General features: G+C 67.1%; 110 protein-coding genes, 2 tRNA genes and 1 pseudogene (2 of these 113 only partly in view). 84 read left to right on the top strand and 29 right to left on the bottom strand.

Annotated features, from left to right (window positions below; translation table 11 throughout):
- The 4 genes from L1892_RS05070 to L1892_RS05055 form a co-directional block, all read left to right on the top strand.
- Positions 1 to 433: the 3' end of an NAD-glutamate dehydrogenase gene (locus L1892_RS05070; RefSeq protein ID WP_235722341.1), read on the top strand. Its footprint begins 4,397 nt before the window's first position; the window shows 433 of its 4,830 coding nt (coding positions 4,398-4,830); the start codon falls outside the window, past its left edge; it ends in the stop codon at positions 431 to 433.
- A gap of 67 nt (positions 434 to 500) precedes the next feature.
- A complete protein-coding gene (locus L1892_RS05065) occupies positions 501 to 2,729 on the top strand; it encodes a molybdopterin-dependent oxidoreductase (RefSeq protein WP_235722340.1) in 2,229 nt (742 codons plus the stop codon).
- A 131-nt stretch (positions 2,730 to 2,860) separates the two neighbouring features.
- A complete protein-coding gene (locus L1892_RS05060; protein WP_235722339.1) occupies positions 2,861 to 3,322 on the top strand; it encodes an acyl-CoA thioesterase in 462 nt (153 codons plus the stop codon).
- Entirely contained in the window at positions 3,319 to 4,014 is a 696-nt protein-coding gene (locus L1892_RS05055) for a DUF8010 domain-containing protein (protein WP_235722338.1), read from the top strand. The genes L1892_RS05060 and L1892_RS05055 overlap by 4 nt, the downstream gene beginning before the upstream one ends.
- A 9-nt stretch (positions 4,015 to 4,023) precedes the next feature.
- Here the strand turns inward: L1892_RS05055 and L1892_RS05050 are convergent, their stop codons facing one another.
- Positions 4,024 to 6,090 carry a glycoside hydrolase family 13 protein gene (locus L1892_RS05050; RefSeq protein ID WP_235722337.1) on the bottom strand — a complete coding sequence of 689 codons (2,067 nt, stop codon included), beginning with the start codon at positions 6,088 to 6,090 and terminating at the stop codon, positions 4,024 to 4,026.
- Between the two features lie 68 nt (positions 6,091 to 6,158).
- Complete coding sequence (locus L1892_RS05045; protein ID WP_235722336.1) at positions 6,159 to 6,599, bottom strand: globin; 441 nt, start codon at positions 6,597 to 6,599, stop codon at positions 6,159 to 6,161.
- 259 nt (positions 6,600 to 6,858) lie between these two features.
- Between L1892_RS05045 and L1892_RS05040 the strand changes: the two genes are divergently transcribed.
- From L1892_RS05040 to L1892_RS05030, 3 genes are all read left to right on the top strand, one after another.
- Positions 6,859 to 7,425, top strand: a complete 567-nt coding sequence (locus tag L1892_RS05040) for an HNH endonuclease (RefSeq protein WP_235722335.1) — start codon at positions 6,859 to 6,861, stop codon at positions 7,423 to 7,425.
- A 140-nt stretch (positions 7,426 to 7,565) separates the two neighbouring features.
- Positions 7,566 to 7,814 carry an aa3-type cytochrome oxidase subunit CtaJ gene (ctaJ, locus tag L1892_RS05035; RefSeq protein ID WP_235722334.1) on the top strand — a complete coding sequence of 83 codons (249 nt, stop codon included), beginning with the start codon at positions 7,566 to 7,568 and terminating at the stop codon, positions 7,812 to 7,814.
- Entirely contained in the window at positions 7,801 to 8,298 is a 498-nt protein-coding gene (locus L1892_RS05030) for a DUF5130 family protein (protein WP_235722333.1), read from the top strand. Before ctaJ ends, L1892_RS05030 begins: the two co-directional genes overlap by 14 nt.
- 146 nt (positions 8,299 to 8,444) lie before the next feature.
- Here L1892_RS05030 and pepN read toward each other — a convergent pair whose 3' ends face one another.
- Positions 8,445 to 11,051 (bottom strand): aminopeptidase N, encoded by a 2,607-nt coding sequence (pepN, locus tag L1892_RS05025; protein WP_235722332.1) that lies wholly within the window; start codon positions 11,049 to 11,051, stop codon positions 8,445 to 8,447.
- A 120-nt stretch (positions 11,052 to 11,171) separates the two neighbouring features.
- Here pepN and L1892_RS05020 point away from each other — a divergent pair, with 120 nt between their 5' ends.
- Positions 11,172 to 11,804 (top strand): mycothiol-dependent nitroreductase Rv2466c family protein, encoded by a 633-nt coding sequence (locus L1892_RS05020; RefSeq protein WP_235722331.1) that lies wholly within the window; start codon positions 11,172 to 11,174, stop codon positions 11,802 to 11,804.
- Between the two features lie 22 nt (positions 11,805 to 11,826).
- Here L1892_RS05020 and L1892_RS05015 read toward each other — a convergent pair whose 3' ends face one another.
- A complete protein-coding gene (locus L1892_RS05015) occupies positions 11,827 to 12,870 on the bottom strand; it encodes a M48 family metallopeptidase (protein WP_372474961.1) in 1,044 nt (347 codons plus the stop codon).
- Positions 12,871 to 12,892: 22 nt separating this feature from the next.
- Between L1892_RS05015 and L1892_RS05010 the strand changes: the two genes are divergently transcribed.
- On the top strand, positions 12,893 to 13,369 hold the full coding sequence (locus tag L1892_RS05010) for a ribose-5-phosphate isomerase (RefSeq protein ID WP_235722330.1): 477 nt from the start codon (positions 12,893 to 12,895) through the stop codon (positions 13,367 to 13,369).
- 27 nt (positions 13,370 to 13,396) lie between these two features.
- The gene (locus L1892_RS05005; protein ID WP_235722329.1) at positions 13,397 to 14,215 is read left to right on the top strand and encodes an Fpg/Nei family DNA glycosylase; all 819 of its coding nucleotides are present in this window, start codon (positions 13,397 to 13,399) and stop codon (positions 14,213 to 14,215) included.
- Positions 14,216 to 14,245: 30 nt separating this feature from the next.
- Here L1892_RS05005 and L1892_RS24620 read toward each other — a convergent pair whose 3' ends face one another.
- Positions 14,246 to 14,380, bottom strand: coding sequence for a hypothetical protein (locus tag L1892_RS24620; RefSeq protein WP_266061267.1), 135 nt, complete (start codon positions 14,378 to 14,380; stop codon positions 14,246 to 14,248).
- Positions 14,381 to 14,548: 168 nt separating this feature from the next.
- Here L1892_RS24620 and L1892_RS05000 point away from each other — a divergent pair, with 168 nt between their 5' ends.
- Together L1892_RS05000 and sthA are read left to right on the top strand one after the other, a co-directional pair.
- The gene (locus L1892_RS05000; protein WP_235722328.1) at positions 14,549 to 15,484 is read left to right on the top strand and encodes a PE-PPE domain-containing protein; all 936 of its coding nucleotides are present in this window, start codon (positions 14,549 to 14,551) and stop codon (positions 15,482 to 15,484) included.
- 173 nt (positions 15,485 to 15,657) lie between these two features.
- Positions 15,658 to 17,109 carry a Si-specific NAD(P)(+) transhydrogenase gene (sthA, locus tag L1892_RS04995; RefSeq protein WP_235722393.1) on the top strand — a complete coding sequence of 484 codons (1,452 nt, stop codon included), beginning with the start codon at positions 15,658 to 15,660 and terminating at the stop codon, positions 17,107 to 17,109.
- An 83-nt stretch (positions 17,110 to 17,192) separates the two neighbouring features.
- Here sthA and L1892_RS04990 read toward each other — a convergent pair whose 3' ends face one another.
- From L1892_RS04990 to L1892_RS04975, 4 genes and pseudogenes are all read right to left on the bottom strand, one after another.
- On the bottom strand, positions 17,193 to 17,936 hold the full coding sequence (locus tag L1892_RS04990) for a L,D-transpeptidase (RefSeq protein WP_235722327.1): 744 nt from the start codon (positions 17,934 to 17,936) through the stop codon (positions 17,193 to 17,195).
- 209 nt (positions 17,937 to 18,145) lie between these two features.
- Positions 18,146 to 19,413, bottom strand: a pseudogene (locus L1892_RS04985) (lipase family protein).
- A gap of 168 nt (positions 19,414 to 19,581) precedes the next feature.
- Positions 19,582 to 19,767 (bottom strand): hypothetical protein, encoded by a 186-nt coding sequence (locus L1892_RS04980; protein WP_235722326.1) that lies wholly within the window; start codon positions 19,765 to 19,767, stop codon positions 19,582 to 19,584.
- A 103-nt stretch (positions 19,768 to 19,870) separates the two neighbouring features.
- Positions 19,871 to 19,944, bottom strand: a tRNA-Gly gene (locus L1892_RS04975).
- Between the two features lie 227 nt (positions 19,945 to 20,171).
- On the opposite strand from L1892_RS04975, the gene L1892_RS04970 reads away from it, so the two are divergent.
- From L1892_RS04970 to clpX, 5 genes are all read left to right on the top strand, one after another.
- Positions 20,172 to 20,245, top strand: a tRNA-Pro gene (locus L1892_RS04970).
- A gap of 81 nt (positions 20,246 to 20,326) precedes the next feature.
- A complete protein-coding gene (tig, locus tag L1892_RS04965) occupies positions 20,327 to 21,724 on the top strand; it encodes a trigger factor (RefSeq protein WP_235722325.1) in 1,398 nt (465 codons plus the stop codon).
- 265 nt (positions 21,725 to 21,989) lie between these two features.
- A complete protein-coding gene (locus tag L1892_RS04960; RefSeq protein WP_235722324.1) occupies positions 21,990 to 22,601 on the top strand; it encodes an ATP-dependent Clp protease proteolytic subunit in 612 nt (203 codons plus the stop codon).
- A gap of 53 nt (positions 22,602 to 22,654) precedes the next feature.
- Positions 22,655 to 23,353, top strand: a complete 699-nt coding sequence (locus L1892_RS04955) for an ATP-dependent Clp protease proteolytic subunit (RefSeq protein ID WP_235722323.1) — start codon at positions 22,655 to 22,657, stop codon at positions 23,351 to 23,353.
- A 339-nt stretch (positions 23,354 to 23,692) separates the two neighbouring features.
- Entirely contained in the window at positions 23,693 to 24,973 is a 1,281-nt protein-coding gene (gene clpX, locus L1892_RS04950; RefSeq protein ID WP_235722322.1) for an ATP-dependent Clp protease ATP-binding subunit ClpX, read from the top strand.
- Positions 24,974 to 25,051: 78 nt separating this feature from the next.
- Here clpX and L1892_RS04945 read toward each other — a convergent pair whose 3' ends face one another.
- A complete protein-coding gene (locus tag L1892_RS04945) occupies positions 25,052 to 27,373 on the bottom strand; it encodes an FdhF/YdeP family oxidoreductase (protein ID WP_235722321.1) in 2,322 nt (773 codons plus the stop codon).
- Positions 27,374 to 27,420: 47 nt separating this feature from the next.
- On the opposite strand from L1892_RS04945, the gene mobA reads away from it, so the two are divergent.
- The 11 genes from mobA (at position 27,421) to proB (ending at position 41,231) form a co-directional block, all read left to right on the top strand.
- Entirely contained in the window at positions 27,421 to 28,026 is a 606-nt protein-coding gene (gene mobA / locus L1892_RS04940; protein WP_235722320.1) for a molybdenum cofactor guanylyltransferase, read from the top strand.
- 26 nt (positions 28,027 to 28,052) lie between these two features.
- Positions 28,053 to 30,701, top strand: a complete 2,649-nt coding sequence (locus L1892_RS04935) for a valine--tRNA ligase (protein WP_235722319.1) — start codon at positions 28,053 to 28,055, stop codon at positions 30,699 to 30,701.
- Positions 30,702 to 30,973: 272 nt separating this feature from the next.
- Positions 30,974 to 32,368 (top strand): bifunctional tetrahydrofolate synthase/dihydrofolate synthase, encoded by a 1,395-nt coding sequence (gene folC / locus L1892_RS04930; protein ID WP_235722392.1) that lies wholly within the window; start codon positions 30,974 to 30,976, stop codon positions 32,366 to 32,368.
- Positions 32,365 to 32,766: a DUF4233 domain-containing protein gene (locus tag L1892_RS04925; protein WP_235722318.1), complete on the top strand. Its 402-nt coding sequence runs from the start codon at positions 32,365 to 32,367 to the stop codon at positions 32,764 to 32,766. Before folC ends, L1892_RS04925 begins: the two co-directional genes overlap by 4 nt.
- A 181-nt stretch (positions 32,767 to 32,947) precedes the next feature.
- Positions 32,948 to 33,364, top strand: coding sequence for a hypothetical protein (locus L1892_RS04920; RefSeq protein ID WP_308191656.1), 417 nt, complete (start codon positions 32,948 to 32,950; stop codon positions 33,362 to 33,364).
- Positions 33,365 to 33,412: 48 nt separating this feature from the next.
- Positions 33,413 to 33,829, top strand: a complete 417-nt coding sequence (gene ndk / locus L1892_RS04915) for a nucleoside-diphosphate kinase (RefSeq protein ID WP_235722317.1) — start codon at positions 33,413 to 33,415, stop codon at positions 33,827 to 33,829.
- 379 nt (positions 33,830 to 34,208) lie between these two features.
- A complete protein-coding gene (locus L1892_RS04910; RefSeq protein WP_235722316.1) occupies positions 34,209 to 37,625 on the top strand; it encodes a translation initiation factor IF-2 N-terminal domain-containing protein in 3,417 nt (1,138 codons plus the stop codon).
- Positions 37,626 to 37,932: 307 nt separating this feature from the next.
- Positions 37,933 to 38,244: a 50S ribosomal protein L21 gene (gene rplU, locus L1892_RS04905; RefSeq protein WP_235722315.1), complete on the top strand. Its 312-nt coding sequence runs from the start codon at positions 37,933 to 37,935 to the stop codon at positions 38,242 to 38,244.
- Positions 38,245 to 38,280: 36 nt separating this feature from the next.
- Positions 38,281 to 38,544 carry a 50S ribosomal protein L27 gene (gene rpmA, locus L1892_RS04900; RefSeq protein WP_235722314.1) on the top strand — a complete coding sequence of 88 codons (264 nt, stop codon included), beginning with the start codon at positions 38,281 to 38,283 and terminating at the stop codon, positions 38,542 to 38,544.
- Positions 38,545 to 38,646: 102 nt separating this feature from the next.
- Complete coding sequence (gene obgE, locus L1892_RS04895; protein WP_235722313.1) at positions 38,647 to 40,119, top strand: GTPase ObgE; 1,473 nt, start codon at positions 38,647 to 38,649, stop codon at positions 40,117 to 40,119.
- Entirely contained in the window at positions 40,116 to 41,231 is a 1,116-nt protein-coding gene (proB, locus tag L1892_RS04890; protein ID WP_235722312.1) for a glutamate 5-kinase, read from the top strand. The genes obgE and proB overlap by 4 nt, the downstream gene beginning before the upstream one ends.
- Positions 41,232 to 41,244: 13 nt before the next feature.
- Here proB and L1892_RS04885 read toward each other — a convergent pair whose 3' ends face one another.
- The 4 genes from L1892_RS04885 to ectA form a co-directional block, all read right to left on the bottom strand.
- Positions 41,245 to 42,120 carry a Sir2 family NAD-dependent protein deacetylase gene (locus tag L1892_RS04885; protein WP_235722311.1) on the bottom strand — a complete coding sequence of 292 codons (876 nt, stop codon included), beginning with the start codon at positions 42,118 to 42,120 and terminating at the stop codon, positions 41,245 to 41,247.
- A 90-nt stretch (positions 42,121 to 42,210) separates the two neighbouring features.
- Positions 42,211 to 42,648: an ectoine synthase gene (locus tag L1892_RS04880; protein ID WP_235722310.1), complete on the bottom strand. Its 438-nt coding sequence runs from the start codon at positions 42,646 to 42,648 to the stop codon at positions 42,211 to 42,213.
- Positions 42,645 to 43,916 (bottom strand): diaminobutyrate--2-oxoglutarate transaminase, encoded by a 1,272-nt coding sequence (gene ectB / locus L1892_RS04875; RefSeq protein WP_235722309.1) that lies wholly within the window; start codon positions 43,914 to 43,916, stop codon positions 42,645 to 42,647. The genes L1892_RS04880 and ectB overlap by 4 nt, the downstream gene beginning before the upstream one ends.
- Before the next feature lie 159 nt (positions 43,917 to 44,075).
- Positions 44,076 to 44,603 (bottom strand): diaminobutyrate acetyltransferase, encoded by a 528-nt coding sequence (gene ectA / locus L1892_RS04870; RefSeq protein WP_235722308.1) that lies wholly within the window; start codon positions 44,601 to 44,603, stop codon positions 44,076 to 44,078.
- Between the two features lie 187 nt (positions 44,604 to 44,790).
- Between ectA and rsmD the strand changes: the two genes are divergently transcribed.
- From rsmD to L1892_RS04725, 29 genes are all read left to right on the top strand, one after another.
- Entirely contained in the window at positions 44,791 to 45,417 is a 627-nt protein-coding gene (rsmD, locus tag L1892_RS04865; protein WP_235722307.1) for a 16S rRNA (guanine(966)-N(2))-methyltransferase RsmD, read from the top strand.
- A complete protein-coding gene (locus tag L1892_RS04860) occupies positions 45,398 to 46,507 on the top strand; it encodes an NAD(P)H-dependent flavin oxidoreductase (protein ID WP_235722306.1) in 1,110 nt (369 codons plus the stop codon). The genes rsmD and L1892_RS04860 overlap by 20 nt, the downstream gene beginning before the upstream one ends.
- Before the next feature lie 44 nt (positions 46,508 to 46,551).
- Entirely contained in the window at positions 46,552 to 47,040 is a 489-nt protein-coding gene (coaD, locus tag L1892_RS04855; RefSeq protein WP_235722305.1) for a pantetheine-phosphate adenylyltransferase, read from the top strand.
- Positions 47,041 to 47,156: 116 nt separating this feature from the next.
- Entirely contained in the window at positions 47,157 to 47,981 is an 825-nt protein-coding gene (locus L1892_RS04850; RefSeq protein WP_235722304.1) for a DivIVA domain-containing protein, read from the top strand.
- Between the two features lie 68 nt (positions 47,982 to 48,049).
- Positions 48,050 to 48,676: a YceD family protein gene (locus L1892_RS04845; protein WP_235722390.1), complete on the top strand. Its 627-nt coding sequence runs from the start codon at positions 48,050 to 48,052 to the stop codon at positions 48,674 to 48,676.
- Between the two features lie 85 nt (positions 48,677 to 48,761).
- Positions 48,762 to 49,445 carry a ribonuclease III gene (gene rnc, locus L1892_RS04840; protein ID WP_235722389.1) on the top strand — a complete coding sequence of 228 codons (684 nt, stop codon included), beginning with the start codon at positions 48,762 to 48,764 and terminating at the stop codon, positions 49,443 to 49,445.
- 12 nt (positions 49,446 to 49,457) lie between these two features.
- Positions 49,458 to 50,324, top strand: a complete 867-nt coding sequence (gene mutM / locus L1892_RS04835; protein WP_235722303.1) for a bifunctional DNA-formamidopyrimidine glycosylase/DNA-(apurinic or apyrimidinic site) lyase — start codon at positions 49,458 to 49,460, stop codon at positions 50,322 to 50,324.
- A gap of 81 nt (positions 50,325 to 50,405) precedes the next feature.
- On the top strand, positions 50,406 to 50,864 hold the full coding sequence (locus L1892_RS04830) for an OsmC family protein (protein ID WP_235722302.1): 459 nt from the start codon (positions 50,406 to 50,408) through the stop codon (positions 50,862 to 50,864).
- Positions 50,865 to 50,869: 5 nt separating this feature from the next.
- The gene (locus tag L1892_RS04825; protein ID WP_235722301.1) at positions 50,870 to 51,160 is read left to right on the top strand and encodes an acylphosphatase; all 291 of its coding nucleotides are present in this window, start codon (positions 50,870 to 50,872) and stop codon (positions 51,158 to 51,160) included.
- Between the two features lie 75 nt (positions 51,161 to 51,235).
- Positions 51,236 to 54,844 carry a chromosome segregation protein SMC gene (smc, locus tag L1892_RS04820; RefSeq protein ID WP_235722300.1) on the top strand — a complete coding sequence of 1,203 codons (3,609 nt, stop codon included), beginning with the start codon at positions 51,236 to 51,238 and terminating at the stop codon, positions 54,842 to 54,844.
- Between the two features lie 45 nt (positions 54,845 to 54,889).
- On the top strand, positions 54,890 to 56,497 hold the full coding sequence (gene ftsY / locus L1892_RS04815; protein WP_235722299.1) for a signal recognition particle-docking protein FtsY: 1,608 nt from the start codon (positions 54,890 to 54,892) through the stop codon (positions 56,495 to 56,497).
- A gap of 218 nt (positions 56,498 to 56,715) precedes the next feature.
- Entirely contained in the window at positions 56,716 to 58,062 is a 1,347-nt protein-coding gene (locus L1892_RS04810; protein WP_235722298.1) for an ammonium transporter, read from the top strand.
- A 49-nt stretch (positions 58,063 to 58,111) separates the two neighbouring features.
- Positions 58,112 to 58,450, top strand: a complete 339-nt coding sequence (locus tag L1892_RS04805; protein ID WP_004572306.1) for a P-II family nitrogen regulator — start codon at positions 58,112 to 58,114, stop codon at positions 58,448 to 58,450.
- A gap of 98 nt (positions 58,451 to 58,548) precedes the next feature.
- Positions 58,549 to 61,095: a [protein-PII] uridylyltransferase gene (locus L1892_RS04800; RefSeq protein WP_235722297.1), complete on the top strand. Its 2,547-nt coding sequence runs from the start codon at positions 58,549 to 58,551 to the stop codon at positions 61,093 to 61,095.
- Between the two features lie 71 nt (positions 61,096 to 61,166).
- Positions 61,167 to 62,744: a signal recognition particle protein gene (ffh, locus tag L1892_RS04795; RefSeq protein WP_235722296.1), complete on the top strand. Its 1,578-nt coding sequence runs from the start codon at positions 61,167 to 61,169 to the stop codon at positions 62,742 to 62,744.
- A 13-nt stretch (positions 62,745 to 62,757) separates the two neighbouring features.
- Positions 62,758 to 63,852, top strand: a complete 1,095-nt coding sequence (locus L1892_RS04790) for an amidohydrolase family protein (RefSeq protein ID WP_235722295.1) — start codon at positions 62,758 to 62,760, stop codon at positions 63,850 to 63,852.
- A 492-nt stretch (positions 63,853 to 64,344) separates the two neighbouring features.
- Complete coding sequence (rpsP, locus tag L1892_RS04785) at positions 64,345 to 64,836, top strand: 30S ribosomal protein S16 (protein WP_235722294.1); 492 nt, start codon at positions 64,345 to 64,347, stop codon at positions 64,834 to 64,836.
- Positions 64,833 to 65,075, top strand: coding sequence for an RNA-binding protein (locus L1892_RS04780; RefSeq protein ID WP_235722293.1), 243 nt, complete (start codon positions 64,833 to 64,835; stop codon positions 65,073 to 65,075). Before rpsP ends, L1892_RS04780 begins: the two co-directional genes overlap by 4 nt.
- A gap of 16 nt (positions 65,076 to 65,091) precedes the next feature.
- A complete protein-coding gene (rimM, locus tag L1892_RS04775) occupies positions 65,092 to 65,613 on the top strand; it encodes a ribosome maturation factor RimM (protein ID WP_235722292.1) in 522 nt (173 codons plus the stop codon).
- A gap of 2 nt (positions 65,614 to 65,615) precedes the next feature.
- Complete coding sequence (gene trmD, locus L1892_RS04770; RefSeq protein WP_235722291.1) at positions 65,616 to 66,317, top strand: tRNA (guanosine(37)-N1)-methyltransferase TrmD; 702 nt, start codon at positions 65,616 to 65,618, stop codon at positions 66,315 to 66,317.
- Positions 66,318 to 66,411: 94 nt separating this feature from the next.
- On the top strand, positions 66,412 to 66,744 hold the full coding sequence (locus L1892_RS04765; protein WP_235722290.1) for a YbaB/EbfC family nucleoid-associated protein: 333 nt from the start codon (positions 66,412 to 66,414) through the stop codon (positions 66,742 to 66,744).
- 23 nt (positions 66,745 to 66,767) lie between these two features.
- The gene (locus L1892_RS04760) at positions 66,768 to 67,148 is read left to right on the top strand and encodes a hypothetical protein (RefSeq protein WP_235722289.1); all 381 of its coding nucleotides are present in this window, start codon (positions 66,768 to 66,770) and stop codon (positions 67,146 to 67,148) included.
- Positions 67,145 to 68,194 carry a hypothetical protein gene (locus tag L1892_RS04755; RefSeq protein WP_235722288.1) on the top strand — a complete coding sequence of 350 codons (1,050 nt, stop codon included), beginning with the start codon at positions 67,145 to 67,147 and terminating at the stop codon, positions 68,192 to 68,194. Before L1892_RS04760 ends, L1892_RS04755 begins: the two co-directional genes overlap by 4 nt.
- A complete protein-coding gene (locus L1892_RS04750) occupies positions 68,191 to 68,634 on the top strand; it encodes a hypothetical protein (RefSeq protein ID WP_235722287.1) in 444 nt (147 codons plus the stop codon). Before L1892_RS04755 ends, L1892_RS04750 begins: the two co-directional genes overlap by 4 nt.
- A 9-nt stretch (positions 68,635 to 68,643) precedes the next feature.
- Complete coding sequence (locus tag L1892_RS04745) at positions 68,644 to 69,633, top strand: hypothetical protein (RefSeq protein WP_235722286.1); 990 nt, start codon at positions 68,644 to 68,646, stop codon at positions 69,631 to 69,633.
- Positions 69,634 to 69,712: 79 nt separating this feature from the next.
- Positions 69,713 to 70,054, top strand: coding sequence for a 50S ribosomal protein L19 (rplS, locus tag L1892_RS04740; RefSeq protein ID WP_235722285.1), 342 nt, complete (start codon positions 69,713 to 69,715; stop codon positions 70,052 to 70,054).
- A gap of 18 nt (positions 70,055 to 70,072) precedes the next feature.
- Positions 70,073 to 70,957: a signal peptidase I gene (gene lepB, locus L1892_RS04735; protein ID WP_235722284.1), complete on the top strand. Its 885-nt coding sequence runs from the start codon at positions 70,073 to 70,075 to the stop codon at positions 70,955 to 70,957.
- Between the two features lie 30 nt (positions 70,958 to 70,987).
- Positions 70,988 to 71,680, top strand: coding sequence for a ribonuclease HII (locus tag L1892_RS04730; RefSeq protein WP_235722283.1), 693 nt, complete (start codon positions 70,988 to 70,990; stop codon positions 71,678 to 71,680).
- Positions 71,670 to 71,981, top strand: a complete 312-nt coding sequence (locus L1892_RS04725) for a DUF2469 domain-containing protein (RefSeq protein ID WP_235722282.1) — start codon at positions 71,670 to 71,672, stop codon at positions 71,979 to 71,981. The genes L1892_RS04730 and L1892_RS04725 overlap by 11 nt, the downstream gene beginning before the upstream one ends.
- A gap of 61 nt (positions 71,982 to 72,042) precedes the next feature.
- Here the strand turns inward: L1892_RS04725 and L1892_RS25005 are convergent, their stop codons facing one another.
- Complete coding sequence (locus L1892_RS25005; protein ID WP_372474965.1) at positions 72,043 to 72,648, bottom strand: DUF3558 domain-containing protein; 606 nt, start codon at positions 72,646 to 72,648, stop codon at positions 72,043 to 72,045.
- Positions 72,649 to 72,670: 22 nt separating this feature from the next.
- A complete protein-coding gene (locus L1892_RS04720; protein ID WP_235722281.1) occupies positions 72,671 to 73,096 on the bottom strand; it encodes a hypothetical protein in 426 nt (141 codons plus the stop codon).
- Positions 73,097 to 73,257: 161 nt separating this feature from the next.
- On the opposite strand from L1892_RS04720, the gene L1892_RS04715 reads away from it, so the two are divergent.
- From L1892_RS04715 to dprA, 4 genes are all read left to right on the top strand, one after another.
- Complete coding sequence (locus L1892_RS04715) at positions 73,258 to 74,529, top strand: hypothetical protein (RefSeq protein WP_235722280.1); 1,272 nt, start codon at positions 73,258 to 73,260, stop codon at positions 74,527 to 74,529.
- 108 nt (positions 74,530 to 74,637) lie between these two features.
- On the top strand, positions 74,638 to 75,075 hold the full coding sequence (locus L1892_RS04710; protein ID WP_235722279.1) for a YraN family protein: 438 nt from the start codon (positions 74,638 to 74,640) through the stop codon (positions 75,073 to 75,075).
- Positions 75,072 to 76,607 (top strand): YifB family Mg chelatase-like AAA ATPase, encoded by a 1,536-nt coding sequence (locus tag L1892_RS04705; RefSeq protein ID WP_235722278.1) that lies wholly within the window; start codon positions 75,072 to 75,074, stop codon positions 76,605 to 76,607. The genes L1892_RS04710 and L1892_RS04705 overlap by 4 nt, the downstream gene beginning before the upstream one ends.
- Positions 76,607 to 77,731, top strand: coding sequence for a DNA-processing protein DprA (gene dprA, locus L1892_RS04700; protein WP_235722277.1), 1,125 nt, complete (start codon positions 76,607 to 76,609; stop codon positions 77,729 to 77,731). Before L1892_RS04705 ends, dprA begins: the two co-directional genes overlap by 1 nt.
- Positions 77,732 to 77,762: 31 nt before the next feature.
- On the opposite strand, the gene L1892_RS04695 is transcribed toward dprA, so the two are convergent.
- Positions 77,763 to 78,287 (bottom strand): TetR/AcrR family transcriptional regulator, encoded by a 525-nt coding sequence (locus L1892_RS04695; protein ID WP_235722276.1) that lies wholly within the window; start codon positions 78,285 to 78,287, stop codon positions 77,763 to 77,765.
- Positions 78,288 to 78,518: 231 nt separating this feature from the next.
- Between L1892_RS04695 and L1892_RS04690 the strand changes: the two genes are divergently transcribed.
- Both L1892_RS04690 and L1892_RS04685 read left to right on the top strand, forming a co-directional pair.
- The gene (locus L1892_RS04690; protein WP_235722275.1) at positions 78,519 to 79,382 is read left to right on the top strand and encodes a siderophore-interacting protein; all 864 of its coding nucleotides are present in this window, start codon (positions 78,519 to 78,521) and stop codon (positions 79,380 to 79,382) included.
- 91 nt (positions 79,383 to 79,473) lie between these two features.
- On the top strand, positions 79,474 to 80,442 hold the full coding sequence (locus tag L1892_RS04685; RefSeq protein ID WP_235722274.1) for a tyrosine recombinase XerC: 969 nt from the start codon (positions 79,474 to 79,476) through the stop codon (positions 80,440 to 80,442).
- On the opposite strand, the gene L1892_RS04680 is transcribed toward L1892_RS04685, so the two are convergent.
- A complete protein-coding gene (locus tag L1892_RS04680; protein ID WP_235722273.1) occupies positions 80,390 to 80,944 on the bottom strand; it encodes a murein hydrolase activator EnvC family protein in 555 nt (184 codons plus the stop codon). The genes L1892_RS04685 and L1892_RS04680 overlap by 53 nt on opposite strands.
- Positions 80,945 to 81,310: 366 nt before the next feature.
- Here L1892_RS04680 and rpsB point away from each other — a divergent pair, with 366 nt between their 5' ends.
- Together rpsB and tsf are read left to right on the top strand one after the other, a co-directional pair.
- On the top strand, positions 81,311 to 82,129 hold the full coding sequence (gene rpsB / locus L1892_RS04675; RefSeq protein WP_235722272.1) for a 30S ribosomal protein S2: 819 nt from the start codon (positions 81,311 to 81,313) through the stop codon (positions 82,127 to 82,129).
- Between the two features lie 89 nt (positions 82,130 to 82,218).
- Positions 82,219 to 83,043, top strand: coding sequence for a translation elongation factor Ts (gene tsf / locus L1892_RS04670; RefSeq protein ID WP_235722271.1), 825 nt, complete (start codon positions 82,219 to 82,221; stop codon positions 83,041 to 83,043).
- 27 nt (positions 83,044 to 83,070) lie between these two features.
- Here tsf and L1892_RS04665 read toward each other — a convergent pair whose 3' ends face one another.
- Entirely contained in the window at positions 83,071 to 84,855 is a 1,785-nt protein-coding gene (locus L1892_RS04665; protein WP_268899916.1) for an MFS transporter, read from the bottom strand.
- The gene (locus L1892_RS04660; protein ID WP_235722270.1) at positions 84,855 to 86,276 is read right to left on the bottom strand and encodes a condensation domain-containing protein; all 1,422 of its coding nucleotides are present in this window, start codon (positions 86,274 to 86,276) and stop codon (positions 84,855 to 84,857) included. The genes L1892_RS04665 and L1892_RS04660 overlap by 1 nt, the downstream gene beginning before the upstream one ends.
- A 301-nt stretch (positions 86,277 to 86,577) precedes the next feature.
- Here L1892_RS04660 and L1892_RS04655 point away from each other — a divergent pair, with 301 nt between their 5' ends.
- The 5 genes from L1892_RS04655 to L1892_RS04635 all read left to right on the top strand — a co-directional run bounded on the left by L1892_RS04655 (position 86,578) and on the right by L1892_RS04635 (position 90,952).
- Positions 86,578 to 87,600 carry an alpha/beta hydrolase gene (locus L1892_RS04655; protein WP_372474960.1) on the top strand — a complete coding sequence of 341 codons (1,023 nt, stop codon included), beginning with the start codon at positions 86,578 to 86,580 and terminating at the stop codon, positions 87,598 to 87,600.
- The gene (locus L1892_RS04650) at positions 87,597 to 88,541 is read left to right on the top strand and encodes a glucosyl-3-phosphoglycerate synthase (RefSeq protein WP_235722269.1); all 945 of its coding nucleotides are present in this window, start codon (positions 87,597 to 87,599) and stop codon (positions 88,539 to 88,541) included. The genes L1892_RS04655 and L1892_RS04650 overlap by 4 nt, the downstream gene beginning before the upstream one ends.
- A gap of 150 nt (positions 88,542 to 88,691) precedes the next feature.
- Positions 88,692 to 89,432, top strand: coding sequence for a UMP kinase (pyrH, locus tag L1892_RS04645; protein ID WP_235722268.1), 741 nt, complete (start codon positions 88,692 to 88,694; stop codon positions 89,430 to 89,432).
- Between the two features lie 54 nt (positions 89,433 to 89,486).
- On the top strand, positions 89,487 to 90,044 hold the full coding sequence (gene frr / locus L1892_RS04640; protein ID WP_235722267.1) for a ribosome recycling factor: 558 nt from the start codon (positions 89,487 to 89,489) through the stop codon (positions 90,042 to 90,044).
- Between the two features lie 35 nt (positions 90,045 to 90,079).
- Positions 90,080 to 90,952 carry a phosphatidate cytidylyltransferase gene (locus L1892_RS04635; protein WP_235722266.1) on the top strand — a complete coding sequence of 291 codons (873 nt, stop codon included), beginning with the start codon at positions 90,080 to 90,082 and terminating at the stop codon, positions 90,950 to 90,952.
- A gap of 12 nt (positions 90,953 to 90,964) precedes the next feature.
- Here the strand turns inward: L1892_RS04635 and L1892_RS04630 are convergent, their stop codons facing one another.
- Positions 90,965 to 91,351, bottom strand: coding sequence for a LapA family protein (locus tag L1892_RS04630; protein WP_235722265.1), 387 nt, complete (start codon positions 91,349 to 91,351; stop codon positions 90,965 to 90,967).
- Positions 91,352 to 91,381: 30 nt separating this feature from the next.
- Here L1892_RS04630 and rlmN point away from each other — a divergent pair, with 30 nt between their 5' ends.
- Entirely contained in the window at positions 91,382 to 92,488 is a 1,107-nt protein-coding gene (gene rlmN / locus L1892_RS04625; RefSeq protein WP_235722264.1) for a dual-specificity RNA methyltransferase RlmN, read from the top strand.
- 6 nt (positions 92,489 to 92,494) lie between these two features.
- Here the strand turns inward: rlmN and L1892_RS04620 are convergent, their stop codons facing one another.
- Positions 92,495 to 92,758, bottom strand: coding sequence for a DUF2631 domain-containing protein (locus L1892_RS04620; protein ID WP_235722263.1), 264 nt, complete (start codon positions 92,756 to 92,758; stop codon positions 92,495 to 92,497).
- 150 nt (positions 92,759 to 92,908) lie between these two features.
- Here L1892_RS04620 and puuE point away from each other — a divergent pair, with 150 nt between their 5' ends.
- The 6 genes from puuE to L1892_RS04590 all read left to right on the top strand — a co-directional run bounded on the left by puuE (position 92,909) and on the right by L1892_RS04590 (position 100,397).
- Positions 92,909 to 93,865, top strand: a complete 957-nt coding sequence (gene puuE, locus L1892_RS04615; RefSeq protein ID WP_235722262.1) for an allantoinase PuuE — start codon at positions 92,909 to 92,911, stop codon at positions 93,863 to 93,865.
- Positions 93,866 to 93,929: 64 nt separating this feature from the next.
- Complete coding sequence (gene dxr / locus L1892_RS04610; protein WP_235722261.1) at positions 93,930 to 95,105, top strand: 1-deoxy-D-xylulose-5-phosphate reductoisomerase; 1,176 nt, start codon at positions 93,930 to 93,932, stop codon at positions 95,103 to 95,105.
- On the top strand, positions 95,102 to 96,331 hold the full coding sequence (locus L1892_RS04605) for a M50 family metallopeptidase (protein WP_235722260.1): 1,230 nt from the start codon (positions 95,102 to 95,104) through the stop codon (positions 96,329 to 96,331). The genes dxr and L1892_RS04605 overlap by 4 nt, the downstream gene beginning before the upstream one ends.
- Before the next feature lie 63 nt (positions 96,332 to 96,394).
- Positions 96,395 to 97,579 carry a flavodoxin-dependent (E)-4-hydroxy-3-methylbut-2-enyl-diphosphate synthase gene (gene ispG, locus L1892_RS04600; protein WP_235722259.1) on the top strand — a complete coding sequence of 395 codons (1,185 nt, stop codon included), beginning with the start codon at positions 96,395 to 96,397 and terminating at the stop codon, positions 97,577 to 97,579.
- Positions 97,580 to 97,648: 69 nt separating this feature from the next.
- Positions 97,649 to 98,485 carry a GNAT family N-acetyltransferase gene (locus tag L1892_RS04595; protein WP_235722258.1) on the top strand — a complete coding sequence of 279 codons (837 nt, stop codon included), beginning with the start codon at positions 97,649 to 97,651 and terminating at the stop codon, positions 98,483 to 98,485.
- Between the two features lie 76 nt (positions 98,486 to 98,561).
- Positions 98,562 to 100,397 carry a penicillin-binding transpeptidase domain-containing protein gene (locus L1892_RS04590; protein WP_235722257.1) on the top strand — a complete coding sequence of 612 codons (1,836 nt, stop codon included), beginning with the start codon at positions 98,562 to 98,564 and terminating at the stop codon, positions 100,395 to 100,397.
- 21 nt (positions 100,398 to 100,418) lie between these two features.
- Here the strand turns inward: L1892_RS04590 and L1892_RS04585 are convergent, their stop codons facing one another.
- The 3 genes from L1892_RS04585 to L1892_RS04575 are packed head-to-tail and all read right to left on the bottom strand — an operon-like array spanning position 100,419 to position 103,308.
- Positions 100,419 to 101,198, bottom strand: coding sequence for a heme ABC transporter ATP-binding protein (locus tag L1892_RS04585; RefSeq protein ID WP_235722256.1), 780 nt, complete (start codon positions 101,196 to 101,198; stop codon positions 100,419 to 100,421).
- Positions 101,195 to 102,283: a FecCD family ABC transporter permease gene (locus tag L1892_RS04580; protein WP_235722255.1), complete on the bottom strand. Its 1,089-nt coding sequence runs from the start codon at positions 102,281 to 102,283 to the stop codon at positions 101,195 to 101,197. The genes L1892_RS04585 and L1892_RS04580 overlap by 4 nt, the downstream gene beginning before the upstream one ends.
- The gene (locus tag L1892_RS04575; RefSeq protein WP_235722386.1) at positions 102,280 to 103,308 is read right to left on the bottom strand and encodes a heme/hemin ABC transporter substrate-binding protein; all 1,029 of its coding nucleotides are present in this window, start codon (positions 103,306 to 103,308) and stop codon (positions 102,280 to 102,282) included. The genes L1892_RS04580 and L1892_RS04575 overlap by 4 nt, the downstream gene beginning before the upstream one ends.
- Positions 103,309 to 103,454: 146 nt before the next feature.
- On the opposite strand from L1892_RS04575, the gene map reads away from it, so the two are divergent.
- Complete coding sequence (gene map / locus L1892_RS04570; protein ID WP_235722254.1) at positions 103,455 to 104,318, top strand: type I methionyl aminopeptidase; 864 nt, start codon at positions 103,455 to 103,457, stop codon at positions 104,316 to 104,318.
- A 93-nt stretch (positions 104,319 to 104,411) separates the two neighbouring features.
- Positions 104,412 to 105,236, top strand: a complete 825-nt coding sequence (locus tag L1892_RS04565; RefSeq protein WP_235722253.1) for an alpha/beta fold hydrolase — start codon at positions 104,412 to 104,414, stop codon at positions 105,234 to 105,236.
- A 30-nt stretch (positions 105,237 to 105,266) separates the two neighbouring features.
- Here L1892_RS04565 and L1892_RS04560 read toward each other — a convergent pair whose 3' ends face one another.
- From L1892_RS04560 to L1892_RS04545, 4 genes are read right to left on the bottom strand one after another with little or no spacing between them, the layout of a single operon-like run.
- Positions 105,267 to 105,980, bottom strand: a complete 714-nt coding sequence (locus L1892_RS04560; RefSeq protein ID WP_235722252.1) for an FAD-binding oxidoreductase — start codon at positions 105,978 to 105,980, stop codon at positions 105,267 to 105,269.
- A 16-nt stretch (positions 105,981 to 105,996) separates the two neighbouring features.
- A complete protein-coding gene (locus L1892_RS04555; RefSeq protein WP_235722251.1) occupies positions 105,997 to 106,593 on the bottom strand; it encodes a molybdopterin-dependent oxidoreductase in 597 nt (198 codons plus the stop codon).
- Positions 106,594 to 106,614: 21 nt separating this feature from the next.
- The gene (locus tag L1892_RS04550; RefSeq protein WP_235722250.1) at positions 106,615 to 108,009 is read right to left on the bottom strand and encodes a mycothione reductase; all 1,395 of its coding nucleotides are present in this window, start codon (positions 108,007 to 108,009) and stop codon (positions 106,615 to 106,617) included.
- Positions 108,006 to 109,082 (bottom strand): alpha/beta hydrolase, encoded by a 1,077-nt coding sequence (locus tag L1892_RS04545; RefSeq protein WP_235722249.1) that lies wholly within the window; start codon positions 109,080 to 109,082, stop codon positions 108,006 to 108,008. Before L1892_RS04545 ends, L1892_RS04550 begins: the two co-directional genes overlap by 4 nt.
- Positions 109,083 to 109,280: 198 nt before the next feature.
- Between L1892_RS04545 and mqo the strand changes: the two genes are divergently transcribed.
- The 5 genes in view from mqo to L1892_RS04520 are tightly spaced (at most 46 nt apart) and all read left to right on the top strand, a layout consistent with a single transcriptional unit that may run on beyond the window.
- A complete protein-coding gene (gene mqo / locus L1892_RS04540; protein WP_235722248.1) occupies positions 109,281 to 110,810 on the top strand; it encodes a malate dehydrogenase (quinone) in 1,530 nt (509 codons plus the stop codon).
- 46 nt (positions 110,811 to 110,856) lie between these two features.
- Positions 110,857 to 111,348, top strand: a complete 492-nt coding sequence (locus tag L1892_RS04535) for a GNAT family N-acetyltransferase (protein WP_235722247.1) — start codon at positions 110,857 to 110,859, stop codon at positions 111,346 to 111,348.
- Complete coding sequence (locus tag L1892_RS04530) at positions 111,345 to 113,336, top strand: VWA domain-containing protein (protein WP_235722246.1); 1,992 nt, start codon at positions 111,345 to 111,347, stop codon at positions 113,334 to 113,336. Before L1892_RS04535 ends, L1892_RS04530 begins: the two co-directional genes overlap by 4 nt.
- 39 nt (positions 113,337 to 113,375) lie before the next feature.
- Positions 113,376 to 113,993: a cob(I)yrinic acid a,c-diamide adenosyltransferase gene (gene cobO, locus L1892_RS04525; RefSeq protein ID WP_235722245.1), complete on the top strand. Its 618-nt coding sequence runs from the start codon at positions 113,376 to 113,378 to the stop codon at positions 113,991 to 113,993.
- A gap of 30 nt (positions 113,994 to 114,023) precedes the next feature.
- Positions 114,024 to 114,832, top strand: the 5' portion of a protein-coding gene (locus L1892_RS04520; RefSeq protein ID WP_235722244.1) for a cobyrinic acid a,c-diamide synthase CobB. 625 nt of this gene lie beyond the right edge of the window; the window shows 809 of its 1,434 coding nt (coding positions 1-809); it begins with the start codon at positions 114,024 to 114,026; its stop codon lies beyond the right edge, outside the window.

The raw sequence follows: 114,832 nt of genomic DNA, 5'->3' as shown, positions 1-114,832 counted from the left end.
GCAGAATCTCGCCCACGACGTCGCCATCGGTCTGCACCGCTTCTGTCTGCTCGACATCATCGACGCCGCCGAGATCGCCGACCGTGACCCGGTGGAGGTCGGTGAGGTCTACTTCGGCGTGATGGAACACTTCGGCATCGAGGAATTGTTGACCTCGGTCTCCGATCTCGAATATGGCGATCGCTGGCATGCGTTGGCGCGCTTGGCGCTTCGTGACGATATGCATGGTGCATTGCGTGCCATCACCTTGAAGATCCTGGAGATCGGCGAGCCCGACGAGTCGGCCGGCGAGATGATCGCCGAGTGGGAGTCGTCGCAGTCGTCGCGGTTGTCCCGGATGCGTACGATGCTGACCGACATCAATGAGCTCGCCGATCCCGACCTCGCGACGTTGTCGGTCGCCGCTCGTCAGCTGCGCAGCGTGATCCGCTGAGCGCGTTTGAGGAGTGCATTTCGCGCAGGCGAGGCCACGCGACCCGCCGGGCGGTTTATCGTGAGGCATGGGTCGGACCGCGCTGAGAATCTGTCCGTTGTGTGAGGCAACCTGTGGCCTCACGGTGACCGTCGACGACGACGGCCGACTGCGCTCGGCGCGAGGTGACGCCGACGATGTGTTCAGCCACGGCTACATCTGCCCGAAGGGCGCCAGTCTGCCGGAACTCGACAACGACGCCGACCGTCTCAGCCGGCCACTCATCCGCCGCGACGGCGCACTCGTCGAGACGGACTGGGCGCAGGCCCTGCAGGCCGTCGTGGACCGGGTCGGCACGATCCGCGCTGCCCACGGTGCGACGGCGGTGGGTGTGTATCTGGGCAACCCCACCGCGCACACCGTTGCCGGCGCGTTGCACGCGCCGATGTTGGCGCGCACGTTGGGCACCACCAACATCTTCAGTGCCAGCACGCTCGATCAGATGCCCAAACAGATCGCGCTGGGATATCTGTTCGGCAATCCGTTTGCGTTCTGTGTGCCCGATCTCGACCGCACCGATCACCTCGTCATCATCGGCGCAAATCCCGTGGTCTCAAACGGAAGTGTCACCACCGCCGCCGATTTCCCCGGGAAACTGACCGCCCTGCGTAAACGCGGTGGGCACCTGACGGTGATCGACCCGGCGCGGACCCGCACGGCGAAACTCGCCGACACCCACATCGCGCCGCGGCCGGGCACCGACGCCGCGCTCTTGTTCGCGGTGGTGCACACACTGTTCGACGAGGACCTCGTCGCCGCCGACCTCGGCGGGATCGCCCAGTACGTCAGCGGTGTGGAGACGCTCGGTGAGCAGGCGCGTGACTTCGCTCCGGAACGGGTCGCCGACCACTGCGGCGTGTCGGCGACCGAGATCCGCGATCTTGCGCGCGGGGTCGCCGCGGCACCCTCGGCGGCCGTCTACGGGCGGATGGGCACCACCACCGTCGAGTTCGGCACCATCACCAGTTGGCTCATCGACGCCGTCAACATTCTCACCGGCAACCTCGACCGGCCGGGAGGCGTGATGTTCCCGACCCCGCCTTCCGCCCCGGCCCCCCGCCCGCCCAGACCGGGACGCCCGTTCCGGACGGGGCGTTGGCGCAGCCGGGTGTCGGGCCATCCCGAGGTCGCCGGCGAACTGCCCGCGGCGGCGTTGGCCGAAGAACTCGACTCACCGGGGGACGGTCGCATCCGAGCACTGATCACCATCGGCGGCAACCCGGTGTTGTCTGCGCCGGACGGTGATCGGCTGTCGCGAGCACTCGAGGCCGCCGACCTGGTTGTGTGTGTCGACCCCTACCTCAACGAGACCACTCGGCACGCCGACGTGATCCTCCCGCCGCCACCGCCCTCACGCAGCCCGCACTTCGACTTCCTTCTGAACAACCTCGCGGTGCATGCGACCGCGCGGTACTCACCGCCGGTCTTGCCTACCGACGACGGCCGGCCAGGGGAATCGGAGATCCTGTGCCGGCTGATCCTCGGGTTCAGCGGCGCATCGACCGACGCCGATCCGGCGATGGTCGACGAGCAGGTCATCGCGGCCACCCTCGGCAAAGAGGTGATCGATCCGCACTCACCGGTCGCGGGCCGAGACGTCGCCGAGTTGGTCGCCATGCTGCCGGACGCTCCCGGCCACGAACGCCGCTTGGACATGATGTTGCGGCTGGGTGCCTACGGGGACGCGTTCGGTGCCCGCGACGATGGCATCACCCTCGCCGACGTGCAGGCCGCGCCGCACGGGATCGACCTGGGCCCGATGCGCCCGCGACTACCCGGGGTGTTGCGCACCGAATCGGGGACCGTCGAGCTCGCCGCCGACGACCTCGTCGCCGATGTCGAGCGGCTGCGCACCGCGCTCGACCGCTCGCCGCAGGGACTGGTGCTGATCGGCCGCCGCAATCTGCGATCCAACAACAGCTGGATGCACAACCTGACCGCGCTGTCCGGCGGCAGCAATCGCTGCACCCTGCACGTACATCCCGACGACGCGAACCGGCTCGGCCTCGACGACATCGCCGTCGTCCGCGGCCCTGGCGGCGAAGTGACGGTGCCCGTGGAACTGAGCACCGACATCCTGCCGGGAGTCGTGTCCCTGCCGCACGGCTGGGGCCACGACCTCGCCGGTACCCGTTTGTCGGTGGCCGCCGCCGCACCCGGGGCCAACGTGAACCAACTCAACGACGGCAGTCGGATGGACCCGTTGTCGGGGACGGTGACCCTGAACGGGTTGCCCGTGGAGATCGCCCCGGTCTGAACGCTCTCGCTGTGACCTCGCACGAGCGCTGTCGGGGGCGAGGATGCCGGGTGCGTAGGGTTGGGACGCAACCGACCAGGGACTGTCGAGGTCGTCGGAACGCGGTCGGATCACCGTCAGGGAGGAGTCGAGTGCGCTACGAAGACGAAGGAACCACCACCGAGGCCGGCTACGTGGTGCGGGTGCCCGTCCGCTGGTCGGACATGGATGTCTTCGCACACATCAACCACGCACGGATGGTGACGCTGATCGAGGAGGCGCGCATCCCGTGGTTGTTTTACGACGAGCGGCCGACCGCGGCCCTTCGCCACGGATGTGTCGTGTCCGATCTGCATGTTCGCTACCGCGAGCAGGTGCGCCACGACGAGGGGCCGATCGTGGTCACGATGTTCGTCGAGCAACTGCGGGCCGTCGACTTCACCGTCGGCTACGAAGTCCGCCGCGCTACCGATCCGCCCGGCGCCAAGCCCGCGGTCACCGCCACCACCCAATTGGTCGCCTTCGACGTCGATGCACAACGACTGCGTCGCCTGACCGCACCGGAGAAGGACTACTTGGCGTCGTTCCGACGTGATCAGCAGGCGAACCGATGACGGACCCCGAGCGTCACATCACGCTCACCGGCGCCGACGACCGGGCCGACGCCATTGCGTTTCTGGGGCGCGCGCTGCGGCTCGACGACGCCGCCGTGGTCCGGATCGCCGCCCGGCCAGACGGGCTGATCGGTCTCTGGGTTACCACGGGTTTCGACGTACTCGCGGGCAGATCGGTGTTCGGTCGGCAACGACCCGACGACCTCGTCTGCGACGCAGCGGCTCTGCGTGACTCGCTGACCACTGCCGCGCCCGGCGAGCATATAGACCCCGGTTTCGGGATGGAGAGCGCGTGGCGTGGGTCGTTGCCGGCGGCCGGCGGATTCGCCCAACTCGACGATGTCCCCGCCCGAACCGTCGTCGAGTTGTCGCGCGGTGGTGCGCATCTGGCCCGCAACGAAGGCAGCGCCCACGGGCCGGCCACCGGTCTGCTGGACCAGGACGTCCTCGAGGTCTCCGGGTCGGGCACCGAGGGTCGCGCCGCGGTCTCGATGCGCTCGCTGTTCGCGCTGACCGCAATGGGCTTCGTCCGGGACGCCGAGGGCCGCGAGGTGACCGAGACGTCACCGATCGAGCTCATCGATCCAGCTGAACCAGTACGAATTCGCTTGTCGGGCGCATGGATTCGGATCGATGCGCGATTCGGGTCGGTCTTCCAGCGTCGCGAACGTCTGTCCATGACGCCTCGGTGAGGCGTCGATTCAGACCAGCCAGGCCGCCGAGTTCGGGGCCAGCTGCCCGTCGATGAGCGGGTAGCTGGTCAACAGGACCTCGCCCGGGGGCAGCCCGACCGGCACGTCGGAGGTGTTGAGTGCACACACCAGGTGACCCACCGAACGCCGGAAGGCCAGACAACCCTCGGGTGCGCCATACCATTCGACCGTGTCGCCGTCGAATTCCGGTCGCTGATACCGCATCTCGATGGCCTGCCGGTACAGCGACAGGGTCGAGCCGACGTCCTCCAACTGTGCTTCGACGGTGAATCGCGTCCACGAGTCGGGGATCGGCAGCCAGGTGTCCGGGTTGCTGCTGAAGCCGTAGGGCGGCTCGAAGCCCTCCCACGGCAACGGAACCCGACATGCGTCGCGACCCCGTTCGGTGTGTCCGGACCGCTCCCACACCGGGTCCTGCAGCGCGTCGTCGGGCAGGTCGGCGTTCGGCAATCCCAACTCGGCCCCGTTGTAGATGAACACCGTGCCCGGCAGTGCCAGTTCCACCAGCAGCATCGCCCGCGCGCGGAGGATGCCCAGATCGACATCCACCGTGGGCGAGTCTGTGTCGCTCGCACCGTCGGGATCGGTGTCGGAGCCGACGGGGGAGAGCCGTCCGTAGCGGGTGACCTCGCGGTCCACATCGTGATTGGACAGGGTCCAGGTGGGTGTTCCGTCCACCGACAGCACCGATTCCAGCGAGTTCTCGATCGCATCGCGGATCGAGGTCGGATCGAACGTCGCCTTGGCGAGACGGAAGTTGAATCCCAGATGCAGCTCGTCCGGTCGTAGATACTCGGCGAAACGCTCGTTGTCGTCCACCCAGATCTCGCCGACATTGGCCGCACCGGGGTAGTCGTCGAGAACGGTCCGGATCTTGCGGTGGATGTCGTGTACCGCATAGTTGTTGAAGCGCGGGTCGTCGTCGGAATTCTGCAGCAGGCCGGCCGACTCGACATCCATGTCCGGCAGGTCGGCAGGCTTGGCCATGCCGTGGGCGACATCGATGCGGAATCCGTCCACGCCCCGATCCAGCCAGAACCGCAACGTCTTCTCCAGGTCGGTGAAGACTTCCGGGTTCTCCCAGTTCAGGTCAGGCTGCTCGGCGGCGAAGATGTGCAGGTACCACTGGCCCGGACTGCCGTCGGGATCTGGCACCCGGGTCCAGGCCGGACCGCCGAACACGCTGTGCCAGTTGTTCGGTGGTTCCTCGCCGTCGTCGCCCCGCCCATCGCGGAAGATGTAGCGGGCGCGGGCAGCGCTGCCGCGCTCGGCGGCCAACGCCTCGACAAACCACTCGTGCTGATCGCTGGTGTGATTGGGGACGAGGTCCATCGTCACGCGGATGTCGCGGTCGTGCGCTTCGGTGATCAACTCGTCGAAGAGCGCGATGTCGCCGAAGAGCGGATCGATGTCTCGGGGATCGGACACGTCGTAGCCGTGGTCGGCCATGGGGGAGCGCATGATGGGACTCAGCCAGATCGCATCGATGCCGAGAAGTTCGAGGTAGCCGAGTTTGTCGATGACTCCGGCGAGATCGCCGACGCCGTCGCCGTTCAGATCTGAGAACGACCGCGGGTAGATCTGGTAGAAGATCGCCGACTTCCACCAGGTCGTGTCGGCGGGATCGAGCTGCGTGGCCGCGGACGCGGGTGGCGCGACAACGGCTTCGGTGTCCGGCGCCTCGGGAGCTTCGGTGTCCAGGAACACAGGCTCGTCGTCGGTCGCGGCGTCGTCGACGCCGTCTGACTCCGCCGCGCCGACGGTCGAGTCGGTGTGGTCCTCGTCTGTTGGCGGCTCGTCGGTGTCGGCCACCGCGCTCGACTCCACGGTGGCATGGCCGGTCTCTGCAGCTTCAGATTCGGCCGCTGCGGTGTCGTCTGCTGCTGAGGCATCGAGATCGGGGCCATCGGAATCCGAAAGCTCGGGGTCCGGGGCTTCGGGATCTGTCGGAGTCGCGGCGGCGGCGTCGGTCTCGCCCTGCGATGCCTGGTGCGCACCGTCTGATTCCGGTGCGGCGGGGCCATCCTTGGATGTCTCGTCGCTCACCGTCGTCATTGTGCCTTACCTGTGTTTTCGGTGAGTCCCCCAGGTGGCGTCGGCGCGTCGTGCCCGCACCCGGCGTGTCACACAGGCGAGTTCATCATGGAATTCGCCGCCATCTCCATGTAATCGACCAGCGCCCGCCGGTGCGCGTCGTCGAGTGTCTCGGCATCGATCGACGCGATTGCGATGTGCATACAACGCAACCACGCATCCCGCTCGATCGGCCCGACCCGGAACGGGTGGTGACGCATACGCAGGCGCGGGTGCCCGCGCTCGTCGGAGTAGGTGCGCGGGCCACCCCAGTACTGTTCGAGGAACATGCGCAGGCGTCGTTCGGCGGGACCGAGGTCCTCCTCGGGGTAGAGCGGCCGCAACACCTCGTCGGCGGCGACCTCTTCGTAGAACGTGGCGGTGAGCTTTCGGAACGTCTCCGCGCCTCCCACCTCCTCATAGAAGGTGCGTTGCGTCGCGGGGGTGCTGGGCTGGATGCCACCGGGGACCTGACTGCTCACGATCCCCATTGTCCTGACCACCCGCGCACTCATCAACACCGATGCGGGTCGGGGAGGTGCGTCATCGGTTGTTCACGTTGCCGACCTGCATGGACACGCAGAATTGTCGTGCAAACGGGTCTGTTCCGTGGTCAACTTGACCTCGTCGGTGTTCAGGTGGGAGACGCGTATGAAGTCCAGGAACGCAACGTCGGTGACCTCGGTAGAAGGCGCCCGGCCGCGTGTCCGCGCTCTCGCGACTGTGCCAGGCGGTCGCGATCTGGATTCCGTGACGCAGGTGGGCTCGCCGATCGCCTCGTCCTCGGCGGGCGCTTCGCTGTGGGGTCGGCGCCGTGTGCTGCTGCTCAATGCCACCTACGAGCCGCTCACGGCGGTCTCCTTGCGTCGGGCGATCGTGCTGGTGCTCCGGGAACGTGCCGACGTGGTGCACGCCGACGACAACGGCCTGCTGGTCCATTCGGCCGACCTGTCGGTGCCGGTGCCCTCGGTGATCCGGCTGCGCTCGTTCGTCAAGGTTCCCTACCGGGCCGTCATCCCGATGACCCGCGCCGCACTGATGCATCGGGACCGGTTCCGGTGCGGCTACTGCGCAGCGAAGGCGACGACCATCGACCACGTGGTGCCGCGCAGCCGGGGTGGAGCACATTCGTGGGACAACTGTGTGGCCTGTTGTGCGAGCTGCAACCACCGCAAGGCCGACCATTTGCTCAGCGAATTAGGCTGGAAGCTGCGCACGACGCCATCGGCCCCGAAGGGACGTCACTGGCGGCTGCTCGCCACGATCAAGGACATCGACCCGGTGTGGACGCAGTACATCGACGCCGGCGCCGCCTGATCGGCTCACCCATCTACGACGCGCTGTAGGGGTCGATGCCCGCGGCGTCACGTGGTGGGCTAGATTGATCACACGACCTGCGCCGCAGTGGCTGCAGGCACCGGCAACAGCCCTCAGCATCAACTGATCGAAAGGGTGGCATGGACAACCTGATCGTCGCCATCGGAGTGCCCGTCACGGTCATCTGTGTTCTGTTCGTGATCGGCTGCGTCGTCGCGATGGCCGTGCCGAACGACGTGAAGTATCCGAAGGTGCAGAACTACACCCTCGACCAGCAGTGGGAGCACGAGCCGCTGCTGTTCAGTGCCACCGACATCGAGCCGATGACGTTGGCGCATCATGCAGAAGCGACCGACGCGGACGGAGGTTCGGCCAGTGGCAAGTGGTGAGGTGGTATCCGGACAGCATGGTGACGTCGCCGTCGCCTCGGCAGCGGCGAGTGCGCTGCCGATCGGCACGGTCGTCACCAACGGCGGACGGGTATCGGGCACCCGATACCCGGGACAGGCTCCCACGACGCCGCCGTTCACCCGTGAGGAACTCATCGGGCTCGACGAGGCCCTGAAGGCGGCGAGCGAGAAGGCCTACGTGCGGTTCTCGGTGTTCATCGGCGAGCTGGGCACCGACGCGGTTGCCGACGCCCGGGCCGTCCTGCTGCGCGCGCCGGAACCGGCCAACGGAGCCCTGATCGCGGTCTCACCCAACAGCCATGCTGTGGTGGTCGTGTCGGGCGTCGACGTTGCCGACCGCGTCAACGACCGCGTCGCCCAGCTGGGCGTGACCGCGGCGGTCACCAGCTTCCGACAGGGAGACCTGATCGACGGTCTGATCGCAGCGCTGCGCGTGATGTCCACCGCAGCCGCGGCGTCCTGACCCATCCCGTCAACGGCGGCCCGCTCACCTCGGTGAGCGGGCCGCCGTTGCTATGAGACGGTGCTGGCCGCACCTGCAGGCTCTGGCCGCAGTTTCGTGTCCAAGCCGGAACCGGAAACTGCGGCCAGAATCCTCGGGATCGGGCGTCAGGACGCCGATTCGGCGTCGAATCGGCGCGCCCGAAGCGATCGCGCGACGGTGTCGCGGCCTTCGGAGATCAGCCGCTTGAGGGCGGGAGGATGATCGGCGGCCAGGAACTCGTCGGCTGCCGACAGCGCGTCCTCGTCGATGGCCCAGTGCGGATAGAGCCCGATGACCGCGGTCTGCGCGACCTCGCTGGATCGACGCGCCCAGATGTCGGGGACGGCGGCGAAGTACTTGGCCACGTAATCGGTGAGCAGCTCACCCTGCCCAGGCCGAGCGAAGCCCTCGATCATGGTGCGCGTGTAGATGTTCGACAACGAGTCGTCCTCGGTGGCCTGACGCCATGCCTGCGCCTTGGCCTCGGCGAGCGGGCGCGACGAACGGGCGGCGGCCGCCTGCCGTTGCCCGGTGGCGGTGTTGTCGCGGGCTGCCTCGGCGTCGATCACCGGGGATGACGCCGCGTCGGTGTCGATCGCACCGACGGTCGCCAATGCGCGCACCAACTTCCACCGCATGTCGGTGTCCACCACCAGACCGGCCAGGCCGTGGTCGGCGGGATCGGTCCCGTCGAGCAGGGCGCGCACGACAGGGACCTGATCGTCGTTCAACCGGCCCGCGAGCAGGGTGTTGACGAACGCGAGCTGATGATCGGAGCCATCGCCGGCGCCGCGCGCCAGTTCCAGCAGGCGGGCGCTGAACGCGGGTCGACCCTCCTGCGCGACCCAGCCCGGGTCGGCGTAGGCCTCCAGGGCGCTGGTCGCCTGCATGAGCACGCGCTGGACCACACCGATCTCGGATTCGGCGGCGATGCCGCGCGAGACGAGTTCGATGAAATCGCGCGCGGCCATCTCGGCCTGACGGGTCATCTCCCAGGTGGCCGACCAGACCAGCGTCCGCGGCATGGGGTCGGCGATGTCACCGATCCGCGCGGTGGCCGTGGCCAACGATTCGGGGTCGAGACGGACGGATGCGTAGGTGAGGTCGTCGTCGTTGAGCAACACCAAAGCCCCACGACCGACCCCGATGAGATCGGCGACGTCGGTACGTTCACCCTCGACGTCGAGCTCCGCGCTGGCGGTGCGGGTGAGGGTCCCCGAGCCGTCGTCGTCGTAGACGCCCACCCGCAGACGATGTACGCGGGTTTCGCCGGCCCCGGGTGCGGCCCCGTCCTGGACGATGGTGAAGCGGGTGAACTTCCCGTCGCTGTCGACCTCGAAGTCCGGTCGCATCACGTTGATGCCGGTCGTCTTGAGCCACTGGGTGCCCCAATCGGACAGGTCGCGTCCGGACGACTTCTCCAGTGCGGACAGCAGATCTGCGAAGGTGGCGTTGCCGAACTGGTGCGCGGAGAAGTAGTCACGCAGACCGGCGAGGAAGTCCTCCAGTCCCACATAGGCGACGAGCTGCTTGAGCACCGACGCGCCCTTGGCGTAGGTGATCCCGTCGAAGTTCACCTCGACGGCTGCGATGTCGGGGATGTCGGCGGCCACGGGATGTGTAGAGGGCAGCTGGTCCTGCCGGTAGGCCCACGACTTCTCGACGTTGGCGAAGGTGGTCCACGCGTTGGTGTACTCGGTGGCCTCCGACTGGCATAACACCGACGCGAAGGTGGCGAAGGACTCGTTGAGCCAGAGGTCGTCCCACCAGTCCATGGTGACCAGATCACCGAACCACATGTGCGCCATCTCGTGCAGAACGGTCTCGGCGCGGCGCTCGTAGAGATACTTGGTCACCCGGGAACGGAAGACGTAGTCCTCAAGAAAGGTCACCGCGCCCGCGTTCTCCATGGCGCCCGCGTTGAACTCCGGCACGAACAGCTGATCGTACTTGCCGAACGCGTACGGGATGCCGAAGTTCTTGTGGTAGAAGCCGAATCCCTGTTTGGTCTCGGTGAACAGACGGTCGGCGTCCATGTGCTCGGCGAGCGAGGCGCGGCAGTAGATGCCCAGCGGGATGGTGCCGTGGTCGTCGCTGTAGGTCTCGGTCCATTCCGCGTACGGACCGGCGATCAACGCGACCAGGTAGGTGCTCATCAACGGTGTCTCACGGAACCGATGGATGCGCTCGCCGTTCGGCCCGGTTTCGGCCTGCAGCGTGTTCACCAGTGCCGCATTGGAAATCACCTTCCAGTCCGCCGGCGCGGTGACGGTGATGGTGTAGGTAGCCTTCAGGTCCGGCTGGTCGAAGCAGGCGAACATGCGTTTGGCGTCGGCTGTTTCGAACTGTGAGTACAAGTAGACCGATTCGTCGGTGGGATCGACGAACCGGTGCAGGCCCTCGCCGGTGTTCGAGTACGCGCATTCGGCCACCACGGTCAGGGTGTTCTCGGCCGCCAGCGACGGCAGCCTGATGCCCTCGGATTCATCGAAGTCGGAGACGTCGAGATCGGTGCCGTTGAGGGTCGCCGAGACCAGCGTCGGGGCGACGAGATCGATGAAGCTGTCGGACCCGGCGGTCGCGGTGAACGTCACCGTCGTCACCGATCGGAAGGTCGTCACACCGGGTTTGCCCTGACCATCGGTCAGGTCGAGTTCGATCGCGTAATTGCCGACGTCGACCGTCGCGGCACGATCGCGTGCTTGGTCTCTGGTCAGGTTCGGAGCAGTCACAGTCGGGTTCATCCACCTCTCGAATCGCGGTCCGCTGGCCAGCTTAACGGGAATGATCCGCGAGTCACGTGGTAGCAGTTGGGGAATTGGTTTGACCTCGGATACCGGAAGGGGAGCTCCATGACGGCAGCGACGCACACAGCAGGAGATAAGCGGGATCGGGTGGACTTCTGGTTCGACCCGTTGTGCCCATGGTGCTGGATCACGTCTCGGTGGATTCTGGAGGCCGAGCAGGTGCGGCCTATTGATGTGAACTTCCATCTCATGAGCCTCGCGGTCCTCAACGAGAACAAGGACATCCCGGACGACTACCGAGAGAAACTGCAGTCGGCGTGGCGCCCGGTTCGGGTGATCGCGGCAGCGGTCGCGCAGCGGGGGGAGGAGGTCCTCGCCCCGATCTACACCGCGATGGGGACCCGCATCCACAACAAGGGCATCGACGATCTCGATCAGGTGATCGCCGAATCGCTGGCCGAGGTGGGGCTGGACCCGGCGCTGGCCTCGGCGGTGGAGTCCGAGGAGTTCGACGACTACATCCGCACGAGCCATCACGAGGGCATGGACCAGGTCGGCGACGATGTCGGCACGCCCACCATCCACGTCAACGGCACCGCCTTCTTCGGGCCGGTGCTCTCGCGGATTCCGCGTGGCGAGACCGCGGGCACGGTGTGGGACGGCGCGGTTGCGCTCGCCTCGTACCCGCACTTCTTCGAACTCAAGCGCTCCCGCGACGAGTCGCCGCAGTTCGACTGATCGAGGCTTCCGCCCGGGGAGGTCAGAGCTTGGGCGGCATCTGTAGACCGTTCGGCAGCGATCCCGCGGCGACCGCGGCCGGGTGGGGCGGCGGCACGACGGCGACGACATTGCCGCTGCCCACCCCGCGCACGATGGTGCGCGGGCGGAACAGCATCGCACCCGCCCGGGTACGGTCACGCAGTGCGGCCGCACGCCAGGTGAGCACCGGGTGGGTCGCCAACGCATTGGTCGCCCAGGTGAAGAAGCCGCGTTCCTGTGTGGCGCGATCGGCGAACTGGTCGAAATCCACCGCTGACAGCATGTACTTGCCTGCGGAGAGGACACCGATGACGCCGGGCACACCGGCCGGTCGGGTGTAGTAGCCGTAGTTGTCGGCGGTGTACTCCTGCGCCCGGGACAGGGCCGAGCCGACCAACGGGATGTTCATGCCGACGCTGGTGGCGAGTTGGCGCCAATACGACGTGTGTCCGGCGGCGATGTGGCCCACCTCGTGGCCGATGATGAACTCGAGGGCTTGCGGGTCGCGGGCGCGCCCACCCACCTCGAACAGGTCGGAGTACACCACCACGAACCGGCGGAAGCCGTGGCCGGAGGCGAAGGCGTTGATCATGCCGTTGCCCAGCACCACATACGCGTCGGGTACATACTCCAGGCCGTAGCGCGCGGCCGCCTCGACCACCATCCGGTGGCCGTCGGCGAACTGGGTGGGTGTCATCTGCACGCCGTTGACCCGTGGCTGTGCGTAGGTCAGACCGCGGATGAGCAGCAGGACCAACGGAAGCGCCAGCAGGAACAGGAAATAGTCACTGAACGTGCCGAGGAGCACCAGCCAGACGATGGCGAGATATCCCACCAGGGTCACGGTGATGACGGCGATCAGCATCGGGATCTCCCACGGATGCAGCCGCGGACGTCCCGCGTAGTGGGCCGGCGGCAGCCAGAATCCGTCACGAGGCGTCTCGCCCGCCTGGATCGGCCGCTGGTCGCCGCCGGACCTGTTGATCTGGCCGGCGGAGGGATCGGCGACGCCGGGAACATTGGGTATCGGCGATTGTGCGTCCACGCGACCAATCTATAGTGACGCCATGCGTGTCTACCTCGGTGCCGACCATGCCGGATTCGAACTGAAGAACCTCATCGCCGACCACCTCCGGTCGGCCGGCCACGAGGTCGTGGACTGCGGGGCGCACGTCTATGACGCGCTCGACGACTATCCGGCCTTCTGCATCGATGCGGCCCGCCGGACCGTCGCCGATCCCGGCAGCCTGGGAATCGTGTTGGGCGGCAGCGGTAACGGCGAGCAGATCGCGGCGAACAAGGTGCCGGGGGCGCGTTGCGCGCTGGCCTGGAGCGTGGAAACCGCGCAACTGGCCCGACAGCACAACAACGCCCAGCTCATCGGCATCGGTGGGCGGATGCACAGCACCGACGAGGCGTTCGCGATCGTGGACGCGTTCGTCGCGACGGCCTGGTCGGAAGAACCTCGCCACCAGCGCCGCATCGACATCCTCGCCGAGTACGAGCGCACCGGCGAGGCGCCTGCGGTGCCCGGCGCCAACTGATTCACCGGCCGCAGCGGAGCAGCCGACATGCCCGAGGGTCATACCCTGCATCGTCTGGCGCGTCGTCAGCAACGAGTTTTCGGCGGTGAGCCGGTGCGGGTGTCCAGTCCTCAAGGCCGATTCGCCGACGGCGCCGCTGTCGTCGACGGCATGGTCTTCGCAAAGGCCGAGGCGTGGGGTAAGCATCTGATCCAGCACTATCGCCCGCTCGGTACCACTGGGCGGGCGGGCCGGCGGATGATCCACGTGCACCTGGGGCTGTATGGAAGTTTCACCGAAGCGCCGGCACCTCTGGCTGCTCCGGTGGGGCAGGTGCGGCTGCGCATCGAGGGTCCGCAGGTCGGCACCGATCTGCGTGGCCCGACGGCGTGTGAGTTGTTCACGCCGACCGACCTCGACGAGTTGATCGCCCGGTTGGGGCCCGATCCGCTCCGCCGAAACGCCGATCCGACACCGATGCTCGCCGCCATCGCACGATCACGCCGGCCCATCGGAGCGCTGCTGATGGACCAGAAGGTGGTCGCCGGAATCGGCAACGTCTACCGCGCGGAGGTGCTGTTCCGGGCCCGGATAGATCCCTACCGCGAGGGCCGGTCGGTACCGGCCGCCGATGTCGCAGCGGTCTGGGACGATCTGGTGGGACTCATGCGAATTGGGGTGCGACGCGGCCGCATCCATGTGGTCCGACGTGAGGACGATCGCGGACCCGGGTCGTATGCACCGGACCGGCCGCGAACCTACGTGTATCGGCGCGCGGGCGAACCGTGTCGGATCTGCGCGACGACCGTGCGGACCGCGGAGTTGGATGGCCGCAACCTCTACTGGTGTCCGACCTGTCAGATCTGAGGTCTTCCCGAGCGGGAGAAGTGTTGTGGGTCAGCGTAGCTCGGCGCGTTGGGCCATGATCAGCAGCTCATCGCGCTGGGTGCTGCTGCCGACGGCGTGGATGCGGTCATACAGCTTGCGATTGCTGGTGTGAACGAAACGGGCACGAAGACGTGCGATGGACATGCCGGTACAACTTCCTGAATTGACTGTGCTCTCTTGTATCCATTCTCCGTATTACGAATAGGTTAATCAACCTGACCAGGCGTGATGTGCCTTACGGTGTCCCGAGCTCACAGGGGCTCCTCAGTGTCGCTCATGCACTTTCACATCGATGCGCGCCATGATGGGATCATGAATGGGTTGACCGCATCGATCGACCAGGCCGATCGACATGTGACCCTGTTGGTGGTCGGCGGAACGGGCGAGTCGTTCGCGGGTGACACCCGTACGGAGGTGGGCGGCCTGCTGGCCGGCGTCACTCTCGGGCTCGATGCGCGGTTCCGGTGTCGCTGGGTTGGTTACCCGGCCAGCTACGGTCCGGCCCCCGATCTCGCCGGCATCAGCTATCTGCGCAGTGTCGAGATCGGCGTCGACAATCTGCGCACGGCCCTCATCCGCACGGAGGGCCCCGTTGCCCTCATCGGGTATTCGCAAGGGGCAGTGGTCATTCGACACGCACTGCGGCAACTCGCCGATGCTGACCACCCGGCGATCGCACGTGTGATCGCGGTGGGCTTCGTGGCCGACCCCCACCAGCCGCCGGGTGCGGTTCCCGGTTGTGCGGGGTGGGGAGTGGCCGGCGGTGGGCCGGAACTTCCGAGCGGGATCGACTACTTCTGGGTCGGCGCCGTCGAGGACATGATCTGTAACGCATCCTCGGACTCTTTCGTTCGCGACATCGCTGACATCACGCCGTCCCTCGCGGTGGGGTACTGGGGTGAATGGTTGTCGCACGTGTGGACAGTACTGCGACACAACACATTCCAGAACGCCGGCCGCACCTCCCTGGGGCTTCGGCAGATGGTCCGGGACGGGGCGCGGTTGGTTGCGGCGGCACGCGAGGTGCTCGGTTACCTGCCGAACACCCTGCGCTGGGGCACGATCGAGGTGCGCAACCGACGAGGTGGGCGACACACCTCGTATGCACGCGAACCCTATCGTCGGCACTCGCTGACCGATCCGTACACCACCGGATGCGAGGCGCTCGCCGCGTGGTTGCAGGTCTGCGCCACCTTCTCCGAGGTCGGTGAGGCCCACGAGGCCGGTCTCCGCGATCTGGTCGCGTGAGGGCAGACGGGAAACCTGCGCCGGGCGCCATTGCTTCGGTGGTGTTAAATCCCGCCGAACGAGTGGTTTTCGGGTCGTGACCTGAGCGTCGCTGCGCGAGACTGATCGGTGATCAGCAGCGTCGAGGGCCAGGTGTTCCGGTGCGTCGAGCACTCACCGACTGGAGATCAATTGTGGACCACTTCGACGTCGTCGTCATCGGCTCGGGTCCGGCAGGCCAGAAGGCGGCGATCGCGGCCGCGAAACTCGGCAAGCGCGCCGCGATCGTCGAACGACGCCACATGGTGGGTGGGGTGTGCATCAACACCGGCACGATCCCGTCCAAGACCCTGCGGGAAGCGGTGCTGTACCTGTCCGGACTCAACCAGCGAGAACTCTACGGCGAGTCGTACCGGTTGAAGTCCGACATCACCGTCGCGGATCTCTCGGCCCGGACGATGCATGTGGTGGGTAAAGAAATCGATGTCATCCAGAACCAGTTGGCCCGCAACTCGGTCGCCATGCTCATCGGTAACGCGTACTTCGTCGACGCGCACGAGATAGCGATCGAGGATGCGACGGGTGATCTCAAGCGGGTCACCGCCGACCACTTCGTCATCGCCGTCGGCACGCGTCCGGCACGTCCGTCCACGGTGGAGTTCGACGGGGTCACCGTCGTGGACTCCGACCAGATCCTGGCCATCGACCGCGTCCCCGGATCGATGGTCGTGGTGGGCGCCGGGGTCATCGGGATCGAGTACGCGTCGATGTTCGCCGCGCTCGGCACCAAGGTGACCGTCATCGAGCGACGACCGACGATGCTGGACTTCTGTGACCGCGAGATCGTCGAGGCGTTGCAGTATCAGTTGCGCGAGCGGGGCGTGACATTTCGGTTCGGCGAGCAGGTGCAGACGGTGGAGAACCACCCCTCGGGCACCCTCACGATTCTGGAGTCGGGCAAAAAGATCCCGGCGGATACGGTCCTCTACTCGGCCGGTCGGCAAGGGGTGTCCGACGAGCTGCGAGTAGAGGCGGCCGGCCTCACCGCCGATGCGCGGGGGCGGTTGAAGGTGGACGAACACTTCCGCACCACCGTCGATCACATCTATGCGGTCGGCGACATCATCGGTTTTCCGGCCCTGGCGGCGACGTCGATGGAGCAGGGGCGGCGGGCCGCCTACCATGCCTTCGACGAACCCGTCGGTGCGACCGATGCCGACCTGCAGCCCATCGGCATCTATGCGATCCCGGAGATCAGCTTCGTCGGTCGTACCGAAGACCAACTGACCACCCAGAACATCCCGTTCGAGGTGGGGGTGGCGAGGTATCGGGAACTGGCCCGCGGTGCGATCATGGGCGATTCGTATGGCCTGCTCAAGCTGCTGGTGCACGCCGAGGACCGGACACTGTTGGGAGTCCACGCCTTCGGCAGCAACGCGGCCGAACTGGTGCACATCGGTCAGACCGTGATGGGCCTGGCCGGTACGGTCGACTACCTGGTCGATGCGGTGTTCAACTATCCGACCCTGGCCGAGGGATACAAAGTGGCCGCCCTGGACGCGGTGAACAAGATGCGTGCGATCGCGCGGGTGCGCTCGGAGGGCCACCGGCTCGATCTGGACGCCGGGTCGCCGCTACCGGACTGACGATGGCCGGCCCGACGACAGCCCACAACACAGCTCAGGCCCGGACGACTGTCCGGGCCTGAGCTGTGTTGAGTGCGTTTGTTTCAGCTCCCGGGGATGTAGTCCGGGCCGATGGTTCCGCGGACCACTATCGGGGTGTCACGCGGGATGGTGTCGAACACCCACTTGCCGTTGGCGGTGCTCACGTTGATGCATCCGTGGCTCACATTGCTGCGGCCCTGCTGCTCCACCGACCACGGGGCGGCGTGGATGAAGATGCCGTCCCACGACATGCGGGTGGCGTACTCGACGTAGGTCCGGTAGCCCTCGGCCGAGTCGACCGGAACGCCGTACGTGGACGAATCCATGTACATGTCGCGGTAGCTCTCCTTGGTGTAGTAGACACCGTTGGGAGTCGGATGCTTGTCGGAGCCCATCGAGATCGGCATCGTCTTGACTTGATTGCCGTTGTGCCACCAGGTGATCTGGTGGGTGGCGTCGTCGGCCAGCGCGATCCAACCGGTCGAGGTCTTCACATTCGGGATCGCCGGACCCTTGGGCGTCTCCGGTGTCGACGGCGTCGGTTCCGGAGTCGGGGTGGTGGTCTGCGGCGTCGATGGGGTGCCGGGCATCTGCGGCACACCGGGGATGTTCGGGATCTCCACCGGGGGCAGGCCCGGGATCACGGTGACCGGTGCAGCACCCGCCGTCATCGGCAGCATGAGCATCACGGCAGCGGCGCCGATCACGGCGGCAACCGCACGTCGGGTCGTGCCGCGACGGGCGCGACGAGAAGTCTTCGATGTGAACACTGAGAGACCTTTGCAGTTTGAGTTACTGAAGCGCATCCCCCGGAGCGCGCAACCATCGTTACACAAACGTTGCCTTAGGGCCAAAGCCGAGCAGCGTAACAGTCGTCGAACGATGGACGTTGCGCTGGGTCTGAGGGTGAAGAGCGTGGTGGGCGGGTCGGACGACCCGCTCTGTGTGATCACCATCACGCCTCCTCGGCCGGGTCGCGCGCACGCGGCAACCGAACCAGCGCAGAGTCGGCAGCTCAGCAGGAGCTCGGTGCCGGTACGCCCTGGAACCGATCCTGCAGATACCGGAACGCCGGAAGCAAGCCGATGAGCGCGGCGGACAGGTGATCAGGTGACGGCGTCGACATCCGTTCGACCGGGAGTCCGGCGCGGCAATAGCGGTCAAGGGTGTGGTCGATGGAGGACACCGGGATCAGGGCGTCGGTGGGACTGTGCCACTCGAAGATCGGGGTGCGTGGGATGCCGCGGTAGAGCGACAGGCTGTTCTGTTCGACCACGCGGCGGGCCACAGGGTCATCGAAGATCGCCCGCCCGCCGACGGTGACCTGCTGGGCGTCGTGACCGGCGCCGAGTCGCAAGATGTCGTTCGTGCAGGCATTGCGCATACCCAGGTACATCTGTTTGCCCAGTGGTGACAGGTGCGCCACATCGGGATCTGCTTCGGATACTCGCGGGAGACTCCGATGGCGGCGGCGAAGGCCAGCCCGAACGCGGGATGCGGCGTGCTGTACCCCAGGCCCTCGGCCATCTTGAGCAGATTCATCGGCACCCCGCCATACGCGGCGCCCGCGATGTCGAGGTCGGGCGCGTAAGTGGGTGCCAGCGCGGCCGCCCACGCGGTGGCCATCCCGCCGCCGGAATAGCCGGCCAGACCGATGGGGCTGTCGGCGGACTTCGCGGGACCGAAGTCTTTCACCGCACGGATGTTGTCCAGCGTGATCTGACCACCGAGCTTCGCGGCCCCGTAGGCGCTGCGTGGTCCGAGGTGATCGGGGATCGCCACCGCCCACCCCTGTTGCAGCGCGACGTTGAGGCCGGGGGCCTCCCGGATAGCCAGGTTGGGGTCCTGGGTCCAGAGCGCCTGCGACGGTGCGCACTCCAGGCCGGTCGCGTTGATGATGTGCTGAAACGACAGCAGCGGCCCGTCGGCCGTCTTGCGGGTGGGGACCAGGACCGTCGTCACGGCCGCGATGGGCTCACCCTGACTGTCCGACGAGCGGAACGCCAACTGGTAGGTGCGCACATCGAAGAAGCCCGGCGGGTTCGGGCGATCCCGGGTGGCGATGATCTCGCCTGGTGCGAGGGAAGCCAGGTTCGGCGGTGCGTCGTAGAACCGGTCACGCAGCGGCGTCGGTAGGGCGACGTTGTCGGCGGTGGCGTTCGGGGCGCCCGCCAGCAGTCCGATGACGGTGGCGACGATGGCGGCCAGGATCAGAGGGCCACGCAATGCGGACGGCCCGGAGCGGTTGGTGGCACGTCGGTGCCCACCACGTGATTCGGTCATGGATCCCCCAGGGAAAATGCAGTGTCGGTTCTCGACGGACACCGACCCCCTGAGTCCCATCGTCAGTCCATTATCGGCCATCGGCCCGAAAAACCACAACGCCGGGTGCGAACTCGTCAAAGGCGAACCGCACGTGCACGTTGCGCGCGTGTGCCGGCCACCGAGCGGTCAGGCGGGCTGCGGGTGTTCGGTGCGCAGGTGACGGACCGGTTCCGAGCATGATTCGTCACGGCAGACGAGCATCACATCCACTCGTCCAGGACCGGAAGCCGAGTGCACCACATCCTTGCGGACATACAGATTGGCTCCGCAGCTCGGACACTTGCGCTGACTCTTGGCGTGGCTGGAAGACATGTCCCAAGCCTACGCCCACAGTGACGTCCATCACAGTCGTCTTGCGTAGCCAACTCGCCCGATGGAAGCGAAAGACCGGAGGCCCGAGGGACCTCCGGTCAGGTGGAGCGGGTGACGGGAATCGAACCCGCGTAGCTAGTTTGGAAGACTAGGGCTCTACCATTGAGCTACACCCGCGTGCCGCGTCACCTGGTGGGATCGCCATCGGCGTCGCGTGCGTCCAAGACTGTACCCAATGCGATGTCCCAACCAGAAATCGCACTCGGCGAGTCGCGTTTTGCCGGGTATCGGCGCGTTGCCGGTGCCCACCCGTTTAGGTGGTCGACAACCCGGCACGTACTATCTTCTGTTGGCCCTGCTCTGCGTTTCGTCGGTCATCGATCGGGCGTGGGACATCAGGCCACCGGGATGTGGCGCAGCTTGGTAGCGCATCCGCTTTGGGAGCGGAGGGTCGCAGGTTCAAATCCTGTCATCCCGACCGATGTGGTGGCGGCACGCCCGCGACAGATACGCACAGACCAATGACACCGACGCAGAAATGCAGATGTAAGGAGCAGGCGTGAAGAGCACCGTCGAGCAGCTCGGCCCGACCCGGGTGAAGCTCAATGTCGAAGTCCCGTTCGAGGAGCTGTCCGGCGAGTTCGACCGGACCTACCGTTCGCTGGCCCAGCAGATCCGTATCCCGGGCTTTCGTCCGGGCAAGGCGCCCGCCAAGCTGATCGAGGCTCGCGTCGGTCGCGACTCGATCCTCGCCCAGGTGGTCAACGACGCGTTGCCGGGCAAGTACTCGCAGGCCGTGGCAGAGACCGAGACCAAGGCGATCGGCCAGCCCGAGATCGATCTCGCCGAGCTCGTCTACGGCAGTCCCATCACGTTCACCGCCGAGGTCGACGTCCGCCCGGAGATCGAGTTGCCGGAATACTCGACCCTCGCGGTCGAGGTCGACACCATCGAGATCGATGACGCCGAGGTCGATGAGCAGGTCGAGGGGCTGCGTGCGCGCTTCGGCACACTCAAGGGTGTCGACCGCGGCGCGCAAGAGGGCGACTTCGTCTCCATCGACCTGGCGGCAACCGTCGACGGCGAGGTCGTCGAGGAAGCTTCCACCGAGGGTCTGTCGCATGAGGTCGGTTCCGGTCAGCTCATCGAGGGCCTCGACGAGGCCCTGGTCGGTGTCAAGGCCGGCGAATCGAAGGAGTTCACCACCACGCTGGTCGCCGGAGACCACTCGGGCGAGCAGGCGCAGGTGACGGTCACCGTGAACTCGGTCAAGGAACGTGAACTGCCCGAACTCGACGACGAGTTCGCCCAGATGGCCAGCGAGTTCGACACCGTCGCCGAGCTGCGCGACAGCCTTGTCGACCGGGTCAAGCAGTCCAAGAAGATGGAGCAGGCGAACGCGATCCGCGACAAGGTCCTCGAGGAGCTGCTCGCCAAGGTCGAGGTCCCGCTGCCGGAGAAGGTCGTCGCAGAAGAGGTCGAGGGTCAGCAGCATCAGATCGTGCACGCACTCGGGCACGACGACGAGCAGGTGGCAAAGTTCCTCGAGGCGCAGGGCAAGACTCGCGAGGAGTGGGACGCCGAGGCCCGCGAGGAGGCCGAGAAGTCGGTGAAGACCCAGCTGCTGCTCGACGCGATCGCCGATCAGCAGGAGACCGAGGTCGATCAGGACGAGCTCACCCAGCAGATCCTGTTCCAGGCCCAGCGCTACGGCATGCAGCCGCAGGAGTTCATCCAGCAACTGCAGAGTGCCGGCCAGGTCGGCGCGGTCTATGCCGACGTGCGCCGCGGCAAGGCGCTCGCCGGAATTGTCTCCGAGGTGACGGTCACCGACACCAGCGGCGCCACCGTGGACACCGACGAGTTCTTCGGTGCGGCCGATGAGGACGATGTCGCTGCAGACGCGACCGCTGGCGACGAGAACGAGAACGACGAGAACAAGAACGACGAGAACTGATTCATCGCACGAGTAGTGGGCACAACAGCCGGACCCGGGTCCCCATACCCGGTGGCCGGCTGTTCTGCTCTCAGCGAATAGGGGGCTTGTCGGGACTGTCCCTCCGGCGGCATTGGTTAGTGTCGGTGAGGACCTCGCGATGATGCTTTCGTGAGACCCCTAGGGTCGCCACGGCAGAACAAGTCATCGCAGACAAGCTGGACCGAGGAAACCGGTGGACGCGGTTTGTGACCGCACGTCACCACGACAGGCAAAGGTAGGAACAGTGAGTGAGCCGACGATCCACACGCCGACCCTGAGTTCGGGAGTGTCCGGGCTGAATCTGACCGATTCGGTGTTCGAACGACTGCTGCGTGAGCGCATCATCTTCCTCGGCACCCAGGTCGACGACGACATCGCCAACCGGCTGTGCGCGCAGATCCTGCTGCTCTCGGCCGAGGATCCGACCCGCGACATCAACCTCTACATCAACTCGCCGGGCGGGTCGGTGACCGCGGGTATGGCCATCTTCGACACCATGCAGCTCGCCGAATGCGATGTCGCCACCTACGCGATGGGTATGGCTGCGTCGATGGGCCAGTTCCTGCTGGCCGCCGGCACCCCGGGCAAACGGCATGCCCTGCCCCATTCGCGGATCATGATGCACCAGCCGTCGGCCGGTATCGGCGGCACCGCGGCCGATATCGCCATCCAGGCCGAGCAGTTCGCGGCCACCAAGAAGGAGATGAACCGGCTCAACGCCGAGTTCACCGGTCAGCCGCTGGAGAAGATCGAGGCCGACTCGGACCGTGACAAGTGGTTCACCGCGCACGAAGCGCTCGAGTACGGACTCGTCGACCACGTGGTCACCCGCGCGGGCTCGGTGACCCCGTCCTGAGCGCCGACCACGCACCGCAAACACGAGGCCACATCTCACCAACGGAGCAGCAGATGACCAACTCCTTCTCGCTCGACCACTTGCCCGCCGACGTCGCCGCCGGCATCCCGTCGTCGGCGCTGGCGATCAAGAGCATCGAGGCGCGCTACATCCTCCCGCAGTTCATCGAGCACACCCCCAACGGACAGCGCCAGTACGACCCGTACGCGAAGCTGTTCGAAGAGCGCATCGTGTTCGTCGGCACCCCGATCGACCAGACCGTCGCCAACGACGTGATGGCGCAACTGCTGGTGCTCGAGTCCCAGGACCCTGACCGCGACATCACGATGTACATCAACTCGCCGGGCGGCAGCGTTCCGGACATGTTGGCGATCTACGACACCATGCAGTACGTCCACTGCGACATCGTGACGGTCTGCCTGGGTGAGGCCGCCTCGGCGGCGGCCATTCTGCTCGCCGGCGGTACACCCGGCAAGCGCGCGGCGCTGCCCAATGCCACCGTGCTGATCCACCAGCCACGGACCGGCGGTGCCTACCAGGGTCAGGTGTCAGACCTGGAGATCCAGGCCGCAGAGATCGAGCGCATTCGCAACCGGCTCGACGAGATCTTGTCCCGCCACACCGGGCAGGACAAGGACAAGATTCGCAAGGACACCGACCGCGACAACATCCTGTCGGCGGATCAGGCCAAGGAATACGGCATCGTCGACGAGGTCTTCGAGTATCGCAAGAAGTCGATGAAGAAGGCCTGAGTCGGATCCGGCCCGCACGCACCTCGTCTCGACACGCCGGGTCGAGGTGCGTGCCCAACATGGTCGTCGGCAGTCATCCTGGACGTCTGCGCGGGAGTTCGATCGCCGTGCAGAAGCGGGAAGCCAGATGGCGGCGGCCATGACGCCCAGCACAACCAGATAGCGGACGACGACCGAAACTTCCGACACGACATTTGGCGTTATCGGTCGAAGTTCGAGCGGCGCGCGGGTACCGTCGGGTTATTGGGCGATCCGCATGCCGCACGGTCACCCATGCCCGGCTGCGCACGGTGAAGGTCCGTCGAATCGACCGGAGCAAGAGGAAGGTACGTACACGAGATGGCACGAATCGGAGACGGTGGCGACCTGCTGAAGTGCTCGTTCTGCGGAAAGAGTCAGAAGCAGGTCAAGAAGCTGATCGCCGGCCCCGGCGTGTACATCTGTGACGAGTGCATCGATCTCTGCAACGAGATCATCGAAGAGGAGCTCGCCGAGAACGGCGATGTGAAACTCGACGAGCTGCCCAAGCCGGCCGAGATCCGTGACTTCCTCGAGAACTACGTCATCGGTCAGGACACCGCCAAGCGGACGTTGGCCGTGGCGGTCTACAACCACTACAAGCGAATCCAGGCCGGTGAGAAGAAGGACTCCCGCACCGGTGAGTCGGTGGAGATCGCCAAGTCCAACATCCTGATGCTCGGTCCGACGGGCTGCGGGAAGACCTACCTGGCGCAGACCTTGGCGAAGATGCTGAACGTTCCGTTCGCCATCGCCGACGCGACGGCGCTCACCGAGGCAGGGTATGTCGGCGAGGATGTCGAGAACATCCTGCTCAAGTTGATCCAAGCGGCCGATTACGATGTGAAGCGCGCCGAGACCGGAATCATCTACATCGACGAGGTGGACAAGGTCGCGCGCAAGAGTGAGAACCCGTCGATCACCCGAGACGTCTCGGGTGAGGGTGTGCAGCAGGCGTTGCTGAAGATCCTGGAGGGGACGCAGGCCTCGGTGCCGCCGCAGGGCGGGCGTAAGCATCCGCATCAGGAGTTCATCCAGATCGACACCACCAACGTGTTGTTCATCGTGGCGGGTGCCTTTGCCGGTCTCGAGAAGATCGTGTCCGAACGAATCGGCAAGCGCGGGCTCGGCTTCGGTAACGAGGTGACCAGCCGCGACGAGATCGACACCACCGATCACTTCGCCGAGGTGATGCCGGAGGATCTCATCAAGTTCGGTCTGATCCCGGAGTTCATCGGTCGTCTGCCGATCGTCGCCTCGGTCACCAACCTGGACAAGGACTCCCTCGTCAGCATTCTGTCCGAGCCGAAGAACGCCCTGGTCAAGCAGTACACCAAGCTGTTCGAGATGGACAACGTGGAACTCGAGTTCAGCAAGGATGCGCTCGAAGCCGTCGCCGATCAGGCCATCCACCGCGGTACCGGCGCGCGCGGGCTGCGCGCCATCATGGAAGAGGTGCTGCTTCCGGTGATGTACGACATTCCCAGTCGAGACGACGTGGAGAAGGTCGTCGTGACCGGTGAGACAGTCCGCGACAATGTGCTCCCGACGATTGTCCCGCGCAAGAACAGCCGCGACGAGCGCCGAGACAAGAGCGCCTGACCCGCCTTCTCATCACCGCAACCCCCGGGAGTTCCGATGCCCCGGGGGTTGCGGCGTGTCGCGGGCGGACGCGCCGGGTCAGGTTGCCGTCCTGCTGGGTTCGAGCCGGATCACCACCGCTTTGGAGACCGGGGTGTTCGATTCCCGCGCGACCGATCCAAGCGGGACCAGGGGATTGGTCTCGGGATAATAGGCCGCGGCGTTACCCCGCGGGGTGGAGTACGCGATGAGTTCGAAATCGTCGACGCGACGTTCCTCGATGCCGGCCTCGCCCTCGTACTCGGAGATGATGTCGACGCGATCGCCCGCGTGCAGACCTGCGGCCGCGATGTCATCAGGGTGACACATGATGACCCGGCGGTTGCCTTTGATGCCGCGATAGCGATCGTCGTGGCCGTAGATCGTGGTGTTGTACTGATCGTGACTGCGCAGGGTCTGCAGGATCAGTTTTCCCTCCGGTACCCGTACCCAGTCGAGGGGATGCAGCGCGAAGTGCGCGCGGCCGTCCGGGGTGTCGAATTCGCGGCGATCGCGCGGGGGATGGGGTAGCACGAATCCGTCGGAGAGTCGGACGCGGATGTTGAAGTCCTCGAAACCCGGGATGACCCGAGAGATGTGGTCACGGATCAGGTTGTAGTCGCGGCGCAACTGTTGCCATGGCACCGGGTGATCGGGGCCCAGGGCGGCGGTGGCGAGATCGCAGACGATGCCGACCTCGCTGCGCAGGTGCGCCGACGCCGGTGGCAACGAACCGCGCGACAGGTGTACCACCGACATCGAGTCCTCGACCGACACCTGCTGTGCCACACCGTCGACAAGATCCTTGTCGGTGCGTCCAAGGGTCGGCAGGATGAGCGCGGCGCGACCGGTGGCCAGGTGGGATTCGTTGAGTTTGGTGCTCACCTGCACCGTGAGTGCACAGCGGGCCAGGGCGGCGCGGGTGAGGTCGGTGTCCGGTGCCGCGGACACGAAATTGCCGCCCATCGCGAAGAACACGCGGACCTCGCCGCGCGCCATCGCGCCGATGGCCGCCACCGTGTCATACCCGTGCTCGCGTGGAGAGTCGATGCCGAACTCGGCGTCCTGGGCCGCGAGGAAAGACTCGGGCATCTTCTCGAATATGCCCATCGTGCGATCGCCCTGCACGTTGGAGTGCCCGCGGACTGGGCACAGGCCGGCGCCCGGCTTACCGATCATCCCGCGTAGCAGCAGCACATTGGTGCCCTCGCCGATGGTGGCCACCGAATGCCGGTGCTGGGTCAGGCCCATTGCCCAGCACAGGACGACCCGGTCCGCCGAGGCCACCGCCTCGGCCAGGTCGCGGATCTGTGCGTACGTCAGTCCGGTCGCCGCAAGGATCTCGTCGACATCGACATCGTCGAGCGACCGAAGGTAGTCGTCGACCCCTGTGCAGTGGGCGTCGAGGAAGTCCTGGTCGAAGACGGTGCCCGGGGCGGCCCGCTCGGCGTCGAGCAACAGTCGCGCGACACCGCGGAACAGGGCCATGTCGCCGCCGAGACGGATCTGCAGGAAGTCGTCGGCGAGTTTCACGCCGTGCCCCACGACGCCACCGATCTTCTGCGGATCCTTGAACCGCATCAGACCGGCCTCGGGCAGCGGATTGATGGCGACGATCCGGGCGCCGTTGTGTTTGGCCTTCTCCAATGTCGACAGCATGCGCGGATGGTTGGTGCCGGGATTCTGACCGGCGATGATGATGAGATCGGCCGATTCGATGTCGGGCACGGTGACCGATCCCTTGCCGATGCCGATCGATGCGCCGAGCGCGGAGCCCGAGGACTCGTGGCACATGTTCGAACAATCCGGCAGGTTGTTGGTGCCCAGACTGCGCGCGAAGAGTTGATAGACGAACGCCGCCTCATTGCTGGTCCGGCCGGAGGTGTAGAAGACCGCCTCGTGCGGCGATGACATCGCCGAGAGTTCGTCGGCGATGAGCTGGTTGGCCTGTTCCCAGGACACCGGCCGGTAGTGTGAGTCACCCGGAGCGAGGTACATCGGGTGGGTCAACCGCCCCTGCTGTGACAGCCAGTAGCCCGACCGCTCCCGCAGGTCGTCCACCGAGTGAGCGGCGAAGAACTCCGGGGTCACCCGTCGCCGGGTGGCCTCCTCGGCGACCGCCTTGGCACCGTTCTCGCAGAACTCCGCATGCTTGCGGTGGCCGGGCGTCTCCGGCCAGGCGCACCCGGGACAGTCGAACCCGTTGCGCTGATTGAGTTTCGCCAGCGTGCGCGCCGTGCGGACCGGACCCATCTGCTCGAGCCCCCGCGCCAGAGCCACCGCGACCGCCGGGACCCCGGCCGCATGATCCTTGATCACTCCGGTGTCGGTGTCGACGGGTTCGGTGACGGCGATGTCGGTGGACTGGCTTTGACGGCTCATATTCCCATCTTGCCCCGAGTGGGCCGGACTGTCGGCACACTGGTCCCATGGCGCAAACCGATGAGCAGCGGGTGGCGGGAATCGTGCTGGCAGGCGGCCGTTCCCGACGGATGGGTCGCGACAAGGCGGCCATGGACTGGGCAGGAGAGCCGATGCTGGCGCGCGTGGTCCGGACGGTGGGGCAGCGCTGCGATCCGGTGTTCGTGGTGGCCCCGGAGGAATCCGCGGCCTATCAGGGGCTCCACGGCACCGGCGGCCCCGAGGCGCAGTGGGTCACCGACGAAACGCCGGGCGGCGGGCCGCTCGCCGGTCTTGCGGTGGGGTTGTCCCGGGCGGCCGATGCCGGCGCGGCATGGGCGTTCGTGTGTGCGACGGACATGCCGCTGATCTCCTCGGAGTTGATCGACGAGCTGTTGCGGGGGGTCACCGTGTCGACCCAGGCGGTCATCGCCACCGATGCGCAGCGTGACCACCCCATGGCCGGGCTCTATCGCACCGACGTCGCGCCGGTGATCGCGGAGCTGACCGCGGGAGGTGAACGACGGATGCTCGCCGCGCTCGATGCGTTGACCACTCATCGCGTTGCCGTGGGCAATCCGGAATGGCTCACCAATGTCAACGCTCCCGAAGACCTGCACCGGCTCCATGTCTAGCCTGTGACGTTTCCTAAGATTGTGGGGTGAGCACACCCGATCCGAGCCGCGAGCTACCGAAGTCCTGGGACCCCGCCGAACACGAAGCACAGCTGTATCAGGGCTGGGTGGACGCCGGTTACTTCACCGCAGACGCGACCAGCGACCGGCCGGCGTTCTCGATCGTCATCCCGCCGCCGAACGTCAACGGGTCGCTGCACATGGGCCACGCCTACGAGCATGTGCTGATGGACGCGTTGGCGCGTCGCCGCCGCATGCAGGGCTACGAGGTGTTGTGGCTGCCCGGAATGGATCATGCGGCCATCGCGATGCAGACGATGGTGGAGCGCAAGATCGCCGCGGAGGACGGATTGACGCGCGACGACCTCGGTCGCGAGGCATTCATCGATCGCGTCTGGACAGAGAAGGCCGAGATCGGCGGAAACATCGGCACGCAGATGCGGCGTCTCGGTGACGGCGTCGACTGGAGCCGCGAACGCTTCACCATGGACGACGGTCTGTCACGCGCCGTGCAGACAGTGTTCAAGCAGATGTACGACGACGGGCTGATTTACCGCGCCGAGCGGCTCGTGAACTGGTCGCCGGTGCTCAAGACCGCCATCAGCGACATCGAGGTGAGCTACGCCGACGTCGAGGGCGAACTGGTCAGCTTCCGCTACGGCAGCCTCGACGACGACGCGCCACACATCGTGGTCGCCACCACCCGACTCGAGACGATGCTCGGCGACACCGCGATCGCGGTGCACCCCGACGACGAGCGCTACGCCCATCTGATCGGCACCGAACTCGACCACCCGTTCGTCGACCGGCGCATCCCGGTGATTGCCGACGACTACGTCGATCCCGAGTTCGGCAGTGGCGCGGTCAAGATCACTCCCGCACACGACCCCAACGACTTCGCGATCGGGCAACGCCACGACCTCCCGATGCCGACCATCATGGACGACGAGGCGCGCATCGCCGACACCGGAACCGTGTTCGACGGGATGGACCGGTTCGAGGCGCGGGCCAAGGTGCGGGAGGCTCTCGCCGAGCAGGGCCGCATCGTCACCGAGGTCAGGCCGTACCTGCACAGCGTCGGACATTCCGAACGGACCGGCGAGCCCATCGAACCGCGGTTGTCCATGCAGTGGTGGGTGCGCGTCGAGTCCTTGGCCAAGGCGGCAGGCGACGCGGTTCGCAACGGTAACACCGTGATCCACCCGACCTCGATGGAGCCGCGCTGGTTCGGCTGGGTCGACAACATGTACGACTGGTGTATCTCTCGTCAGCTGTGGTGGGGTCACCGCATCCCGATCTTCTACGGCCCCGAGGGGGAGGTCGTCTGTGTGGGGCCCGACGAGCAGGCACCCGACGGCTATGTCCAGGAGACCGACGTCCTCGACACCTGGTTCTCGTCGGGCCTGTGGCCGTTCTCCACCATGGGCTGGCCCGACAACACCGCCGACCTCGAGAAGTTCTATCCCACTTCGGTTCTCGTCACCGGCTACGACATCCTGTTCTTCTGGGTGGCCCGGATGATGATGTTCGGTACCTACGTCGGTGACCGGCTCGGCGACGGCAACGCAGTGCCGTTCCACAACCTGTTCCTGCATGGTCTGGTGCGCGACGAGCACGGCCGCAAGATGTCGAAGTCGAAGGGCAACGGCATCGATCCACTCGACTGGGTGGAGCGCTTCGGCGCCGACGCGTTGCGCTTCACGCTCGCTCGCGGCGCCAACCCGGGTAGCGACATATCGGTCGGCGAGGACCACGCACAGTCCTCGCGCAACTTCGCGACGAAACTGTTCAACGCCACCAAGTTCGCGCTGATGAACGGCGCCACGGTGGCTGAACTACCCGATCGCGCAACGCTGACCGAAGCCGACCGGTGGATTCTGGATCGACTCGAGCAGGTCCGGGCCGAGGCCGATGCCGGTTTCGAGGCATACGAGTTCTCCAAAGCCTGTGAGGCGCTGTATCACTTCGCGTGGGACGAGGTCTGCGACTGGTATCTGGAGTTGGCCAAGGTCCAATATGCGCAGAACGACGACGCACGGTCCGCGTCGACGTCGGTGGTGCTCGGCACTGTGCTCGACAACCTGTTGCGGCTGCTGCACCCGGTGATGCCATTCGTCACCGAGGTGCTGTGGAGGTCGCTGACGGGGCAGGAGTCGGTGGTGATCGCGTCGTGGCCGGCGGCCAGTGGTGTGCCGACCGACGCCCCGGCGGCCCAACACATCGACGACCTGCAACGGCTCATCACCGAGGTTCGGCGCTTCCGCAGCGACCAGGGGCTGCGCCCGGGACAGCGGGTGGCCGCCGAGATCGACGGCCTCGACGCGGCCGCACTCGATTCCTCCCGTGGATATCTGGATTCGCTGGCTCGGCTCGAGCCTGCCGACGACGGTTTCGCGGCCACCGCGACGATCGACGTGCGGTTGTCGTCGGCGACGGTGACCGTCCGGATCGACACGTCCGGGACCGTCGACGTGGCGGCCGAACGTAAACGGCTGACCAAGGACCTCGCCGCCGCGGAGAAGGAACTCGCCTCCACCACTGGCAAACTCGGCAACGAACAATTCCTGGCCAAGGCCCCTGAACAGGTCGTGGCGAAGATCCGGGAACGACAGAAGGTGGCGACCGAGGAAGTCGATCGCCTCGGTGGTGCGCTCGCCGCTTTGGGTGGCGCGTGAGTTCCCGCGACGATCAGGACCACGGCGCCGATGCCGACGACTGGGACGACGATCTGGACCGCGACCACCTCGGTCCCGACGGCCCGGTGTCGCAGGATCTCGGCGCCCTGCTCGACGAGATCGACGCGCGGGATGCCGACGTCGACCCTGCCGATATCGACCCTGCCGATGTCGACCCTGCCGATGTCGACCCCGCCGATATCGACCCCGCCGATATCGACCCCGCCGACGACGAGGAGGACGGGGCCGGAGGATCGCGGCGTCCCGCACGCTTGATCGACGACGCCGCGACGCTCGCCGAACTCGCGGAGGTCGAGGCCGAACTCGACACCCGCTGGCCCGAAACCAAGATCGAGCCCTCGCTGACCCGCATCGCGGCTCTGATGGATCTGCTGGGTTCGCCGCAGCACGGCTATCCGGCCATCCACATCGCGGGAACCAACGGCAAGACGTCGGTGGCCCGGATGATCGACGCGCTGCTCATCGCCTTACACCGGCGCACGGGGCGGATCACCAGTCCGCATCTGCAACGCGTCACCGAACGCATCTCCGTCGACGGTGCGCCGATCTCCGCCCGCACCTACATCGACACCTACCGGGAACTCGAGCCGTACATCACGATGGTCGATGATTCGTCCACCGCTGCCGGCGGACCGCGGATGAGCAAGTTCGAGGTGTTGACGGCGATCTCGTATGCCGTCTTCGCCGAGGCGCCGGTGGACGTTGCGGTGGTGGAGACGGGCATGGGCGGTCGATGGGACGCCACGAACGTCGTCGACGCGACTGTGGCCGTCATCACTCCGATAGCGATGGATCATGCCGATTACCTTGGTGACACGCTCAGCGCGATCGCCGGGGAGAAGGCCGGGATCATCAAGAAGGCAGCGGACGATCTGGTGCCCACGGACCCTGTCACCGTGATCGCGCCGCAGGAGCCCGAGGTGATGGACGTCCTGCTGCGTCAGACGGTCGAGACCGGGACCATCGTCGCCCGGCAGGATTCCGAGTTCGCCGTGCTCGAGTCGATCACCGCTGTCGGCGGCCAGTTGCTGCGTCTGCAGGGCCTCGGTGGAGCGTACGACGAAGTGTTCCTACCGTTGCACGGTGCTCACCAGGCGGCCAACGCCGCACTCGCACTTGCTGCGGTCGAGGCCTTCTTCGGGGCGGGCCCGGATCGCCAACTCGACATCGACGCGGTACGGGCCGGTTTCGCGGCGGTGGCGAGCCCGGGCCGGCTGGAACGTGTGCGATCGGCCCCGACGGTGTTCATCGACGCCGCGCACAACCCACACGGCGGCGAGGCGCTGGCGCGGGCGTTGACCGAGGAATTCGACTTTCGACGACTCGTCGGGGTGATCGGCATGCTCGGTGACAAGGATGCGGAAGGATTTCTGGAGGCCATGGAGCCCGTTCTGGACAGCGTGGTGCTCACCAACAACGGTTCGCCGCGCGCACTGGACACCGAGATGCTGGCCGAGATCGCGCTGCCGATCTTCGGTGAGGAGCGGGTGGTGGTGAAGCCGTTCCTGCCCGACGCCGTGGAGACCGCCATCGGACTTGCCGAAGAGTCCGACGGCGAACCGGTCGCCGGTGCCGGCGTCGTGGTCACCGGTTCGGTGGTCACCGCCGGGGCGGCCCGGACGTTGTTCGGCAAGGAGCCCTCATGACCGACCCGGTACGCTTCACGCCGCCGACGACGGACCCGTGGAAGGGGTTGCGCGGGGTGATGGCGGGCACCTTGATCCTCGAGGTGATCGTCCTGGGCCTGGCGTTCCCGATCGTCGCCAATCTCGGGCCGGGCATCACCTGGTTGTCCGGCGGATACCTCGGGGCGGTGGTGGTGGCGCACATCGTCGCAGCCGGTCTGCAGGGCCGATCGTATGCGCTGCGTCTCGATATCGGGTTGCAGATCCTGGTGATCGCAGGAGGGTTCCTGCAGTGGTCGGTGGCCGTGGTGGGCGTGATCTTCCTGTGTGTCTGGGTTTACATCGCCTACGTGAAGCACGACGTCGAGGTTCGGATGGCCAAGGGGATGCTGCCGGGGCAGCAACCGATCGACGAGTGATCTGCCGGGATTTCTGCACCCCGGACCTGCGATTCGGCTCCTGCAACTCCTGTTGCCCGACTGTGACCTGTCGGCTCTCGCCCTGAGGTGGTCGATGCTGTGAGAATGTCGCTGCCGGGGAAGAGCGGCTCGCGCCGCGGCCCCGGACCATCAGGTGACCGTTCATGACGTGAGGAATAGCTTGTCTGTGATCTCCAGCCTTCGCCGCCCCCGGGCCGCCGCCGCGATGGCATTGACCGTGATCGGAACGTCGCTGGGCGCGGGAATCGCCGCCGCCGAGCCGGCTGTGCCGACCGAGGATCTTCCGGTCGCCGGAGCACCGATGACGGTCGGCGAAGGGGAGTACAGCTACCTCGCCACCCACGAGGTCACCTCGCGGGCATCGTCGATGCAGGTGTCCGAGGCGATCGCGGCACTGCCCGTCCCGCAGCAGTACCGTCCGGCCAATCTCGGGCTGGCCGCACAGTTCGACATCGCTCTCACGAGTGCGCTGGCGTCCCCCGGCGGCTGCGTGCAGGTCGTGGTCGATCCGCGTGCTCGGTCCGGGAGCCTGTTCAACTACGGATTCTTCCCGGTGGCGGGCGAATACTGCTCGTGACGGTGGCCATCGCCGACCGGTCTTTCGGCTTCTCGCTATGGTGTGCTCGTGACTGAACGGACTCTGGTACTCATCAAGCCCGACGGCGTGGAGCGGTCGCTGGTCGGCGACATCATCAGCCGGATCGAGCGCAAGGGCCTCTCGCTGGTCGCCCTGGAACTCAAGACGGTCAGCGACGAGGTGGCGCGCGGACACTACGCCGAACATGAGGGCAAACCCTTCTATCCCTCGCTGCTCGAATTCATCACGTCGGGACCGTTGGTCGCCGCGGTCCTCGAGGGGCCGCGCGCGGTTGCCGCCTTCCGGCAGATCGCGGGCGGCACCGATCCGGTCGAGAAGGCCGTCCCGGGAACAATCCGTGGAGACTTTGCGCTGAGCACGCAGAACAATCTGGTGCACGGCTCGGACTCGCCCGAGTCCGCCGAGCGGGAGATCGCCCTGTGGTTTCCTGACCTGGGAGTCTGAGCCGACCTTCGCCTTCTCGTTCCCCGCCACACACGCCGTTGGAGATGCCAAACGTGCGTAGTGTGCGGGGAACGACTCGTCGTGTGGGATACTTGCACAGTTGTGGGCGACACACTTTGCCGTCGACAACCGGATGACGCATCCGGCATCGGACACCCCGATTCGCGCGTCTTCCCCATCGGTGCTGACGATGGCGTGGAAGACGACGGCCGGTTGAGGTCATCGACAACGCAAGGCGCCGCCTCGCGGACCGGGTCTTCCGGTGCGCAGAGAACGCGCGAAGACCACACAACACCGGTCCACAGCCGACCGGGACAGACAGTGAAGCCCTCGCGTGGCCGCGTCAGCCCGACGCGCCCGGGGGCTCTAGGAGATTTGAGTGACCGACAACGGGTCGCCGGCTGACGCGAACGCAGCGTCGGAACCGGTGGAGGAGTTCCCCAGCAGGCTTCGTGTGCATGCGCTCGCCAGAGCGCTGGGCATGACGAGTCGAGAGGTCTTGGCGCACCTCGCCGAGATCGGCATCGAGACACGCAGCCCCCAATCAAGCATCGACCGGGAGACCGCCCAGACGGTCGCCGCGCGTGTGCGTGGCGCGGCCGAGCGGGTCGACGCGCCGGAGCAGGCCGAGACGCAGGTGACACCGCCCGAGGAGGCCGCGGTACCCGCCGAGGAGGCCGCGTCCGCCGAGAGCGCCGGCTCGTCGGTCGAGGCTGCCGAACAGGCCACCACGCTGCAGCCGGCTGCCGATCAGGCGACCCCGGCACAGGCGGTAACCGGGGACGACGAGCCCGCGCTGCCTCGCGAATCCGAGCAGGCTGCCACCCACGAGGAGTCGCCGACCCTGTTCTCGGCGGTCGATCAGACTCAGCACCACCCGGTGCGGCAGACGGCCGAGGACGTCATGGCACAGCCGCTGTTCCTGTCGCCACAGGCTGCGGAGCCGACCCGGCGTCCGACCCGGTCCGGCGAGGACGAGCGGGTCGAATCCGACGAGTCCGGCAGCACCGACGATTCGACCGGCGACAGCGACACATCGGCAGACGGTGAGCGTGGCTCGCGCCGTCGTCGCCGAGGCCGCCGAGGGCGCGGCCGGGGCCGCGGTGATCAGTCCGACAACGGTGCAGACGAGCCGCAGCAGGCGAGCGACGACACGTCCGACGCGACGGACCGGTCCGATGGGGACAACGACTCCGCACGGCCCTCCGGCAAGAAGGGCAAGAAGGGCAAGAAGGGCGACCGGTCCGACGGCGGCAAGTCCGGCAAGGATGGCGCCGACAAGGGCGAATCCGGCAAGCACGAAGACGACAAGGCCGACGCCGACAAGGACTCCACGGGAAAGAAGCGCTCCGAGGAGTCCACCGGAACCGACGAGGGTTCGGTATCCGAGGAAGATTCGTCGGATTCGGACTCGTCGGGCGTCGACGACACCGAGGCGGGGTCGTCGAAGCGTCGTCGTCGCCGCCGCCGTCGCAAGGGCGGGGCCGACGCCGAGGACAGCTCACCGGACGATCCGCCGAACACCGTCGTGCACGAGCGTGAACCCCGCAGCAAGAAGGCACGCGACGAGGTCCAGGGCATTTCCGGTTCGACCCGTCTCGAGGCCAAGCGTCAGCGTCGCCGCGACGGCCGGGACGCCGGCCGTCGCCGTCCGCCCATCCTCAGTGAATCGGAGTTCCTGGCGCGCCGCGAGGCGGTCGACCGGGTGATGGTGGTCCGCGAACGTAGCGCCAACAGTGCGATCACCGGGGCCAACGGTTCCGGCGAAACCGGTCAGGCCGTGCCGATCGAGGACTACACCCAGGTGGCCGTGCTCGAGGACGGTGTCCTCGTCGAACACTTCGTCACCACCGAGACATCGTCATCGATGGTCGGCAACATCTATCTCGGGCGTGTGCAGAACGTGTTGCCCGGTATGGAGGCGGCCTTCGTGGACATCGGGCGCGGTCGCAACGGCGTGCTCTACGCCGGTGAGGTGAACTGGGATGCCGCCGGGCTCGACGGCGGATCGCGCAAGATCGAGCAGGCGCTCAAGCCCGGCGACAACGTGCTGGTCCAGGTGAGCAAGGACCCGGTCGGGCACAAGGGAGCCCGGCTCACCACCCAGATCTCGCTGGCGGGTCGCTTCCTGGTCTACGTGCCCGGCGGGTCGTCCACCGGCATCAGCCGCAAGCTGCCCGATGTGGAGCGCAAGCGCCTCAAGAGCATCCTGGGCAAACTGGTTCCCGACGACGCCGGCGTGATCATCCGGACCGCGTCGGAAGGTGTCAGCGCCGACGAACTCGCCGCCGACATCGCGCGTCTGGAAAAGCAGTGGAAGGACATCGATTCCGCGGTCGGCAAGGCGAAGAAGGGTTCGGGGGCCAGCGCGCCACAAGCCCTCTACGAGGAACCCGATCTGCTGGTCCGCGTGGTGCGCGACCTGTTCAACGAGGACTTCAAGAAACTCGTCGTCGAGGGCGGCAAGGCGTGGGACCTCGTCGAGCGGTACATCACGGCGGTGGCACCGGACCTGATGCAGCGCGTCGAGCGCTTCGAGAAGCCGCATGCCGATGCGCCCGACTCGTTTGTGGTGCACCGGATCGACGAACAACTCGCCAAGGCGCTCGACCGTAAGGTGTGGCTGCCGTCGGGCGGCACGTTGATCATCGAGCACACCGAGGCGATGACCGTCGTCGACGTCAACACCGGCAAGTTCACCGGCTCCGGGGGCAACCTGGAGGAGACGGTCACCCGCAACAACCTCGAGGCGGCCGAGGAGATCGTGCGTCAGATGCGGCTGCGCGACATCGGCGGCATGATCATCGTCGACTTCATCGACATGGTCCTCGAATCCAACCGGGATCTGGTGTTGCGGCGGCTGACCGAGGCGCTCGCACGCGACCGGACACGTCACCAGGTATCCGAGGTGACCTCGCTGGGCCTGGTGCAGATGACCCGCAAACGCTTGGGCACCGGGCTGCTCGAGGCGTTCTCGACCCCATGCACCCACTGCGGTGGCCGGGGCATCGTGGTACACGCCAACCCGGTGGAGGCGCGTCCCGACGAGTCGAGCGCCAACGACGGCGGTGGCTCCAAACGTTCACGGCGGAATCGGCGCAAGTCCGAACCGGCGCCTGAGCAGCACAAGCCGGCGCAGAACCCGGCCGAGCACCCGATGTTCCGCGCGATGGCCGCCCATGCCCACGACCACGACCACGACCACGACCACGACGTCGAGGGTGCCGACGGTGCGCGGGGCGCCGCCGAGCAGGTGGCGTCCCCCGACGCCGGTCGACGTGACGACACCCGGTCAGCGGACACCCGCGCAGACGACACCCACGCAGACGAGACCCACGCAGACGACGGTGTGGTCGCTGCGACGAGCGACGCGAGCGCGACCGCGCAGTCGGGGAGTGCGACGGCGGCCGACGAGCATGCTGCCGTCGCCAGCGCACCCGCGACCGAGGCGACCCCCACCGACGGAGCGCCGGATGAGACGACCGCGTCGTCCCCGGCAGAACCTGCCGGCGCGGCGTCCGAGCCCAACGAGTCCCATGCCGGTGCCTCCGACGCCGCTGCGTCCGGGCGGCCGCGGCGTCGCCGGCGGGTGGTGCGGCAGGCCGCGGCGCCACCGAAGGCGTCCGAGCCGATCGTGATCTCCGCCGACAACGAGGTCGGCTCGACACCGACACCGACGACGACCTTCGGCCCGACGGATTCGAGTGGTACGGCGGAGGCCGCGGTCGCGGTACGCCGGCGGCCTCGTCGCCGCACGGCCGGACGACCGGCGGGCCCGCCGCCGTCCGAGCAGTAACGTCGAAGGGCGACCAGCAGGTCGGGGCGCCGGTGGTCGAGTTTGACCCGGCACACGGCGTTCCCGTAATCTTGATTGGTCGCCTTCGGCGGAGGGTCTGCGCTGTGCCCGGAACGATCAGGACCACCTGAATCGCACCGATCAGCCGCGCGGAACCGCCGACAGGCCCTCTGGAGTGATCCACAGTGACCCCGGTTGCATCCGCGGGTTCGCCCGCGGACCGCACCAGGATGACGCACCACCCACCCACCCCGGTGCGCGAACCAGCGCCCAGGGTCCGACAGACGAGTTAAAGAGGACAGCTTCGATGGCAACGTACGCGATCGTCAAGACCGGCGGTAAGCAGTACAAGGTCGCAGAGGGCGACATTGTCAAGGTCGAGAAGATCGACAGCGTGCCCGGTAGCAGCGTGAGCCTGCCGGTGGCACTGGTCGTCGACGGCTCGACCCTCACCACCGATGCGGACAAGCTGGCGAAGATCTCGGTGACCGGCGAGGTCGTCGAGCACGTCAAGGGTCCCAAGATCCGCATCCACAAGTTCAAGAACAAGACCGGCTACCACAAGCGCCAGGGTCACCGTCAGAACCTGACGGTCCTCAAGGTCACCGGTATCAAGTAACTCGATTCCCGCACCTACCTCAGGAGGACTGCAGAGATGGCACACAAGAAGGGCGCGTCCAGCTCGCGCAACGGTCGTGATTCCAACGCCAAGCGCCTCGGCGTGAAGCGTTTCGGTGGCCAGCAGGTCAGCGCCGGCGAGATCCTGGTCCGCCAGCGCGGCACCAAGTTCCACCCGGGCGTCAATGTCGGCCGCGGTGGCGACGACACCCTGTTCGCCCTGGAGACCGGCTCGGTCGAGTTCGGCACCAAGCGCGGCCGCAAGACGGTCAACATCGTCCCGGAGACCGCAGCGGTCTGACCGGTCGAATAACAGCTCTACACAGGGCGGGCAGGGTCATCGCGTACCCGCCCGTCCTGTTTGTTTTGAGGCCGAGAGGCTTCGGAGAAAGGGAGTGGCCCGATGTCCCGGTTCGTCGACCGCGTGACCATCCACGTCGCGGCGGGTAACGGCGGTCACGGCTGCTCGTCGGTGCACCGCGAGAAGTTCAAACCGCTCGGTGGTCCCGACGGCGGCAACGGCGGCAACGGCGGGTCGGTGCGACTGGTGGTCGATCCCCAGGTGCACACGCTTCTCGACTTCCACTTCCGTCCGCACGCGAAGGGGTCCAACGGTAAACCCGGGATGGGCGACAACCGTGACGGTGCCACCGGCGACGACCTGGTCCTGAAGGTTCCCGACGGCACGGTGGTCCTGGATGCGGACGGCTCCATCCTTGCCGATCTCGTCGGCGAGGGCACCACCTTCGAAGCCGCCCAGGGCGGCCGCGGCGGATTGGGCAATGCAGCGCTGGCCTCCAAGGCGCGCAAGGCCCCCGGCTTCGCACTGCTGGGTGAAGAAGGGCAGCACCGTGACCTCGTCCTGGAGTTGAAATCCGTCGCCGACGTCGGGCTGGTGGGATTTCCGTCGGCAGGCAAATCCTCGCTGGTTTCGGTGTTGTCGGCGGCCAAGCCGAAGATCGCCGACTACCCGTTCACCACGCTGGCACCGAACCTCGGGGTGGTTCAGGTGGCCGGTGACGTGTTCACCGTCGCCGATGTGCCGGGGTTGATCCCCGGTGCGTCCACCGGGCGTGGGTTGGGACTGGATTTCCTGCGTCACCTGGAGCGGTGTGCGGTGCTGGCCCACGTCGTGGACTGCGCCACCCTGGAACCCGGACGCGACCCGGTTTCTGACATCGACGCCTTGGAGGCCGAGCTCGCGGCCTACCGGCCCGCTCTGGATGCCGACCACGGTCTCGGGGACCTGGCGTCGCGGCCGCGGGTGATCATCCTGAACAAGATCGACATCCCCGACGCCGCGGACCTGGCCGATCTGGTGGAACCCGAACTGGCCACCCGGGGGTGGCCCATTTTCCGAATCTCCGCAGTCAGCCACGAGGGTCTCAAAGAGCTGACATTCGCGCTGGGACGGATGGTCGGGGAGTACCGGGCGAGCCAGCCCGCACCCAAACCGCGTCGACAGATCATCCGGCCCAAGGCGATCGACGAGGCGGAGTTCAGCGTCGTCCCCGATCCCGAGGTCGATGGCGGATTCATCGTGCGGGGTACCCGCCCCGAACGTTGGATCGCCCAGACCCAGTTCGGCAACGACGAGGCGGTGGGTTATCTGGCCGACCGTCTCAACCGGCTCGGTGTCGAAGACGAGCTGGTGCGCCAGGGTGCGCAGCCCGGGGCGCCGGTCACCATCGGTGACATGACCTTCGACTGGGAACCGACGACCCCGATGGGTGACGAGGTCCCCATCACCGGCCGTGGGACCGACATCCGCCTCGACCGCAACGAACGGATCGGGGCCGCAGAACGCAAGCAGGCGCGGCGACTTCGGCGCGGTCTGCCCGACGGCGACGAGGGTCCCGAACGGGACCACCAGTGAGCGACGTCCGCGAGCACATCGCCCGTGCGCGCAGCATTGTGGTGAAGATCGGGTCGTCGGCGCTCACTGACCTGCATGACGGACTCGACCGCACCCGTCTTGACCGTCTCGCCGACGCGCTGGAGGCGCGGATGCGTGCCGGGTCGGATGTGATCGTGGTGTCCTCGGGTGCCATCGGCGCCGGCATCGCCCCACTCGGGCTCAAGAAGCGGCCCACCGATCTCGCGACCAAACAGGCCGCTGCCAGCGTCGGGCAATTGGCGCTGGCCCACGCGTGGGGCACTTCCTTCCACCGGTACGGCCGCACCGTCGGCCAGGTGCTGTTGACCGCCGACGATGTCTCCAACCGCTCGCATCACGCCAACGCTCAGCGCACGCTGGACCGACTGCGGTCGCTCGGTGCCGTCGCGGTGGTCAACGAGAACGACACCGTGGCGACCACCGAGATCCGGTTCGGCGACAACGACCGCCTCGCCGCGTTGGTGGCTCATCTCGCGGGTGCCGACGCGCTGGTGTTGCTGTCCGACGTCGACGGCCTCTACGACGGGGATCCGCGCAAGGTCGGTGCCGACGGTAGCCGTGCTCGGCTGATCGCGGAGGTCAACGGACCGGAGGATCTCGACGGGGTCATCGCCGGGTCGGGCGGTGCGCTGGGCACCGGCGGTATGGCCTCCAAGCTCGCGGCTGCGCGACTGTCGGCCGACGCCGGGGTGCCTGTTCTGCTGGCGGCCGCCGATCAGGCTGCGCAGGCGCTGGCCGACGCGTCGGTGGGAACGGTCTTCGCCGCTCGCGACGAGCGGCTGTCGGCGCGGCGGTTCTGGGTGCGCCATGCCGCCGACGCGCGGGGACAGCTCGTGCTCGATGACGGTGCGGTGGCCGCGGTGGCGCGCCGACGCCGATCACTGCTGGCAGCCGGCGTCGTGGGCGTCAACGGACGGTTCTCCGACGGCGACGTGGTGGAGTTGCTCGACACCAGCGGTGTGGTGCGGGCCCGCGGGGTTGCCGCCTACGCCTCCGACGACGTGGCGCTGATGGTCGGTCGTTCCACCGCCGACCTACCGGCAGAGCTTCGTCGGCCGGTGGTACACGCCGACGACCTCGTCGCGGTCTGAGCGCACCGTTGGCTCACGCTGCCAGGGCCGGCAGCACCACCGACGCCAGGTGATCGATCTTCAGGTCGGCGAGTTCGTCGGCGCGGGTCGCGCCGCGGTTCACGATGACGAGGGTCTTGCCGGTGCGACGTGCGTGGCGAGCGAACCGCAGGCCGCTCATCACCGTCAGCGACGACCCGACGACCAGCAGTGCATCGCTGTCGTCCACCATCGAGAATGCTTGCTGCACAGTCGGTTTCGGAACGCTCTCGCCAAAGTAGACGATGTCGGGTTTCACGATGCCGTCGCACCGCGGGCAATCGATCATGGTGAAGTCGCTGGTGTCGTCGATGGCTGCGTCGGCATCCGGTGCGACCTCGATCGCCCCGCGACCACGGATGCGCTCGGTGAATCCGCGGTTGATCTGTTCCAGGTCGTGGGCGAGCTGATGGCGGGAGATCTGCCAGCCGCACTCCAGGCATCGCACGCGGCCATAGCAACCGTGCAACTCCACCACACGTCGGGTGCCGGCCTTCGTGTGCAGCATGTCGACGTTCTGGGTGATCACCCCGGACAGTCGACCCTGCCGTTGCAGATCGGTGAGCGCATGGTGTGCGGTGTTGGGTTGCGCGGCGTCCATGTGTCGCCAGCCGAGATGGTTGCGCGCCCAGTAGTGGCGTCGGAACTCCGGCGACGACAGGAACATCTCCAGCGTCATCGGCGTGCGTTGCGGCGCTCCCGGGCTGCGGTAGTCGGGGATACCGGAGTCGGTGGAGATCCCCGCGCCGGTCAGCGCCACGATCCGCCGGCCGTCGAGCAACGCGCGTGCACGGTCGATCTGTTCGTCGACACCCTCGTCGAGCGGTGTCGGTTCGGCCGGGGACCAGCCGATCTGCAGTCGCGTACGCACCCTGCCCAGGATAGCGGGCTCGACGACGCCACCGGCCCGACAGAACACGAGGTTCTGCCGGGCCGGTGTTTCACCATCGACGAGGGCCGGTCAGTCGGCGGCCACCGCCTCTGGGGAATGTTTCCCGGTCGATTCGGGAACGGCGACCAGCGGGTAGACGCCGTTCTCGTCGTGCACCTCGGTGCCGACAACGGGAGGATTGAAGACGCAGAGCATCCGCATCTGCGTGTCAGCGGTCACCTGATGACGCTCGTGACCGTTGAGCAGGTACATCGTGCCGGGGGCCAGCGGATAGGTCTCGCCGGTCTCCTTGTCGAGCAACGTTCCGGTGCCCTCGACCAGCCACACGGCCTCGATGTGGTTGGCGTAGTGGAAGTTGTTCACCGATCCGGCGTTGATGGTGGTCTCGTGGAAGGAGAACCCGACGCGGTCACCGCCGAGGACGATGCGCTTGGACACCCAGTTGCCCAGCGGATCCTTGACGTCGCGGTCAGTGCCCGTGATTTCTTCTGTGGTACGGACGATCATCCGATCACCTCCTTGACGGAATCAGCAATGATGTCGAGGCCACGGTCCAGGTCCTCGTTCGAAATGGTCAGCGCGGGAAGAAGTTTGACGACCTCATCGGACGGTCCGGAGGTCTCGACCAACAGCCCTGCCTCGAAGGCCGACGCGCTGACCTTGCCGGCGGCGGCGGCTTCTTCGAACACGAGACCCTGCGCCATGCCGCGGCCGCGGGTGGAGATGCCACTGAACTTGTCGCACAGTTCGTTGAAGCGCGTGTGGATGCGGTCACCCTTGGCGTGCACGTCGCGGGTGAGCGCGTCGTCGCTCCAGTAGTGCTCGAGCGTCTTGGCGCCGGTCACGAATGCGGGGTTGTTGCCGCGGAAGGTGCCGTTGTGCTCACCCGGGGTCCAGACGTCGAGGTCGGACCGGAACAGGGTCAGTGCCAGCGGCAAGCCGTAACCGCTGATGGACTTCGACAGCGTGACGATGTCGGGCTTGATGCCGGCGGCCTCGAATGAGAAGAACTCGCCGGTGCGTCCGCAACCCATCTGCACATCGTCGACGATGAGCAGGATGTCGCGGCGCTGGCACAGCTCCGACAGGGCCTGTAGCCACTCGGCGCGGGCGACGTTGATGCCACCCTCGCCCTGGACGGTCTCGACGATCACGGCCGCCGGACGATTGAGCCCACTGCCGGAGTCATCGAGCACCCGCTCGAACCACTGGAAGTCCTCGACGACACCACCGAAGTAGTTGTCGAAGGGCATGGGGGTGGCATGCACGAGCGGGATACCGGCGCCGGCGCGCTTCATCGAGTTGCCGGTCACCGACAGCGATCCCAAGGTCATGCCGTGGAACGCGTTGGTGAAGCTGATGATCGACTCGCGTCCGGTCACCTTGCGGGCGAGCTTCAGTGCTGCCTCGACTGCGTTGGTGCCGGTGGGCCCGGGGAACTGGATCTTGTAGTCCAGTCCGCGCGGCTGCAGGATCTTCCCGTGGAAGGCCTCGATGAACGCACCCTTCGCGACGGTGGCCATGTCGAGTCCGTGGGTGATCCCGTCATCCGAGATGTAGTCCAGCAGAGCCGATTTCATCACCGGGTTGTTGTGGCCGTAGTTCAGCGAACCTGCGCCGGCGAAGAAGTCGAGGTACTGACGACCGGTCTGATCGGTGATGTGAGAACCGCTTGCGCGGGTGAACACCGTCGGCCAGCTACGGCAGTAGCTGCGGACTTCGGACTCGTGCTTGGTGAAGACGGAATCGTCGATTGACTGATCGAGAAGTTGCATGGGTAACTTCCCCCTTTACTTATTGACGATTGAAATTGCGACCTGGTCGCACACGGAGTGCGCCGACATCGCTGATGTCGGCGCAACTGCCGGTGAGATGGTCAAGTGCTCAGTTGTGAAAAGACTCAGTTGTGAATTGAGACGTGTGGACAGGAATGATCAGGGTTCAACGAGCTCGGGCTCGAGGAGGTAGAGATCCTCGGGCTCGTGCGCGTCCGGAAACTGATCGGCGGCGAACAGATCACGACGCTCGAAGCGCAGGCCGCGAGCGTTCGCGACTGATTCGAACAATCGCTGCGATGCGACATTGTCCGGACTGATCGTGGTGTGCATCGCGACCACACCCGACCGCTGACAGCGGTCGAACAGGCGATGCAGCATGGTGCCGGCGATACCGTGGCCGCGGCAGGAGTCGTCGACGGCGACCTGCCACACCATGAGGGTGGACGGGTCGGTCTGGCGTCGATAGCCGGTGACGAATCCGACCGGGCGCCCATCGACCTCGGCGACGATCGATGTCGAGGAGAAATCATGGCACCACAGGACGTAGGAGTAACTCGAGTTGACGTCGAGAACCTTTGAGTCCGAGGCGATTTCCCACAATCGTTCGCCGTCGTCGGCGGTGGGCTGCCGGTAATCGACAGCAAGGGCAGTGGTTGGGGCCGTACTTGTTTGGAGCGGGCTCATGACGCCTTCGACGTTAACAACGCGGTTACCTGAAGTCACCCGTCCTCAGAAATCGGACACCGAAAGCCCGCATAATCCCCTGCTCAGCCACTGTTTGTGAAGTGCATCACAAACTATTGCACGACCTGGACTTAGATGGGACAAGGGGTGGCTACTCCGCACCAGCCGTACCGCACAATGGTGGACGATGACCAGAATAATTGCGGGTGAACTGCGCGGACGCAGACTGGCGGTACCCGACAGCGGCACCCGGCCGACCTCGGATCGGGTCCGCGAGGCGATCTTCAACATCCTGCTTGCGCGGACCGAACTGGACGACGCATCTGTGGTGGACCTCTACGCCGGCTCCGGTGCGCTGGGGCTGGAGGCGTTGTCGCGCGGCGCGGCGCGCGCCACCTTCGTGGATTCGCGCCGCCGGGCCACCACGGTGATCACGGCAAACGTCCGCACGTGTGGCGTGGCCGAGCGTGTGTCGGTCATCACCCGATCCGTCTCTGCCCACCTGGCGGCGGGCGGCGGCGGCGACGTGGATGTGGCGTTCCTCGACCCGCCGTACGACCTCGACAACGAGGCCATGTCCGGTGACCTCGCCGCGCTGAGCGCACACTGGATGGTGGTGGGCGGCATCGTGGTCGTCGAACGTGCCGTCCGTGCGCCCCAGACACACTGGCCCGACGAGTTCACAGTGCTGGTGCACAAGAGCTATGGCGACACACGTGTGGAGGTGGCGGTTCTTGACCGATCCGGACGAGAAGAGTGTGACGACGCCGGGGGTGGCTGCGAGGAGTGCCGAGATGAGACCGGCGAGCGCTGACCCGGCGATGCGCATCGGTGCGCTGGAGACCGCGCTGCCCATCATCTGTGCACCCATGGCGGGTGGCCCCACCACGCCCGCTCTTGTCGCGGCAGTCGGGCGAGCCGGCGGACTCGGCATGCTCGCGGCGGGCTACCTCACCGCCGAGGCCCTCGAGGATCTGGTGGCCGATGTCGAGTCGCGTGGCCCGTGGCCCTACGGCGTCAATCTCTTCCTCTCCGGGGTCGACCGCTGCGCCGGTCCGGACGGTGCCCGGCAGCGAGGGGCGGTAGAGGCGTATCGCCGGACATTGGCGGTCGAGGCGAGCCGGCACGGTGTCGACGTGGGCGAACCCCGTTTCACCGATGAGGCGGTCGAGGAGAAGCTCGAGGTGTTGTCCCGACACCATCCGGCTCTGGTGAGTGTCACCTTCGGCGACCCGGAAGCGGCGCTCGTCGAGCGGGTCCACACCGACATCGGCGCGCCGGTCGCGGTCACGGTCACCTCGGTGGCCGAGGCGCGCGCTGCGGTGCTCTCGGGTGCCGACGCGCTCATCGCGCAGGGCATCGAGGCCGGCGGCCATCGTGGTCTGTGGTTCGACGATCCGGCGCTGCCGGCCGGCGGCCCGGCGACACCCACCGCCGAACTCGTCCGGGCGATCTGTGCCGACGTGACGGTCGTGTCCGCGCAGGTGCCGGTCGTCGCGGCCGGGGGAGTTTCCGATGGCGCCGGAGTCCGGTCGATGCTCGCCCTGGGTGCGGTCGGGGCGCAGTTGGGCACCGCCTTCCTGTGCGCCGACGAGGCGGGTACGGGTTCGGCGCATCGGCGGGCTCTGCTGGAACAGACCTACCTCGACACGGTCGTGACGCGCGCCTTCTCCGGCCGATCGGCGCGGTCGCTACGTAATGGCTTCGCCGATAGGCATCCGAACGCTCCAGCGGTGTATCCACAGGTCCACCACATGACCAAGCCGATTCGGGCCGCGGCGGCCGCGTCCGGGGCGGCCGACGACATCAACCTGTGGGCCGGTACCGGCTGGCGCTCGGTGGTGGCCGGCCCTGCGGCCGAACTGATGGCGCGGCTGGCCGCCGAGTTCCTCGACGCCCCCTGACCGTCGAGGAGTTCGGCCGGTCGGCCCTCGCGTAGATTTCGGTCATGACCTCAGCTGTCTTCCCCGGCTCCTTCGACCCGTTCACCGTCGGTCACCGCTACATCGTCGAGCGTGCCGCCGCCCGCTTCGACTCGCTGGTCGTCACCGTGGTGGTCAACCCGAACAAGAAGGGCATGTTCGACGTCGCCGAACGCATCGCCCTGATCCGCGAGGACTGCGCCGATCTGACCAACGTGCGTGTCGACCGCTGGACCGGCCTGCTGGTCGACTACCTGCGTCAGGAAAACATCGACACGATAGTGAAGGGGCTGCGCTCGGGCACCGACTTCGACTACGAGGTGCCGATGGCGCAGATGAACCGCGAGCTCGCCGACGTCGAGTCCATGTTCCTGCTCACCGATCCGCGCTACGCGCATGTGTCGAGCTCGCTGGTCAAGGAGGTGGCCAAGCTCGGCGGGGACATCACGCCCTTCTTGTCACCGGCGATCCACGAGCGACTGCAGGCGCGGTTGGCGGGGGAGCAGCGGATCTGACCTAGTGTCCCGCGCGACACGCCCCGTCCGCCTCACTAATCACAGACGCACCATTCGGCACAATAGTCACAGTTGTTTCATGCCAACCGAAGGCGACCAGCCGGATTGGGGTAGCTGTGTACCGGGTTTTTGAAGCGCTCGACGAACTCGCCGCCATCGTCGAGGAAGCGCGAAGCGTCCCGATGACCGCGGGTTGCGTCGTGCCACGAGGGGACGTCCTCGAGCTCATCGACGACATCAAGGATTCGATCCCGGGTGAACTCGACGACGCCCAGGATGTGCTCGATCAGCGCGACTCGCTGGTCGGCAACGCCCGCGAGCACGCCGAGACCGTGATCGGCAAGGCCGACTCGGAGTCCGAGGCGGTGATCGCACATGCACGTGCGGAGGCAGACCGCATCCTGTCCGAAGCGAAGGCCCAGGCCGACCGGATGGTCGACGAGGCCGGCGCGCACGGCCGTCAGATGGTCGAAGAGGCCACCGCCGACGCGCATCGGCTGTCGACGAGTGCGGCACGTGAATTCGAAGCGGTCACCGGTCGCGCCCGGGCAGAGGCCCAGCGCACCATCGACTCCGCGAACAACACCTACGACAAGTCCGTGGCCGACGGCATCGCCGAGCAGCAGCGTCTGGTGTCCGAGGCGGAAGTGGTGGCCGCCGCGAAGTCGGAGGCCGAGCGGATCATCGACGCCGCCCATGCTGAGGCCGACCGGCTCCGCGGGGACTGCGACGTCTACGTCGACGAGAAGCTGGCCCAGTTCGAGGAGATCCTCACCGGCACCTTGCGGTCGGTCAATCGGGGACGGCACCAGTTGCGGACCGGCGCGGGGATGCACGACTACGTCGAATACCCGCGCAGCGTCGACGAACCGCCTGCGCCGCGCGGTGCATCGCAGACCCACGATCGCGTCGACAATCAGGGCTCACCGCTGGCCGTCTGAGCGTAGGGCCGGGACCGTTCGAAGAGTCCGCAGGTCGGGCGTATCGTGCAACTGTGGCAGATCGAGCAATGAGCCGGAGTGTCGCGTCTGACGGGGCGAACTCCGGCGGCAAACAGGCCGACCCGTTCGTGCTCGACGTCCGTTCGCTGGGACGTCGAGCGGGGTCTATGTCGGAGGTGCATCGGACCGTCGTCGCGCCGGAACGCATCGGACTGGACATGATCGCGATTCCCGCCGGTTCCGAGGTCGACCTCGATCTGCGGCTGGAGGCGGTCACCGAGGGCGTGCTGGTCACCGGCACGGTGAGCGGTGAGACCGAAGGTCAGTGCTCACGGTGTCTGGAGCCGGTCGACGGCACCGTCACGGTGTTCCTCACCGAATTGTTCGCCTACCCCGACAGCGAGACCGAACAGACCACCGACGCCGACGACGTGCACCGACTCGTCGATGACCGGCTCGACCTCGAGCAGTCGATCATCGACGCCGTCGCCCTCGAATTGCCCATGTCGCCGTTGTGTTCGGAGGATTGCGAGGGCCTCTGCCCCGAATGCGGCGTCCGACTCGCCGTCGCCGAACCGGGACACGCGCACGAACAGATCGATCCCCGATGGGCGGCGTTGCGCGACAAGTTCGGCGCGCCCGGCGACGCCTCACCGCAGGGCCGGGAGACACCGAAGGACCAAGGTGGTGACTGACCCAGACGTGGCCGGCGACAACGACGTGACCGACCAGACGCCCGCGTCACCACCTGATGATCCGGCGCAGGAACGATTTGCCGATCTGCTCCGGGCGCTGCACGCGCAACTGTCCACCGAATTGTTGGTGTTGGCGCTGACTCACCGTTCCTATGCCTACGAGAACGGCGGGCTACCCACCAACGAGCGCTTGGAATTCCTCGGTGACTCGGTGTTGGGGGTGATCATCACCGAACGGCTCTACCTGCGGTACCCGGATCGATCCGAGGGCGAACTGGCCAAGATCCGGGCCAGCGTGGTCAACATGCACGCGCTCGCCGAAGTGGCCCGTGGGCTCGGCGACGGGGGCCTCGGACGTCACCTCTACCTCGGGCGTGGTGAGGAACTCACCGGTGGCCGCAACAAAGACAGCATCCTCGCCGACGGTCTCGAGTCGGTCTTCGGTGCGTTGTACCTGGAACACGGTCTCGCCGTGTGCAAGGACATCATTCTCGGATTGTTCGACGAGATCATCGGCCACGCAGGGCATCTCGGCGCCGGTCTGGACTGGAAGACATCGCTGCAGGAGCTCTCGGCGGAGGGTGGCTACGGGCCGCCGCACTATCAGATCACCTCGACCGGTCCCGACCACAACAAAGAGTTCACCGCAGTCGCGGTGGTGGCCGGCGAGAGTCTGGGTGAGGGGAGTGGGCGTACCAAGAAGGAGGCCGAGCAGAAGGCCGCCGCCTTGGCCTGGCAGGCGCTAACCGACCGCGCCGCCGCGAACTGACCGGATCCGGACGTGCCCGAACTTCCCGAAGTGGAGACCGTGCGGCGCGGTCTGGCCGATCACGTCGAGCGCCGAATCATCACGTCGGTCGACGTGCTACACCCGCGGTCGGCCCGACGTCACGTCGGCGGCGGTGCGGACCTGGTCGGGCGGTTGACCGGTACGCGGGTGGCCGGCGTGCATCGCCGCGGAAAGTATCTGTGGTTCGACATGGCCGATTCGGCCGACAGCTTTCCGCTCGTCGTTCACCTCGGCATGAGCGGTCAGATGCTCATCAGCCCAGCCGGTGCCGAGGACCACATTCACCTGCGCATCCGGGCGACACTCGATGACGGCAACGAGCTGCGGTTCGTCGACCAACGCACCTTCGGCGGCTGGCACGTCGACGAATACGTCGACACCCCCGACGAACTCGGTCGGTGGCTGCCGGAATCGATCGCGCACATCGCCCCGGACCCATTCGATCCGACCTTCGATGCCGCCCGAGTGACCGCCGTCATCCGGTCGCGGCACACCGAGATCAAACGGGCCCTGCTGGACCAGACGGTGATCTCCGGCGTCGGCAACATCTACGCCGACGAGGCGTTGTGGCGCAGCCGGGTCCACGGCACCCGGCTGACCGACGGGCTCAGCCGGGCGAAGGTGATCGACCTGCTCGCGTCGGTCAGCGATGTCATGGGTGACGCGCTCGTCGTCGGCGGAACCTCATTCGACTCGCTGTATGTGAACGTCAACGGGGAGTCGGGTTACTTCGAGCGCTCGCTGAACGCCTACGGTCGCGCCGGTGAACCGTGTCGACGATGCGGGGCCATCATGCGGCGCGAGCAATTCATGAACCGCAGCTCGTACTTCTGTCCGAAGTGTCAACGTAAGCGCTGAGTCTGTCGCCCAGTCGACGAAGTTCAGCGCCCAGTCGACGAGAATCAGAGCCCAGTCAACGAAAAGCAAACGAAAGCGACCATGAGCACCGATCAACACCTGTCCCAGACCGATGGCAGCACTGCACGCCCCCACACCGAACTCTGGGTGGAACGCACCGGAACGCGCCGCTACACCGGGCGCAGTTCTCGCGGCGCCGAGGTGCTGGTCGGTTCCGAGGACGTCGACGGCGTCTTCACCCCCGGCGAGTTGCTCAAGATCGCGCTCGCCGCATGCACCGGCATGTCCTCGGACCGGCCGCTGTCGCGCCGCCTCGGCGATGACTACGACGCCACGGTCCGCGTGAGCGGCGCCGCCGATCGGGAGAACGAGGTGTATCCCGTCCTCGACGAAGTGCTCGAGATCGACCTGTCCGAACTCGACGCCGACGCAGCGCAACGACTACTGGTGGTGGTCGAGCGGGCGGTCGACGCCGTCTGCACGGTCGGCCGCACCATCAAGGCCGGCGCGACGGTCAATCTGAGTATCGAAACGGACTGAGCGCGATGACCGACAACGCCGACGACCTGGTCCGGCTCACCGCACACGTCCACGGACTGGTGCAGGGTGTGGGCTTCCGGTGGTGGACCCGGTCGCGTGCGCTCGAACTCGGTCTGGTCGGTTACGCCGCCAACCTCGCCGACGGCCGCGTCCTCGTGGTCGCCGAGGGCTCCCGCGCCGACACCGAAGCTCTGCTCGCCGCGTTGCGTTCCGGCGACACACCCGGGTCGGTCGACGTCGTGGTGGAACGAGTCGACCCGCCACGCGGTGACCTGCGGGGTTTCGTCGAGAAATAGCTGCGTGCCGACGACTCTGCACAGGGTGCGCGTGCTGGCGCCGCCACCGCGCGATGGTGAGTATTCTGTACCGTCGTGCACCTCAAGAGCCTGACCCTGAAGGGCTTCAAGTCGTTTGCGTCGTCCACGACGCTGCGCTTCGAGCCCGGCATCACCTGCGTGGTGGGCCCCAACGGGTCGGGCAAATCCAACGTCGTCGACGCCCTGACCTGGGTGATGGGCGAGCAAGGTGCCAAGGCCCTGCGCGGCGGCAAGATGGAAGACGTCATCTTCGCCGGCACCTCCGGTCGTCCGCCCCTGGGGCGTGCCGAGGTGACCCTCACCATCGACAACGCCGATGGGGCCCTGCCCATCGAGTACTCCGAGGTGTCGGTCACCCGGCGCATGTTCCGCGACGGCGCGGGTGAATACGAGATCAACGGCAACTCGTGCCGCCTGATGGACGTGCAGGAACTGCTCAGCGACTCCGGTATCGGCCGCGAGATGCACGTCATCGTCGGACAGGGCCGCCTCGCCGCGATCCTCGAGGCCCGGCCCGAGGAGCGTCGAGCGTTCATCGAGGAGGCCGCCGGCGTCCTCAAACACCGCAAACGCAAAGAGAAGGCGGTCCGCAAACTCGATTCGATGCAGGCCAACCTGGCGCGCCTGACCGACCTGACCGGCGAGCTGCGCCGCCAACTCAAGCCATTGGGGCGTCAGGCCGAGGTCGCCCGCCGGGCGCAGACGGTGCAGGCCGACCTGCGTGACGCCCGGTTGCGGTTGGCCGCCGACGACCTGGTGACCCGGCGCACCGAGATGGCCGAACACACCGCGGTGGAGGACGAGGTGCGGGCCCAGCAGGACGAGGTGACCGCATTGCTCGACCGGGCCACCGAGGAACTGGGTGAGCATGAACGTCATCTGGCCGAGGTCGCACCCGCCGCCACGGCGGCCGGTCAGACCTGGTTTCGGTTGTCGGCCCTGGCCGAACGCGTCGACGCCACTTCGCGCGTCGCGGCCGAGCGCACCCGCTACCTCAGCGAACCCGTCGCCACCAGCAGCGGCCCCGATCCCGAGGAACTCGACCGGCAGGCCGAGCAGGCCGCCGCCACGGAGTCCGAGCTCGGTGCGGCGGTGACCGCCGCCGCGGAGTATCTCGAGGCGACGCAGGAGGAACTGGCGCGCCACGAGGAGGCCGCAGCCGAGGCCGAACGCGCCCACATGGCCGCGGTGCGAGCCATCGCCGACCGGCGCGAAGGGCTGGCCCGACTCGAAGGTCAGGTCGACAACCTGCGCACCAGGTCGGAGTCGGTGGATGCCGAGGCGGCCCGATTGACGGCGGCCATCGCCGCGGCCAACGAACGTGCCGAGGCCGCGCAGGCCCGCCAGGACGCCACGGCCACCGTGCTCGGTGAATACGAAGCCGCCGAGCACGGGCTCGATGAACACCACGAACGTTCGGTCACCGCGCTGAATCTGGCCAACGAACGTGTCGCGTCGCTGCAGACCGAGCAGCGCGAGACCGAGCAGCGCATCGCATCGCTCACCGCGCGTATCGAGGCACTCGAACTCGGGTTGGAACGCAACGACGGCGGCGCCTGGCTGCTCGAGCACGCGCCCGACGGCCTGCTCGCGCCGATGTCGGAGCTGCTGACCGTGGACAACGGATACGAGACGGCGATCGCGGGAGCGCTGGGCAACGCGGTCGACGCCATCGCGACCGTGGATGCGCTCGCCGCTGTCAGCGCCCTTGCGGCACTGAAATCCGGCGACGGCGGGCGAGCCTCGCTGATCCTGGGGGGTCTGCCGAGCCAGCGCCCAACCCCCGACATCGAGCTGCCGGCCGGGGCGCGCTGGGCGGCGACGGTCGTGTCGTGTCCGGACTCGATCCGCGGCGCGGTGGAACTGGTGCTGGGGGACACCGTGGTGGTCGCCACCGCAGAGCAGGGCCTCGAGATCGCCCAGCGCCACCGACTGCGCACGGTCACCCGCGACGGCGACCGAATCGGCCCGGGATCGGTGGAAGGCGGGTCGTCGCACCGGCCGTCCACACTCGAGGTGCAGTCGTCGATCGACATCGCCGCCGAGGAATTGGTGGCGGCGCGCCGGCGGTCCGAGGAGATCGAGGCCGCGCTCGACGGCGCACTCGCCGAGCAGGTCACCCGGCGCGAATCCGCTGAGGAGGCGCTCGCGGCATTGCACGAGTCCGACGCCAACGTCGGCGGCACCTACGAGGAGATGGCGCGGCTGGGCCACGAGATCCGGGTCGCCCACGCGGAGGCCGACCGCCTCACCCGGCAACGCACCAAGGCCGAAGAAGGCCGCAGCGAGATGGTCGAGAACCTGCGGCAACTCGAAGAGCGCCTCCGGTATGCCCGCGACGAATCGGAGACCGCGCCGGCCCAGGTGGGGGACGAGGAACCGAGAGCCGCGGCCGCCGAGGCCGTGGCCGCTGCCCGGGCGGCCGAGATGGAATCCCGGCTGCAGCTGCGCACCGCCGAGGAACGGTTGGCCTCGGTGCGCGGACGCGCCGATTCCTTGCGTCGGGCGGCCGTGCGCGAACGCGAGGCGCGGGTGCGGGCCGAACGCCAGGATCGGGCCCGACGTCAGGCAGCAGCCGTCGCCGAGGCCGTCGCGGCCGCGGCGCGCGACGTCTCGGACCGGCTGCAGGTGTCGGTGGCGGCCGCACAGTCCGGCCGGGACGAACTCGAACAGATGCGAATCGAACGCACCGCCGCTGTCGACGACCTGAAAGGCCAGGTCAACGACCTCACCGCGCAGCTGGGCAGCCTCAAGGACGCGGTTCATCGCGACGAGGTGGCCCGCGCGCAGGCGGCGCTGAGGATCGAACAGCTCGAGGAACAGATCCTGGAATCGTTCGCGATCGCACCCGACGATCTCATCGGCGAGTACGGCCCTGAGGTCCCGATGCCTCCGTCCGCCCTCGAGATGCAGGAGTACGAACAAGCCAAGGAACGCGGCGAGTCGGTGGTCGCGCCCGCACCGATGCCCTTCGATCGCAAGGCCCAGGAGGCGCGCGCGAAGAAAGCCCAGAAAGACCTGAACACGCTGGGGAAGGTGAATCCGCTCGCCCTCGAGGAGTTCGCCGCACTCGAAGAGCGCTACAACTTCCTGTCGGCTCAACTCGAGGACGTCAAGGCGGCGCGACGCGACCTGCTCGCGGTGGTCGACGAGGTGGATGCGCGCATCCTGCAGGTGTTCACCGAGGCCTACGCCGATGTGGAACGCGAGTTCACCGAGGTGTTCCGTACCCTGTTCCCCGGCGGTGAGGGACGCCTCGTACTCACCGAACCGGGAGACATGCTGACGACGGGTATCGAAGTGGAAGCACGGCCACCGGGCAAGAAGGTCAAACGTCTGTCGCTGCTGTCCGGCGGCGAGAAGTCGCTGACCGCCGTCGCGATGCTGGTGGCGATCTTTCGCGCCCGGCCCTCGCCCTTCTACGTCATGGACGAGGTGGAGGCGGCCCTCGACGACACCAACCTGCGTCGCCTGATCTCGTTGTTCGAGCAACTGCGCGAGCGCTCGCAGCTGATAGTCATCACCCATCAGAAGCCGACCATGGAGGTCGCCGACGCGCTGTACGGCGTGAGCATGCGTGGCGATGGGATCACCGCGGTGATCTCTCAGCGCCTGCGAGGTGTCGACATCCCGGTGAGTCAACAAACCCAGGCGCCCGGATAGTCGCGGCGTCCACCCGACCGACAACCAACGGAAAGCGAATCGCCAGTGAACACCCCCATCATCATCGGCATCGTCATCGCCGTCATCGTGCTCATCGCGCTCGTCGCGGGCGGGGTGGCGGTGTCGCGACGCCGGCGGATCTCGCTGTCGGACGACACCGGATCGCAGGGTGCGGTCGACGGCACGACCCGTCAGGTCGACAAATCGGGCGGATACAAGGCCGGGTCGGGATTCAGCTTCAGCCAGGGTGGCGCGGGCGGGGTCGGGCTCGCCGAGCCGCCGGAGCCGGCCACGCCCGCAGCGCCCACCGCACCTGCCGAACCGGCCACGCCTGCCGAACCGGCCACACCGGTGCCGCCGACCGAACGGACCGAGGTCGATGGACAGCCGGGCGTCGGTGACGACGCCTCGGTTCCCCGCGATTCCGCGCAGCGTGGCATCCAGGACGTCGCACTGCCCGGTATCGACGACTCGGCTCCCGACGAAGCAGTCGTCGAGGACGCCGCTGTGGAGACCTCCGAGGTGGCGGAAGCACCGGGGGACACCCCCGCGGCGACCGAGTCCACCGAGACTGCCGGGAGCGTCGAGGTTCCCGAGTCCCCGGCGGAACTGTTCGAGGCACCTGCGCCCGATGCCGCCGGCGCGCCCGACACCATCCCCGTCGAGACCGAACCCGACAGCGCGCCCGAGGTGGAGGCGGGGCTCGCGCCCGGCCCGGCCCCGGTCGAGGAGATCGCGCCCACCGCCGGACGCCTCGGACGACTACGTGGCCGGCTCTCGCGGTCGCAAGGCGCCATCGGCAAGAGCATGCTCGGACTGCTCGGTGCCGGCGACCTCGACGAGGACAGCTGGGAGGAGATCGAGGACACGCTGCTGATGGCCGACCTCGGCACCACCGCGACGATGGCCGTCGTCGAGCGTCTGCGCACCGAACTCGCCGCCAACAACGTGCGCACCGCCGACGAGGCGCGCGCGACACTGCGCCGGGTCCTTGTCGACCAGCTCTGGCCCGAACTCGATCGATCGGTGCGGGCGCTGCCGCATGCGGGTGGACCGGCCGTCATCCTCGTCGTCGGGGTCAACGGCACCGGCAAGACCACCACCACCGGCAAACTCGCCCGAGTGCTCGTGGCCGACGGCCGCCGGGTGCTGCTCGGCGCCGCGGACACCTTCCGCGCCGCGGCCGCCGACCAGCTGCAGACCTGGGGTGAGCGGGTCGGTGCCGACGTCGTGCGCGGCAAGGAACAGGCCGATCCGGCGTCGGTGGCCTTCGACGCCGTCGCCAAGGGCATCGACACCGGCGTCGACGTGGTCATGATCGACACCGCCGGTCGACTGCACACCAAGACCGGGCTGATGGACGAACTCGGCAAGGTCAAGCGCGTCGTCGAGAAGAAGGCGCCGGTCGACGAGGTGTTGCTGGTGCTCGACGCGACCGTCGGGCAGAACGGGCTCACCCAAGCCCGGGTATTCGCCGAGGTGGTCGACATCTCGGGCGTGGTGTTGACCAAACTCGACGGCACCGCAAAGGGGGGCATCGTCTTCCACGTCCAGGAGGAGCTCGGTGTGCCGGTGAAACTGGTCGGCCTCGGCGAGGGCGCCGACGACCTCGCGCCGTTCGAGCCGGAGGCCTTCGTCGACGCTTTGCTGTAGTCACAGTCGCGATCCGACAACACAAAAGCGGCGTCGGACATCCTTCGGCGAGGCTGAGAAGCAGCTGAAGCGCGACCAGGGCCGTTACGCGCACGAAATATAAAACGTTCACGGGTTCACACGCCCGAAACCTCAGGGCACCACAGCTGAAACCGTCTGCCGACAGAGTCTCTGTGCAGGCGTCGAGCCGTCGGCGCACTTGAGGGAGGTTTCACAAAGTGGTTTTGGCACTGCCAGAAGAAGTTTTTGGCGAAGTCAACCCCGGTGATACGGCGTGGATGCTCGCCGCAGCGGGTTTGGTGTTGCTGATGACGCCCGGACTCGCCTTTTTCTACGGGGGGCTGGCTCGGGGCAAGTCTGTCCTGAACATGATGATGATGTCGTTCGGCTCGCTGGCCACGGTCAGCGTGGTCTACGTGTTGTGGGGATTCTCGATGTCGTTCTCCGACGGCATCACCGGCAACAGTGACATCGCCGGCATCTTCGCCAATCCGTTCGCGCTGTTCGGTTCCGACCAACTGACGGCCACCGCGGGTACCGAGGACGCGACGACGTACGTGACCGCCGGAATGAGCATCCCGGCCATCGTGTTCCTGGGCTTCCAGCTGACCTTCGCGGTCATCACCGTCGCCCTGATCAGCGGCGCGCTCGCCGAACGCGTGAAGTTCTCGACCTGGCTGATCTTCACCGTGCTCTGGTCGACGATCGTCTACTTCCCGCTCTCGCACATGGTGTGGGGCGGTCTCGTCGGGGGCGGCGGCATCATGGGCGGCGGCGAAGACGGTTTTGCTGCTTGGATGTTCGGCAGCACCGACGGTGAGGCCAACGTGGCGCCGATCGACTTCGCCGGTGGCACCGTGGTTCACATCAACGCCGGTATGGCCGCGTTGGTCCTGGCTCTGATCGTCGGCGCTCGCTCCGGCTTCGGCCGTACCGCCTACCGTCCGCACAACATCCCGTTCGTGATGCTCGGCGCAGCGCTGCTGTGGTTCGGCTGGTTCGGCTTCAACGCCGGTTCGGAACTGGCCGCCGACATGACCGCCGGCCTGGTGTGGGTCAACACGACCGCCGCCACCGCCGCAGCGATCATCGGCTGGCTTGCGGTGGAGATCATCCGCGACAAGCACGCCACCAGCGTGGGCGCCGCGTCCGGTATCGTCGCCGGTCTGGTCGCGATCACCCCGGCCTGTGGCTCGCTGACCCCGGTCGGCTCGCTGATCCTCGGCGTCATCGCCGGTGCACTGGCGGCCCTTGCCATCGGTCTGAAGAACAAGTTCGGCTACGACGACTCGCTCGACGTGGTCGGCGTGCACCTCGTCGCCGGCCTGTGGGGCACCGTCGGTGTGGGCCTGCTCGCCAAGGACGTCGGCCTGTTCTGGGGCGGCGACTACAAGCAAGTCGTCGTGCAGATCGTCATCGCGGCCTTCGCGCTCGTCTTCACCGGTGTCCTCACCACGATCATCGCCCTCGCGCTCAAACCACTCGGCTGGAAGATCGGCCAGGAGGACGAGCACAACGGCATCGACGAGGCAGAACATGCGGAGACAGCCTATGAACTGGCATGAATCCCTGCACTTTCGCCTATACGCTGATTCCTGTGGAGAGGGATAACTGATGAAGCTGATCACCGCAATCGTGAAGCCGTTCACGCTCGAGGACGTCAAAGCAGGACTCGAGCAGGCCGGAATCCTGGGTATGACCGTCAGTGAGGTCCAGGGATACGGCCGCCAGAAGGGCCACACCGAGGTCTATCGCGGCGCCGAGTACTCGGTGGACTTCGTTCCCAAGGTCCGCGTCGAGGTGGTCGTGGACGACGCCGCCGTCGACAAGGTCGTCGACGTGATCGTCGAGGCGGCGCGTACGGGCAAGATCGGGGACGGAAAGGTGTGGGTCTCGCCGGTCGAATCGGTTGTCCGAGTTCGGACCGGGGAGCGCGGCGGCGACGCGCTCTGATCCGGGGCAACCCGCCCCTTTGAAAAAAGACTCACGACCCCGCGTCTGAAGACTCAGGCGCGGGGTCGTGTCCATCACGAAGGAAGTGTAAGAACTCCGTGGCAGCAACAGATCTCGCGGCGACCCGTCGGCAACTCCTGCAGTCGGGGCAGGCGGGCAAGCTCGACGCCCCCGGCCTGCGACAGGTGCTTGTCGATCTCCACGAGTTCTGGCTGACCAGCAAGGGAGCCGAGCTCGGTGTGCGCCCACAGAGTGGGTATGCCATCGTCGCCGTCGGCGGACTCGGCCGCGGAGAGCTGTTGCCCTTCTCCGATCTCGATCTGATCCTGCTGCACGACGGAATGCCGCACGACGAGGTCGCCGAGGTGGCCGACGGGCTCTGGTATCCGTTGTGGGACGCCAACATTGCGCTCGACCACAGTGTGCGAACGGTGCCACAGGCGTTGCAGGTGGCGGCCGAAGACGTCAGCGCCGCAATGGGGTTGCTCGAGGCCCGGCACATCGCCGGCGATGAGGACCTGTCCAATCTGTTGATCAGTGGGGTCCGCCAGCAGTGGCGCACCGAGATCCGCGATCGGTTCCCGGCCGTGGTGTCACATGCGCAGGACCGGTGGCGACGAGCCGGTGACATCGCGCACCGCGCGGAGCCCGACCTGAAGAACGGCCGGGGCGGTCTGCGTGATGTGCAACTGCTGGGGGCGCTGGCGATCGCCCAACTCACCGACGGCATGGCCAGTCTGCGCCCGGATTCGCCGGGCGCAGGGCCGCAGGTGGCGTATGCGCGTTTGCTGGACATCCGCACCGAGCTGCACCGCATTGCCGGACGACCGCGCGAACAGGTGCGTGCCCAGGATGCCGACGAGATCGGTGCGGCGCTGCGGATCGGTGACCGTTTCGATCTCGCCCGGGTGATCAGCGATGCCGCCCGCACCATCAGCTACTCCATCGACGTCGGTTTGCGCACCGCGGGTAACGCTTTGCCGCGCCGTGGATTGGCGAAACTACGGCGGTCGCCGATACGACGGCCCCTGGACGAAGGGGTGGTGGAGCACAACGGGGAAATCGTGTTGGCGCGCAACGCGATCCCGAGTAAAGACCCCGGTCTGATCCTGCGTGTCGCGTCGGCATCGGCGCGCACGGGTCTGCCGATCAGCGCGTCGACACTGAGCCGACTGGCCGACTACGCGCCGGAACTGCGTGAACCGTGGCCGGCCGAAGCACTCAGCGATCTGCTGGTGTTGCTCGGTGCCGGACACCACATGGTCGACCCGATCGAGGCCCTCGACCGCACCGGGTTGTGGGGTCGATTGCTGCCCGAATGGGGTGCGGTCCGAGACCTTCCCCCGCGGGACGCGATTCACACCTGGACCGTCGACCGGCATCTGGTGGAGACGGCCGCCCATGCCGGGTCGATGACCACGCGGGTGTCGCGGCCCGATCTGCTGGTGCTCGGTGCGCTACTGCACGACATCGGCAAGGGCCGCGGGGCCGACCACAGCATCGTCGGCGCCGACCTCGCGATCCAGATCGGTAACCGGTTCGGGCTGTGGCCGCAGGATGTCACGGTGCTCTCGGAGATGGTGCGACATCACCTGCTGCTCCCGAGCATCGCCACCCGACGTGATCTGGACGACCCGGCCACCGCCGAATTCGTGGCGGAGACACTCGGATACAACCGGGCGCTGCTCGAATTGCTGTCCGCGTTGGCCGAGGCCGACTCGCTGGCCACCGGCCCCGGTGTGTGGGGGGAGTGGAAGGCGTCGTTGATCAACGACCTCGTTCGTCGGGCGTTTCGCCTCATCGACGGTGACGAACTCGCCCGCCCCGATGCGCTCACCTCCGAACAGATCGCTCTCGCCGAGGCGGGCGGCTTCTCGGTCGACATCGAGCAGGCCGACGGACCGCACACCTTCCGCATCACGATGGTCGCCCCGGATGCGACGGGCCTGCTGTCGAAGATGGCCGGCGTGTTGAGTCTGAACGGGTTGCGGTCGCACTCGGCGACCGTGCAGAGCCATGCGGGCAGCGCGGTCAACACCTTCGTGGTGGTGCCGCTGTTCGGCAGTCCACCCGAGGCCGGGCTGATCCGTCAACAACTGATGGCGGCGGTGGACGGCAAGATCGATGTGCTGGCCCGTCTCGACGCCCGCGAGACCGAGTCGCCGATCCCGACGATCGGTTCGGTGTCGGCACCGGGCGCCGCGACGTCGGCCGGCAGCACCGATCCGGCCGTCGACGGTGCCGGGCACCCCAAGAACGCGGTGCCCGCATTGTTCGCCGTCGCGCCGCCGCGGGTGCTGTGGGTGCACCACGATGCCGAGGCGACGGGACCCGATCCGGGCCCCGATCCCGGCGAGGTGATCCTCGAGCTGCGCACCGACGACAGACTGGGGTTGTTGAGTCGGGTCAGCTCGGTCATCGAACGCCACGGCGCGCAGGTCCGCTGGGCCAAGGTCACCACGTTGGGCAGCACCGTGGTCGACACGTTCTGCCTGCACCTCGCCGATGACGGCGAAGCCGCCCGCACCGCCCTCGCCGACGACGTGCTCGCCGTGTGCCCACCGCCCCAACCGCGTTCCGACGACGACGGAAACGGTCCCGACGCCTATGGTGGTACCGCCCGGTCCGGGGTGCCCATCAGCTGACGCGCGACCGCCAGGCAAAGAGTCGGGGCCACACCCGGAGTGCCGCATGACGAGCATGGAAGACTAGAAGAATGTTCGATTCGCTTTCCGATCGGTTGGGCAGTGCGCTCAAGGACCTGCGCGGCAAAGGACGGCTGTCCGACGCCGACATCGACCGCACCTGCCGGGAGATCCGGCTGGCGTTGCTGGAGGCCGACGTCTCGCTGCCGGTGGTGCGCGGTTTCATCGCGAAGGTCAAGGAACGTGCCAAGGGCGCGGAGGTGTCCGGAGCGCTGAATCCGGCGCAGCAGGTCGTCAAGATCGTCAACGACGAACTCGTCGGCATCCTCGGTGGGGAGACCCGTCGGATCGAATATGCGAAGAAGCCGCCGACGGTGATCATGCTCGCCGGCCTGCAGGGTGCCGGTAAGACCACGTTGGCCGGCAAGCTCGGCAACTGGCTCAAGAAGCAGGGGCATCAGCCGTTGCTGGTGGCCTGCGACCTGCAGCGGCCCGGGGCGGTCTCGCAGCTGCAGATCGTCGGCGAACGTGCCGGCGTCAAAGTGTTCGCACCGGACCCCGGTACCAGCATCGGACAGACCGGTGAGCTGGGCACGGTCAGTTCCGGTGATCCTGTCGCGGTGGCTCGTGATGGTGTGGCCGAGGCGACGGCGCAGCACTACGACGTGGTCGTCATCGACACCGCAGGTCGACTCGGTATCGACGAGGAGCTGATGCGGCAGGCCTCCGACATCCGGGAGGCCACCGAACCCGACGAGGTCCTGTTCGTCGTCGACGCCATGATCGGTCAGGACGCCGTCAGCACCGCCGAGGCATTCCAGGACGGCGTCGGCTTCACCGGCGTGGTGCTCACCAAACTCGACGGCGACGCCCGCGGCGGTGCGGCGCTGTCGGTGCGCGAGGTCACCGGGCGCCCGATCATGTTCGCGTCGTCGGGGGAGAAGCTCGACGACTTCGACGTCTTCCACCCCGACCGGATGGCCAGTCGCATCCTGGGCATGGGCGATGTGCTGTCGCTCATCGAGCAGGCCGAACAGCACTGGGATGCCCAGCAGGCCGAGGCCGCGGCCGCCAAGATCACCCAGGGTGAACTCACCCTCGAGGACTTCCTCGACCAGATGCTGATGATCCGCAAAATGGGGCCGATCGGCAACATCTTGGGCATGTTGCCGGGCGCCGGGCAGATGAAGGACGCGCTCTCACAGGTCGACGACAAGCAGCTCGATCGGGTGCAGGCGATCATCCGCGGTATGACGCCTGCCGAGCGCGACAACCCGAAGATCATCAACGCCTCCCGGCGGCTGCGCATCGCCAATGGCTCCGGCGTCACGGTCAGCGAGGTCAACCAACTCGTGGACCGCTTCTTCGAGGCCCGCAAGATGATGGCGCAGATGTCCGGCCGGATGGGAATGGGCGTCGGTGGCGGCCGTAAGAACAACCGCAAGAAGGGCAAGGGCAAGAAGGGCAAGGGCAAGAGTCGGGGGCCCACACCGCCGAAGGTGCGGGGTGGATTCCCCGGGATGGCCGGGATGCCCGGGATGCCGGGCGGGTTCCCCGATCTGTCCAACATGCCGGCGGGTCTCGACGAACTGCCGCCGGGGCTCGAAGGCATCGACGTCTCACAGTTCCAGAACCCGAAGAAGAAGTGACGAGGCCGCCGACGTGACCGAAGCCGTGCCCGACCGCGACATTCGTCACTACCGCGGCATCGACCCGTTCACCGATGAACAGATCGACCTGTGGGTCGTCGACGGGTTCATCACCCGGGAGCCGGTGCGCGGCGCCGAGACGGCTGCCGACGGTGGCTGGATCATCCCGGGTCTGGTGGATGCGCACAACCATGTCGGCATCGCACCGGGACTCGGCGTGACCATCGAGCAGGCCCGCCGGTATGCGCATGCCGACGTGCGGGCGGGCACCCTGCTGATCCGCGAGGTCGGTTCCCCGCTGGACACCCATCCGCTCGATGGTGACTCGAGTTGCCCCCGGTTCATCCGGTCCGGCAAGCACATCGCTCGGCCCAAGCGGTACCTGCGCGACTACGGTGTGGACCTCGAGAACCCCGACGATCTGGCCGCCGAGGTCACCCGGCAGGCCCGCGACGGCGACGGCTGGGTCAAGCTGGTCGGCGACTGGATCGACCGGGAGGTCGGCGACCTCGCCCCGCTGTGGACCAGAGCGCAACTCGACGCCGCCGTCGCCGCGGCCCACGCCGAGGGCGCGCGCATCACGGCGCATGTGTTCGGGGCCGATGCCCTGCCCGATCTGATCGCCGCCGGTGTGGACTGCATCGAGCACGGTACGGGGCTGACCACCGATCTGATGGATGCGATGGTGGAGCGATCGATCGCGTTGGTCCCGACGCTGATCCAGGTGGAGAACTTTCCGGGTATCGCCGACGGCGCCGACCGGTTTCCCACCTACCAGGCCAACATGCGCAAGCTCTACGACAATGCCGGTGCGGTGTTCGCCGCCGCGCGAGAGGCGGGTGTCGCGATGTTCGCGGGCACCGACGCCGGCGGCTTCGTCGAGCACGGTCGGATCGTCGACGAGATCGACGCGATGGCCGCGGTCGGCTTCGGTGCGCGCGATGCGTTGTACGCGGCATCGGTCGCGCCTCGACGCTGGTTGGGTGCTGGGGTGCTCGAAGAAGGCGACCCGGCCGACTTCCTGGTGCTCGCCGAGGATCCCCGCGTCGACCTGACCACGCTGCGACGGCCCACCGAGATCGTTTGCTCGGGGCTAACTGTCCACTAGCGGTAGCTCACAGCAATCGCAGGTCGCAGCCTTTGGTGTGACGTATTCGTGTGAGGTAATGCACTCGGTGTGAGCTGGTGGTGCTAACTTACCGGCTGGTAAAGTAATCGCTGCGCAGCAGGGTTCGCGACGCCGGAGCCCGCATTCGGTTCGACGGTTCGGGTAACGGTCGGGGGAGGCCGCCGAGTCGACCGAGGTGCGAAAAAGCTCAGCGATCGTTTGCGTGACATGTGGTTACCTTCAGCGGGGTGGGTAACCACATGTCGGACCCCACCGACAGACTCCACCGCTACCCCGTGAATCGCACCCGTGTCAGTGGTGCGGCTTTGGCCCGTGATTTCCGATCCGGCCCGCTCATCTGGCAGAATTGCACGTCGGTTCGCCGGAACCGGTTACGTACCGACCGGCGGTCACACCGAAACAGAACGCAAAACCGGGTCCGTCGCTCCGGGCGGGCCGCTGAATTGCGCAGTGACCACTGAAAGAGAAGACATGGCTGTCAAGATCAAGCTCACGCGGCTCGGCAAGATCCGCAACCCGCAATACCGCATCGTCGTCGCCGACTCTCGGACCCGCCGCAACGGCCGGGCGATCGAGACCATCGGCAAGTACCACCCGAAGGAAGAGCCGAGCCTGATCGAGGTCGACTCCGAGCGCGCCCAGTACTGGCTCGGCGTCGGCGCCCAGCCGACCGAACCGGTCGAGGCCATCCTCAAGGTCACCGGTGATTGGCAGAAGTTCAAGGGCCTGCCGGGCGCCGAGGGCACCCTGAAGACCAAGGAGCCGAAGGCGTCGAAGCTGGATCTGTTCAACGCTGCGCTCGCCGCCGCGGACAGCGAGCCGGTCGCCGATGCCACCACTCCCAAGAAGAAGGCCGCCAAGAAGGCCGACGCCGACACCGCGGCCGCAGAGGCGCGCCCGGCCGAGGCGCCTGCCGACCAGGCTCCGGCCGACCAGGTCCCGGCCGCTCAGGGTGACGCGTGAGCGCTGTCGTCGCCGACGCGGTCGAGCATCTCGTCCGTGGCATCGTTGCCAACCCTGACGACGTCCGTGTCGAAATGATCACCGGGCGTCGTGGCCGGCTGGTCGAGGTACACGTCAATCCCGAGGATCTCGGCAAGGTGATCGGCCGCAATGGTCGCACCGCTACCGCCCTGCGCACTCTCGTCGGCGGCATCGGTGGCCGCGGGATGCGTGTGGACATCGTCGACACCGACCGCTGATCGACACTTCTGCGCGATGGATCTCGTGATCGGCCGCGTGGCCAAATCGCACGGAGTGCGCGGCGAGATCGTCGTCGACATCCGCACCGATGATCCGACGGCACGATTCGCTCCCGGCACTGTTCTGCGTGGACTGCTGTCGCGCGGGGGTGGCGAGCAGAATTTCACCGTGACAGCCGCCCGGCACCATGCCGGGCGGCTGTTGCTGTCGGTGGCGGAGGCATCCGACCGCACTGCTGCCGATGCGCTGCGCGGGGTGCTGTTCGTGATCGACAGTTCCGAGGTCGATTCCGGGGATGATCCCGATGAGTTCTACGACCACGAGATCGAGGGCTTGCCCGTCACGACCGTCGACGGCGTCGAGGTCGGTGTGCTCGCCTCCGTCCTGCACCTGCCGGGCAGCGATGTGCTAGCCGTGCGGACTCCGGACGATCGCGAGGTGCTGGTGCCCTTCGTCCGCGAGATCGTGCCGTCGGTGACGACGGACGGCATCACGATCGATCCGCCGCCGGGCCTGATCGACGACCCCGAAGGATGACGATGCGGATCGACGTCGTCTCCATTTTCCCCGACTACCTCGACCCGTTGCGCGTTGCGCTACTGGGCAAGGCCATCGAGGCCGGCCGTATCAGTGTCGATGTGCACGACCTGCGTGAATGGACCCACGACGTCCACCGCAGTGTCGATGATTCGCCGTACGGCGGCGGTCCCGGCATGGTGATGAAGCCGCAGGTGTGGGGACCGTGTCTCGACGACGTGTGCCCCGACGCCGCGCTGCTGGTGGTGCCGACACCGGCCGGCGTGCCCTTCACCCAGGACACGGCCGAGCGTTGGAGTCGCGAACGCCACCTCGTGTTCGCCTGCGGGCGCTATGAGGGTATCGACCAACGGGTCTTTGCCGACGCGGCCCGCCGGGTGCGCGTCGAAGAGGTGTCGCTGGGGGATTTCGTTCTGATCGGCGGTGAGGTGGCGGCCATGGCGATGATCGAGGCCACCGTCCGGCTGCTCGACGGAGTGCTGGGCAATCCTCGTTCGCACCAAGAGGATTCGTTTTCCGACGGTCTACTCGAAGGCCCGAGCTACACCCGGCCGGTGTCGTGGCGTGGCCTGGATGTCCCCGAGGTGCTGCTCAGCGGGGACCACGCCAAAGTGGCGGCGTGGCGTCGCGAACAGGCGCTCGAACGCACCCGGGAACGGCGTCCCGACCTGCTGCCCGCCGAGGACGGAACCGACGGCCGGTGAGGCGCCGGACGGTCGACACACGGCGCAGAGTGCGACGGCGGTTCTCGCCCCGTCGATGCTGCCGATACGATCGATCGCACCGGGGAGGGGGCTCATGTCTGATCGATGGTCGGCCATGCTCGACGAACTCGAACGTCAGCGTGCCGAGTTGAGCCGTGTGAGCGAGGCGGTCGCACGGGTGACGGCGCACGCGACGAGCGCCGACAAGTTGGTGTCGGTCACCGTCGACGCCCGCGGGCTGTTGGTGGATCTGAGCATCGATCCGCGCGCCATGCGTCGGTACCGGGCCGAGCAATTGTCGGCGCAGATCACCTCGCTCGTCAGTGAGGCCGACCAGCGTCTGCACGATCAGCGGAACCAGATCCTGTCCGCGGCCGTCCAACCATCACCGGGCTATGCCGAGATCGGCGAGGATCGTCGGCGATGAATGCGACAGACGGGGGAGCAGACATGACCGAGGCAGCAGACATGACCGAGGCAGCAGACATGACCGAGGCAACGGCCGCGGGATTCGGCGGTAACCGGCTTCACGCCGACCTCACGGAGCTGACCGAGTTGGCCGAGCAGGTGGGCGCTGTCCACCGGGACGTCGACCGTCTGCTGGATGAGCTCGATGCGGTGCTCGGGGATGCCGATGCCGCGATCGGCGTCGACGAGGGCGCACGGGCGTTTCGCTCCGGCTTCGCACCGCGGGCCCACGAGATCCGGGGGGCGGCCGCATCGGCGGCCGCCGAGCTGGAACGTCACCGAAATTTGATCCGCCGCGGCATCGGTGAACTCGACGCCGCCGATCACGATGTCGCGCTGAGGCTCACCAAGGAATCCCGGTGACCGTCGGGGTCGTAGCGCTCCCGGTACCGCCGGAGATCCGGGCGCTGGCCGACGAACTCGCCCCCGGTCGGTGGCCGACCGCCGACGTGGCGACGCTGTACGAGTCCGCAGCACGCTGCCGCCGGTTGGCAACCCGGCTCGCCGCCGTCGTGGCCGAACTGGATGCAGCCCATCGGCGAGGCTCGGGCGGGTCCGGACAGTTCCGGGAAGGGCTCGACGCGGGGTATCGGGACATCGTGGCCTCCTCGGACTCCGCGCTCGCCCGCACCGCCGAGCGCCTGCAGTCTGCCGCCGACTCGCTGGAGCGTTACGCGGCAGCCACGGTCACCACGCACAACGACATGACGGTGATCGCATCGGTCGCCGATCGTGAACGGTTGCGCGGGGACCTGATGGCGTCACTCGGCGACGATTCCGCGCGAGTGGTGGCGGCCGGTGCCGGGCGGATGGCGCTGACCGCGGCGGGCGACGATTACACCGACCAGGCGACCGATGCCGGCCGTCACGGTGGGGATCACCCGCCCGCCGCCACCAGCGGCATGATGCCGTTCTCCGCGCTGGGGCCGATCGCCGCTGGGGCCGGGGTGCTCGCGGGGTCACACGCCGCCGCGGCCGGCGCCGAGTCCTCGGAGATGAGCGTGACCGATGCCGAATGGTTGCAGCGACGCGCAGCGGCACTGCAATCGGCGCTACCGGCGTCGGTGACCGGTTCGGTTCGGATGGCGGTCGGCGTCGGCCGCGGTCCCGACGGAGCCCGCACACTCGTCGTCGGTACTGACGAGTGCTATCCCTACGAGCGCGACGGAGTCGGCATCGGCGCGGCCGAGACTCTGGTCGGTGACGGGCAGGCCGCCGAGCTCGCCATCGTCGACCACATGGCCCGCCACGGCATCCGGTGCCAGGCGATCGCCGCCGCGACCCCCATGGATGCTGCGACCGTGGCGTCCCTGGCCGACACGGACACCCAACTGTTCGCACCAGACGCGCATGGCTCCGACGACGTCGGATCGGACTTCGCCGACGATTCGCAGCTGGACCAACCGTGAGTCACCGCGTCGACCGCCTGGACGCGGGACTTGCCGACCTGGTGGATCGCGTCGGAGCCGACGACCTCTCACCGTGCTTGTATTCTCTGGCCATCACGGTGATGTCGGCCGTCGATACGGGCGACGACACCGAGGTGACCGCGGCTCTCACCGAACTCAAGGAACGCGGGTCGGTGGCGCCGAGCAGTGCGCTCCAGATCAACAGCCTGCTCTCGCAGTACGAGCAACGTGCCTTCGCCGCACGGCGGCGAGGGGACCAGGCGGCGCGGGAGCGAGCGTTCTTCCAGGCGCGGGCGCTCAACTGCGTCGCGCACGTGATCGGTGCGGATCGGGGTGGTCGACCCGCTCGTGATCGGCTGCGCGATGCCACCTACGAGGCGGCTGTGGCCTGCCGCGGTCCGGCCGCCGTGCGCAGCGTGCTGATCCGCTATGCGGGCTAGCCTGGGCATGTGCACGATTGGCTCACCCGAGGGGCCTCGGACTGGCTGAACCACGACATCATCGATCGTGGGCGGCTGCCCCTGCTGGTGTTCTTCTTCGGGCTGATCGTCGGGTTCGTGGGGATTCGGATCAGTGTTCGCCTGATCCGCGCCGACGTGCGGTGGTGGTTCTCGAACGTGACCGCCGGCGATACCCACATCCATCACATGGTGTTCGGTGTGGTGCTGACATTGCTGTCGGGGCTCGGACTGATCGCGTTCGCAGTCAGTGGCGATCAAGCGGTGATGACGGTGTTGGCGGGGCTGTTCGGTGTCGGCGCCGCCCTGATCCTCGACGAGTTCGCACTGATCTTTTATCTGCGCGATGTGTACTGGTCACACGAGGGACGCACATCGGTCGACGCGGTCTTCATCGCGCTGGCCGCGACCGGCATGATCCTGCTGGGCTTCCGGCCCTTGGATCTCTATTTCGATGCTCTCGATGATCTGCGGGTCGGTCGAACCGCCGTCGTCGACGTCGCGGCGGCCACGCTGAATCTCGCGTTGGCGGCGCTCGTCGTTCTCAAGGGAAAGGTGTGGACCGGGGTCATCGGAGTGTTCGCCTGGCCGCTGCTGATCGTCGGGGTGTTGCGCCTGGCGCGACCGACCTCGCCGTGGGCGCGTTGGCGGTATCTGTCCCGGACCCGCAAGCTCGAGCGAGCCATTGCCCGCGAACGCACCTTGCGCCGACCGTTTGTCCGAGCCAAGATCCTGGTGCAGGATCTCATCGCCGGCACGCCCGATGTGCTGCCACACGTGCGCGCGGCCACCGAAGACCGGTTGAATCAGACAGTTCATCCGGCACCGCCGCCACCGGCGATTTCGCCCCACCGGGGTATCTCTGGCACAATAGTCGGGTTGCCTGGAGACGATGTCTCGACTCGGAGGAGAGCTCCGGACGGACCTGATCCGGGCGCACCCAACGACTCGGAGCACGAACCGGTCGAACCTCACAGATGATTCCCGACCTGTCGGGGGTACATGTGCGGGGCCGCCAGGTTCCTCTGTTCAGCGCATACGCCAGATTGGATCAACCACGATGAACACCCTCGACTTCCTCGACAAGCAGTCGCTCCGCGACGACATCCCCGAATTCGGCCCCGGCGACACCCTTGACGTCCACGTCAAGGTCATCGAGGGCTCCAAGGAACGTGTCCAGGTGTTCAAGGGTGTCGTGATCCGTCGCCAGGGTGGCGGCGTTCGCGAGACCTTCACCGTGCGCAAGGTGTCCTTCGGCGTCGGCGTTGAGCGCACCTTCCCGGTGCACAGCCCGAACCTGGCCAAGATCGACGTCGTCACCCGCGGTGACGTCCGTCGCGCCAAGCTGTACTACCTGCGCGATCTGCGCGGCAAGGCAGCCAAGATCAAGGAAAAGCGCTGACCCGTCTACCCTGACGACGTGGCCGACTCTCACTCCGCCGGTAACGAACCCGACCCCGATGCGCAGCGGTCGTCTGCCGATTCGTCCTCGCGTCCTGAGGACTACGGCTGGGATGACGACGGCGAGCACCCCGACGAGCGTCCGTGGCGCAGCAAGAAGGACAAGCCGGAGAAGCGTGGCTCGCTTCTGCGTGAAGCCGTCATCATCATCGGCTGTGTGCTGCTGTTGACCTGGTTGCTGCAGACCTTCGTCGGACGGCAGTACGTGATTCCGTCGGAATCGATGGAACCGACGTTGCATGGCTGTACAGGGTGCACCAACGACCGGATCGTCATCGACAAGCTGTCGTATCGATTCGGCGAGCCGGAACCCGGTGACGTGGTGGTGTTCAAGGCTCCGACCGAATCCTGGGACGGGGCGTGGCTCTCGCCGCGGTCGGACAACGCGGTGGTGCACAAGATCCAGGACGGACTGTCGTGGTTCGGCTTCGCGCCGCCGGACGAGAACAACCTCGTCAAGCGGGTGATCGCCACCGGCGGGCAGACCGTCGAGTGCCGCAACTCCGACAACGTGGGTGTCACCGTCGACGGTAAGCCACTCGACGAGCCCTACGTAGACAAGTCGCTGCAGGCCCAAGACGTGGCGGCCGGCAACGAGTTCGCGGCGAATCCGAACGGTCAGCCCAATGCGTGCTTCGGGCCGGATTTCGGTCCCGTCAAGGTGCCCGATGGCAACGTGTGGGTGATGGGCGACAACCGCGCGAACTCGGCGGACTCCCGGTTCCACATGGAGGACGAGTACCAGGGCACGGTGCCGGTCAGTGACATTCGCGGCAAGGTGCAGTTCATCATCTATCCCTTCTCGAGGATCGGTGGTGTGTCCTCGGACAACCCGCAGTCATGAGAGCTGACCTGTGATGTGGGAGCCCGACCGATGAGCCGGTGGCCGCCGAGATTCCCGATCCGACGGGCAGCGAGTCTGCGTACCTACGAGTTCGCGCTGCACCGCAACGGGCTCGGACCTGTCGCCGGGGTCGATGAGGCAGGCCGCGGCGCCTGTGCCGGGCCGCTGGTGGTCGCCGCGTGTGTACTCAAGCCCACGCAGCTGGCCTCGCTCGCCGATCTCGACGACTCCAAGCGACTGACCGAGGCCACGCGCGAGCAGCTCTACAAGGCGGTCACGAAGTACGCGTTGAGTTGGCATGCGGTGGTGATCCCCGCGGCCGAGATCGACCGCATCGGCATCCATGTCGCCAACATCGAGGGCATGCGGCGGGCCATCGCCGGCCTGGATGTGACCCCGGGTTATGTGTTGTCCGACGGTTTCGTCGTGCCAGGACTGACCGTTCCGTCGCTGCCGGTGATCGGCGGGGACGGTGCCGCCGCCTGCATCGCCGCCGCGAGCATCATCGCGAAGGTGACGCGCGACCGGCTGATGGTGGCGATGGATCAGGACCTGCCCGGCTACGATTTCGCCGTCCACAAGGGCTACAGCACCGCACATCACATGGCCTGCCTCGACCGTCACGGGCCGTCGCAGCAACACCGAATGTCCTACCGGAATGTCGCCTCCCGCGTGACCTCCGACCCCGACCCGACCACGATAGGCTTGACGAATGAGTGCTGAGGATCTCGAGAAGTACGAAACCGAGATGGAACTCTCCTTGTATCGGGAGTACAAGGACATCGTCGGACAGTTCACCTACGTGGTCGAGACCGAACGGCGCTTCTACCTCGCCAACTCCGTAGACCTGGTCCCGCGCAACACCGAGGGCGAGATCTACTTCGAGCTCCGCATGTCCGACGCTTGGGTCTGGGACATGTACCGCCCCGCCCGCTTCGTCAAGCAGGTCCGCGTCATCACCTTCAAGGACGTCAACATCGAGGAACTCGAGAAGCCCGAACTCCGCCTCCCCGACGAACCGTGACCTCCCCGGCGACTGAGTAGAACGTGCTGTTTTCCGGCACGTTCACCTCACTCGGATCTGGCTACTCCGGGATTTTGTCGATAGTTGCTTTGGTGAGATCGATTGCGCGTTGGCAGATTTCGGTGAGTGGGGGATTTGGGTTTCCGGTATACAATGCTTCAGTCACTACTCCAGATCCTCCGGATTGGACATATGTGAAGCAGCTGAAGTCATTCTGGTGCGCCACTCCGACCCGCCGACCGTCGATCTGGATCTCTGGCAGCCAAGTGAATACTTCGTTCATTGCCTTGTAGGACTCTAGACTCTCGAAGTCTCCGATAACTTGATTCGCGCGCCATCCGCTGACATCTTCGTCAATGTATTGCCACCGGCACCCTCTCAGGGTTTGGCCTGAAACACTGGCAGCGTCTTTCGACGTTGAAAAGTCAAGTCCTATTTCAGCCGCAACTTCGCGATCGACGGCAGTACAGGGCTCGTATGGCGTGCCGTCGTTGGAAGCATTCCAGCGCTTTGGATACGTGTTTTCGAACGGTAGGGCGTTTCCAGCTTCGTCGGTCTGCCTTATAGCTGAACTGTGAAGCGTCATCGACGGTTGTTCTGTCGCTGGCCCGCTAGCTGTGCATGCCGAAAGTGCCAAAGCGACTGCAGGGATCGAGCATCGCTTCATACGCGCAGTGAGGTAGTTCAAGTCAACTCGCCGTGCCCGGGAACTGTGTCATTGAGGACTGATCCGTCGCTGATATTTGGATAGCTGCGTTCTCGCATTTCTCCGCGAGTGCTTCGAGTTGCTGAATCTGCACCTTCAAGGCGTTGCTCCAGCCGCTGGTGTCTCCAAGGGTTTCGAGGACACGCGTGCGCAAGGCAGCGCCTTCGCTGCATCCTTCGCCTAGGTAACTCACCTTGAGAATCGGCGAGATGCGAGCCAAACAATCGTCAAGCGCTGCGGCCGCCTTCCGTGCGTCTGCAGCGCGCGCTTTCCACTTTCCTTCTTCGGAAAGCACGCCGATGCCATCAACTGCCTGCCCCCAGTCCCGTTGATCCGGTGCTGCTGTGATCTCGGGCATCGCGACACAGGGTTCCAGGACATAGTCGGACGCCTTTTGTCCGCCGCTCACGGTTTCCTCCCCACGTTGGTTTGGACGCACAGACCCCCGATGTGGTTCCAAGCGTCAACGCTTGCGAGCGGTGTGGCGTGATCCGCTCCAAGTGTCTGTAGCATAGCGGGCCAGATCCGGTGGCACGGATGTCCGTGGGTCGAGTCGGGGACGGAGGGGCGATGACGGGGGCGATCGGGGGCGGCAATACCAATTGGTTTGTCGCGATTCAGCAGATCTTGTCGCGTCTGGAGTCAATGGGTCCCGAGTCGGCGGCTGCCGACGCCCAAGCGCTGGCCCAGGCCATCTCCGCAGCTCACGAGGCGGCGCAACACCTCTACCGGTTCGGCGGTGACGGCCTGCAGGGGGTCGCGGCGAGCTCCAGCGAGGACGCGGCTCGGCAGATCTCCAGCGACATCGTGTCCGCGGCGGCGAACGCCCAGCCTGGCATCGACGCGCTCGTGAACGCCCAGTCGGTCTTGCTGGCCTCGCAGGCCCAGCGTGGATCGCTGATGGAACTTCAGGGCGAGCTCCTGAACCCGTTGGGCGACGCATTCGGCGCCATGACGAGGGCGGGGCTGTTGATGACCGAAACCTACAACGGTCCGATGAGTTCGGCCGGCGATGGCCTGGGTCTGGCCGGCACCACCGGAGCCGACGGTCTACTGGCCGGAACAGGGGCCGGGGGATCGGCCGGCGGGGCCGGTAGCAGTGGTGGCTCCAGCGCGGCGGCGCGGTCCTCGGCGGCCGCAGCCACCGATCTGGGTGACTACGGTTCGCAGTCTGCGAAGCAACCGACAGCCCCGCCGAGCGGCGGTACCTCTGCCGATCCCATGCCACAGGCAGACTCGGCGAACGCCGGCGACTCCCCGCTGTCCCTCGGCGAGGGCAGTGGCAACGGCGGCGGCGGGGGAGATGGGCCCGACAGCTTGACTCGTGGCGGACTCGGCAGCCCCGACTCGTCGAGCAGCACGGTGTCACCGGCCGCGATGATGATGCCCGGCAGTGCGGCCGCCGGCGCGGGTGGTGCAAAACTCGCGGGCAGTGGGGGCGCGGGAGGTTCTTCGGCCGGCGGGTCCAGCGGCTCGAGCGGAGCGAATCCCGCGGCACTGTCTCGCCGCTTGTCGGCCGCAATGCCCACAGCTGCGCCCACGTCGGGCACCTCCGCGACGACGACGCCGGTCGGTGCCGGTCCGAGCCGAGCGGGTGCGGCTCCGATGGGCGCACCCCATGGCGGCGGCCGCGGCCGCGGGCCCAACAACACCGAGCACAAATCCGCACACTATCTGCACACCACCGACAACGGTGCCGAAATCGTCGGCACCCTGCCCCTGGTGGGCCCCCCGGTCATCGGCGATTGGGCACCACCACAACCGATCACGCCGGCCGCCTCCGACGATGCCGCGTCGTCGTCCGAACCCGACGACAACCCGGACCGAGACCTCAAGCTCTGACCCGTGCCACCCCCGGACCGGCTGTCCACAGGGGTGCTCTGTCCACAGATCTGCATCGGACATCGTCGTACAGGCTGATTCGCGGCCTCACCCGACGATGCTGCTCTCATGAGCGAGAACCCATCCCGGCCGTCCGATCCACCGTCTGCTCGGAACTCATCGCGGACTCGACCGAGCACAGCCGAGATCGGCCGTTGCGGTGAGGATCTGGCCGCCGACTTCGTGGTGGAACTCGGTTGGCGAGTACTGGATCGCAACTGGCGTAACCGTTTCGGGGAACTCGACATCATCGCTGCCGACGCCGATGAACTGGTGGTGGTCGAGGTCAAGACACGGGCCTCACGGGTCTTCGACGATCCGGTCGCCGCGGTCACACCGCTCAAGTTCGCACGCATGCGCCGCCTGGCCCGAGAATGGCTCGCCGGCAACCGCGACCGCTGGTGGTCACGTATCCGGTTCGACATCATCAGCGTGCAACTCGACCCGCACGAACCGTTGGCGCTCGACCGCGCGAGGGTGCGCCACCACCGGGGAGTGTTCGAATGACCGACGACCCGCGCCTGACGACCGGGCTGGGTTCGATCCAGTCGGTGGGGCTCAACGCCTTCGAAGCCAATCAGATCGAGATCCAGGCCAATGTCGGACACGGCTTGCCCGGCTTCGTCGTCAACGGCAAGGTCGACGCATCGTTGCGAGAGGCCAAGGACCGGGTGCGCGCCGCGATCAGCAACAGCGGGCTGAAGTTCCCCGATCTCAAGGTGACGGTATCGCTCGCACCGGCCGACCTCCCCAAAGCCGGGTCCTCGTTCGATCTTGGTATGGCACTGGCGATCCTGGCCGCGACCAAGCAGGTCACGGTCTCGCGCACCGCACGCACGGTGTTCCTCGGAGAACTCGGACTCGACGGCGGGCTCCGACCGGTCCGAGGCGTGCTGCCTGCGCTCAAACACGCCCGCGATCACGGTTTCACCCATGCGGTCGTGCCGATGTCCAACGTCGCAGAGGCGACGTTGGTGACCGACCTGGAGATCGGCGGCGCGGAGAACCTCACAGAAGTGGTGCGATGGCTGGCCGGCGAGACGGTCCTCGACACGGTGACCGACAGTGAATCCCTCCCGCCGCCGATCGAGTATCACGACATGTCCGAGGTGGTGGGTCAGTCCGAGGCGCGCCACGCGCTCGAGATCGCCGCGGCGGGAGCGCATCACGTGTTGATGACCGGGCCGCCTGGCATCGGTAAGACGATGTTGGCGCGACGCCTGCCGGGGATACTCCCGCCGCTCGGATCCGAGGAATCGCTGGAGGTGACCGCCATTCACAGCATCGCCGGTACCCTACGTGCGGGTCGCCCGTTGGTGACCGAGCCACCGTTCATCGCCCCACACCACACCACCTCCACCACCGCGCTGCTCGGCGGTGGTACCGGGATGGCCAGGCCGGGTGCAGTATCCCGGGCGCACCGAGGAGTGCTGTTCCTCGACGAATGTGCCGAGATGGGGCCGAAAGTGTTGGACGCCTTGCGCCAACCGCTCGAAGAAGGGGAGGTCCGGGTCTCGCGACGCGACGGGGTGGCCACCTACCCGGCGCGGTTTCAGCTGATCATGGCCGCCAACCCGTGCCCGTGCGCCCCGGCGCACGACATCGACTGCATCTGCTCGGCGGTTGCCAGGCGACGCTACCTGGGGAAGCTGTCCGGACCGCTGATGGACCGCGTCGACATACGGGTAAGGATGGACCCGCCAGGCAATACGGCATTGATGTCGGACGCCGAGGAATCCAGTACCGCCGTCCGGGACCGTGTGGCGGCCGCTCGTCGTGCGGCGCTGGATCGGTGGGGGTGTCACGGGTGGCTGACCAATGCCGAAGTTCCCGGTTCGGCTCTGCGGCAGCGTTTTCGGCTGTCACCGGCGGCTCTGCGTCCGATCGAGTTGTTCTTACGGGACGGACGAGTGACCGCGCGCGGCGCCGACCGGGCCATCCGGTTGGCCTGGACGCTGGGAGACCTGAAAGGGCTGACGCAGCCGGGCGAGACGGAGGTCGCCGAGGCATTGCTCTATCGCGACCGTGGTGGGTGCTGATGACCGACGACACCGAACTGCGTGCCTGGGCCTACCTCGCCCGGGTTGTCGAGCCACCCAACGCTCCGCTGCTGTCGCTGTGCGATGAGCTCGGTCCAATCGAGACGGCTGCCGCCATCCGTGCACGTTCGGTGCCGCACGGCCACGACGAGGTCCTGACGGCGACGGCTGCCCGAGCCGACACCGATCTGGCGGCGCAGGATCTGGACGTTGCCGCGCGGATCGGTGCCCGATTGGTGACCCGAGACGACCCGGAGTGGCCCGCCTGGCCGTTGTTGGCGCTCGGGCAGGCCGACACCGCATTTCGTGGCGGCGAACCCCTCGCCTTGTGGGTTCGCGGCACCTCCCGTCTCGACGAGGTGGCGTCCACCGGCATCGCGCTGATCGGGTCGCGGGCGGCCTCACGCTACGGCGAACAGGTCACCTCGACGTTGGCGGGCGGGCTCGTCGCGGAGAACTGGGCGGTGGTCTCGGGTGGGGCCTTCGGCGTCGACGGCGCGGCGCATCGCGCGGCGGTGGCCTGTGGCGGCCAGACAATGGCCGTGATGGCCTGCGGAATCGACCGCGACTACCCGGCAGGACATGCTCGACTCTTCGACCAGATCGCCGAGAACGGGCTCGTGCTCTCCGAGTATCCGCCGGGCACCACAGCTGCGAAACATCGGTTCCTCACCCGCAATCGGCTGGTCGCGGCGATGTCGAAAGCTGTGGTGGTGGTTGAGGCGGGTCGACGGTCGGGTGCTGCGAACACCGCGGCCTGGGCGCGCAAACTCGGTCGTCCGCTCGGCGCGGTCCCGGGGCCCGTCACCTCGGCCACGTCGATCGGATGTCATCAGCTGATCGCCGACGGGCTCGCCGCGCTCATCATCGACCCGCAGGCGGTGATCGCGCTGGCTGCCCCGGATGGCAGTGGGGACATGGGGCGAGGTCCGGTGCGGTCCACCGACGCGTTGTCGCCGGAAGCCAAGCGGGTGCATGACGCGATACCCGCACGCGGGTCGGTGACGATCGAAGAGATCGCCTTCTCGGCGGGCCTCGAGACCGCCCGGGTCAGGTCGGCGCTGGCTCACATGGATGTCAGCGGTCATGTCGTCAACGTCGACGGTGCGTGGCGGCTGGCATGACCAGACACCCGACGGCGAGTTGCTGCTCGTCCTATCTACGGATCAGCATCTCGACGAAGATGCGTTTGTCGTCCTCGGTGGGCGCCTCGACTCGTTCGCCGCCCTGCATGTAGCCGATCCCGACGTACACGAGCGCGGTGGCGCGCGCGTGCGCGTCCAACGGCGAGAAACCCAGCTCCACGAAAGCGTCCTGTGCGACATCGAATGTCGTGTGATCGAGCGCCACCACCGCCGCCTGGAGCTCGGGGTCGGTCTCGGCCCACGCGCGTACCGCTGCCTCCACCGAACGGCGGCGGGTATTGCTGACCAGTTCGCCCATCGACTGGATTCGCTCGACCGGCGGCAACTCCTGCAGATTGGCGAGCGTCCGCCGGGCCGCTTCCTCGATCCCACGGCAATGATCTGACAGCGCCGTCATCAACGCCGAGATGTCGGTGAAATGCCAGTAGAAGCTGCCCTTGGTGACCCCGAGCCGGTCGCACAGACGGGAGATCTTGATGGCACCGACACCGTCACTCATCAGCACCTGCATCGCCGCGTCGAGCCAATCGTCCACAGTGAGGCGGGACCCTCGTCTGGGTGACGACGACTCCGGCATGACTTCCCTCGCTCGGACTGGTGAGACAGATATTCAACGACCTGAAGTCCAAGATTAGATCACCACCGTCGCCGGTGCGGGCGCGGTGCAGGTCGCTGGGCAGCTCGGTGCCAACGGGACGTCGCCCGACGTCCCGTTCTGGTTAGGTTTACCTAATAGGGCGTACTGTGGTCGCGGAGAGGAGGCTTCATGGCCAAGAATCTGAACGTGATGACGGTGCTACGTCGCGAGCAGCTGACCCCGCACATCGTCCGGCTGTATCTCGGTGGCAACGGTTTCGACGACTTCGTCCCAGCGGGGGAGCCGGCGAGCTGGGACACAGACATGTACATCAAGCTCGCCTTCGGGCCCGACGGTGAGCCGTACCGCGGACGCGACTTCGACCGCAAGATGATCCGACTGCTGCCTTCGCGCGAGCAACCGGTGCTGCGGACTTACACGGTCCGGTCGATCGACCTCGCGGCGCGCGAGATGGCGGTCGACTTCGTCGTACACGGCGACGAGGGTATCGCCGGCCCGTGGGCAGCGCGGGTCGTGGCCGGCACCACCATCCACTTCCTCGGCCCGGGTAGCGGCTACCGGCCGCGCGGCGACGCCCCGTGGCACCTGTTGGCCGCCGACGAGGCGGGTCTGCCCGCAGTGGCCGCTGCCCTCGAAGCGCTGCCGGCGGACGCGATCGCAAAGGTCTTCGTCGAGGTCGCCGGACCCGAGGACGAGATCGAGCTGACCGCCCCGCCCGGGGCCGACATCGTCTGGGTGCATCGAGGTGGCGCGGCCGGTGAGGTCGCAGACGAACGGGCCGGCGACAACGCACCGCTGATCAGCGCGGTCCGCAACGCGGACTGGCTCGACGGGGAACCGCAGGTGTTCATCCACGGTGAGGCCCAGGCGGTGATGCACAACCTTCGCGCCTACGTCCGCAAGGAACGTGGCGTGAGTGCGGCCAACGCATCGATCTCCGGGTACTGGCGCCGGGGCCGCACAGAAGAGGGTTTCCGGGAGTGGAAATCGGAACTACGGGCCGCAGAGGAAGCGGCCGGCGCGCCTGCCTGAACGCCTGCAGCTCGCCGCGTCGGCGGCCACGATCCGGCAACGACCCGCGTGGCCGGTTGCGCCCGGCCCGCCAAGCCGCTTGGGTCGGACCATGACCGACCGGTCCAACACCCGAAAGTCGTCGTCCACTGTGGATGGCCACGGGCTCCTCGGCGACTTCACCAACCATCTCCGTTACGAGAAGGGACTCAGCGAGCACACCGTTCGCGCCTACGTCGGTGATGCTCGGGGCCTGGTGGCCTTCGCGGGTGCGCGCGGAGTTGCGATCACCGCGATGGATCTGGCGTTGTTGCGCGGCTGGCTCGCCGACCACACTCGCCGCGGGGCGGTCCGGACCACTGTTGCGCGTCAGGTCTCCTCGGCAAAGGCATTCTGCGCGTGGGCCGTTCGTGAAGGAGTGCTGGAGCACGACCCGGCGACCCGATTGCAGGCCCCCAAAGCACACCGGACGTTGCCGACCGTGCTGGGTCAGGATCAGGCCGCGGCCGCCGTGTCGGCGGCCGACACCGTGACCGGCGGTGACGCTGCCGACGGCGAGACCGATCCTGTGCACATCGCCGTCGCCCTGCGCGACGCAGTCATCCTGGAGTTGCTCTACGCCAGCGGCATCCGAGTCGGTGAGCTGTGCGGACTCGACCTCGGCGATGTGGACACCGATCGGCGAGTGCTGCGGGTCATCGGCAAAGGCGACAAGCAACGATCGGTGCCCTACGGCGATCCCGCCGCCCGGGCGTTGCACCTATGGCTGCGTGACGGACGCGCGACGCTGGCGACCACGCGGTCCGGCGATGCGCTGCTGCTCGGCGTCAAGGGTGGGCGCCTCGACCAGCGGATGGCCCGTAGCGTGGTGCACCGCGCGGTGCAGGCTGCCGGAGTGCCCGACATCGGCCCGCACGGTCTGCGGCACAGCGCCGCCACGCATCTGCTCGAGGGCGGAGCGGATTTGCGGGTCGTGCAAGAACTTCTCGGACACTCGTCGCTGGCGACCACCCAGATCTACACCCACGTCAGCGTGGAACGCCTGCGGGCCGTGCATCGCCAAGCCCACCCGAGAGCCTGACACCGTCCGGTTCGACCGGCTTGAGTCGTACCCGGACGGCGCCGAGCAACGCCATCGGGTTCAGGTACACCGCCGCGCGACCGCTGCCGCGCCGTGCGCCCCAATGCAGACAGGCGACTGCCGGGCACCCCACATGACCCGCCACCACCACTCCGATCACCGTGCCGTGACGCACCGACTGACCTTCGCGCACCGACGCCCGGACCGGCTCGTAGGTGGTGATCAGGTCGTCGGTGTGCCGGATCGAAACGACCGGGCGTCCGGCGACCTCCCCGGCGAACCGGACACGGCCGTCACCGGCCGCGCGTACCGCGGCGCCAGGAGTTGCCGTGAGGTCCACCCCGCGATGCCCGGGAAGCCACCGTTGCTCCGGCGGGTCGAAGCCGCGCACCACCTCTGGCGAGGGGATCGGTGCGACAAAGCGGGTGTCGTCACCGAATGCGATCGCGGGCAGCAGCCACAGCAGCAGGGTGACCACGCAGAGCTCACCGACGGCGGTCATCAGCACGCGCAGCGTGGGTGACCATCGACCTCGGAATCGCGAAGACAGGGGCGTCATGTCTTTCAGACGCACGAGCGCGCCGGTTGGCTCCCGTGGATGTGCGAGACGCCGGTCACGGGGGCGGCTGCCGGGTTTTGGTTTTCTGCAGCTGACCGGCGTAAACTCGCTCACGCACCTCATCGCAGATCGATGAGGTGACTTCGCGCGCCTGCGAAGCGGCCGCCGTCACCTGTGACGACGCGGTCCACACCGCCGGGTGGGCGGTCTCGGAGCGGTTCCGCCGCCGCCGGGTCCACCACGGTTGCAGGCGCCAGGGTCGGCATCAACCGGTGTCGACATCAACTGCACACAAAGGATAGTGACGACATGGCTGTCGTGACCATGAAGCAGCTGCTGGACAGCGGCGCACACTTCGGGCATCAGACCCGCCGTTGGAACCCGAAGATGAAGCGGTTCATCTTCACCGACCGCAACGGCATCTACATCATCGACCTGCAGCAGACGCTGACCTACATCGACAAGGCGTACGAGTTCGTCAAGGAGACCGTCGCCCACGGTGGCACCGTGCTGTTCGTCGGCACCAAGAAGCAGGCGCAGGAGTCGATCGCCGCAGAGGCGACCCGCGTCGGGATGCCGTACGTCAACCAGCGCTGGCTCGGTGGCATGCTCACCAACTTTTCGACCGTCCACAAGCGCCTGCAGCGCCTGAAGGAACTCGAGACCATGGAGCAGACCGGTGGTTTCGAAGGTCGCACCAAGAAGGAAATCCTCATGCTCACGCGTGAGAAGAACAAGCTCGAGCGCACCCTCGGTGGTATCCGAGATATGGCCAAGGTGCCGTCTGCCGTTTGGGTGGTGGACACCAACAAGGAGCACATTGCTGTCGGTGAGGCACGCAAGCTCAACATCCCGGTCATCGCGATCCTCGACACCAACTGCGATCCCGATCTCGTCGACTACCCGATCCCGGGCAACGACGACGCGATCCGCAGTGCCGCACTGCTGACCCGTGTGGTCGCCTCGGCCGTTGCCGAGGGCGTGCAGGCCCGCGCCGGCCAGTCGTCGGATGACTCCAAGCCGGAGGCGGGCGGCGGCGAGCCGTTGGCCGAGTGGGAGCAGGAGCTGCTCACCCAGGCCACCGCTCCCGCGGGTGGCGAAGCCGGTACCGCACCGGCCGCCCAGTAACCGGTCGCATCACCTCACCCGGTCCTGATGCCGGTCGGGTCGCGACCCGACCGGCATCGACACACTCTCTCTAAGGAGGCTCGCCAACGATGGCGAACTACACCGCAGCCGATGTGAAGCGTCTCCGCGAGCTCACCGGCTCAGGAATGCTGGACTGCAAGAACGCGCTGGCCAACAATGACGGCGACTTCGACAAGGCCGTCGAGGAGCTGCGCATCAAGGGTGCCAAGGACGTCGGCAAGCGCGCCGAGCGCTCCACCGCCGAGGGCCTCGTGGCCGCCAAGGACGGCGCCCTGGTGGAGATCAACTCCGAGACCGACTTCGTGGCGAAGAATGCCGAGTTCCAAGAACTCGCCGACAAGATCGTCGCCGTCGCCGCGTCGGCGAAGACCACCGACCTCGACTCGCTGAAGGCCGCGAAGCTCGACGACGGCACCGTCGACGACGCCGTGCAGGCCCTCTCGGCGAAGATCGGTGAGAAGCTCGAACTGCGTCGCGTCGCCTACTACGACGGACCGGTCGCGGTGTACCTGCACAAGCGTGCTTCCGACCTGCCGCCCGCCGTGGGTGTGCTGGTGTCCTACACCGGTGAGGGCGACGACGCGGCCGAGGCTGCGCGTGGCGCCGCCATGCAGGTCGCCGCGCTGCGGGCCAGGTACGCCACCCGCGACGAGGTCCCCGCCGACATCGTGGAGAACGAGCGTCGTATCGCAGAGCAGACCGCGAAGGAAGAGGGCAAGCCCGAGCAGGCACTGCCGAAAATCGTCGAAGGCCGCGTCAACGGTTTCTACAAGGACGTCGTGCTGCTCGACCAGCCGTCGGTCCAGGACTCCAAGAAGACCGTCAAGGCTCTCCTCGACGAGGCCGGCGTGACCGTCAACGGTTTCACCCGCTTCGAGGTCGGCCAGGCCTGAGCCGGTCGCAGACCGCAGAACCCCGCGTCACTTACCGGTGGCGCGGGGTTCGTGCTGTGTGGCCCCGGTTCTGATACCCCGACCCGATCGGGGTCGACGTCGCAGGCCCAGGGTTCCCGACAGAATCGCGATCAGCACGCAGGCACCCGCCAGTACCCACAGGGTCGCGACGAATGCGCCCACGAAGCTGTGTGCGGCGACGGTGCGAGTGGCGTGGTGCAGCTGCGGGCCGGCTTGTGCGGCGATTGTGGCCGCCATACCGGTGGTGTCCCCGCCGCCGGGTTGGCAGCCCGCGGCCGGCCGTTCGGGATGGGCCGAGGTGAGTTGTGCCGAGGCGCAGTCGGCGAAGCGTTGGGTCACCGGCTCGCGGAAGATGGGTTCGACCGGGCTGTCGCGCAGCTCGGCGGTCAGCTGGGTACGCGCCGATGACACCGCCGTCTCGGCCTGCGAGGCGACCTGACCGAAGAAGAACACCGTCACCACGGCGAGGCCGATCGAGGCGCCGATCTGCTGGACAGTGGGAACACATCCGGACGCCGATCCGACGGTCTCCGGGGACGTGTCGGCCAGAATCGTCGTCTGCAACGGTGCGACGAACACACCCGTACCCAGCCCGCCCACCACCAGCGGGGCGATGACCGCGGGCACCGACAACATCGCGGTCTCCGGGCGAAGGACCACAGCGAGACACGCCAGACCGCCACCGAGTAGCAACGCGCCGAGTGCCAGTGTGCGGGCAGCGCCGATCCGCGACACGACCTGCGGCGACGCCACCGAACCCAGCGCGCCCCCGATCGCGAACGGGAGAGCGAGCAGCCCGGTTCGCAACGCGGAGTATCCGAGGCCGAACTGGGTGGTGATCGACACTGTGAAGAAGAACCCGGCGAACACGCTGAAGAACAACAGGGACAGCACCAGGCCGAGTGCGAATCGTCGTGAGGTGAACAAGTCCAACCGCAACAACGGTGTGCCCCCGCCACGGAGCAGGCGCTTCTCGACCCCGACGAACGCGATGAGCATCAGAGCTGCGAGCGCCAACAATACCCAGAGCAGCGGCGGCCATCCCATCTCACGGCCGACCGCCAAGGGATACAGCAGCAGGAACAGTCCGACGCTGGACAACGCGACGCCGGCCAGATCGATCCGGGCCGCCGGCCGATCGCGCAGCTGCGGCAGTCGTCGCCACGCGAGCGCGCATGCCGCGACACCCATCGGCAGATTCACGAAGAAGATTGTCCGCCACCCCCAGCCGGCGATGTCCGCGGTCACCAGCACGCCGCCGATGACCGGACCGAGCATGGCCGCGAGGCCGGCGACCGCACCGTAGACACCGAACACCAGTGGATGTCGGCTCTTGGGGAACAGCGCGGCGATCAACGCTAGTGTCTGCGCCGACATCAACGCCGCACTGACCCCTTGCGCGCCCCGCGCCACGATCAGCTCGAGCGGGTTCTGTGCGAGCCCACACGCCATCGACGTCACGACGAAGGCGATGACCGATCCGACGAACACCCGTCGCCGCCCGAGTCGGCCGCCGAGGGTCGCGGCGGTGAGCAGTGTGCATGCGAACGCCAGCGTGTACACACTGAGGACGAACAGCTGCTCCGACGTCGACGCCCCTAGCTCGCGGGTCAGGTCGGGCAAGGCGATGTTGACAATCGTCGTGTCGAGCATCTGCATGAACACGCCGACCAGACATCCGGTCAGTGCGAGTGCCGCCGACCGCCCGGACGCCGTGACCTCGCGCGGCGCGCTTGAGCGGCGCGCCCCCGATTTCCCCGAATGTGATTCGGCGACATCGGTTCCCGTCATCACGCCAGCGCTGGGGCGCTCAACACGTGGTCGCCGTCAGTCGCGACAGCGGTCATGATGCCGATGAATTTCTCGATGTACTCCTTGACCGAAACGTGTGCGATCTCGGTGTCGGGGTAGAGGAACGTCATCGAGGTCACGTCCTGGAATCGGTTGATCCACAGGAACACCTCCTCGCTGCTGCCGCGGTTGCCGTAGAGGCAGCCGTTGATCGCGTCGAACATCTCCACACCCGGCAGCTTGCGGACGTCGACGTAAGAGATCATCGGCACCGACCAGCCGGGCGAGACGTGGATGCCGTCGGCGGGCTCGACGAGTTCGAGGACGCGATGGAAGGACACGTCGGTCAGCTCCTTGCCGGCCGCGTAGCTGTGTCCCGCCTGGGTCGCCATCGATGTGAACCTCGCCGCACCGTCGACGGTGAGCGGCACCGGGATCAGGCTGGTGAACCAGCCGACCGAGTTGAGTTCGGGGCCCGCCGCTCGAGTGCTCTTCGGGGTCATCCCGAGGTAGTCGGACTCACCGGTGAAGTCGGCGTAGGCCATTGCTGCGACGGCCATGAGGCCGGCAGTGACGTTGGCGCCGTTGGCGCGACAGACATCTTCGAACCGTTGCGCTGCCGGTTCGTCGAAAACGGACGTGGTCAGATGCGCGCTACGGGTGTGGGTGTCGGACTCCTTGCCCAGTGGCAGGGGGAACCGGGGCAGGCTGCCGCCGTGTGCCTGCACCAACTCCACCCAGCGCTGGACATGCGGCGAGTGTCGGCTCAGCGTGCGTGAGATCGCCCGTTCCCGCGCGCAATAGTCCACGTAGCTGCCGACCGGAGACAGTGGATTCTCCATACCGAACGCCGCATTCATGTAGAGCGTCATCAGGTCGACGCAGGTCATCGCCTGGGAGATGCCGTCGGTGTTGAGGTGGTCGACCGCACAGTAGAGGGTGAACCCGCCCTCCCACTCGATGGCGCCGAAGCTGAAGCAATCCCAACGGAACGGGCCGGGGGTCTCCGCCTGCACGTGTTCACGTATCTGCGCGGCGTTGGGAAGCTCTCCGTGAGCTGCGTGGGCGAGTTCGATGATCTCCGGGTCGATCACGTGCCGGGACACCACACCGTCATCGTCGACGGCGAACCACGATTGGAAGGTGTCGTGACGGCGCAGGAACGTGGTCAGCGCCGTGGTCATCGCTTCGGTGTCGAGCGGTGCCTGGATGTCGAAGGCGATCAGGCAGAGGCGGGAGAAGCGGAAGCCGGCATCCCGGTTGCGTTGCGCGGCGCGCAGGTACTCCTCCTGCTGGTGCGACGGCGGGACGTGATGATCCGGGGCGTGTTCGGCGGCGGCGACCGTCTGTGGTGCGGCGACCCAACTCGTCACCCGGCCGGGTCGGGGATCCCATTCGTCGATGAGTCCGAAACTGACCATCTCGCACCTCATTTCATTGCGCATCAGCGTTGTGTGACTGCGGGCAGTGCGCCCGGGGCCGTCGGCTGGCGCCGTGTGTGCCAGATCACTCGACGACGCTGTGACCGTACCGTCGGCATCGCGTGACAATCAAGGAGTTGACTCTGAAAGGTCTTGTTTCACAACATGTTCGACTGTCTGGGTCGATTGTCCTAATTGTGATCTCCACCATTGTTCCCACGAACGTGAGTGGGGGTGGGGCACACTCCGACTCGAATCTGGAATGTGAGCCCGGCGGATCGAATCTTGGGGGACCGCAGTGATGAGACCCGAGGGCGGTGCACGCCCGACACGGACGGTCGTGTGGTGTGCGGTGTTGGCCGCGATCGCGTCGGCGATGACGGCGCAGGTGTGGCCGGGTGTGGCATCGGCCGACCCGCGCATCGCACGGATTGTGGCCGAGCAGGTGCAGCCGAGCCGGGAAGTCGACGTGACCGTCCGTTCGCCGTCGATGGGTGCTGACCTGCTGGTGAAGGTGCTGCCCGCAGCGACCGACGGGCCCGCCCCGACCCTTTATCTGCTCAACGGCGCCGCCGGCGGGGAGGGCGGCAGCAGTTGGTTCGATCAGACCGACATCCGATCCTTCTTCACCGGGCGCGGCGTCAACGTCGTGGTGCCGATGGGTGGTGCGGCCAGCTACTTCACCGACTGGCAGCGCGTCGACCCGACACTGGGCCGCCAGCGGTGGGCCACCTTCCTGACCGCCGAACTACCGGCGGTCATCGACACCCGTTTCGACGGGAACGGGCGTAACGCGATCGCCGGCATTTCGATGGCCGGCACCTCCGTCTTCCAGCTGTCACTGCATGCGCCGCAGCGGTATCGGGCGCTCGGATCGTTCAGCGGCTGCGCGCAGACCAGTGATCCGGTCGGGCAGGCGGTGGTCCGAATGGTCGTGGAAGGTCGCGGCGGCGGCAACACACTGAACATGTGGGGCCCGCCCTCCGATCCGGCCTGGGCAGCCAATGATCCCTATCTGCATGTCGAGGATTTCCGCGGCAAATCCATCTACGTGTCCAACGGGTCGGGGGCGCCCGGACGCTATGACACCCTCGACGGACCGGGCATCGACGGAGACGGAATGAAGCTGTTCGATCAGCTCGCGGTGGGCGCCGTGATCGAGACGGCGACCGCGCAGTGCACTCGCAACCTCCAGCAACGCATGCGTGCCCTCGGCGTGCCGGCCACCTTCCACCTCTATGCCGGTGGCACGCATTCCTGGCCGTACTGGCAGGACGAACTCCACCGGGCCTGGCCGCAATTCGAGGAGGCGTTGGCGGGATGACGATCGCGGGGATGCAGGATTCGGCCCCCTGGTTGGAGACCAACACCTGGGATCGCCTGCCTTGGAGCGTCGACGAGCTCATCGACCGCAAGGACGGCCGGACGGTGTCGGTGGTGCTGCCCGCGCTCGACGAGGAGGCCACGGTCGCGTCGGTGGTCGCGAGCATCACGCCTCTGCTCGGCGGACTTGTCGACGAGATCGTGGTCGTCGACTCGGGGTCGTCGGACAACACCATGGCGAGCGCGGCGGCCGCCGGTGCACGTGTCGAAACCCGGCAGTCGGCTCTCCCGGATGTCCCGGTGCTCGACGGGAAGGGTGAGGTCTTGTGGCGGTCGTTGGCCACCACCTGTGGCGACCTGGTGGTGTTTGTCGACAGCGACCTCGTCTCGCCGGACCCCGGGTACGTCCCTCGTCTGGTCGCGCCGCTGCTGATGGTGCCCGAACTGCATCTCGTCAAGGGCTATTACCGTCGGCCGCTGCTGAGCGCGGCAGGCGTCGATCCCGCCGGAGGCGGTCGGGTCACCGAGCTCGTGGTACGGCCGTTGCTCGCCGCGCTGCGGCCCGAGCTCGGCGCGCTGATCCAGCCGCTGGCCGGGGAGTACGCCGGCACACGTGAACTGTTGACCTCGATCCCGTTTGCAGCCGGGTACGGGGTGGAGATCGGCATCATCCTCGACACGGTGGAGCAATTCGGCATCGACGCCATCGGTCAGATCGACCTCGGCACCCGCATCCATCGCAACCGCCCCCTGCACGAACTCGGGCCGATGGCTCGACAGATCGTCGCGACGCTACTCGCTCGCGTCGGTGTCGAGGATTCGGGAAGTGCCTTGACCCAGTTCGTGATGGCCGACGGCAGTCATACCATCCGTCGGTCGTATCCGGTCCTCGACGACCGGCCACCCATGCGGACCGTCCTGGCCGCCGTCGGCAGTCGCTGACGCCGCGCCGCCTCCACCCCGCGGCCCGCCACCGAACAGCAGGTCGGGGTCCTTCGGTGCCCTTGTGAACGGTTTGTGACGCCGCATGTCATCGAACACCTCACGCCGGGACGTACGATATTCACCGAATCGACCAGTGGAGGAAGTTGGATGAGCGAAACCCCGGCCCCGCACGAGTCCGAGCGTCACGGCTTCACCCGGGTGCTCCTCAAGCTCGGCGGTGAGATGTTCGGAGGTGGCGGAGTCGGACTCGACCCCGATGTCGTCGGTACTGTCGCCGACCAGATCGCCGAAGTCGTCGGATCGGGTGTGCAGGTCGCGGTCGTGATCGGCGGCGGAAACTTCTTCCGCGGTGCCGAACTGCAGCAACGCGGCCTCGACCGCGCCCGCTCGGACTACATGGGCATGCTCGGCACAGTGATGAACTGTCTCGCGCTGCAGGACTTCCTGGAGAAGCGGGGCGTCTCCACGCGTGTGCAGACCGCGATCACGATGGGGCAGGTGGCCGAACCGTATCTGCCGCTTCGGGCGCAGCGACACCTCGAGAAGGGGCGGGTGGTGATCTTCGGTGCCGGCATGGGGATGCCGTACTTCTCCACCGACACCACCGCCGCGCAGCGTGCCCTGGAGATCAAGGCCGAGGTGGTGCTGATGGCCAAGGGCGTCGACGGGGTCTTCGACGCCGACCCGCGCACGGTGCCCGACGCGAAACTGTTCACCGAGATCACCCACCGCGAGGTGCTGGACAAAGAGCTCAAGGTCGCCGACGCGACCGCGTTCAGTCTCTGTATGGACAACAAAATGCCGATCCTGGTGTTCAATTTGCTCGAGCAGGGCAACATCGCCCGGGCCGTCGCGGGCGAACGGATCGGCACCCTGGTCGCCACCTGATCGACCCGACACTCATCCCACACGCACACCGCACCGAGTAGATATAGGACGACGATGATCGACGATGCGCTCCTGGACGCCGAAGAGAAAATGGAGAAGGCGGTCAGTGTCGCCAAAGACGACATGGGCTCCATCCGTACCGGTCGCGCCAACCCGGCGATGTTCAACAAGGTCCACATCGAGTACTACGGCGCTCTCACGCCGATCACCCAGGTGGCAGGCATCAACACCCCCGAGGCGCGCCTGGTGGTGATCAAGCCCTATGAGGCCTCGACCCTGCGGGACATCGAAACCGCCATCCGCAACTCCGATCTCGGTGTGAACCCGACCAATGACGGCAACGTCATCCGGGTGGCGATCCCGCAGCTCACCGAGGATCGTCGCAAGGAGCTGGTGAAGCAGGCCAAGAGCAAGGGCGAAGACGCCAAGGTCGCGATCCGCAACGTGCGCCGCAAGGCCGTCGACGAGCTCAAACGCATCCAGAAGGATGGCGAGGCCGGCGAGGACGAGGTGAACCGCGCGGAGAAGGAACTCGACAAGACGACCGCCGGTTACGTCACCCAGGTCGACGAACTCGTGAAGCACAAAGAGAACGAATTGCTCGAGGTGTGAGCACCGATCGCCCCCACGCATCGTCACCGCAGCCGATGGCCACCGAATCGACCGATAGCCCGGAGACCCCGGACGCGCCGAAGACCACGAAGTCGCGCGCCGGACGCAATCTCCCGGCTGCGCTCGCGGTCGGATTCTCGCTCGGTATCTCGATCATCCTGATCCTGATCTTCGCGCCGAAGATCTGGTACGGGGTGGTGGCGGTCGCATTCGCGATCGCCACATGGGAGGTCTTCAAGCGACTGCGCGACGGTGGCTATCAGATTGCGTTCTGGCCACTGGTCATCGGCGGGCAGGTCATCATCTGGTCCGGGTGGCCCTGGGGTCCCACCGGTGTCCTGACCGCCTTCGTCGCGACAGTGCTGGTGCTGATGGTCTGGATGCTGCTGGCGCAAGGAATTCACCACGCGCCGGAGAATTATCTGCGCAACCTCGCCGCCAGCGTGTTCATCCTCGCCTGGCTGCCGCTGCTGGCATCCTTCGGCGCGCAGTTGGTGGTCCAGGATCATGGCGCCGCGCGGGTGGCGACCCTGATGGTGGTGGTGGTCTGCTCCGACGTCGGTGGCTACGGCTTCGGTGTGCTGTTCGGCAAACATCCGATGGCGCCGGCGATCAGCCCGAAGAAGAGCTGGGAAGGCCTGGTCGGGTCGTTCCTGGTGGGTACGGGCGGAGCGGTGTGTTGCGGGGTGTTCCTGCTCGACGCCCACTGGTGGGTCGGCATGATCCTGGGGCCGGTATTGGTGGTCTGCGCCACCCTTGGTGACCTGGTCGAATCTCAGGTCAAGCGCGACCTGGGAATCAAGGACATGGGTACGCTGTTGCCTGGCCACGGCGGCATCATGGATCGTCTCGATTCGCTGCTGCCGTCGGCCTTCATCGTCTGGGCGGTGTTGACGGCGTTGCTGTGAGCAGCGCCGTCGTCAGCGTTTGGCCTTTTTCAACGCCCGGCTGAGCTGCAGCATGCGGAGCCCGCCCGCGAACGCCACGATCAACGCACCGGCGATGGCGGCGATCAGCAGACTCACCCCGAGCGGCAGGTTGACCTCCCAGAAGATCAGCATGATCGTCTGGCTCTCCAGGTTCTGCAGGATGAAGATGAGCAGCAGGATGGTGATCACGGCGCCGATCACCAGACCGTAGAACGTCGCCCGAGTCCGGGTGTGCTCCACCTTCTTGATCTTGGTGCGCAGCTCATCGCGCTCGGCCAACAGCGCCTGATGCTCGCCGTCGGGCTCCGGCGTGGTGGGATGCTCGATCGGCTCGCCCGCGCCGACGGGCCGGTGCGGCTGCGGATCCGGTGTCGTCATACAGCCATCATGACATGCGACAATAACGGTATGACGTCATTGCCGCTCGTGTTCGACGCGCCCAAGCGCGGGCGTCCGCCCACCCACTTCGCCGACCTGGACACCGCAGGCCGGGTGACCGCGCTCTCCGCACTCGGTCTGCCGAAGTTCCGCGCAAATCAGTTGGCCCGGCAGTACTTCGGCCGACTCAACGGTGATGTGGCCGAAATGACCGATCTGCCGTCGGCGGCCCGCGATGCCGTCGGGCAGAATCTCTTCCCGCCGCTGCTGTCGCCGGTGCGCCACATCGCCTGCGACGACGGCGACACCCGCAAGACGTTATGGCGACTGCACGACGGCACTCTGCTCGAGAGCGTGCTGATGCGCTACTCCGATCGCAACACACTGTGCATCTCGAGTCAGGCCGGTTGCGGCATGGCATGCCCGTTCTGCGCGACCGGACAGGGCGGTCTGGACCGCAATCTGTCGACCGCCGAGATCGTCGACCAGGTGCGTGCGGCAGCGCGCGCATTGCGCGACGGGGAGTTCGGGGAACCGGGCCGGCTGTCGAACGTCGTCTTCATGGGTATGGGTGAGCCGCTGGCAAACTACAAGCGCGTGGTCAGTGCGGTGCGGCAGATCACCTCGCCGGTGCCCGACGGACTCGGGATCTCCGCGCGATCGGTCACCGTCTCCACGGTCGGACTGGCCCCGTCGATCCGACGCCTGGCCGACGAGGGGTTGGCGGTGACGCTCGCGGTGTCGCTGCACACACCCGACGACGAACTGCGCGACACGCTGGTGCCGGTCAACAACCGATGGTCGGTGGCCGAGGTGCTGGACGCGGCGCGCTACTACGCCGACACCACCGGCCGTCGTGTCTCGATCGAGTACGCCCTGATCCGCGACGTCAACGATCAGCCGTGGCGAGCGGACATGCTGGGGGAGAAGTTGCGTCGGGCACTGGGATCGCTGGTCCACGTGAATCTGATCCCGTTGAATCCCACACCGGGGTCCGAATGGGATGCGAGCCCGAAGCCGGTGGAGCGCGAATTCGTCAGGCGGGTACGGGAACAGGGTGTGTCGTGCACCGTCCGGGACACCCGCGGCCAGGAGATCGCCGCAGCCTGCGGCCAGTTGGCCGCCGGAGAACGCTGACCGGCGTCAGTTCTTCCAACGACCGCGGCTGGTCCAGATCGGCTTGAGTAGGAAGAACGCGAGAACGGCGGCGAATGCGGCGAGGTAGATGTCCTCGACGTGGCCGGTGTGGTTACCGATGAACATCGCCAGCAGGGCGAACACGCAGAACCATCCGGCGATCATGAACGTCTTGCGGGCTTGTCCGTGCCACCCGAAGCGGGCCGACGGCGCATCCGCGGGCTCGCGAACCCAGCCGGTGTCGATCTGCTCAACCTCGGTGCTTGCCACGGTGGCTCCTCACTGTGCGTGCCGGTCGCTGCGTGCCGGCGGTCAGAAGTCTGACGACCGGTAGTAGTACGCGACAAGCATAACGGTAGGGCGCCGATGGCGGCGCGGCGCCACCACGCGCAGACCCCGTCGGGGTGAAACAATGCCGCCATGTCCGACACCCCGCACCGAAAGCTGGCCGACTACCGCGGCGAGAACTACCCCCGCGACATGATCGGTTACGGTGCCGCGCCGCCGGATCCGCAGTGGCCGGGCGGGGCGAAGATCGCGGTGCAGTTCGTCCTCAACTACGAGGAGGGCTCGGAGAACAACGTCCTCGAGAACGATCGGGCCAGCGAGACATTCCTCTCGGAGATGATCGGTGCGCAGGCATTCCCGAACCGGCACATGAGCATGGAGTCGCTCTACGAGTACGGATCGCGGGCCGGCGTGTGGCGCATCCTGCGCACCTTCGGACGGCGTCAGTTGCCGCTGACGATCTTCGCGGTCGCCCAGGCGATGGCCCGTAACCCCGATGCCGCCGCCGCATTCGTCGAACGCGGCGACGAGATCGCCTGTCACGGGTACCGATGGCTCAGTTATCAGCTCGTCGACACCCACATCGAACGCGAGCACATGCAGGCGGGTATCGAGCTGTTGACCGAGATCACCGGACAACGACCGCTGGGCTGGTACACCGGCCGCGATTCGCCCAACACCCGCCAGCTCGTCGTCGAGCAAGGCGGATTCGTCTACGACTCCGACAGCTATGCCGACGATCTGCCCTACTGGGTGAAGGTGCGTCGCGGCGAGCGGCTCGTCGACCACCTGGTGGTGCCCTACACCTTGGACACCAACGACATGCGATTCGCCTCACCGGGCGGTTTCCCGTCGGGCGAGCAGTTCTTCACCCACCTGCGAGATGCCTTCGACGTCCTTTACCGCGAAGGCGTCGAGGGCGCACCCAAGATGCTGTCGGTCGGGTTGCACTGTCGTCTCGTCGGCCGTCCGGCTCGCCTCGCCGCGCTCGAACGTTTCCTCGATCACATCCAGTCACACGAAGGCGTCTGGATCCCCCGGCGCATCGACATCGCCGAGCACTGGCGGTCGGTGCATCCACCGAGCTGACCGCGGCGGCGGACCCACTCCGCGGGATTTGGGGCACAGTCGATCGAAGCGGGACAATGGCCCGGTGACGACGCGCGTACTCATCCTCGGCTCGACCGGCTCTATCGGCGTCCAAGCCCTCGAGGTGATCGCCGAGCATCCCGAGCGGTTCCAGGTCGTGGGACTCGGCGCCGGGGGCGGCAACCTCGATCTCCTGCGTGAGCAGGCCCGCGCATTCGGGGTCTCTGCGGATCGGTTGGCCGTCGCGGACCCGGCTGCCGCGCGGACCCTGTCCGACGACCTCGGCTCGACGGTGTTGGGCGGCGCCGACGCGATGTGCGACCTCATCGCCTCGGTGGACTCCGACGTGGTGCTCAACGCCGTGGTGGGCTCGATCGGGCTTCGACCCAGCCTGGTTGCGCTGCGGACCGGGGCCCGCCTCGCGTTGGCCAACAAGGAGTCGCTGGTCGCCGGCGGATCGCTGGTCCTCGATGCGGCGGCACCCGGGCAGATCCTCCCCGTCGACTCCGAGCACTCGGCCATCGCCCAGTGCCTGCGTGGCGGCACCGCCGCGGAGGTCGACCGCCTCGTGCTCACCGCTTCGGGTGGTCCTTTTTTTGGCTGGACCCGGGAAGCCCTCCTCGACGTGACCCCGGAGCAGGCCGGTCACCATCCCACCTGGTCGATGGGTCCGATGATCACCCTCAATTCTGCGACCCTGGTCAACAAGGCACTCGAGGTCATCGAGGCGCACCTGCTGTTCGGCGTCGACTACGACCGCATCGACGTCACCGTGCACCGACAGTCGATCGTGCATTCGATGGTGACCTTCGTCGACGGAGCGACCATCGCCAAGGCGTCCCCGCCGTCGATGAAACTGCCGATAGCGCTGGCGCTGGGTTGGCCGGACAGGGTGCCCGGCTCGTCGACGGCGTGCGATTTCTCCACCGCATCCGCCTGGACCTTCGAACCCGTCGACACCACAGTGTTCAGGGCCATCGATCTGGCCCGCGAGGCCGGACGCGGCGGCGGTTCGCTGACCGCGGTGTACAACGCCGCGAACGAAGCGGCCGCCGCGGGTTTCTTCGCCGGCGCCATCCGGTTTCCGCGCATCGTCGAGATCATCGGTGAGGTGCTCGGCGAGGCCGATCAGTGGCGTGCGCAGCCAGGTACTGTGGAGGACGTCTTGGCCGCAGACCAGTGGGCACGCGCACAGGCATCGCGTCTGGTCACGGCATATTCGGATGGAGTGAATCAGTGAGTTTCGCCCTCGGCGTGGTGCTGTTCGCCGCGGCGCTGCTGTTGTCGGTGGCCTGGCATGAGTGCGGTCACATGTGGGCGGCACAGGCGACCGGCATGAAGGTGCGCCGCTACTTCGTCGGCTTCGGCCCCACGGTGTGGTCCACGCGCAAGGGCGAGACGGAATACGGGATCAAGGCACTGCCGCTGGGCGGTTTCTGCGACATCGCCGGTATGACCCCGTATGACGAGATCGCCGACGAAGACCGGCCGCGCGCCATGTACCTGCAGAAGCCGTGGAAGCGGCTCGTCGTGCTGTTCGCGGGGCCCGCGCAGAACTTCATCCTCGGCTTCGCGCTGGTGGTGGTCGTCGGAGCCATCTGGGGGCTGCCGAACATCAGCCAGGATCCCGTACCGGCCACCGTCTCGCAGGTCACCTGCGTACCAGACCAGACCACCTACTCCGCCGACGCCGAGCCAGTGTCGACGCCCTGTTCGGGGACGGGGCCGGCGGGGGCTGCGGGTATGCAGGCCGGCGACACCATCGTGGCCGTCAACGGCCAATCCGTCTCCGACTACTCCGAGGTGTCGACGCTGATCACCGAGGCGACGGGACCGGTCGCGCTCACGGTCGACCGGGCCGGCCAATCGGTCGACATGACCCTCGATCCGCAACCGTCGACCGTGGTGATCAACCAGTCCGACGGCACCACGACCACCGAGCAGACCCGCAAGGTCGGCATCACCTTCTCGCCGCCGCCCGCGCTCACCCACTACGACGGTCTCGCTGTCATCCCCGGTGCGTTCGTGTTCACCGGCGACCTGTTCGTGGCCACCTGGGACGCCCTGTTGTCACTGCCGTCGAAGGTCAGCGCACTGTGGACCGCGGTGACCGGCGGTGAGCGCGCGGCCGACACCCCGGTGAGCGTCTACGGTGCATCGGTGATGGGCGGGCAGGCTGCCGAACGTGGTGCCTGGAGCATGTTCCTGATGCTGCTGATCAGCATCAACTTCTTCCTCGGCCTGTTCAACCTGGTGCCGCTGCTGCCGCTCGACGGCGGGCACATGGCCATAGTCGGCTACGAGAAGGGGCGAAACACCGTGCGCCGCTGGTTCGGGCGGGCGGCCGCCGGACCGGTCGACTACCTGAAATTGATGCCGATCACCTACGCGGTCGTCGTCGTCATGGGTGGATTCATGGTGTTGACACTGACCGCCGACATCATCAACCCCATCAAGATCTTCTGACCACACCCGTATGACCCACGACCACAGCCCCATCAAGATCTCCTTACAGACGAGGTGAACGAGATGAACGCCCCCACATCGTCCGACCCGATTCAAGTCGGGCTCGGCATGCCCGCCCCACCGCCGCCGGTGCTGGCCCCGCGCCGCACGACGCGCCAGATCCAGGTCGGTTCGGTCGGCGTCGGCAGCGACCACCCGATCTCGGTGCAGTCGATGACCACCACCAAGACCCACGACATCAACGCGACCCTGCAACAGATCGCCGAACTCACCGCCTCCGGCTGTGACATCGTGCGCGTCGCGTGCCCACGCCCCGAGGACGCCGAAGCGCTGCCGATCATCGCCAAGAAATCGAAGATCCCGGTGATCGCCGATATCCACTTCCAGCCGAAGTACATCTTCGCGGCGATCGACGCCGGTTGCGCGGCCGTGCGCGTCAATCCCGGCAACATCAAGGAATTCGACGGCCGCGTCAAAGAGGTCGCGCAGGCCGCCGGCGCCGCCGGCATCCCCATCCGCATCGGGGTCAACGCCGGCTCGCTGGACAAACGCATCATGCAGAAGTACGGCAAGGCGACTCCCGAGGCACTCGTCGAGTCCGCGCTCTGGGAAGCCGGGCTCTTCGAGGAGCACGGTTTCGGCGACATCAAGATCTCGGTCAAGCACAACGACCCGGTGATCATGGTGGAGGCCTACCGACAGCTCGCCGCGCAGTGCGACTACCCGCTGCATCTCGGAGTAACCGAGGCAGGACCCGCATTCCAGGGCACCATCAAGTCGTCGGTCGCCTTCGGGGCGCTGCTGGCCGAGGGGATCGGCGACACCATCCGGGTCTCGTTGTCGGCGCCGCCCGCCGAGGAGATCAAGGTGGGCGACGCGATCCTGCAGTCGCTCAACCTTCGTCCGCGCAAGCTCGAGATCGTGTCGTGTCCGTCGTGCGGGCGCGCCCAGGTCGACGTGTACAAACTCGCCGATGAGGTGACCGCCGGCCTCGAGGGTATGGAGGTGCCGCTGCGGGTGGCCGTCATGGGTTGCGTCGTGAACGGGCCGGGCGAGGCCCGTGAGGCCGATCTCGGTGTCGCGTCGGGCAACGGCAAGGGACAGATCTTCGTGAAGGGTGAGGTCATCAAGACCGTGCCGGAGGCGCAGATCGTGGAGACGTTGATCGAAGAAGCGCTGCGGATCGCGGGTGAATCAGGCGACACTGGTGACAGGGAAGCGGGTTCACCGGTCGTCACGGTCAGCTGATCACGACGTCGATGACCGTCGGCCGCGTCGCGGTCTGCATCCCGCCCGAGAACGGCAGAGGGAGCGGTGGTGCTGAAGCTACTGGGTGATCGCCCGCTGGGCGCACGCGATGCGCCGGTGGTGGAGCATGTGCTGTCGTCGGATCCGGTGGCGATGTGCATGGTCGCGGCCCGGTTCGAGTCGCACGGCATCAACCCGCGCCTGTTGGGCGGAGAATTGTGGACCGTCGACGATCCGACCAGCTCATTGTGCTTTTCCGGGGCCAACCTCATCCCTCTGGTCGGGTCCACCGACTCGATGGAGGCGTTCGCCGACCGCGCGGCCGCCGCGCCGCGCGTGTGTTCGTCGATCGTCGGACGGGCCGAGATGGTGCTGGCCTTCTGGGATCGGATCGGCGCATGCTGGGGTCCGGCGCGGGAGGTGCGCGACTCGCAACCGCTGATGGCGTTGACGGACGCGCCCGCCGTGGCGCCCGATCCGCTGGTTCGCCTGGTCACCCTCGACGATCTCGACGCCTATCTACCGGCTGCGATCGACATGTTCATCGGCGAGGTGGGGGTGGACCCGTGTGCCGGCGACGGAGGCCGGTCCTATCGCCGCCGCCTGGCCTCGCTGATCACCGCGCAACGGGTGTTCGCCCGATTCGATCGCGGTGAGGTCGTGTTCAAGGCCGAGATCGGTTCGCTGTCCCGTCGGGTCGGCCAGATCCAGGGCGTCTGGGTGGCGCCGCACCGGCGCGGCGAGGGGCTCGGCGCGGCCGGTACCGCCGCCGTCGCCGCCGCGGTGATGGCCTTCGGTCGTACCCCGAGCCTGTACGTCAACAGCTTCAACCTTCCCGCGCGAGAGGTGTACCGGCAGATCGGTTTCCGCGAAGTCGGCACCTTCGCGACCATCCTCGTCGACTGAATCCGCCGACGACAGTCGGCGAATCCACCGCGTGGCGCACCGGATTTCGACTCGTCCGCCCATATGATCGACACCGATGTTGCGGATGAGACGACGAGTAGTCAGTGTGGCGTGTGTGTCGCTGAGTGCTGCGCTGACGCTCGGGGTGGCCGGTTGCGCCACCGCCGACGACGGTCCGCGCCAGGCGGTCGAGCGTTTCCTCGCTGCATACGGCGCCCGCGACATCGCCGCAGCCGCCGCCCTCACCGACAACCCGCAGGCCGCACGCGACGACCTCGACGCCGCGTGGGACGGTCTGGCCGCGGAGAAACTCACCGCGAGCACCGGCAAAGCGCGAGTGACCGGCGACATCGCCGACATCGACGTCACCTACCACTGGGATCTGCCGAGCGACCGCGAGTGGAGTTATCCCGCCCGGGTCAAACTCGCCCGCAGCGATGCTGGGTGGTCGGTGCGCTGGACCTCCACCGACATCCACCCGGACCTCGGTGCCAACCAACGGCTTTCGTTGCGACTGTTGCAGGCCCCGCGGGCGACCGTCAACGAGTCCGATGGGTCGGAGGTGATGGTCAACGGCACGGTCATCGGGATCAACTTCGACGCCGCCGAGGCGGCGGCGCACGGGTCGGTCGCCGATTCGGTGACCCGCCTGGTGTCGGCACTGCGGCCCTATGCGCCGTCGCTGTCGGCGCAGAAGATCGCCGAGGAGTCCACGGCCAGTGGCGAGCCGTACCCGATCACCCGGCTGTCGGAACGCGATTTCGATCGCCTGCGCGATCAACTCGCCATCCCCGGCGTCGTTCACAACGAACAGGCCGAACTGGTCGCGAAGAACCCGGATTTCGCCCCGGCACTGCTCACCGAGGTGAAGAAGGTCGTCGACAGTGAGGTCGAAGGTCGGGTCGGATGGCGGGTCGTCACCGTCAACCCGAACGGCCTCGACGCCGACGTCCTCGCCGATCACGCCCCGGAACCCGCGCCGGCGATCTCGCTCAGCCTGTCGCGGCGCGTGCAGAATGCCGCGCAGCGGGCGGTGGACGCCACCAACCGCTTCCAGGTCGCCATGGTGGTTCTCCAGCCGTCCACCGGCCGGGTTCTGGCCGTCGCGCAGAACAAGGCGGCCGACCGGGACGGGCCGATCGCCACCACCGGTCTGTACCCGCCCGGATCGACCTTCAAGATGGTCACCGCGGCCTCGGCCATCAGCCGCGATCTCGCACATCCCGGTTCGATGGTGCCGTGTCCGGGTGAGATCGAGATCGGTCCGCGCCGAATCCCGAACTACAACGGCTTCTCGCTGGGCACCGTCTCGATGCTGAAAGCCTTCGCCAGTTCCTGCAACACCACTTTCGCCTTCCTGGCCAGCAAGATGGGCCCATCAGATCTCGCGCACACCGCGGCGGCGATGGGAATCGGCCAGAACTACGACATCGCCGGTCTCGACGTGGTGTCCGGGTCGGTGCCGATCGCTCCGGAACTGGTCGCGCGTACCGAGGATGGCTTCGGTCAGGGCAAGGTGCTGGTCAGTCCGTTCGGGTTGGCCACGGTCGCAGCGACCGTGGCCAACAACGGCACCGCGCCGGTCCCACAGCTGATCCTGGGCAAACAGACCACGGTGGAAGGTCCGCAACCGACGCTCGACCCGAAAGTGGTCGAAGAACTACGCCCGATGATGCGCGCTGTGGTCACCCAGGGCACGGCGACGGTCATCGACGGCGAGGGCGAAGTGCTCGGCAAGACCGGTGAGGCCGAGTTCGCCGGCGGTTCGCATGCCTGGTTCGCCGGCTACCGCGGAGATCTGGCGTTCGCCACCCTCGTGGTGCGCGGTGGCGACTCCAACAACGCCGTGGGCGTGACGCGCGACTTCTTCGCCGGACTGCCACCGGGATACGCGGTCGGCGCGCGGTCCTGACCGGCCAACCGGGCCGGCCGGTCAGGTCCGGCGCGGCACGATGATCGGCTGTCCCGACTCGGGATGATCCCAGATCTCCACCGGATGGTCGTAGGTGTCCGACAGCAACTGCGCGGTCATCACCTCGCGGGTCGGTCCATCGGCCAACAGATGGCCGTCCTTCATCAAGGCGACGCGATCGGCGTAGGCGGCCGCCAGGGAGAGGTCGTGCACCACCAGCAGGACGGCGCAGCCGTCGTCGCGGGCGGCCCGCAGGATGTCGAGGACGGTCTCCTGGTGGTGGATGTCGAGCGCGGCGGTCGGTTCGTCGAGCAGCATCACCGGTGCCTGCTGGGCCAGCGCCCGCGCGATCGACACCCGTGCCTGCTGGCCGCCGGACAACTGCGCGAACGGGCGATAGGTGATGTCGTGCAGATCGCACGCGCGGATCGCGTCGTCGATGATCTCAGGTGACCGGCGTGCGGCGTCGGTACGCAGCCAGGGGAAGCGGCCCATTTCGATGACCTCGATCACCGAGAAGGGGGTGTCGGTGCGATTGTGCTGGGTAACGAACGACCGCATGCGGGCAAGTTCCCGAGCAGAGACCTTCGCGATCGGCCGGTCGTCGATGTGGACGGTGCCGCGGTCGGGGGTGCGTAGACCGGCCAGCACCGACAACAATGTCGACTTGCCGCAGCCGTTGGGCCCGACGAGCGCGTGCAGCGAGCCGGGTTCGACTCGTAGTGAGACGTCGCGCACCACATCGCGATCCCCCAGGGTGACGGTGATGTGATCGGCTACGACACCGGCCGACCCGGTCACCAGCCCGCCCCCGCCCGTCGGCTACGGCGCAGCAGCAGGAAGAACACCGGTCCACCGATGAGTGAGGTGAACATCCCCAACGGGAGGTCGGCGTCGCCGAGCATTGTGCGGGCCGCCAGGTCGGCGGCCGTGATCACCAGCGCGCCCCCGACCACGCTGGCAGGTAGCAGGATCGCATGGCGTGGACCCACGATGAGCCGCAGCACGTGCGGCACCACCAAGCCGACGAACATGATGATCCCGGAGAAGGCGACCGCAGCGCCGGTCAGGATGGAGACGAGCACGATCACCTGACGGCGGACGACCTCGACGTTGACCCCCAACGACGCGGCCTGGATCTCGCCGAGGGCCAGCAGGTCGAGCTTGTGCACCAGGACCAGTGACGCAGCGAGCGCCGCGATGATCAGCGGAACGGCCACCCACACCTCATCCCAGGTGGTGCCGGCCAGCGAACCCAGTTGCCAGAACACGATCTGTTCGCGTGCGGCCGTGGACGCCACGAAGGTCAGATAGGCGATGATGCCGAGGGTGAAGGCGTTCACCGCGATCCCGGTGAGCACCAACATGATCGCGGACGTGGAGCCGTCGCGCAGGGACAGTACGTACACCGACGCGGCGGTGAACAGGGCGAACACGAAGGCCGCACCGGCCAACGCCCAGTCGTTGGTGGCCCCGCCGCCGAGCACGATCATCAGACATGCGCCGACGGCCGCGCCCGACGACACCCCGATGATGCCCGGTTCGGCGAGCGGGTTGGCCAGCACACCCTGCAGCAGGCAGCCGCCGGCACCGAGCGCGGCGCCCACCAACAGGCCCAACACGATCCGCGGGAACCGGACGTTCCATAGTGCGGCCTCACCGTTGGGGTGCGACGGCAGGGGACCGATCTCGAGGTGGAAATGGTGGGCGAGGCTGCCGAGCACCTCGATCGGTGGGACACCCACCCGGCCCATACCGGCCGAGAGCACGACGAGCGCCGCGGTCGACACGAGCAGGACCGCGAGGACGACGATGTTTCGGGTGCGATGGCGGGTGCGGTGGTCGGCCGCGACCGGCGTCACCCGTTCGGACGTGGGGGCACTCATGCGTAGATCGCCTCAGCCAGGGCGCCGAGTACCTTGCCGGCGTCGGGGCCGAACGCCAGGATCTCGGTTTCGTCCATCTGTACGATGCGCCGGTTGCGCCCCGCATCTGTCTCGGCGATACCGGGCAACTCCAGAACTCCATCGAGCCCACCGACGGTGTCGGCGCCCTGCGTCATCACCAGCAACACGTTCGGGTCCGCCTCGATCATCGCCTCGGCGCTGATCGCGGTGAATGCCCCGCTGAGGTCGGCCTCGCGGCCGGCATCGCGCCCGCCGAGGTTCTCGATCAGGTCGTCGGCACCGGATCCCGGTCCCGCCAGCAGGATCAGATTGCGGCCTCGGATGTAGACGAAGGCCATCACCGGGTCCCCGGACGGGGACGGGACGAGATCACGTGCCGCTGCGACCTCGCGGTCGGTGCGGGCCACCAGCTGTTCACCCTGCACGGGCACACCGAGCGCGTCGGCGACCGAACGCATCAGGGAGTCGTTGGCGTCGAGGCTTCGGGTACCGGGGAACACGACGACCGGGATGCCGGAGTCGCGGATCTGATCGACGGCCGCCGCGGGGACGGTGTTCTCGTCGACGAGTACGACGGTGGGCGACAGCGCCAGGACCGCCTCGGCGTTGAGGCTGTGCCCGCGGTTGGTGACCACCGGTAGGTCCACCGCGCTCGGAAACGCCGTCGACGTGTCGCGCCCGACCACGTTCGGACCCAAACCGAGCGAGAACACGATGTTGCCGAGAGTGCCGTTGATGTCGACGGCGATGATCCGGTCGACATCGGTGACCGTGACCGGCCCGTGCCCCGTGGAGTCGACGGTGACCGGCAGCGTCGGGGTCGGATCGGTCGCGATCGGCGTCACGTCGGTGGCGGGTAGCTCCGCGGTCTGCGGCCCGTCGGCCAAGTGCGCGGTGGGCGCCACCGACGCGGCCGGCTGCTCGATGGGTTCCACGAAACATGCGGACAGGGTTCCGATGATGAGCACGACGAGCACCGCGAGCGCCGGACGCACCGTACCGATCCTGCTCACCCGCTCACCTGCGCCACGATTCCTCCCACCGCCCGACCTGGTCGGCGCTTCATCTGCCCTTAGTCTCACCTTAGTTCGCCTCGCACCCGCGACCCACGCCGCCTCCGGCGTGAAACCGGACTCGATAAGCTGGCACCATGACCGTTCGCGCCGCCCTGCGTCCCGGCACCCTCTCGCCGACGCGTCCCGTCCCCGATTCCATCGAACGGCCGGAGTACGCGTGGCGGGACACCGTCAATGAAGGACACGAACCGTGGGTGCAGACCCCGGAGACCATCGAGAAGATGCGGGTGGCCGGCCGGATCGCAGCCAACGCGCTCGCCGAGGCGGGCAGGGCGGTGGCGCCCGGGGTCACCACCGATGAACTCGATCGGATCGCGCACGAGTACATGGTCGATCACGGCGCGTATCCGTCGACCCTGGGCTACAAAGGGTTTCCCAAGTCGTGCTGCACCTCGCTGAACGAGGTCATCTGTCACGGCATCCCGGACTCGACCGTGATCGCCGATGGGGACATCGTCAACATCGACGTCACCGCCTACATCGACGGGGTGCACGGCGACACCAACGCCACCTTTCTGGCCGGTGACGTGTCCGCCGAGGCCGCCGATCTGGTCGACCGGACCCGGATCGCCACCGAACGGGCCATCAAGGCGGTGAAACCGGGACGCGAACTGAACGTCATCGGGCGTGTGATCGAGGCCTATGCCAACCGCTTCGGGTACACCGTGGTCCGCGACTTCACCGGCCACGGCATCGGTGAGACATTTCACAATGGTCTGGTGATCCTGCACTACGACCAGCCCAACGTCGACACGGTCATCGAGCCGGGCATGGTGTTCACCATCGAACCGATGATCAACCTCGGTGGGCTCGGCTATGAGATCTGGGACGATGGCTGGACCGTCGTGACCACCGACAAGAGGTGGACGGCCCAGTTCGAACACACCCTGGTGGTGACCGAGGACGGCGCAGAGATCCTCACGCTGCCCGAGCACTGAGCCGCGCGTCGTCGGCCCTCGGGTGTCGGCTCAGCGGTGGACGGTGTGTGCGGCGGCCGACCACGCCCACGAGTCGTCGCCTATCCTGAGCGCGTGGACACGCAACACCGCGCCGTTCAGGTCGGCGAGCACACTTTCGACACCCGGATCAGTGGCCCCGAAGACGGAAAATGGGTGCTGCTGCTGCACGGATTCCCGGTCAACAGTTCCTGCTACGACACCGTCGTTCCCCGCCTGCACGAGAGTGGTCTGCGCACAATCGTTTTCGATCAGCGCGGGTACAGTCCCGGCGCTCGCCCGGACGGGGTGGACGCCTACCGACTGGAACTGCTCGTCGGTGACGCGATCGGCCTGCTCGACGCGCTCGGTGTCCAGTACTCGATGCTGGTCGGCCACGACTGGGGCGGCATCGTCGCCTGGCACCTGGCGGCCAAGCACCCGGACCGATTCACCGGCCTGGTGGCTGCGAGCACCGGACACCCGTCTGCGATGCGCGACGCCCTGGAGTCCTCGGACCAGCGTGAACGTTCGCGCTACATCAAGGATTTCATCGCAGACGACGCCGAGGGCAAGCTGCTCGCCGACGACGGGGCCGCACTGCGCGCCGCCGGGGTGACTGCCGAGGAACTCGCTCCGCTCACCGAACCGGGCGCTCTGACCGGACCGCTGAATTGGTACCGCGCCAATTTCACCGGCGACATCGCGGCCACTCTGGCGTGCCCGCCGGTCGAGATCCCTACGACCATGGTCTGGGGTGACGCCGACGATGCGCTCGGCCGTGAACAGGCGCAACTCAGCGGACGCTACGCGTACTCCGACTTCCGTTTCTGCGAGCTGCCCGGGGTTGACCACTGGGTTCCGCAGCACGCCGCTGCCGCACTGGCCTCGGAGATCGCGCTGCGCTCCACGGTGTTCTGATCGGACCGGGGCCCCGCGACCGGGGTCGGGCTAGCCGAACCGTTCGGTCCGAATCCGCTCGCGCGCATGGCCGGCGTCGATCATCGCGGCGGCACAATGCTCCACGAAAGCGGTGGGACCGCAGATGAACACGGTCGGTGCCTCCTCCGGCCCGATGGTGAGTTCGGCGATCTCGGCGGCCCCGAGTCGACCGGTCGGACGGGGGTCCGTTTCGGGGCCACGTCGGGTGTAGACCAGATGGACCGGCAACCGTCGATGCTGGGTGAGCTGGCGGAGGTCATCGGCGAAAAGCATGCGATCCGGTGAGCGCAGAGAGTACACGAGATTGAAAACCGATGTGGGGGAAGCGATTTCGCGGTGTCGGAGCATCGACATTAGGGGGCCGAGCCCCGAACCGCCGGCGATCAGCTGCACCGGATCCGATCGGCTGCCGTCCCAGGTGAACCACCCGCCATGCGGCCTGGTCACCTCGAGCGGTTCACCCACCTCCACGACGTCGACGAGATACGGTGACACCTCGCCGTCGTCTGCCCGTTCGACGGTGACCTCGATAGTGCGTGACTCGCGGGCATCCGACACCGAGTACGTGCGTGCGGTCGAATAGCCGTCCTCGGCGGTGAGGCGGATGTCGAGATGCTGGCCGGGCACCGCGCGGAACGGTTCGGACAGGGCGAGCCGGAGTGATCGTGCGCTGTCGCTGTGCCGCGTCTGCGAGACGACGGTGCTCACCTGCCAGTCGTTCATGACCAGGTCCGCGCGGTCATGAGTAGCGCTGTTCGGTCCAGGGGTCGCCGTGCATGTGATAGCCGTTGCTCTCCCAGAATCCAGGGGTGTCGCTCGACATGAACCGTAGGCGGCACACCCATTTCGCGCTCTTCCAGAAGTACAGGTGCGGCACGAGCAATCGGGCCGGACCGCCGTGTTCGGCGGCCAGTGGTTCACCGTCGTAGGAGTCGGCGATCCAGCCGCGACCATCGACCAGATCGGCCAGAGCGACGTTGGTGGTGTAGCCGCCATGGCAATGCGCCATCACGAAGTCGCCGGCGTCCCACGGCAGTTCGGCCAGGATCGTGTCGAAGGACACGCCCCGCCAGCGGGTTTCGAACTTCGACCAGCGGGTCACACAATGGATGTCGGTGACGATGTCCTCGTGCGGCAGCTCCTGGAACTCGGCCCAGTTCCACTTGTGGATTCGATGTCGCGTGGACTGAACGGCCAGCGACCACGTGTCGAGGGACACCGTCGGCGTCGGTTCGGCCGACAGCACCGGAAAGTCGAACGTCCGGTATTGCCCGGGTGGCAGCCGGTCGGCATCTCGATCACGTCTGCCGACAAAGCCGCGGTTGACGATCGCCATGGCGGAAATCCTACCGGCCGATCAGATCTCGAGCCCCAACAGCGCGTTTTCGAGCACCTCGGGCATCGCCGGATGTATCCAGTACTGGCCGCGCGCGATTTCGTGCGCGGTCTGCCCGAAGGACATGGCCTGGATGATCGGCTGGATCACCGTGGGTGCCTGTGGTCCGAGGATGTGGCAGCCGAGTAGCCGACCGGTACCCCGCTCGGCGATCACCTTGCAGAAACCGGTGGTGTCCTCCATGGCCCACCCGTAGGCCACATCGCCGTAGGCCTGCACCTTGACGGTGATGTTGAGGTCCATGTCCCGCGCCTCGTCCTCGGTGAGTCCGACGGTGGCGATCTGCGGATGGGTGAACACCGCGGCCGGCACGTACCGGTGGTCGAACCAGACCAGGTCGTCGGCATCCCAGCCCTTGAGCAGATTCGCCTGCACCACCCGTTGCTCGTGATTGGCGACATGCTTGAGCTGATACGGCGAACTCACATCTCCGAGCGCCCACACGTGTGCGGCCGCGGTCCGGCCGTGCGGGTCGCACACCACCCGACCGTGATCGTCGAGATCGACCCCGATCGAGGCCAGATTGAGCCGGTCGCCGTTGGGGCGACGTCCGGTCGCAACCAGCAGCGCGTCACCGTCGAGATGCGTGCCGTCGCCGAGGCTGACCCGGACGCCGCCACCGTCGAGCTCGACCACGTTCGTCACGTCGGTATTCAGTCGTACATCCCATTTCTCCGCGGCCACCGTCGTGAACCGTGTCGAGATGTCGGTGTCGAGTTTGCGCAGCAGCGCGGGCCCACGTGCGATGACCGACACCGCGCTGCCCAGCGCGCCGAACACATGCGCGAACTCGGCTGCGATGTAGCCGCCGCCCACGATGATGAGCCGATCGGGGACATGGTCCAGACGCATGACGTCGTTGTTCGTGTAATACGGTGCGCCGCACTGGCTGATCGCGGGCGGGACGGTCGCTCGTGATCCCGCGGCGATCACCACCTCGTCGGCGAGGACCAGCGAGTTGGCGGTGACCAGGCGGTAGCGGCCGTCGTCGTCGCGTCCGTCGAATTCGACGTGCGTGGAGTACACGGTGATGTTGTCGCACCGTTGTTCGCGATACTCCCGGCCGCCGGCCGAGATCGGATCGATGCGACCGAACACCCGGTTCACGATGGCGGGCCAGTCCACCGAGTCGACACGGCTGTGCACGCCGAGCCGGTCTCCGCGCGCCGCGTTGTCGGCGACCTCTGCGGCGTAGACGAACATCTTCGTGGGGATGCAGCCGACGTTGAGGCAGGTCCCGCCGTAGACGCCCTCCTCGAAGATCGCGATCGATCTGTCGTCGAAACGCTCGTTGGGGATGGAGTTGCCGCTGCCGGTGCCGATGATCGCCAGGTCGACGATCTGGGTGGCGGTCATGCCGGCCCCGCGGTCGAATCCGACTGTGCCGCGGCCAGCACGCCGAGCGTGCCCTGCAGCCAGTTGTCGATCTCACGGTAGGCGTGCTCACGGACGTGTGGTACCGACAGCACCACATCGTGGCGGGCGTCGGCGATGGGGACGACGGCCACCCGGTCACCCAGACATCCGCTCCACCGCGACATGTGACGCACATCGAGAACCACATCGGCGTCGTCCACCGAACCCGGTTGCGCCCGGTTGAACAGGGTCTTGTCCGAGCGCAGCACCAACGACGGCACCCCGACGTCGACACCCCGATGCAGTCGCGCATGCCCGCGCCGCACGGCATTGAGGAAGCCGAAGGTGACCGGAAATCCGCCCATCGGTTTCAGGGCCAGGTCGAAGGCCCACTCGCCGCCGGTGGTCTCGTGGATGCTTCGGCCGTAGCCATCGGAGAGTTCTTGGGGGAGTACCGCCTTCGGGCCGACGGCGGCGAGGCCACGCAACAGCAGCGAGACCGGCAGGGTCCGCAGGATCGGACTGCCCTGCAGATCGAACCAGGGGCTGTTGAGCAGCAGACCGCAGACCGCGGCATGCAGATCCGGCGATCCGGACCGAAGCCGGTCCAACCACAGCGAGGTGATGAGGCCCCCGGTGGAGTGGGCGGCCACGATCACCCGTTGCGGGCCACCGGCGGCTCGCGTCTCGTCGATGACCACCTCCAGTGCGTGGCCGAGTTCCTCGTCGTACTGGCGCAGGTCGGTGGTGAAGTGCGCGGTGTGCTGCGGCTGCAGTGAGCGTCCACATTTGCGCAGGTCGAGCGCATAGAAGGCGTAGCCGCGTTCGTGAAAGAAGTCGGCGAGAGGTTCGTGGAAGAAATAGTCGGTGAATCCGTGGATGTAGAGCACCGCGCCGTGTACGGCCGGTTCGGGGCCGGCCTTACGCACCAGGGTCGCGGTGATCGGGTCCTCGCCGTCCGGGTCGGGACCCAGGGGCAGGGCGAGGACTTCGTAGCGATCCAACAGATGGTCGGGTTGCCAGGTCGCAGCGGATCGGCCGCCATCACGGGCGGCGCTCGAGGATGCGGTCACACGGTCCACTCTAGATATCGTGCGGGGGGCCGGGCGCGGCGGTGACTGTCGCCCAGCCCACACTTTGGCCCAGGCGATTCCGTTGTTTGCGCCGGAATGGGGAACAATGGCGGTTGACAGGGACGACCGATGGTGGCACACCCTCGCGGCACACCGCGACAGCCTCGATCGTCCAACCCGTGCGAAGGAGAGCTCCTCGTGTCTCACTCGGTGATCAAGACGGACGTCGCGCTGGTCGGTGCCGGAATCATGAGCGCCACTCTCGGCGCCCTGATCCGTCGACTCGAGCCGACCTGGTCGATCAGTGTTTTCGAACGGCTCGACGCCGCGGCCGCGGAGAGCAGCGATCCGTGGAACAACGCCGGCACCGGGCACTCGGCGCTGTGCGAGCTGAACTACACCCCGAAGACCGCCGACGGCGATGTCAACATCGACAAGGCGATCAACATCAACGAGCAGTTCCAGGTGTCGCGTCAGTTCTGGGCCTACTCCGTGGACAACGGCATCCTCGGTGATCCCAGCGAGTTCATCAATCCGATCCCGCATGTGAGTTTCACCCACGGCAGCGACGGCGTCGACTACCTGCGTAAGCGCTATGACCGTCTCGCCGGCCAGGTGTTGTTCGAGGGCATGGAGTTCATCGACGACGAGGCGACCTTCAGCGAGCGTCTGCCGCTGATGTCGGCCGGACGCGACTTCTCCGACCCGGTGGCGCTGAACTGGTTCACCGACGGCACCGACGTCGACTTCGGCGCATTGACCCAGCAGCTGCTCAACCACATCGGCGAAACCGGTGCCGATGTGTACTTCGGTCACTCGGTCACCAACCTGTCCAAGCAGTCCGACGGCAGTTGGATCATGAAGGTCAGCAACCTGCGGACCAAGCAGAAAGTGACCGTGCACGCGAAGTTCGTCTTCGTCGGCGCCGGCGGCGGAGCGCTGCATCTGCTGCAGAAGTCCGGTATCGCCGAGGCGAAGGGTTTCGGCGGTTTCCCGGTGTCCGGGGAGTTCTTCCGCTGCACCAACCCCGACCTCGTCGCCGACCACCAGGCGAAGGTGTACGGCCAGGCCGCGGTCGGCGCTCCGCCCATGTCGGTGCCGCACCTCGACACCCGCGTCATCAACCATCAGCCGGGACTGCTGTTCGGGCCCTACGCCGGGTGGTCGCCGAAGTTCCTCAAGAGCGGCAAGATCACCGACCTCCCGTTCTCGGTCAAGCCGAACAACCTGCTGCCGATGCTGTCCATCGCGCCCCAGGAGTTCGGTCTCCTCAAGTACCTCATCAGCGAGCTGGCCGCCAGCCGTGCCGACCGCGTGAACACCCTCGGCGAGTTCGTCCCACGTGCCGACGGCGCGGACTGGGAGATCATCACCGCCGGACAGCGTGTCCAGGTGATCCGCAAGACCGGCGTCGGCGGCTCGCTGGAGTTCGGTACAGCGGTGGTGACCGCCGATGACGGCACCATCGCCGGCCTGTTGGGCGCCTCGCCCGGTGCGTCGACCGCGGTGCCCGCGATGCTCAACGTGCTGGAGAAGTGCTTCCCGAAGGAGTACGCCGGGTGGAAGCCGGCACTCACCGAGATGATCCCGTCGTTCGGGCAGAAGCTCTCCGACAACCGCGACCTGTTCCGGCAGGTGTGGGACTGGACCAGCGCGAGCCTGCAGCTCAAGCGTGGGGCCGCCGCCCCACAGGTCGACGCCGAGCGCGCGACCGCGCCGGCCCTCTGAGCGGCCATCTGGTGCAGGCCCACACCGGTGTGATACTCACGAGACCATGACTTCGGCAGGGCAGTTGCACCAGAGTCCGGCCGACCGGATGGATGCGTCCACCCTCTACCAGATCCTGCGGTTGCGGGTGGACGTCTTCGTGGTCGAGCAGGCTTGTCCGTACCCCGAACTCGACGGCCGCGACCTGGAGGCGGGCACCCGTCAGTTCTGGATCGTCGACGACGACGTGGTGGTCTCGACATTGCGTCTGCTCACCGAACCTGCGTCGGCCGACGAGCAGCCGAGTTTCCGGATCGGCCGCGTGTGTACCGAACGCGGCCACCGGGGTCAGGGCATGACCGCGCGGCTGATCAGCGCTGCGCTCTCCGAGATCGGCGATCATGTCTGCCTCATCGAAGCGCAGGCCTACCTTGTGGAGATGTATGCCAAATTCGGGTTCGTGGTGCAGGGCGACGAGTACCTGGAGGACGGCATCCCGCACGTGACCATGCGTCGCGACCCGGCCGTGCCCGCGGCGACCGTCGACGGGCCGCGATGAGCGGCCGGCACCATCGCGGCGCCGAGATCGACGGACCTGTCCGCTACCCGTTCAGCGCGGTCGTCGGGCAGGAACGGCTCAAGCTCGCGCTGATCTTGTCGGCGATCGCACCGGGTATCGGCGGGGTGCTGATCCGGGGCGAGAAGGGTACCGCCAAGTCGACCATCGTGCGTGGACTCGGCCCGCTATTGCACACCGGCGACGAGTCGGATCGCTCGCGCCCCGGTGGCGGAGACGGCGTGCGTGGCCGGGTCGTCGAGCTGCCGATCGGCGCGACCGAGGACCGGGTCATCGGATCGCTCGACCTGACCGCGGTGCTCAGTGAGGGCCGCACCCGGTTCACCCCCGGGCTGCTGGCCTCGGCCGACGGTGGCGTCCTCTACATCGACGAGGTCAACCTGCTGGCCGACCACCTCGTCGACGTCCTCCTCGACGCCGCCGCCAGCGGCCGGGTCACCATCGAACGCGACGGGGTGTCGCACACACAGGCCGCCGACTTCGTCCTCGTCGGCACGATGAATCCGGAAGAGGGCGAACTGCGCCCGCAGTTGCTGGACCGCTTCGGTCTGGCCGTCGACGTCGCCGCCGGCCGCGACATCGACGAGCGGGTGGCCATCGTCTCGCGCCGGATGGCCTTCGACGCCGATCCGGAGGCGTTCGTGGCCGACCATGCGGCTGCCGAAGCCGAACTGACGCAACGGATCGCCGACGCTCGTGCACAGCTGACCGAGGTGACCATCCCGCCGGTGGAGCTGCGCCGGATCGCCGGGGTCTGTGCTCATCTGGAGGTCGACGGTCTGCGCGGCGACATCGTGGTGGCCCGGACCGCGGCGGCGCACGCCGCGTGGCGGCTCGCCGCCGAGGTCACCGCCGACGACGTCCGCGTCGCAGTCGAACTCGCGCTGCCGCATCGGCGCCGGCGTAATCCGTTCGACGAGTCCGGGCTCACCGACCAACAACTCGACGACGCGATGGATGCCGGTGCCGACGCCGCCGGCAGCGATACGCCCGACCCGACCGACCCCGACCCGACCGACCCGGGCGGTGGTGGTGGCCACGACGGCGACGGTGGCGACGAGCCGGGCGACACCACGGCGTCCGATGTCGATCAATCCTCCGGCGAGACGACGTCCGAGGGCGAGACGACGTCCGAGAGTGAGCAGCCCTCCGAACCGGCCCCAGGTCCGCGCTTCGGTTCCGTACCCTCCACGTCGACGGCACCGCGCATGACGCGCCTGGATGTGCGCGGGATCGGTGAAGGCGACCCAGGGCGCCGGTCGCGTGCCCGGTCGCGTCGCGGGCAGACCACGCGCGCAATCGATTTCACGCACGGCCAACCGGTGCACCTGTTCGGGACCGTGCTCTCGGCCGCCGATCGGGCGGCCGGTGGCACGGTGCGGGTGGCACCCGACGATCTGCGCGGCGCCGAGCGCATCGGTCAGGAAGGCAACCTCGTCGTATTCGTCGTCGACCTCTCCGGTTCGATGACTGCTCGCCGTCGACTGTCGGCGGTGACCGGTATCTGTGTCGATCTGCTGCGCGACTCCTACACCCGACGTGATCGGGTGGCGGTGGTGGTGGCGCGCGGTTCGTCGGCCGAGGTGGCGGTGCCGCCGACGAGATCGGTGGACATCGCGGTCCGTCGGCTCGCCGAGATCCGGACCGGCGGACGCACGCCACTCGCCGAGGGGCTGATCGCGGCCACCGAACTGATCGACCGAGCCGCTCGCCGCGAGCCGCACCGGCGACCATTGGTGGTGGTGCTCACCGATGGCCGGGCCACCGCGGGGCCCGACGCCTCGGCACGAGCCCGCGCGGTCGCCGGCGCAATCGGCCGACGTGGGATCGATTCCGTCGTCGTGGATTGCGAACAGGGGATGATCCGGCTCGGCCTGGCCGCCGAACTGGCAGCGACGATGGGTGCGCGGTGCCTGCCGATGGACGAGCTGACGGCGGGTGTGCTGCGCAGCGACGACCGGGCCGCCTGAGACACTGTTCGCACCAGACCGCGACCGCCAGGAGGCAGCGTGCCGCAAGGAGTACCCGACACCATCCCCGACGATGGGCTGACCACCCGGCAGCGGCGTAACCAGCCGGTGCTCGCGGTGCACACCGGCGAGGGCAAGGGCAAGTCGACCGCGGCGTTCGGCATGGCGATGCGGGCCTGGAACGCCGGCATGCGGGTGGCGGTCTTCCAGTTCGTGAAGAGTGCCAAATGGCGGGTCGGCGAGGAGAGCGCCCTCACCGCGCTCGGCGAGGTACACGAACAGACCGGGCGCGGAGGTCCGGTGGAGTGGCACAAGATGGGCCAGGGCTGGTCGTGGTTGCGAGCCAACGCCGATCACGACGACGATCACGCCGAAGCGGCACGCGCCGGTTGGGACGAGATAGCCCGGCGACTGGCGGCGCACGAGCACGATTTCTACGTCCTCGACGAGTTCACCTATCCGCTGCATTGGGGGTGGGTGGACACCGACGCGGTGGTGGCGACCTTGCGAGCACGGCCCGGACGCCAACATGTGGTGATCACCGGCCGCCGAGCGCCGGCCACCCTGATCGACGCCGCCGACCTCGTCACCGAGATGCACAAGATCGCGCACCCGATGGACGCCGGCCGCAAGGGACAGAAGGGCATCGAATGGTGACCAGGTGACACACCGCCGCGGGAACGTCGGATGAGTGCAGTCCCGGCTGTCGTGATCGCCGCGCCTGCCTCGGGCAGCGGCAAGACGACGGTGTCCACCGGTCTGATCGGCGCCCTGCGGGCTGCGGGTCATCGGGTGGCGCCGTTCAAGGTGGGGCCCGATTACATCGATCCCGGATATCACGCTGTCGCCGCCGGCACGGTGGGACGCAACCTGGACCCGAACCTGGTCGGTCCGGAGCTGGTGGGACCGTTGTTCGCCGCGGGGGCGGCCGGTGCCGACATCGCGGTGGTCGAGGGGGTGATGGGCCTGTTCGACGGCCGCATCCTGCCCGAAGAGACCGGTGCCGAGGACCCCGCGGCTTTCGGGTCGACGGCACATGTCGCCCGGCTCATCGGCGCGCCGGTCGTGCTCGTCGTCGACGCCGCCGGTCACAGTCAGTCGCTGGCCGCAGTGTTGCACGGGTTCATCGGGTATGACCCGTCGATCCGCATCGTCGGTGTGATCCTCAACCGGGTCGGCTCCGACCGCCACGAGACCGTGTTGCGACAGGCGTGCAGTCGGGTCGGGCTGCCGGTGGTCGGCGTGCTGCGCCGAGACCCCGGGCTGCAGGTGCCGTCGCGTCACCTCGGACTCATCCCGGCGGCCGAACGGCGCGACGACGCAGTGCGCGCGGTGGCCGCGATGACCGCCACCCTGGGTGCGGCCCTGGATCTCCCGGCGATCGTGGCGGCCGCACAGAGCAGTCTGCGGCCTGCGGTGACGCCGTGGTCGGCCGATGACGCGGTGGCCGCTCACTGTCGGGTCGCCGACGTCGGGGCACGACCGCGCGTGGCCGT

The sequence above is a fragment of the Gordonia tangerina genome, from assembly GCF_021556435.1.
GTDB classification, from domain to species: Bacteria; Actinomycetota; Actinomycetes; order Mycobacteriales; family Mycobacteriaceae; genus Gordonia; species Gordonia tangerina.
This window is presented reverse-complemented; position numbering and strand designations above follow the sequence as displayed.

What these genes read in the sequence shown, in the direction of transcription:
- L1892_RS05065 (WP_235722340.1), top strand. Translation starts at nt 501, where the DNA reads ATGGGTCGGACCGCGCTGAGAATCTGTCCGTTGTGTGAGGCAACCTGT.
- L1892_RS05055 (WP_235722338.1), top strand. Translation starts at nt 3,319, where the DNA reads ATGACGGACCCCGAGCGTCACATCACGCTCACCGGCGCCGACGACCGG.
- L1892_RS05050 (WP_235722337.1), bottom strand. Translation starts at nt 6,090, where the DNA reads ATGACGACGGTGAGCGACGAGACATCCAAGGATGGCCCCGCCGCACCG.
- L1892_RS05045 (WP_235722336.1), bottom strand. Translation starts at nt 6,599, where the DNA reads ATGGGGATCGTGAGCAGTCAGGTCCCCGGTGGCATCCAGCCCAGCACC.
- ctaJ (WP_235722334.1), top strand. Translation starts at nt 7,566, where the DNA reads ATGGACAACCTGATCGTCGCCATCGGAGTGCCCGTCACGGTCATCTGT.
- L1892_RS05020 (WP_235722331.1), top strand. Translation starts at nt 11,172, where the DNA reads ATGACGGCAGCGACGCACACAGCAGGAGATAAGCGGGATCGGGTGGAC.
- L1892_RS05010 (WP_235722330.1), top strand. Translation starts at nt 12,893, where the DNA reads ATGCGTGTCTACCTCGGTGCCGACCATGCCGGATTCGAACTGAAGAAC.
- L1892_RS05005 (WP_235722329.1), top strand. Translation starts at nt 13,397, where the DNA reads ATGCCCGAGGGTCATACCCTGCATCGTCTGGCGCGTCGTCAGCAACGA.
- L1892_RS24620 (WP_266061267.1), bottom strand. Translation starts at nt 14,380, where the DNA reads ATGTCCATCGCACGTCTTCGTGCCCGTTTCGTTCACACCAGCAATCGC.
- L1892_RS05000 (WP_235722328.1), top strand. Translation starts at nt 14,549, where the DNA reads ATGAATGGGTTGACCGCATCGATCGACCAGGCCGATCGACATGTGACC.
- L1892_RS04990 (WP_235722327.1), bottom strand. Translation starts at nt 17,936, where the DNA reads ATGCGCTTCAGTAACTCAAACTGCAAAGGTCTCTCAGTGTTCACATCG.
- L1892_RS04980 (WP_235722326.1), bottom strand. Translation starts at nt 19,767, where the DNA reads ATGTCTTCCAGCCACGCCAAGAGTCAGCGCAAGTGTCCGAGCTGCGGA.
- L1892_RS04955 (WP_235722323.1), top strand. Translation starts at nt 22,655, where the DNA reads ATGACCAACTCCTTCTCGCTCGACCACTTGCCCGCCGACGTCGCCGCC.
- clpX (WP_235722322.1), top strand. Translation starts at nt 23,693, where the DNA reads ATGGCACGAATCGGAGACGGTGGCGACCTGCTGAAGTGCTCGTTCTGC.
- L1892_RS04945 (WP_235722321.1), bottom strand. Translation starts at nt 27,373, where the DNA reads ATGAGCCGTCAAAGCCAGTCCACCGACATCGCCGTCACCGAACCCGTC.
- mobA (WP_235722320.1), top strand. Translation starts at nt 27,421, where the DNA reads ATGGCGCAAACCGATGAGCAGCGGGTGGCGGGAATCGTGCTGGCAGGC.
- L1892_RS04925 (WP_235722318.1), top strand. Translation starts at nt 32,365, where the DNA reads ATGACCGACCCGGTACGCTTCACGCCGCCGACGACGGACCCGTGGAAG.
- rplU (WP_235722315.1), top strand. Translation starts at nt 37,933, where the DNA reads ATGGCAACGTACGCGATCGTCAAGACCGGCGGTAAGCAGTACAAGGTC.
- rpmA (WP_235722314.1), top strand. Translation starts at nt 38,281, where the DNA reads ATGGCACACAAGAAGGGCGCGTCCAGCTCGCGCAACGGTCGTGATTCC.
- obgE (WP_235722313.1), top strand. Translation starts at nt 38,647, where the DNA reads ATGTCCCGGTTCGTCGACCGCGTGACCATCCACGTCGCGGCGGGTAAC.
- L1892_RS04880 (WP_235722310.1), bottom strand. Translation starts at nt 42,648, where the DNA reads ATGATCGTCCGTACCACAGAAGAAATCACGGGCACTGACCGCGACGTC.
- ectB (WP_235722309.1), bottom strand. Translation starts at nt 43,916, where the DNA reads ATGCAACTTCTCGATCAGTCAATCGACGATTCCGTCTTCACCAAGCAC.
- ectA (WP_235722308.1), bottom strand. Translation starts at nt 44,603, where the DNA reads ATGAGCCCGCTCCAAACAAGTACGGCCCCAACCACTGCCCTTGCTGTC.
- rsmD (WP_235722307.1), top strand. Translation starts at nt 44,791, where the DNA reads ATGACCAGAATAATTGCGGGTGAACTGCGCGGACGCAGACTGGCGGTA.
- L1892_RS04860 (WP_235722306.1), top strand. Translation starts at nt 45,398, where the DNA reads ATGAGACCGGCGAGCGCTGACCCGGCGATGCGCATCGGTGCGCTGGAG.
- coaD (WP_235722305.1), top strand. Translation starts at nt 46,552, where the DNA reads ATGACCTCAGCTGTCTTCCCCGGCTCCTTCGACCCGTTCACCGTCGGT.
- L1892_RS04845 (WP_235722390.1), top strand. Translation starts at nt 48,050, where the DNA reads ATGAGCCGGAGTGTCGCGTCTGACGGGGCGAACTCCGGCGGCAAACAG.
- L1892_RS04830 (WP_235722302.1), top strand. Translation starts at nt 50,406, where the DNA reads ATGAGCACCGATCAACACCTGTCCCAGACCGATGGCAGCACTGCACGC.
- L1892_RS04825 (WP_235722301.1), top strand. Translation starts at nt 50,870, where the DNA reads ATGACCGACAACGCCGACGACCTGGTCCGGCTCACCGCACACGTCCAC.
- L1892_RS04805 (WP_004572306.1), top strand. Translation starts at nt 58,112, where the DNA reads ATGAAGCTGATCACCGCAATCGTGAAGCCGTTCACGCTCGAGGACGTC.
- ffh (WP_235722296.1), top strand. Translation starts at nt 61,167, where the DNA reads ATGTTCGATTCGCTTTCCGATCGGTTGGGCAGTGCGCTCAAGGACCTG.
- rpsP (WP_235722294.1), top strand. Translation starts at nt 64,345, where the DNA reads ATGGCTGTCAAGATCAAGCTCACGCGGCTCGGCAAGATCCGCAACCCG.
- rimM (WP_235722292.1), top strand. Translation starts at nt 65,092, where the DNA reads ATGGATCTCGTGATCGGCCGCGTGGCCAAATCGCACGGAGTGCGCGGC.
- trmD (WP_235722291.1), top strand. Translation starts at nt 65,616, where the DNA reads ATGCGGATCGACGTCGTCTCCATTTTCCCCGACTACCTCGACCCGTTG.
- L1892_RS04765 (WP_235722290.1), top strand. Translation starts at nt 66,412, where the DNA reads ATGTCTGATCGATGGTCGGCCATGCTCGACGAACTCGAACGTCAGCGT.
- L1892_RS04760 (WP_235722289.1), top strand. Translation starts at nt 66,768, where the DNA reads ATGACCGAGGCAGCAGACATGACCGAGGCAGCAGACATGACCGAGGCA.
- rplS (WP_235722285.1), top strand. Translation starts at nt 69,713, where the DNA reads ATGAACACCCTCGACTTCCTCGACAAGCAGTCGCTCCGCGACGACATC.
- L1892_RS04730 (WP_235722283.1), top strand. Translation starts at nt 70,988, where the DNA reads ATGAGCCGGTGGCCGCCGAGATTCCCGATCCGACGGGCAGCGAGTCTG.
- L1892_RS04725 (WP_235722282.1), top strand. Translation starts at nt 71,670, where the DNA reads ATGAGTGCTGAGGATCTCGAGAAGTACGAAACCGAGATGGAACTCTCC.
- L1892_RS25005 (WP_372474965.1), bottom strand. Translation starts at nt 72,648, where the DNA reads ATGAAGCGATGCTCGATCCCTGCAGTCGCTTTGGCACTTTCGGCATGC.
- L1892_RS04715 (WP_235722280.1), top strand. Translation starts at nt 73,258, where the DNA reads ATGACGGGGGCGATCGGGGGCGGCAATACCAATTGGTTTGTCGCGATT.
- L1892_RS04710 (WP_235722279.1), top strand. Translation starts at nt 74,638, where the DNA reads ATGAGCGAGAACCCATCCCGGCCGTCCGATCCACCGTCTGCTCGGAAC.
- L1892_RS04705 (WP_235722278.1), top strand. Translation starts at nt 75,072, where the DNA reads ATGACCGACGACCCGCGCCTGACGACCGGGCTGGGTTCGATCCAGTCG.
- dprA (WP_235722277.1), top strand. Translation starts at nt 76,607, where the DNA reads ATGACCGACGACACCGAACTGCGTGCCTGGGCCTACCTCGCCCGGGTT.
- L1892_RS04690 (WP_235722275.1), top strand. Translation starts at nt 78,519, where the DNA reads ATGGCCAAGAATCTGAACGTGATGACGGTGCTACGTCGCGAGCAGCTG.
- L1892_RS04685 (WP_235722274.1), top strand. Translation starts at nt 79,474, where the DNA reads ATGACCGACCGGTCCAACACCCGAAAGTCGTCGTCCACTGTGGATGGC.
- L1892_RS04680 (WP_235722273.1), bottom strand. Translation starts at nt 80,944, where the DNA reads ATGACCGCCGTCGGTGAGCTCTGCGTGGTCACCCTGCTGCTGTGGCTG.
- rpsB (WP_235722272.1), top strand. Translation starts at nt 81,311, where the DNA reads ATGGCTGTCGTGACCATGAAGCAGCTGCTGGACAGCGGCGCACACTTC.
- tsf (WP_235722271.1), top strand. Translation starts at nt 82,219, where the DNA reads ATGGCGAACTACACCGCAGCCGATGTGAAGCGTCTCCGCGAGCTCACC.
- L1892_RS04665 (WP_268899916.1), bottom strand. Translation starts at nt 84,855, where the DNA reads ATGACGGGAACCGATGTCGCCGAATCACATTCGGGGAAATCGGGGGCG.
- L1892_RS04660 (WP_235722270.1), bottom strand. Translation starts at nt 86,276, where the DNA reads ATGGTCAGTTTCGGACTCATCGACGAATGGGATCCCCGACCCGGCCGG.
- L1892_RS04655 (WP_372474960.1), top strand. Translation starts at nt 86,578, where the DNA reads ATGAGACCCGAGGGCGGTGCACGCCCGACACGGACGGTCGTGTGGTGT.
- L1892_RS04650 (WP_235722269.1), top strand. Translation starts at nt 87,597, where the DNA reads ATGACGATCGCGGGGATGCAGGATTCGGCCCCCTGGTTGGAGACCAAC.
- pyrH (WP_235722268.1), top strand. Translation starts at nt 88,692, where the DNA reads ATGAGCGAAACCCCGGCCCCGCACGAGTCCGAGCGTCACGGCTTCACC.
- frr (WP_235722267.1), top strand. Translation starts at nt 89,487, where the DNA reads ATGATCGACGATGCGCTCCTGGACGCCGAAGAGAAAATGGAGAAGGCG.
- L1892_RS04635 (WP_235722266.1), top strand. Translation starts at nt 90,080, where the DNA reads ATGGCCACCGAATCGACCGATAGCCCGGAGACCCCGGACGCGCCGAAG.
- L1892_RS04630 (WP_235722265.1), bottom strand. Translation starts at nt 91,351, where the DNA reads ATGACGACACCGGATCCGCAGCCGCACCGGCCCGTCGGCGCGGGCGAG.
- rlmN (WP_235722264.1), top strand. Translation starts at nt 91,382, where the DNA reads ATGACGTCATTGCCGCTCGTGTTCGACGCGCCCAAGCGCGGGCGTCCG.
- puuE (WP_235722262.1), top strand. Translation starts at nt 92,909, where the DNA reads ATGTCCGACACCCCGCACCGAAAGCTGGCCGACTACCGCGGCGAGAAC.
- ispG (WP_235722259.1), top strand. Translation starts at nt 96,395, where the DNA reads ATGAACGCCCCCACATCGTCCGACCCGATTCAAGTCGGGCTCGGCATG.
- L1892_RS04590 (WP_235722257.1), top strand. Translation starts at nt 98,562, where the DNA reads ATGTTGCGGATGAGACGACGAGTAGTCAGTGTGGCGTGTGTGTCGCTG.
- L1892_RS04580 (WP_235722255.1), bottom strand. Translation starts at nt 102,283, where the DNA reads ATGAGTGCCCCCACGTCCGAACGGGTGACGCCGGTCGCGGCCGACCAC.
- map (WP_235722254.1), top strand. Translation starts at nt 103,455, where the DNA reads ATGACCGTTCGCGCCGCCCTGCGTCCCGGCACCCTCTCGCCGACGCGT.
- L1892_RS04560 (WP_235722252.1), bottom strand. Translation starts at nt 105,980, where the DNA reads ATGAACGACTGGCAGGTGAGCACCGTCGTCTCGCAGACGCGGCACAGC.
- L1892_RS04555 (WP_235722251.1), bottom strand. Translation starts at nt 106,593, where the DNA reads ATGGCGATCGTCAACCGCGGCTTTGTCGGCAGACGTGATCGAGATGCC.
- L1892_RS04550 (WP_235722250.1), bottom strand. Translation starts at nt 108,009, where the DNA reads ATGACCGCCACCCAGATCGTCGACCTGGCGATCATCGGCACCGGCAGC.
- L1892_RS04535 (WP_235722247.1), top strand. Translation starts at nt 110,857, where the DNA reads ATGACTTCGGCAGGGCAGTTGCACCAGAGTCCGGCCGACCGGATGGAT.
- L1892_RS04530 (WP_235722246.1), top strand. Translation starts at nt 111,345, where the DNA reads ATGAGCGGCCGGCACCATCGCGGCGCCGAGATCGACGGACCTGTCCGC.